The 115,343-nt window shown below is 42.1% G+C and carries 107 protein-coding genes, 6 pseudogenes and 1 other annotated feature (2 of these 114 cut by a window edge); of the genes and pseudogenes, 43 read left to right on the top strand and 70 right to left on the bottom strand.

Annotation, left to right across the window (positions count from 1 at the left end; genetic code table 11):
- On the bottom strand, positions 1-965 hold the 5' portion of the coding sequence (locus tag RAM70_RS17215; protein ID WP_045357947.1) for a serine/threonine-protein kinase. The gene continues 427 nt to the left of window position 1, outside the view; only the first 965 of its 1,392 coding nucleotides appear in the window; it begins with the start codon at positions 963-965; the stop codon falls past the left edge of the window.
- A gap of 383 nt (positions 966-1,348) precedes the next feature.
- Between RAM70_RS17215 and RAM70_RS17210 the strand changes: the two genes are divergently transcribed.
- From RAM70_RS17210 to RAM70_RS17190, 5 genes are read left to right on the top strand one after another with little or no spacing between them, the layout of a single operon-like run.
- Positions 1,349-1,879 (top strand): DUF4242 domain-containing protein, encoded by a 531-nt coding sequence (locus RAM70_RS17210; protein WP_190380062.1) that lies wholly within the window; start codon positions 1,349-1,351, stop codon positions 1,877-1,879.
- A 12-nt stretch (positions 1,880-1,891) separates the two neighbouring features.
- Complete coding sequence (locus tag RAM70_RS17205) at positions 1,892-3,007, top strand: acyl-CoA dehydrogenase family protein (RefSeq protein ID WP_045357944.1); 1,116 nt, start codon at positions 1,892-1,894, stop codon at positions 3,005-3,007.
- Complete coding sequence (locus tag RAM70_RS17200; protein WP_045357943.1) at positions 3,004-3,786, top strand: ABC transporter ATP-binding protein; 783 nt, start codon at positions 3,004-3,006, stop codon at positions 3,784-3,786. The genes RAM70_RS17205 and RAM70_RS17200 overlap by 4 nt, the downstream gene beginning before the upstream one ends.
- 4 nt (positions 3,787-3,790) lie before the next feature.
- Positions 3,791-4,999 carry an ABC transporter substrate-binding protein gene (locus RAM70_RS17195; RefSeq protein ID WP_312674790.1) on the top strand — a complete coding sequence of 403 codons (1,209 nt, stop codon included), beginning with the start codon at positions 3,791-3,793 and terminating at the stop codon, positions 4,997-4,999.
- Between the two features lie 12 nt (positions 5,000-5,011).
- Positions 5,012-5,782, top strand: a complete 771-nt coding sequence (locus RAM70_RS17190; protein ID WP_045357940.1) for an ABC transporter permease — start codon at positions 5,012-5,014, stop codon at positions 5,780-5,782.
- A 54-nt stretch (positions 5,783-5,836) separates the two neighbouring features.
- Here the strand turns inward: RAM70_RS17190 and RAM70_RS17185 are convergent, their stop codons facing one another.
- Positions 5,837-6,190 (bottom strand): membrane protein, encoded by a 354-nt coding sequence (locus RAM70_RS17185; protein ID WP_045357938.1) that lies wholly within the window; start codon positions 6,188-6,190, stop codon positions 5,837-5,839.
- A 257-nt stretch (positions 6,191-6,447) separates the two neighbouring features.
- Between RAM70_RS17185 and RAM70_RS17180 the strand changes: the two genes are divergently transcribed.
- Together RAM70_RS17180 and pyrG are read left to right on the top strand one after the other, a co-directional pair.
- Positions 6,448-7,683 (top strand): RNA-guided endonuclease InsQ/TnpB family protein, encoded by a 1,236-nt coding sequence (locus RAM70_RS17180; protein WP_045357936.1) that lies wholly within the window; start codon positions 6,448-6,450, stop codon positions 7,681-7,683.
- Positions 7,684-7,836: 153 nt separating this feature from the next.
- Positions 7,837-9,477, top strand: a complete 1,641-nt coding sequence (gene pyrG / locus RAM70_RS17175; RefSeq protein ID WP_312674789.1) for a CTP synthase — start codon at positions 7,837-7,839, stop codon at positions 9,475-9,477.
- A gap of 82 nt (positions 9,478-9,559) precedes the next feature.
- Here the strand turns inward: pyrG and RAM70_RS17170 are convergent, their stop codons facing one another.
- The 4 genes and pseudogenes from RAM70_RS17170 to RAM70_RS17155 all read right to left on the bottom strand — a co-directional run bounded on the left by RAM70_RS17170 (position 9,560) and on the right by RAM70_RS17155 (position 11,468).
- On the bottom strand, positions 9,560-9,877 hold the full coding sequence (locus RAM70_RS17170; protein WP_002768334.1) for a 2Fe-2S iron-sulfur cluster-binding protein: 318 nt from the start codon (positions 9,875-9,877) through the stop codon (positions 9,560-9,562).
- 193 nt (positions 9,878-10,070) lie between these two features.
- Positions 10,071-10,322, bottom strand: a pseudogene (locus RAM70_RS17165) (transposase); the annotation flags it as partial.
- Positions 10,323-11,011: 689 nt separating this feature from the next.
- Positions 11,012-11,230 (bottom strand): type II toxin-antitoxin system Phd/YefM family antitoxin, encoded by a 219-nt coding sequence (locus tag RAM70_RS17160; RefSeq protein ID WP_312674787.1) that lies wholly within the window; start codon positions 11,228-11,230, stop codon positions 11,012-11,014.
- A gap of 16 nt (positions 11,231-11,246) precedes the next feature.
- Complete coding sequence (locus RAM70_RS17155; RefSeq protein ID WP_312674786.1) at positions 11,247-11,468, bottom strand: type II toxin-antitoxin system Phd/YefM family antitoxin; 222 nt, start codon at positions 11,466-11,468, stop codon at positions 11,247-11,249.
- Positions 11,469-11,672: 204 nt separating this feature from the next.
- Here RAM70_RS17155 and RAM70_RS17150 point away from each other — a divergent pair, with 204 nt between their 5' ends.
- Positions 11,673-13,970 (top strand): TOMM precursor leader peptide-binding protein, encoded by a 2,298-nt coding sequence (locus tag RAM70_RS17150; protein WP_312674785.1) that lies wholly within the window; start codon positions 11,673-11,675, stop codon positions 13,968-13,970.
- A 48-nt stretch (positions 13,971-14,018) separates the two neighbouring features.
- On the opposite strand, the gene RAM70_RS17145 is transcribed toward RAM70_RS17150, so the two are convergent.
- From RAM70_RS17145 to RAM70_RS17135, 3 genes are all read right to left on the bottom strand, one after another.
- The gene (locus tag RAM70_RS17145; protein ID WP_045357929.1) at positions 14,019-14,246 is read right to left on the bottom strand and encodes a type II toxin-antitoxin system HicA family toxin; all 228 of its coding nucleotides are present in this window, start codon (positions 14,244-14,246) and stop codon (positions 14,019-14,021) included.
- Positions 14,247-14,263: 17 nt separating this feature from the next.
- The gene (locus RAM70_RS17140; protein WP_045357927.1) at positions 14,264-14,488 is read right to left on the bottom strand and encodes a type II toxin-antitoxin system HicB family antitoxin; all 225 of its coding nucleotides are present in this window, start codon (positions 14,486-14,488) and stop codon (positions 14,264-14,266) included.
- Positions 14,489-14,934: 446 nt separating this feature from the next.
- Complete coding sequence (locus RAM70_RS17135) at positions 14,935-15,273, bottom strand: thiol-activated cytolysin C-terminal domain-containing protein (RefSeq protein WP_152606973.1); 339 nt, start codon at positions 15,271-15,273, stop codon at positions 14,935-14,937.
- Positions 15,274-15,512: 239 nt separating this feature from the next.
- Between RAM70_RS17135 and RAM70_RS17130 the strand changes: the two genes are divergently transcribed.
- A complete protein-coding gene (locus RAM70_RS17130) occupies positions 15,513-15,737 on the top strand; it encodes a YcaO-like family protein (RefSeq protein ID WP_312675946.1) in 225 nt (74 codons plus the stop codon).
- A 34-nt stretch (positions 15,738-15,771) separates the two neighbouring features.
- Here the strand turns inward: RAM70_RS17130 and RAM70_RS17125 are convergent, their stop codons facing one another.
- From RAM70_RS17125 to RAM70_RS17110, 4 genes are all read right to left on the bottom strand, one after another.
- Entirely contained in the window at positions 15,772-16,071 is a 300-nt protein-coding gene (locus tag RAM70_RS17125) for a helix-turn-helix domain-containing protein (protein WP_045357921.1), read from the bottom strand.
- 2 nt (positions 16,072-16,073) lie between these two features.
- Complete coding sequence (locus RAM70_RS17120) at positions 16,074-16,418, bottom strand: type II toxin-antitoxin system RelE/ParE family toxin (protein ID WP_004163940.1); 345 nt, start codon at positions 16,416-16,418, stop codon at positions 16,074-16,076.
- A 229-nt stretch (positions 16,419-16,647) separates the two neighbouring features.
- Positions 16,648-17,142 carry a GNAT family N-acetyltransferase gene (locus RAM70_RS17115; RefSeq protein ID WP_002738857.1) on the bottom strand — a complete coding sequence of 165 codons (495 nt, stop codon included), beginning with the start codon at positions 17,140-17,142 and terminating at the stop codon, positions 16,648-16,650.
- Positions 17,139-17,429: a type II toxin-antitoxin system TacA family antitoxin gene (locus RAM70_RS17110; RefSeq protein ID WP_002778803.1), complete on the bottom strand. Its 291-nt coding sequence runs from the start codon at positions 17,427-17,429 to the stop codon at positions 17,139-17,141. Before RAM70_RS17110 ends, RAM70_RS17115 begins: the two co-directional genes overlap by 4 nt.
- A 269-nt stretch (positions 17,430-17,698) precedes the next feature.
- Between RAM70_RS17110 and RAM70_RS17105 the strand changes: the two genes are divergently transcribed.
- Positions 17,699-17,821, top strand: coding sequence for a hypothetical protein (locus RAM70_RS17105; protein ID WP_274518325.1), 123 nt, complete (start codon positions 17,699-17,701; stop codon positions 17,819-17,821).
- A gap of 178 nt (positions 17,822-17,999) precedes the next feature.
- Here RAM70_RS17105 and RAM70_RS17100 read toward each other — a convergent pair whose 3' ends face one another.
- The 6 genes from RAM70_RS17100 to RAM70_RS17075 form a co-directional block, all read right to left on the bottom strand.
- Complete coding sequence (locus RAM70_RS17100; RefSeq protein ID WP_312674779.1) at positions 18,000-19,091, bottom strand: patatin-like phospholipase family protein; 1,092 nt, start codon at positions 19,089-19,091, stop codon at positions 18,000-18,002.
- A gap of 40 nt (positions 19,092-19,131) precedes the next feature.
- Positions 19,132-19,578, bottom strand: a complete 447-nt coding sequence (locus RAM70_RS17095; protein ID WP_312674777.1) for a hypothetical protein — start codon at positions 19,576-19,578, stop codon at positions 19,132-19,134.
- 157 nt (positions 19,579-19,735) lie between these two features.
- A complete protein-coding gene (locus RAM70_RS17090) occupies positions 19,736-19,915 on the bottom strand; it encodes a hypothetical protein (protein WP_045357909.1) in 180 nt (59 codons plus the stop codon).
- A gap of 195 nt (positions 19,916-20,110) precedes the next feature.
- A complete protein-coding gene (locus tag RAM70_RS17085; RefSeq protein ID WP_152606972.1) occupies positions 20,111-20,290 on the bottom strand; it encodes a hypothetical protein in 180 nt (59 codons plus the stop codon).
- 685 nt (positions 20,291-20,975) lie between these two features.
- Complete coding sequence (locus RAM70_RS17080) at positions 20,976-21,152, bottom strand: Nif11-like leader peptide family natural product precursor (protein WP_238567760.1); 177 nt, start codon at positions 21,150-21,152, stop codon at positions 20,976-20,978.
- 18 nt (positions 21,153-21,170) lie between these two features.
- Positions 21,171-23,120 carry a PatA/PatG family cyanobactin maturation protease gene (locus RAM70_RS17075; protein ID WP_045357906.1) on the bottom strand — a complete coding sequence of 650 codons (1,950 nt, stop codon included), beginning with the start codon at positions 23,118-23,120 and terminating at the stop codon, positions 21,171-21,173.
- A 431-nt stretch (positions 23,121-23,551) separates the two neighbouring features.
- Between RAM70_RS17075 and RAM70_RS17070 the strand changes: the two genes are divergently transcribed.
- Entirely contained in the window at positions 23,552-23,875 is a 324-nt protein-coding gene (locus tag RAM70_RS17070) for a DUF4258 domain-containing protein (protein WP_016516510.1), read from the top strand.
- The gene (locus RAM70_RS17065; protein WP_002757627.1) at positions 23,872-24,087 is read left to right on the top strand and encodes a hypothetical protein; all 216 of its coding nucleotides are present in this window, start codon (positions 23,872-23,874) and stop codon (positions 24,085-24,087) included. Before RAM70_RS17070 ends, RAM70_RS17065 begins: the two co-directional genes overlap by 4 nt.
- A gap of 88 nt (positions 24,088-24,175) precedes the next feature.
- Here the strand turns inward: RAM70_RS17065 and RAM70_RS17060 are convergent, their stop codons facing one another.
- A complete protein-coding gene (locus RAM70_RS17060) occupies positions 24,176-24,430 on the bottom strand; it encodes a BrnA antitoxin family protein (RefSeq protein ID WP_002738362.1) in 255 nt (84 codons plus the stop codon).
- The gene (locus RAM70_RS17055; protein WP_287691338.1) at positions 24,414-24,686 is read right to left on the bottom strand and encodes a BrnT family toxin; all 273 of its coding nucleotides are present in this window, start codon (positions 24,684-24,686) and stop codon (positions 24,414-24,416) included. Before RAM70_RS17055 ends, RAM70_RS17060 begins: the two co-directional genes overlap by 17 nt.
- 294 nt (positions 24,687-24,980) lie before the next feature.
- Here RAM70_RS17055 and RAM70_RS17050 point away from each other — a divergent pair, with 294 nt between their 5' ends.
- The 4 genes from RAM70_RS17050 to RAM70_RS17035 all read left to right on the top strand — a co-directional run bounded on the left by RAM70_RS17050 (position 24,981) and on the right by RAM70_RS17035 (position 34,054).
- A complete protein-coding gene (locus tag RAM70_RS17050; protein ID WP_045357894.1) occupies positions 24,981-26,066 on the top strand; it encodes an amidohydrolase family protein in 1,086 nt (361 codons plus the stop codon).
- Positions 26,067-26,089: 23 nt separating this feature from the next.
- Complete coding sequence (locus RAM70_RS17045; RefSeq protein WP_045357981.1) at positions 26,090-26,734, top strand: hypothetical protein; 645 nt, start codon at positions 26,090-26,092, stop codon at positions 26,732-26,734.
- 84 nt (positions 26,735-26,818) lie between these two features.
- Positions 26,819-28,198, top strand: a complete 1,380-nt coding sequence (locus tag RAM70_RS17040; protein WP_045357891.1) for a radical SAM/SPASM domain-containing protein — start codon at positions 26,819-26,821, stop codon at positions 28,196-28,198.
- Positions 28,199-28,270: 72 nt separating this feature from the next.
- Positions 28,271-34,054, top strand: coding sequence for an AAA family ATPase (locus tag RAM70_RS17035; RefSeq protein ID WP_312674761.1), 5,784 nt, complete (start codon positions 28,271-28,273; stop codon positions 34,052-34,054).
- A gap of 21 nt (positions 34,055-34,075) precedes the next feature.
- Here the strand turns inward: RAM70_RS17035 and RAM70_RS17030 are convergent, their stop codons facing one another.
- The 5 genes from RAM70_RS17030 to hpsP all read right to left on the bottom strand — a co-directional run bounded on the left by RAM70_RS17030 (position 34,076) and on the right by hpsP (position 41,133).
- Entirely contained in the window at positions 34,076-35,413 is a 1,338-nt protein-coding gene (locus RAM70_RS17030; RefSeq protein WP_045357886.1) for an AAA-like domain-containing protein, read from the bottom strand.
- 1,480 nt (positions 35,414-36,893) lie between these two features.
- Positions 36,894-38,228 carry a flotillin family protein gene (locus tag RAM70_RS17015; protein WP_045357884.1) on the bottom strand — a complete coding sequence of 445 codons (1,335 nt, stop codon included), beginning with the start codon at positions 38,226-38,228 and terminating at the stop codon, positions 36,894-36,896.
- Positions 38,229-38,256: 28 nt separating this feature from the next.
- The gene (locus RAM70_RS17010) at positions 38,257-38,598 is read right to left on the bottom strand and encodes a hypothetical protein (RefSeq protein WP_045357883.1); all 342 of its coding nucleotides are present in this window, start codon (positions 38,596-38,598) and stop codon (positions 38,257-38,259) included.
- A gap of 48 nt (positions 38,599-38,646) precedes the next feature.
- Positions 38,647-39,213, bottom strand: coding sequence for a glyoxalase-like domain protein (locus RAM70_RS17005; RefSeq protein ID WP_016517333.1), 567 nt, complete (start codon positions 39,211-39,213; stop codon positions 38,647-38,649).
- A 708-nt stretch (positions 39,214-39,921) separates the two neighbouring features.
- Complete coding sequence (hpsP, locus tag RAM70_RS17000) at positions 39,922-41,133, bottom strand: hormogonium polysaccharide biosynthesis glycosyltransferase HpsP (protein WP_045357880.1); 1,212 nt, start codon at positions 41,131-41,133, stop codon at positions 39,922-39,924.
- A gap of 79 nt (positions 41,134-41,212) precedes the next feature.
- Here hpsP and RAM70_RS16995 point away from each other — a divergent pair, with 79 nt between their 5' ends.
- Positions 41,213-41,599: a hypothetical protein gene (locus RAM70_RS16995; RefSeq protein WP_002739650.1), complete on the top strand. Its 387-nt coding sequence runs from the start codon at positions 41,213-41,215 to the stop codon at positions 41,597-41,599.
- 81 nt (positions 41,600-41,680) lie between these two features.
- Here RAM70_RS16995 and RAM70_RS16990 read toward each other — a convergent pair whose 3' ends face one another.
- A complete protein-coding gene (locus tag RAM70_RS16990) occupies positions 41,681-42,439 on the bottom strand; it encodes a GAF domain-containing protein (RefSeq protein WP_045357878.1) in 759 nt (252 codons plus the stop codon).
- A 237-nt stretch (positions 42,440-42,676) separates the two neighbouring features.
- On the opposite strand from RAM70_RS16990, the gene lnt reads away from it, so the two are divergent.
- Entirely contained in the window at positions 42,677-44,203 is a 1,527-nt protein-coding gene (gene lnt / locus RAM70_RS16985; protein ID WP_045357876.1) for an apolipoprotein N-acyltransferase, read from the top strand.
- A gap of 60 nt (positions 44,204-44,263) precedes the next feature.
- Entirely contained in the window at positions 44,264-44,506 is a 243-nt protein-coding gene (locus RAM70_RS16980; protein WP_045357874.1) for a DUF8620 family protein, read from the top strand.
- 230 nt (positions 44,507-44,736) lie between these two features.
- On the opposite strand, the gene recQ is transcribed toward RAM70_RS16980, so the two are convergent.
- From recQ to RAM70_RS16965, 3 genes are all read right to left on the bottom strand, one after another.
- Entirely contained in the window at positions 44,737-46,848 is a 2,112-nt protein-coding gene (recQ, locus tag RAM70_RS16975) for a DNA helicase RecQ (protein ID WP_312674751.1), read from the bottom strand.
- Between the two features lie 129 nt (positions 46,849-46,977).
- On the bottom strand, positions 46,978-47,589 hold the full coding sequence (locus tag RAM70_RS16970) for a DUF3318 domain-containing protein (protein WP_045357869.1): 612 nt from the start codon (positions 47,587-47,589) through the stop codon (positions 46,978-46,980).
- A 1,429-nt stretch (positions 47,590-49,018) separates the two neighbouring features.
- Positions 49,019-51,889 carry a beta strand repeat-containing protein gene (locus RAM70_RS16965; protein WP_312674750.1) on the bottom strand — a complete coding sequence of 957 codons (2,871 nt, stop codon included), beginning with the start codon at positions 51,887-51,889 and terminating at the stop codon, positions 49,019-49,021.
- A 647-nt stretch (positions 51,890-52,536) separates the two neighbouring features.
- On the opposite strand from RAM70_RS16965, the gene RAM70_RS16960 reads away from it, so the two are divergent.
- Entirely contained in the window at positions 52,537-52,719 is a 183-nt protein-coding gene (locus tag RAM70_RS16960) for a hypothetical protein (RefSeq protein ID WP_072024784.1), read from the top strand.
- An 87-nt stretch (positions 52,720-52,806) separates the two neighbouring features.
- On the opposite strand, the gene RAM70_RS16955 is transcribed toward RAM70_RS16960, so the two are convergent.
- A complete protein-coding gene (locus tag RAM70_RS16955; RefSeq protein WP_045357868.1) occupies positions 52,807-53,682 on the bottom strand; it encodes an energy-coupling factor transporter transmembrane component T family protein in 876 nt (291 codons plus the stop codon).
- A 3-nt stretch (positions 53,683-53,685) separates the two neighbouring features.
- A complete protein-coding gene (gene der / locus RAM70_RS16950; protein ID WP_002782109.1) occupies positions 53,686-55,044 on the bottom strand; it encodes a ribosome biogenesis GTPase Der in 1,359 nt (452 codons plus the stop codon).
- Between the two features lie 380 nt (positions 55,045-55,424).
- On the opposite strand from der, the gene RAM70_RS16945 reads away from it, so the two are divergent.
- Positions 55,425-55,895 carry a DUF4079 domain-containing protein gene (locus RAM70_RS16945; protein WP_002741005.1) on the top strand — a complete coding sequence of 157 codons (471 nt, stop codon included), beginning with the start codon at positions 55,425-55,427 and terminating at the stop codon, positions 55,893-55,895.
- Between the two features lie 189 nt (positions 55,896-56,084).
- Here the strand turns inward: RAM70_RS16945 and RAM70_RS16940 are convergent, their stop codons facing one another.
- Positions 56,085-56,639, bottom strand: coding sequence for a hypothetical protein (locus tag RAM70_RS16940; RefSeq protein WP_190380270.1), 555 nt, complete (start codon positions 56,637-56,639; stop codon positions 56,085-56,087).
- 410 nt (positions 56,640-57,049) lie between these two features.
- Between RAM70_RS16940 and RAM70_RS16935 the strand changes: the two genes are divergently transcribed.
- The 5 genes from RAM70_RS16935 to RAM70_RS16915 all read left to right on the top strand — a co-directional run bounded on the left by RAM70_RS16935 (position 57,050) and on the right by RAM70_RS16915 (position 61,630).
- Positions 57,050-57,319 (top strand): hypothetical protein, encoded by a 270-nt coding sequence (locus RAM70_RS16935; RefSeq protein ID WP_288001592.1) that lies wholly within the window; start codon positions 57,050-57,052, stop codon positions 57,317-57,319.
- Positions 57,268-57,657: a DUF1345 domain-containing protein gene (locus tag RAM70_RS16930; RefSeq protein ID WP_238567759.1), complete on the top strand. Its 390-nt coding sequence runs from the start codon at positions 57,268-57,270 to the stop codon at positions 57,655-57,657. The genes RAM70_RS16935 and RAM70_RS16930 overlap by 52 nt, the downstream gene beginning before the upstream one ends.
- Positions 57,658-57,685: 28 nt before the next feature.
- Positions 57,686-59,089, top strand: coding sequence for a glutamate decarboxylase (gad, locus tag RAM70_RS16925; RefSeq protein ID WP_045357856.1), 1,404 nt, complete (start codon positions 57,686-57,688; stop codon positions 59,087-59,089).
- 279 nt (positions 59,090-59,368) lie between these two features.
- Positions 59,369-61,120: a mechanosensitive ion channel family protein gene (locus RAM70_RS16920; protein ID WP_193745601.1), complete on the top strand. Its 1,752-nt coding sequence runs from the start codon at positions 59,369-59,371 to the stop codon at positions 61,118-61,120.
- Between the two features lie 78 nt (positions 61,121-61,198).
- Positions 61,199-61,630 (top strand): DUF29 domain-containing protein, encoded by a 432-nt coding sequence (locus RAM70_RS16915; protein WP_312674746.1) that lies wholly within the window; start codon positions 61,199-61,201, stop codon positions 61,628-61,630.
- A 146-nt stretch (positions 61,631-61,776) separates the two neighbouring features.
- On the opposite strand, the gene RAM70_RS16910 is transcribed toward RAM70_RS16915, so the two are convergent.
- On the bottom strand, positions 61,777-63,120 hold the full coding sequence (locus tag RAM70_RS16910) for a chloride channel protein (RefSeq protein WP_190380272.1): 1,344 nt from the start codon (positions 63,118-63,120) through the stop codon (positions 61,777-61,779).
- A 753-nt stretch (positions 63,121-63,873) separates the two neighbouring features.
- Here RAM70_RS16910 and RAM70_RS16905 point away from each other — a divergent pair.
- A complete protein-coding gene (locus RAM70_RS16905; protein ID WP_190380273.1) occupies positions 63,874-65,148 on the top strand; it encodes a sugar ABC transporter substrate-binding protein in 1,275 nt (424 codons plus the stop codon).
- A gap of 1 nt (position 65,149) precedes the next feature.
- On the top strand, positions 65,150-66,436 hold the full coding sequence (locus tag RAM70_RS16900) for a mechanosensitive ion channel family protein (protein ID WP_312674745.1): 1,287 nt from the start codon (positions 65,150-65,152) through the stop codon (positions 66,434-66,436).
- A gap of 195 nt (positions 66,437-66,631) precedes the next feature.
- Here RAM70_RS16900 and RAM70_RS16895 read toward each other — a convergent pair whose 3' ends face one another.
- Complete coding sequence (locus tag RAM70_RS16895; protein ID WP_288016859.1) at positions 66,632-67,648, bottom strand: IS4 family transposase; 1,017 nt, start codon at positions 67,646-67,648, stop codon at positions 66,632-66,634.
- 323 nt (positions 67,649-67,971) lie between these two features.
- On the opposite strand from RAM70_RS16895, the gene RAM70_RS16890 reads away from it, so the two are divergent.
- The 3 genes from RAM70_RS16890 to RAM70_RS16880 all read left to right on the top strand — a co-directional run bounded on the left by RAM70_RS16890 (position 67,972) and on the right by RAM70_RS16880 (position 71,110).
- Positions 67,972-69,654: an alpha/beta hydrolase gene (locus tag RAM70_RS16890; RefSeq protein ID WP_045357843.1), complete on the top strand. Its 1,683-nt coding sequence runs from the start codon at positions 67,972-67,974 to the stop codon at positions 69,652-69,654.
- A gap of 142 nt (positions 69,655-69,796) precedes the next feature.
- Positions 69,797-70,348 (top strand): DUF2854 domain-containing protein, encoded by a 552-nt coding sequence (locus RAM70_RS16885; protein WP_045357840.1) that lies wholly within the window; start codon positions 69,797-69,799, stop codon positions 70,346-70,348.
- A complete protein-coding gene (locus tag RAM70_RS16880; protein WP_045357837.1) occupies positions 70,349-71,110 on the top strand; it encodes a sulfite exporter TauE/SafE family protein in 762 nt (253 codons plus the stop codon).
- Here RAM70_RS16880 and RAM70_RS16875 read toward each other — a convergent pair.
- Positions 71,088-71,333 (bottom strand): hypothetical protein, encoded by a 246-nt coding sequence (locus RAM70_RS16875; protein WP_193745600.1) that lies wholly within the window; start codon positions 71,331-71,333, stop codon positions 71,088-71,090. The genes RAM70_RS16880 and RAM70_RS16875 overlap by 23 nt on opposite strands.
- 394 nt (positions 71,334-71,727) lie before the next feature.
- Here RAM70_RS16875 and RAM70_RS16870 point away from each other — a divergent pair, with 394 nt between their 5' ends.
- From RAM70_RS16870 to RAM70_RS16845, 6 genes and pseudogenes are all read left to right on the top strand, one after another.
- Entirely contained in the window at positions 71,728-72,213 is a 486-nt protein-coding gene (locus tag RAM70_RS16870; RefSeq protein ID WP_045357832.1) for a pentapeptide repeat-containing protein, read from the top strand.
- Between the two features lie 170 nt (positions 72,214-72,383).
- Positions 72,384-74,315, top strand: a complete 1,932-nt coding sequence (locus RAM70_RS16865; protein ID WP_312674740.1) for a transglycosylase domain-containing protein — start codon at positions 72,384-72,386, stop codon at positions 74,313-74,315.
- 242 nt (positions 74,316-74,557) lie between these two features.
- Entirely contained in the window at positions 74,558-75,511 is a 954-nt protein-coding gene (locus RAM70_RS16860; RefSeq protein ID WP_190380277.1) for a DUF4365 domain-containing protein, read from the top strand.
- A gap of 116 nt (positions 75,512-75,627) precedes the next feature.
- Positions 75,628-76,074, top strand: a pseudogene (locus tag RAM70_RS16855) (transposase family protein); the annotation flags it as partial.
- Between the two features lie 213 nt (positions 76,075-76,287).
- A complete protein-coding gene (locus RAM70_RS16850) occupies positions 76,288-76,863 on the top strand; it encodes a Uma2 family endonuclease (RefSeq protein ID WP_190380278.1) in 576 nt (191 codons plus the stop codon).
- 72 nt (positions 76,864-76,935) lie between these two features.
- On the top strand, positions 76,936-77,745 hold the full coding sequence (locus tag RAM70_RS16845) for a DNA adenine methylase (RefSeq protein WP_312674738.1): 810 nt from the start codon (positions 76,936-76,938) through the stop codon (positions 77,743-77,745).
- Positions 77,746-77,935: 190 nt separating this feature from the next.
- Here RAM70_RS16845 and RAM70_RS16840 read toward each other — a convergent pair whose 3' ends face one another.
- The 27 genes and pseudogenes from RAM70_RS16840 to RAM70_RS16710 all read right to left on the bottom strand — a co-directional run bounded on the left by RAM70_RS16840 (position 77,936) and on the right by RAM70_RS16710 (position 106,391).
- Positions 77,936-78,493: an IS630 family transposase gene (locus RAM70_RS16840; protein WP_008204666.1), complete on the bottom strand. Its 558-nt coding sequence runs from the start codon at positions 78,491-78,493 to the stop codon at positions 77,936-77,938.
- On the bottom strand, positions 78,447-78,806 hold the full coding sequence (locus RAM70_RS16835) for an IS630 transposase-related protein (RefSeq protein WP_312674736.1): 360 nt from the start codon (positions 78,804-78,806) through the stop codon (positions 78,447-78,449). The genes RAM70_RS16840 and RAM70_RS16835 overlap by 47 nt, the downstream gene beginning before the upstream one ends.
- 873 nt (positions 78,807-79,679) lie before the next feature.
- Positions 79,680-80,492 carry a glutamate racemase gene (murI, locus tag RAM70_RS16830; RefSeq protein ID WP_312674734.1) on the bottom strand — a complete coding sequence of 271 codons (813 nt, stop codon included), beginning with the start codon at positions 80,490-80,492 and terminating at the stop codon, positions 79,680-79,682.
- A 97-nt stretch (positions 80,493-80,589) separates the two neighbouring features.
- Positions 80,590-82,488, bottom strand: a complete 1,899-nt coding sequence (locus RAM70_RS16825) for an N-acetylmuramoyl-L-alanine amidase (RefSeq protein WP_045357823.1) — start codon at positions 82,486-82,488, stop codon at positions 80,590-80,592.
- Positions 82,489-82,748: 260 nt separating this feature from the next.
- On the bottom strand, positions 82,749-84,137 hold the full coding sequence (locus RAM70_RS16820; RefSeq protein WP_312674731.1) for a cation:proton antiporter: 1,389 nt from the start codon (positions 84,135-84,137) through the stop codon (positions 82,749-82,751).
- A gap of 238 nt (positions 84,138-84,375) precedes the next feature.
- The gene (locus tag RAM70_RS16815) at positions 84,376-85,383 is read right to left on the bottom strand and encodes a Rieske 2Fe-2S domain-containing protein (RefSeq protein ID WP_312674730.1); all 1,008 of its coding nucleotides are present in this window, start codon (positions 85,381-85,383) and stop codon (positions 84,376-84,378) included.
- A 15-nt stretch (positions 85,384-85,398) separates the two neighbouring features.
- Positions 85,399-85,806, bottom strand: a complete 408-nt coding sequence (locus RAM70_RS16810; RefSeq protein WP_045357816.1) for an Mpo1-like protein — start codon at positions 85,804-85,806, stop codon at positions 85,399-85,401.
- A gap of 152 nt (positions 85,807-85,958) precedes the next feature.
- Entirely contained in the window at positions 85,959-87,665 is a 1,707-nt protein-coding gene (locus RAM70_RS16805; protein WP_190380373.1) for an N-acyl-D-amino-acid deacylase family protein, read from the bottom strand.
- A 3-nt stretch (positions 87,666-87,668) separates the two neighbouring features.
- Entirely contained in the window at positions 87,669-88,967 is a 1,299-nt protein-coding gene (locus RAM70_RS16800) for a glycosyltransferase family 2 protein (protein WP_190380372.1), read from the bottom strand.
- Between the two features lie 8 nt (positions 88,968-88,975).
- The gene (locus RAM70_RS16795) at positions 88,976-89,611 is read right to left on the bottom strand and encodes a YybH family protein (protein ID WP_199319034.1); all 636 of its coding nucleotides are present in this window, start codon (positions 89,609-89,611) and stop codon (positions 88,976-88,978) included.
- Between the two features lie 49 nt (positions 89,612-89,660).
- The gene (locus tag RAM70_RS16790; protein ID WP_312674724.1) at positions 89,661-91,190 is read right to left on the bottom strand and encodes a GH3 family acyl-acid amido synthetase; all 1,530 of its coding nucleotides are present in this window, start codon (positions 91,188-91,190) and stop codon (positions 89,661-89,663) included.
- Between the two features lie 2 nt (positions 91,191-91,192).
- Complete coding sequence (locus RAM70_RS16785) at positions 91,193-91,657, bottom strand: LbetaH domain-containing protein (protein ID WP_199319033.1); 465 nt, start codon at positions 91,655-91,657, stop codon at positions 91,193-91,195.
- 137 nt (positions 91,658-91,794) lie between these two features.
- A complete protein-coding gene (locus RAM70_RS16780) occupies positions 91,795-92,514 on the bottom strand; it encodes a sterol desaturase family protein (protein ID WP_202964144.1) in 720 nt (239 codons plus the stop codon).
- A gap of 38 nt (positions 92,515-92,552) precedes the next feature.
- Positions 92,553-93,575: an aromatic ring-hydroxylating dioxygenase subunit alpha gene (locus RAM70_RS16775; RefSeq protein WP_312674721.1), complete on the bottom strand. Its 1,023-nt coding sequence runs from the start codon at positions 93,573-93,575 to the stop codon at positions 92,553-92,555.
- Between the two features lie 317 nt (positions 93,576-93,892).
- A complete protein-coding gene (locus RAM70_RS16770) occupies positions 93,893-94,180 on the bottom strand; it encodes a 2Fe-2S iron-sulfur cluster-binding protein (protein WP_045357798.1) in 288 nt (95 codons plus the stop codon).
- A 219-nt stretch (positions 94,181-94,399) separates the two neighbouring features.
- A pseudogene (locus RAM70_RS16765) lies at positions 94,400-95,401 on the bottom strand (P-aminobenzoate N-oxygenase AurF); the annotation flags it as partial.
- Positions 95,402-95,480: 79 nt separating this feature from the next.
- On the bottom strand, positions 95,481-96,404 hold the full coding sequence (locus RAM70_RS16760) for a ferritin-like domain-containing protein (protein ID WP_312674718.1): 924 nt from the start codon (positions 96,402-96,404) through the stop codon (positions 95,481-95,483).
- Positions 96,388-97,473 carry an aromatic ring-hydroxylating dioxygenase subunit alpha gene (locus RAM70_RS16755; RefSeq protein ID WP_312674717.1) on the bottom strand — a complete coding sequence of 362 codons (1,086 nt, stop codon included), beginning with the start codon at positions 97,471-97,473 and terminating at the stop codon, positions 96,388-96,390. The genes RAM70_RS16760 and RAM70_RS16755 overlap by 17 nt, the downstream gene beginning before the upstream one ends.
- Positions 97,474-97,528: 55 nt before the next feature.
- Positions 97,529-98,227, bottom strand: coding sequence for a hypothetical protein (locus RAM70_RS16750; RefSeq protein ID WP_045357787.1), 699 nt, complete (start codon positions 98,225-98,227; stop codon positions 97,529-97,531).
- A 589-nt stretch (positions 98,228-98,816) separates the two neighbouring features.
- On the bottom strand, positions 98,817-99,884 hold the full coding sequence (locus RAM70_RS16745) for an IS4 family transposase (protein ID WP_045356388.1): 1,068 nt from the start codon (positions 99,882-99,884) through the stop codon (positions 98,817-98,819).
- Between the two features lie 87 nt (positions 99,885-99,971).
- Complete coding sequence (locus tag RAM70_RS16740; RefSeq protein ID WP_312674716.1) at positions 99,972-100,883, bottom strand: hypothetical protein; 912 nt, start codon at positions 100,881-100,883, stop codon at positions 99,972-99,974.
- Positions 100,825-102,273 carry an AAA family ATPase gene (locus RAM70_RS16735; RefSeq protein WP_312674715.1) on the bottom strand — a complete coding sequence of 483 codons (1,449 nt, stop codon included), beginning with the start codon at positions 102,271-102,273 and terminating at the stop codon, positions 100,825-100,827. Before RAM70_RS16735 ends, RAM70_RS16740 begins: the two co-directional genes overlap by 59 nt.
- 27 nt (positions 102,274-102,300) lie before the next feature.
- Positions 102,301-102,435, bottom strand: a complete 135-nt coding sequence (locus RAM70_RS16730) for a hypothetical protein (protein WP_312674714.1) — start codon at positions 102,433-102,435, stop codon at positions 102,301-102,303.
- A 49-nt stretch (positions 102,436-102,484) separates the two neighbouring features.
- On the bottom strand, positions 102,485-103,780 hold the full coding sequence (gene purB / locus RAM70_RS16725; RefSeq protein WP_045357973.1) for an adenylosuccinate lyase: 1,296 nt from the start codon (positions 103,778-103,780) through the stop codon (positions 102,485-102,487).
- A gap of 289 nt (positions 103,781-104,069) precedes the next feature.
- Entirely contained in the window at positions 104,070-105,404 is a 1,335-nt protein-coding gene (locus RAM70_RS16720; RefSeq protein ID WP_312674713.1) for an FAD-binding oxidoreductase, read from the bottom strand.
- Between the two features lie 250 nt (positions 105,405-105,654).
- Positions 105,655-105,774 (bottom strand): photosystem II protein Y, encoded by a 120-nt coding sequence (locus RAM70_RS16715; protein ID WP_002747397.1) that lies wholly within the window; start codon positions 105,772-105,774, stop codon positions 105,655-105,657.
- Positions 105,775-105,839: 65 nt separating this feature from the next.
- Positions 105,840-106,391 (bottom strand): gamma carbonic anhydrase family protein, encoded by a 552-nt coding sequence (locus tag RAM70_RS16710; protein WP_002798512.1) that lies wholly within the window; start codon positions 106,389-106,391, stop codon positions 105,840-105,842.
- Positions 106,392-106,499: 108 nt separating this feature from the next.
- Here RAM70_RS16710 and RAM70_RS16705 point away from each other — a divergent pair, with 108 nt between their 5' ends.
- A complete protein-coding gene (locus tag RAM70_RS16705; protein WP_045357972.1) occupies positions 106,500-107,015 on the top strand; it encodes a TIGR02652 family protein in 516 nt (171 codons plus the stop codon).
- Positions 107,016-107,288: 273 nt separating this feature from the next.
- Positions 107,289-107,723 (top strand): VOC family protein, encoded by a 435-nt coding sequence (locus tag RAM70_RS16700; protein WP_045357775.1) that lies wholly within the window; start codon positions 107,289-107,291, stop codon positions 107,721-107,723.
- Here RAM70_RS16700 and RAM70_RS16695 read toward each other — a convergent pair.
- Positions 107,720-108,353 (bottom strand): annotated as a pseudogene (locus tag RAM70_RS16695) (hypothetical protein). The gene RAM70_RS16700 and the pseudogene RAM70_RS16695 sit on opposite strands and share 4 nt — an antisense overlap.
- A gap of 163 nt (positions 108,354-108,516) precedes the next feature.
- Here RAM70_RS16695 and RAM70_RS16690 point away from each other — a divergent pair.
- Both RAM70_RS16690 and RAM70_RS16685 read left to right on the top strand, forming a co-directional pair.
- The gene (locus RAM70_RS16690) at positions 108,517-109,218 is read left to right on the top strand and encodes a DUF3120 domain-containing protein (RefSeq protein ID WP_045357769.1); all 702 of its coding nucleotides are present in this window, start codon (positions 108,517-108,519) and stop codon (positions 109,216-109,218) included.
- 84 nt (positions 109,219-109,302) lie between these two features.
- Positions 109,303-110,122 (top strand): annotated as a pseudogene (locus RAM70_RS16685) (FHA domain-containing protein).
- A 124-nt stretch (positions 110,123-110,246) separates the two neighbouring features.
- Here the strand turns inward: RAM70_RS16685 and RAM70_RS16680 are convergent.
- From RAM70_RS16680 to RAM70_RS16655, 6 genes and pseudogenes are all read right to left on the bottom strand, one after another.
- On the bottom strand, positions 110,247-111,239 hold the full coding sequence (locus tag RAM70_RS16680; protein ID WP_002757124.1) for a 30S ribosomal protein S1: 993 nt from the start codon (positions 111,237-111,239) through the stop codon (positions 110,247-110,249).
- Positions 111,240-111,691: 452 nt separating this feature from the next.
- Positions 111,692-112,207, bottom strand: a complete 516-nt coding sequence (gene nrdR, locus RAM70_RS16675; protein ID WP_045357764.1) for a transcriptional regulator NrdR — start codon at positions 112,205-112,207, stop codon at positions 111,692-111,694.
- A 127-nt stretch (positions 112,208-112,334) separates the two neighbouring features.
- On the bottom strand, positions 112,335-112,430 hold the full coding sequence (locus RAM70_RS16670; RefSeq protein WP_071823417.1) for a photosystem II reaction center protein T: 96 nt from the start codon (positions 112,428-112,430) through the stop codon (positions 112,335-112,337).
- A 104-nt stretch (positions 112,431-112,534) separates the two neighbouring features.
- Positions 112,535-112,930 (bottom strand): 50S ribosomal protein L7/L12, encoded by a 396-nt coding sequence (rplL, locus tag RAM70_RS16665; protein WP_045357761.1) that lies wholly within the window; start codon positions 112,928-112,930, stop codon positions 112,535-112,537.
- A gap of 43 nt (positions 112,931-112,973) precedes the next feature.
- Complete coding sequence (gene rplJ / locus RAM70_RS16660; protein ID WP_002757128.1) at positions 112,974-113,522, bottom strand: 50S ribosomal protein L10; 549 nt, start codon at positions 113,520-113,522, stop codon at positions 112,974-112,976.
- Positions 113,523-113,558: 36 nt separating this feature from the next.
- Positions 113,559-113,740 (bottom strand) — a sequence feature (ribosomal protein L10 leader region).
- 221 nt (positions 113,741-113,961) lie between these two features.
- A pseudogene (locus tag RAM70_RS16655) lies at positions 113,962-114,111 on the bottom strand (IS4 family transposase); the annotation flags it as partial.
- 473 nt (positions 114,112-114,584) lie between these two features.
- Here RAM70_RS16655 and RAM70_RS16650 point away from each other — a divergent pair.
- Together RAM70_RS16650 and RAM70_RS16645 are read left to right on the top strand one after the other, a co-directional pair.
- Complete coding sequence (locus tag RAM70_RS16650; RefSeq protein ID WP_312674699.1) at positions 114,585-114,989, top strand: hypothetical protein; 405 nt, start codon at positions 114,585-114,587, stop codon at positions 114,987-114,989.
- A gap of 120 nt (positions 114,990-115,109) precedes the next feature.
- On the top strand, positions 115,110-115,343 hold the start of the coding sequence (locus RAM70_RS16645; RefSeq protein WP_376750921.1) for a tetratricopeptide repeat protein. Its footprint extends 2,499 nt past the window's final position; only the first 234 of its 2,733 coding nucleotides appear in the window; its start codon is at positions 115,110-115,112; its stop codon lies off the right edge, out of view.

Below are 115,343 nucleotides of genomic sequence, written 5' to 3'. Positions count from 1 at the left end.
GATGGGGGAGGAGGATTTAAAGCGCTTAAAACTTCTCCACAGGATTGAAATCTATCCCGGGGATTTGCTAGTAACATTTTATTGAATACTTGGGCTAAATCTGCACTGATATTAGGGGCATAATTTTGCCAATTCCAGACCTGTTTTTGCGGATCGTATAGATCATCAGGATCGCGATTAGTTAAGAGTATAACACAGGTAGCTGCTAGGGCATATAAATCTGTGGCTGCCGATACCTGATTGCCTAATTGTTGTTCGGGAGGAGCAAATCCAGCTGAGTAAATTGTTGTGGATTTCTGTTGTGTATTATTGGGATTATTGGTAGCCTGTTTTACTGCCCCAAAATCGAGTAAATAGAGGCGACCATTTTTGTCGCGCATGATGTTAGATGGTTTTATATCCCGGTGAATGGAACCATTTTCATGAATAAATTTGAGGATAAGAAGTAATTCTTTGAGAAGGTTTTTAACTTCACTTTCTTGAAAGGGTTTTTGTTGCTGTTGGAGAATTTCTTCTAGGTTTTTACCGTCGATATATTCCTGGGCCAGATAGAAAAATTGCTCTTCTTCTCCCGTTAATTGATTCTTGACTTTTAAAGGGAAAAAAGCATAGAGATCGGGGATTTGGGGATGTTCTCTTCCTAAATCTTCTAAAACGTGCGCTTCTTGAAAAAATAAGTTTTTTGCTTTTTCTAAAGCTTGCGGACTTAAATTACCGGAAGGTTGAAATTGTTTGAGTACACATTTAGCTTTTTTGGGACTATAACGATCTACTGCTAAAAATGCCGCCCCAAATCCTCCTTTTCCCAATAGACGTTCTGGTAAATAACGTCCACCCAAAATTAATGGCATCCCGCAAGTAATACAATATTTCTGCTCGATCGAGGTTAAAAGATTGCTATCGTCTAGGTCTAGGCATTGATTACGCGGTCTCGGACAGTGTGGACGCGTGCAAATAACTTCCATAGTCACCGTTTCCCGTGGTACTGCTCTTAGTTTAGCTACTACCGGCAATTCGGGTTAAAATTTTTGTTCTTGAGAAAGAGTTAAAAAGAGCGTTCGTAGGCCGACACGGATTCCCATCATACTACAAGGTTAGCAGAAATTTTGGAGTTTGTCAAGTCTTTGGCCACAAAAAAGGCTGAAAAAAATCCAGCCAGATAAGGGCGTTTATCGAAAAAATCGGGTCGCGCATATCACCCAAGGCAAGGGTTCTGGCCACGACTTGAGCGAAACGGTCTTGAACCATCTACTCCTGTGTCACCTCGTTTTCAGGCTCTTGAAAATATTGCTTTTTTTTCCCAAAGACAGTAAACTCAAATGTATTGTAAATGTATTTCAGATGAATTATGACTCTATATCTAGTAGAGGATGATCGACAAGAAAGGACAAAAGAAGAGGTGAGCGAGATATTGGAGCGCATTGCCACACTGGCATCAAAATCCCAGGGAGAGTTAATCGAAGCCCTAATCGGTGAAACAGAGGGGCGGTTATTCCTGATTATCAAAGCGCTCGATCGCGCCTCCCTCGAACAAGTACTAGAAAACGCTGGGCTAAGTTGGCAACTAATCAAGGAAATGCGCTTGATTGGGCAGGACTTAGCCACTGTGCGAGAGCGCAAAGACAAAGCCAACTATCTAGTACAGTGGAATTTACCCCCAGGGCTAACGATGGAAACTTACCTGCAAAGAAAAGCGGAGAAAACCCCCCTTTATGCTCAAGTGCCAGAAGTCAGTTTCGAGCGTACATATATTTGCGAAGACTTGAGTAAATGTCTCTGTTTCTACGATAGTCCCGATGAAGCGGCGGTAAAAAGAGCCAGAGAAGTGGTCGGCGCACCTATAGATAGTTTGACCTCGATTGAAAATATTCACCCCTAGGAGAGAACAATTATGCTCGATCGAGGCTCCGAAATCCTTTCTTTTCTGGAAGAAAGAGCCACTGACCTCAACAACGGTACAGCTAATCTCAACGTCGGTTGGGCCCTAACCAAGCTAGGAGAATCGGGCTGGTTCGGCTATGCTATACCTGAAAGCTTAGGAGGCCGGGGTGGCTCCTTATTACAGGCAGTAGAGGCGATTTCCTCTGTGTCCCAATGCTGCCTGACCACCGGTTTTGTTTTCTGGTGTCAGCGCGTCTTCATCCAATATCTGGCCGCCAGTAATAACACTTATCTACAAAACAAAATTCTACCTGCTGTTCTCAAGGGAGAGATAGCCGGAGCCACAGGACTCTCCAACGCCATGAAGTACCTCGGCGGGATCGAGGAGCTGCGTTTACAAGCAAAGATCGAGGGAGAAAACGTCACTGTTAATGGCTTCCTGCCCTGGGCCTCTAACCTCGACTCTAACGGAGAATTCATAGTAGCCGTTGCCGCTCAAACTACATCGGGAGAAACTCTTATCCTCGCCCTTCCCTCCTTCGCAGAGGGGTTAAAACGGGGTGAAGACCTACAATTATTGGGTTTACAGGCTTCCCGCACCAGTACCCTTGAATTCGATCGAGTTCAGTTATCTCACGACTGGATTATCAGCTTGGAAGCAGCAAAATTTTTACCCTCAGTCCGCCCCTGTTTCTTGCTGTTACAATGCGGACTGGCCCTTGGCATTACCCGTAAATCCCTCGCGGAGACGGAGAAAAATTTAGGGGGAAAGGCAGCGGTAGCCAGCGATCGTTATTTCTTCGCCCGGGAGCGTCTGACTCGTCTAGAAAAGACAATCGAGCAATTCAGCACCCTAGAAAGCTTCGATCTCGGACGAACACGCCAACTATTCACCCTCAGAGTGGACATTACCCGGTTAGCGGTGGAATCCGTAGGGTTAGAAGCGGAAATTAAGGGAGGAAAAGGCTATTTCCGTAATAGCGACACGGCCCGACGGCTGCGCGAGGTCGCCTTTTTACCGGTGTTAACTCCGAGCCTGATTCAACTAGAAAGAGAATTACAACGTCAGTCCTCTACCGATAAAATTCTCCCTGGCGAACTCGAGCGAGCGGGGGTGAGAGAATGAGCGTCGCCACGGATTACCCCGTCCTCACCCTCAAAAATCTCCATAAACGCTATAAAACCCGCCATGGCTACCGTACCGTTTTTGAGGATATTAACCTACAGGTGCGCTCCGGTGAGGTGGTTTGTTTGCTTGGGGCCAGTGGTTGCGGTAAATCTACCCTCCTTGCTACCGCCGCTGGTTTGCAGAGTGCCGATGGCGGAGAAATACAATTGCACTCACGACCCTTACAAGCCCCAGACATCCGCAGCTCGATCGTCTTTCAATCCCCCGCCCTTTTACCTTGGTTAACCGTTTGGCAAAACGTGGCTTTTGGTTTGAAATTAAAGCGGATGCCCCGCCTCGATCATCAGCAATTACGCGAAAGGGTTCACACCGCCGTTAAAAGCGTCAAACTAGAGGGCTTCGAGCGTGCCTATCCTCATCAACTATCGGGCGGTATGGCTCAGAGAGTTTCTCTAGCCCGCGTCCTTGCCCGGCGCCCCTCTCTCCTCCTCCTGGATGAGCCGTTTAGCGCCCTCGACGCGATCACCCGTTTCGAGATGCAAAAACTCCTCCTAGAAGTCATAGCTCTCTATAACAGCACGGTTCTCCTCGTTACCCACGACATCGACGAGGCCTTATTAGTAGCCGATCGAGTTCTTCTCATGGGCCGTCATCCGGTGGGCATCCGCCGAGAATGGACCATCTCGATGCCGAAACCCCGTTTCGAGTCAGCCAAGCTTTTGAGTGATCTACGCCAGTCAATTTTTCAAGAATTAGCCCTTGTGATGACACTGTAAATCTATGAACCTACACGATAATTGTGCTTGTTGCGGCATGAGCCGTCGAGATTTCCTGAAACTTTCGGCACTGTTTACCAGTTCCTTCGGAGCAGCGATCGCCGCCGATAATTGGAATCTCCCCGTTCACGCCAATGCCAACGATCAGCCTGTGAAAATCGGTTATCTACCGATTACGGATGCCGCCCCCCTATTGGTGGCCCACTCCCGAAAACTTTATCAAGCGGAAGGTTTAACTGCCGAACAACCGCGCCTATTCCGCTCTTGGGCGCAGATTGTTGAAGCCTTTCTCGCTCGGCAGGTGAACGTTATTCATGTTCTTTTTCCCACCTCGATCTGGATTCGTTACGGGCGCAATTTCCCCGCTAAAATCGTCGCTTGGAACCATACCAACGGTTCAGCCCTCACCGTCCTTCCCGATATTGAAAATCCCAGGGAATTGGGAGGTAAAACGATCGCGGTTCCTTTCTGGTATTCGATTCATAATTTGGTCTTGCAACAACTCTTACAACGTAACGGGCTGAAAATAGTTCGCAAAGCCAAGGACGCGCCGATCGCTTCTAACGAGGTTAATCTAGTGGTTCTCCCGCCCCCGGATATGGTATCAGCCCTCGCCAATAAGAGCATCGGCGGTTATATCGTTGCTGAACCTTTCAACGCGGCGGCGGAAAATCTCAAAACCGGTAGGGTTCTCCGTTTCACCGGCGATGTCTGGAAGAATCACGCCTGTTGCGTCGTCTTTGTTCACGAGGAGGATATTAAGGAACGGAAACAATGGACGCAGAGGGTGGTAAACGCCCTCGTTAAAGCCCAACTCTGGTCCCGGGGCAATCGCTCCGAAGTAGCTCGGATTCTCTCTAAAGATGGTGGAAAATATACGCCTCACCCGCTGCCGGTATTGCAACGGGCGCTTACTTACTATGATCGCAATTTCTATAAAAAAGACGGGGCGATCGAGAATCCAGCTTGGCAAGTCAACCGGATCGATTTCCAGCCCTATCCTTTCCCTTCCTATACGGAGGAACTGGTACGCTTGCTCAAAACCACTCAGGTGGAAGGAAATACGGATTTTCTCCAAAAACTGCAACCCCGACAGGTGGCGCGGGATCTCGTGGATGACTCTTTTGTCCGTAATGCCTTGCAACAGGTGGGCGGACCGAAAGCTTTCGGCTTACCGAATAATCTCTCCCGCATCGAGACGATCAAATTTTAAGGGTCCTAACCTATGAAGTCACAATCTTTGACCTCCCCGCCAAGAGCTTTACTACCCTTATGGGGTATCGGTTTTGGATTATTGCTCTGGTGGCTATTTACCAGTCCTCTATGGCACTCAAACCCGATTTTAAATGATTTTTCCCCTGAGCGATCTTTTGTCGCTTTATTACGTCTTTTTGTTGGGGGGGAGATTATGCCCCATATCCTCACCAGTTGCCGCCGGGTTATTGTGGGCTTGGTTCTCGCTAGTGCCATCGGTGTGCCGTTGGGGGTATTAATCGGGTTGTATCGCTCCCTTGAATCGGCTTTGTCGGCTGTATTTCAATTTCTACGCATGATCTCGCCCCTTTCTTGGATGCCTTTAGCGGTGATGGTTTTGGGAATTGGTGATCTACCGGTGTATTTTTTGCTGACGGTGGCGGCCATCTGGCCGATCCTTCTCAATACGGCTGCCGGGGTTAACGCGGTTGATCGCTCTTGGTTGACTTTAGCCCGCAGTCTCTGTGCTACCCGAGGGGAAACGGTTTTCCAGATTATTCTGCCTGCGATCCTCTCCCATCTCCTAACTGGTTTCCGTTTGGCTATAGGTATTATCTGGATCGTTCTTGTACCGGCGGAAATGCTGGGGGTTAGTGCGGGTTTGGGTTATTATATTCTCGATACACGCGATCGACTCGCTTATTCGGAGTTGATGGCGGTGATTCTCGTTATTGGCGCGATTGGTTATCTGCTCGATTGGGGTTTGCGTCTGGCCCATCGCTCTTGGACGCATCAAGATTAGCCTATTGGTTCAACTATGGGGGAAGTGGGAAGGGGGAAGTCTTGGCGCTTTTCCTTAGTTGAAAGAGCGGGCCAGACGACTAACACCAGTGTGTAATAACTGTTCCAAGCTTTGGCGATCGCTAATGGCTTGAAAATTGATCACAAAACAGGTTAAACCTAGTCCAAAGAGGATAAAAGTGGGGGCCATAACCACACCAATCATCAACCAGGTGGCGACGTGGAAAAACATGGTGACAGCGAACAACAAAGCTAGGGAAGCAATGGGGAAGATTTGACGGGTAGGACGACCGAAATAGAGAAAAAGAACCGTTAAAAGGGTGGTTACTAAGTTAGCGGGTACTAAAAAGGCACAAATCGAGACGCAATAGTTGCGGGAAAATTCAGCGAGAGTATTAAAATCTATCATTAATATTACTTTACAATTGCCTGAGTCTTAGTACTCTCGATTGTAGCGGAAAATTTAGATGATCGGGTTGAAGGTGACTAAAGGCTGTGGTGCAATAGATTTTCGAGAGGGAGCTAAAACGAGGATCGGGGTTAACCACAGAAACCAAAAACCTACCTAAAGCTTTTTAAAGCTACTCATTTCTGTAGCTAGATAGCTAAAATAAGTAACTTTGGCCACCGATAGATTTTAAGAACGTTATCAGGTATAATCAAGATATGAAGCTAGTTGAACGTCATATTATCAGTCAAAACCATCCCTTATGGTCAGAAATCGACCATTATGCCTTCTTGTCAAAAAATTTGTTCAATCTAGCTAACTACCATTATCGCCAATATTTCTTTGAAAACTCCCAAAAACTGAGTTTTAATCAACTCTATCATCTGGTATCTAAAACCTCAGATTATTTAGCTTTACCCACGAAAGTGAGCAAGCAGATAATCAGAAGATTAGATCAGGCTTGGATTAGTTATTTTGCCGCTTTTAGAGCTTGGAAAAAACACCCTGAAAAATTTTTAGGAAAACCTAAAATTATTAAGTATAAGGACAAAACCAAAGGAAGAAACCTGCTAATATATTCTCAGGAATCAATTTATAAAAAACCTTTAAAAGAAGGAATTTGTCACTTGTCTATGAGCGACGTAAAATTGACCACTTCCCGAAGAGAAATAATTGAAGTGAGAATTGTCCCCAAAAGTAGCTGTTATGTCATTGAAATAGTCTATGAAAGACGGTCGGAAACCACAGATAAACAAGAGATAGCTGGGATAGATTTAGGAGTTAATAACTTAATGGCTGTAACTACAAATCAAACAGGTGTAGCACCTCTTTTGGTAAATGGCAGACCGTTAAAAGCAATTAACACCTTCTACAAAAAACAACGTTCCCGCTTACAATCTCAACTGAAAACCAGAAATAATCAACCCTCATCTAAGAGATTGATATTCCTAACCCATAAACGAAACTGTCGAGTAGAAAATTATCTACACACAGCCAGTAAAAGAGTAATAGATTGGTGTACTATTCATCAAATAGGGACGTTAATAATTGGGCATAATGAGCGGATGAAACAATCTCTTAATCTAGGAAAAAGGAATAATCAACAATTTGTCAATATTCCCCATAATAGATTAATAGAAATGTTAACCTATAAAGCTCAATTAAAAGGAATAAAAGTCATAATAACTGAAGAATCCTATACCTCACAATCCAGTGCTTTAGATAGGGATGAGTTACCTAAATATGGTGAAGAAAAACCATTATTTAAGGGAAAAAGGTTAGCTAGGGGACTGTATAAAATGGGAACAAATCAGTTGTTAAATGCCGATGTCAATGGGTCATTTAACATCATTAGAAAAGTAATTCCTGATGTCATTGACCAGGGAATAAAGGGTTTGCCGTTTAATCCTGTAGTGCTTGACCCACTACGAATGACTAAGCTTTCAGGCTTTTAAGTAAGTTTGAGTAAGTTTAGTTGAGCGGTATAGATCCTCCGGTTATAATGAAATCTGGGAAAATGACACCGCCCTTCGGCTTCTCTGACGGGTCAACCCCATCCCGAAAACTCTTACCCCTTGCTAGGTATAATCGATCGCAGGAAGAATTTTATGAGTAAATTTGTCTTTGTTACTGGGGGAGTCGTCTCCAGTATTGGGAAAGGAATTGTCGCTGCTAGTTTGGGAAGATTGTTGAAAAGTCGGGATTATTCCGTCTCAATTCTGAAATTAGACCCCTATATCAACGTGGATCCGGGTACGATGAGTCCTTTTCAACACGGAGAGGTATTTGTCACCGATGATGGGGCCGAAACCGACCTCGACCTTGGCCACTACGAACGTTTTACCGATACGGAACTCTCCCGTCTCAATAGCGTGACTACTGGCTCGATTTATCAAGCGGTATTGAATAAAGAGCGCCGTGGTGCTTATATGGGGGGAACGGTGCAGGTAATCCCCCATATTACCAACGAAATCAAGGAAAGGATTCTCCGGGTGGCCAAAGATACCAACCCCGATATTGTCATCACAGAAATTGGTGGTACGGTGGGAGATATCGAATCTTTGCCTTTTTTAGAAGCAATTAGGCAATTTAGGAAGGATGTAGGTCGAAATAACGTGGTTTATATGCACGTTACCCTAATTCCTTGGATTCCGGCCGCTAAGGAGATGAAAACGAAACCGACGCAACACTCGGTCAAGGAATTAAGATCGATCGGTATTCAACCGGATGTGTTAGTCTGTCGTTGTCATCTACCCCTACAACCGGGGTTAAAAGAAAAACTCTCAGCTTTCTGTGATGTGCCGGTGGAATCGGTGATTACTGCTCAGGATGCCAGCAGTATCTATGAAGTTCCTCTCAATCTGGAAAAAGAGGGATTAGCGCAACAAACCCTAGAATTATTAAACCTCAGTCCCCGATACCCCCATCTGGAGGAGTGGGAAAATCTCATCCGACAGATGCAATCCCCCAGTCAAAAATTAGAGATAGCTATCGTCGGTAAGTATGTGCAGTTGGGGGATGCTTATCTCTCGGTGGTGGAGGCCCTCAAACACGCTGCTATTGCCCTTAATAGCGAGATAGAATTGCGTTGGGTAAGTGCCGAAGATGTGGATAATGATTCGGCCGAAGCTCATTTAAGCGGTGTTGACGGTATTGTTGTACCAGGTGGTTTTGGTATTAGGGGTGTGGATGGCAAAATTAAGGCGATCGAGTATGCTAGGGTCAATAATATTCCTTTCTTGGGTCTCTGTTTAGGGATGCAGTGTTCGATTATCGAATGGGGTCGCAATGTGGCCCGATTGGAAAGGGCTAATAGTTCCGAATTTGAAGAGGATACACCGAATCCAGTGATTAATTTACTGCCAGAACAGGCAGATGTGGTAGATTTAGGGGGAACAATGCGCTTAGGTCTCTATCCCTGTCGTTTAAATCCCGATAGTCTGGCTTTCTCTCTCTACGGTCAAGAGGTTATCTATGAGCGCCATCGTCACCGTTACGAGTTCAATAATGCCTATCGTAGTCTCTTTTTCGAGACTGGTTATCTGGTGAGTGGCACTTCTCCTGATGGTCGTTTGGTGGAAATTATCGAACTACCAAAACATCCTTTCTTTATTGCTACCCAATTTCACCCCGAATTTCGCTCCCGTCCCAATAAAGCTCATCCTCTCTTTTATGGTTTCATGAAAGCAGCCCTCAAGAGTGCAGAGCAAAAGTTCTCCCTTAGTGGTCAGCATTCGGCTATTAGTTAGGGTTTGCCGGTCTGATTGGCTCTAAATCTGGTTTTTTTGGGGGGAAACCCCCGAAAATTTGTCATCTTAACCCCAGTTTGGCCTAGGGTTTTCCGAATTGACGTTGATAAACTACTTCTTCCTTGCCAGATTCCAGTTTAATATCGGAGCGAGGATAGGCCACACATAACAAAGCATAGCCTTCTTTTTGCAGGTCGGGGGATAATCCCATGCCCTCACCTTGTTCGACGCTACCCTGGGAAAGTTGAGCGGCACAGGTAGTACATACGCCCGCATTGCAAGAACTGGGTAAGTCAATCCCCGCATCGTAGGCCGCTTGTAGTATAGTTTGATCTTCCCTAACTTCGATCGTTTGTGTTGTTCCTAAATGAGAAATTTCTACTTTGTAGGTTGTGGTCATAGCTAATGAATGATGCTTTGAACGTCACCCATTTTATCATTCTAGATACCCCAAACAAAATCGATCGCACTAATCCTACGATGAGCGATCAAATGACTGATCACAAACAACTGACAACTAAACCCTAATAATTCCATCTTGGGCCTTTTTCGCCACCGCTTCGGCTCTTCTGGTTTTCCTGTGTTAATTTTTGTTATGAATTAAAGCAAGCAAACAGCTTAAGTCGAAGATGTTCAAAATTGGTAAATCCATAACTTATTCTTTTAATAAGCTTTATTTTGGTATTCATTCCCTCAGTTAATCCATTGGTTGTCTGATTTTCAAAGTAATTACAGATACCCGCCAAATGCTTCTGAATCATACCAGCACTACTTTGATCTAATATTCCGCCTATTCTTATCCATTTTTCCAATTTTCTCTCAGCACCTCTGAACGTTCTACAACTGTTTATCCCCTTCAAATGCTAGTTCCAAATCATTGCCCCTTTGCCAACTGAAATATCCCGCATTATACCATATCCTGATGGCGGAATAACAATTTTTTCTATGCGATCGCGTCTTGCCAAAGTTTGATTAATAGAGAGAGCTATAAGCGATCGCCGCTGATAGGTAAAGGGTATGTCACTAAAGTAACACACCTTTATTAGTGTTGGGTTTCGTTGTTTCAATCTAATCGAGAAGAAGGGGCCGGATCATTGGGAGCTATTCCTTCATCTTGATCTAAGATCAATAATATTTTCATTTGTTGAGTTACACTAAATAAGCGCAATCGAATATTGAATGAAAATTGAATCCCTTGTAATGATAGGGAGATTTTCAGCCATAGATTGAGCAATAATAATGCGTTCAAAAGGATCTCTATGGTGAAAAGGTAGAGAAGCATTAATTTTTAGATGCCCTAGTTCAAGATTTAGTAAAACAATCCTACTTTCGTTCACTTCTTTCTCAATAAACTCTTCCTAGGAAGGAACTAACCTTAACTTTACTAAATTCTATTTAATAGACATTTCCCAAAGACTGGCGATACTAAGATAACTAAAATTGTTCTCATCTTCAATTAAATCTTTGAGAGCATTGCTTAATCTAGGATCGTCATTAACAAACCAAAGAAAAATATGTGTGTCCAATAAAAAAGTCATTCCCTGTAATTGTGAAAGTCTTCAAGAGGTTCATCAAAGTCATCGCTCATCCATACTTTTCCCTTAGCACTTCCTCGTTTTAAGGGTCGTTTGATGGGGGAAATTTTGGCTACTGGCTCGTCGCCTTGTATAATAACGATTTCCTCTCCGTTAATTGCCAAATCGAGAAGTTTTGAGAGATCGGATTTAGCTTGAGCTATATCTAATTTAGTCATAATGTTAAATCTCTATTTAAGTTTTCAAAAAATCTTGCCAATGTTCTTCGTCATCAGCTACGATGGTAATCATTCCTTGACATAGTCCAGGGCTAGGGCGTTGGGGCGGTATGGGTATTTGCCCGATTAATTGGGTAATTGGACGATTGTTGTCGGTGATTAACAATTCTTCCCCCAGTTTGAGATTGTCAATCAGTTCGGGGAGTTTAGCCTGAGCTTCTTTGAGAGAGATGATCATGGATGTTGGATTCTATCTAACTCATGCTGATAACGCTACAATTTTAACTGAATCTCAGCAAGGAATAGATAAAATACGGTTGGGTTTCACTATCGTTCAACCCAACTTACACTCTTCGCAGCTCACCATTAAGATAACTGCTATCAAACTGATATTATAGGTATATAATTAACCTTAACATCCCTTAAAAAGAGAGTAAAAATTGTGTTCAACCAGCTTGATTGGAATCCTGCCTACTCAATTGAAACCTTAGAACCAAATACGGTATTTTTTCTATCTGAGCGAGAATCTATCTGTTTTCAAGAGCCGCTTTATTATCGTTTAGTAAGATTAATCGATGGTCAACGTAATCTTGATGAAATTATTGATATTCTTCAGTTAGAATTTTTACAAAATCAAGAAATCAATCCCAATAATGCTAATTCCTTCGCAGTGATTATTAATTATAGTCTGGCAATTCAAAAAGCGATTTTTCAGTTATATAAACGAGGGTTTTTACTAGAAAAAAAAGAATTATTGCCGTCTAATCTAGCAATTTTATGCCATCATCTTCAGGTTTCTCAAGCCCAAGCTTTTGAACGATTACAATCTCTGAAGGTTACGGTTAAAAGCCTAGGCTCAATTCCCCAGCAAGATTTGATCAATATTTTAAATTCATTGCAAGTTCAAGTCGCAGATGAAGGGGATTTAACCATTATTTTAACCGATAATTATCTTCATCCTGATTTAGAGAGTATTAATCAACAAGCTTTAGTCTTGCAAAAGCCTTGGTTATTAGTTAATCCCCTGGGAAACCTAGCATGGATTGGTCCCTTATTTGATCCCGATAAAACTGGTTGTTGGCATTGTTTGGCTCAACGGTTACGAGATAATCGTCCCGTGGAGGAATTTATCATTAGACAGAGAGAAAATAAGATTTCTTTAATTTCCCCTTTAGGGTTTTCTTCAGCGACAATACAGACGGTTTTAAATCTGACGGCTATGGAGGTTTTTAAGTGGATTATTCAAGGTAAAAATCAACGTTTAGAAGGAACAATGATGACTTATGATACTTTAAATTTACAATTTCAAGAGCATATTTTAGTTAAACGTCCGAACTGTCCTAGTTGTGGATATTCTCTAAATAAAACACCTTTACCTGTGGTTTTGGGACATCGTAAAAAGGCTTTTACCAGTGATGGGGGACATCGTTTTTGTTCTCCTGAAGAAACCTTAAGAACCTATCAACATCTTATCGGTTCTATTACGGGAATTGTGCGAGAATTAAATAAGATACAAGGGAATGCTTTAGTTCATACTTATGTAGCGAAACATCATTTTCGCAGTGTCTTTGATGATTTAGACAGTTTACGGCAAAATATTGGAGGTAGAAGTGCGGGAAAAGGCCGCACAGATAGTCAAGCAAAAGCAAGTGGATTTTGTGAAGCTATTGAGCGCTATTCGGGAGTTTTTCAAGGGAATGAAATCAGAGAAAAAGCGAATTATCAAGAGTTAGGAGATAAAGCTATTCATCCTAACAAATGTATGAATTTTAGTGAAAAACAATATCAACATCGAGAAGAATGGAATGCGAAGAATCAAGGATGGTTTCAAAAAGTCCCTGAACCTTTTGATGAAACTAGAATGATTGATTGGACACCTGTATGGTCTTTAACTGCTCAAGATTTTAAGTATTTACCGACGGTATATTGTTATTATGGTTATCCTCAATCTGAACCCTTAGATTGTTGGGCTGATTCTAATGGCTGCGCCGCAGGAAATACGATAGAAGAAGCGATTTTACAAGGATTTATGGAGTTAGTGGAACGAGATTGTGTGGCCTTATGGTGGTATAATCAATTAGTTAAACCTTCCGTTAATTTAGAGAGCTTTAATGAGCCATATTTTGAGCAATTAAAGCAATATTATGAGGGGTTAAATCGGGAGCTATGGGTGTTAGATATTACCAGTGATTTGAATATTCCCTGTTTTGCTGCTATTAGTCCGAGAAAGGAGCGGGAAGTGGAGGACATTTTGTTAGGGTATGGGGCGCATTTTGACCCGAAAATTGCCATTAGTCGGGCGTTAACGGAGGTTAATCAAATCTTACCGAATGTGTTATCTTTTAAGGAAGATGGGACAACGATTTATAATCCTTCTGCTGATCCTTTGGCGGTTAAATGGTGGCAAACTGCAAGGTTAAGCAATCAATCTTATTTAGTTCCCGATAGTAAAATAATACCCAAAAAAAGTCATGATTATTTACAATTAGCTAGTGATGACTTATTAGAGGATGTTAAATTGTGTCAGCGAATTGTTGAGTCAAAGGGGATGGAAATGTTAGTATTAGATCAGACTCGTCCTGATATTGGTTTAAGAGTAGCTAAAGTCATTGTCCCCGGAATGCGTCATATGTGGAAGCGTTTAGGGGCAGGAAGATTGTATGATGTTCCTGTTAGCATGGGATGGTTAAAAGAAGCTTTAACGGAAGATGAATTAAATCCTTTTCCCATGTGGATGTAATGCTTTGGAATAGGGGACATTATAACTGAATGGTTACAAATTAAGTTTTTATTTTGTTTGTAAAAAATCATCTGGACTAATGCCAGCCTGTTTGAGAATAGCTCTTACAGTCCCCTCTGGTAGATCACCAGAATGATTAGGAATTGTTGTATAGTTCTCTGTCTCTGGATTGTACCAAATTTCGTGACTACCTGCGGCTTGGCGATCTAAAACAAAACCAAGCTTTTTAAGTTTTTTGATAATATCACGATACCGAAATCCTGATAATCTTCCCATTTTTTATTTTAATCTGTTTAGACAACTAAAGGGTAGTAAAAATCATCTTCTATATCTTTTAAATTATCAATTTGATTGCGTTGTTTTTTAGCCTCGATTAATTGATGAGCGACATCTCTGGCAATTTCTAGGGTTTCTTTAAGGGTTTTCCCTTGTGCAACTAATCCCTGTAAGTCATCGGAGGTTGCTAAATAGAATCCTTCGGGTAGCTTTTCAATATGTAATTGGATCAATTTTTCCATCAGTTTTTCTCCTAGTTTAAGGCTTAATGGTCATTATAGGGTACATAGAGAATTAACAAAGTACAGGTATTTTATCCCTGACAAACTAGAAGCTTGTTCTACATTTTATTATGAGCGCGAGGATAAAACGAATTTCCAGGCTGATAACTTTTCAATTCTAACCGATCTGAGCCAGAAATGGATAAGCTGCCCTCATGACAGATAGATAAAAGGTATGTCACCATAGTAACACACCTTAAATAATGTGGTTCTTCCAAACTTGTCATGTAAAACTATCAGCAACTTACCCTTGTAAAGTTTGTACACTAAAGCTTTGAGTTTTTGTTAGATTAATATTTATCAGCTTTAGAGCATTGCTAACCCCAGAGGGAGCTTGAGGAATTTTCTACAGTGTAAGTTCGGAAGAACGAATAATGTTGGGTTTCGTTTCTAACTTTAGGCGATCATTAGCAAGAGATTTCTTTCCAACTAGGATTAAGTGTTGTTCCAGATATCTCATAACATTTGGTAACAGGGCTATTAAAATCTTGAGTAAAAATAGTACTCCAAGAACCAATAAACCAAGCTTCCTCAACTTTTAAGTGAATTTCAGTAGCACCTGCAGGGATACTGATAGATTTGTTAACACCTGCAGTAAACTCTCCACTATCTTTACTAAAATCTTGGCCTTCAAATTTGTAAGAGACTGAAAAGCGAGAAACATATCCTCCACTATTTCTTACAAGAAAAGAACCACCTACGGGTGCGTTTAATTGATTGGTTACAGCCATAGTCACAGTGTTCATAATTTGTTTCTTCCAGAAAAATCAGGTTTTTTGGGTTAAAAGTGATTTGTTTAATCACCTTTGATACCAGAATAAGTTTTATTTTGGGTAATGGCAATCTCTAAAGTTAATACTTTTCTAATATATTTTTTTGAGCAGAATATTAACTTTTATATGAGATTTATATTAGATTTATATTAGATTTAAAGGGTCACTTTATGGTATAATGGCGTAATCTCTTAAGTAGAACAAATGAATTAATCAATCAAATTATAGAGATTGAGTCAAAAGGGATGGAAATGTTAGTATTAGACCAAACTCGTCCTGATATTGGTTTAAGAGTAGCTAAAGTCATTGTCCCCGGAATGCGTCATATGTGGAAGCGTTTAGGGACAGGAAGATTGTATGATGTTCCTGTTAGCATGGGATGGTTAAAAGAAGCTTTAACGGAAGATGAATTAAATCCTTTTCCCATGTGGATGTAACCCTTGTTCATGGTCAATTGTTGATGATTTTAAGTTACTTGGTGAAGATTTCGAGTTTAACTTTCATTCCCGTTTTATCTAAAAGACTGAGTAATTTATCAACAGTAAAACGGCTAATTTCTCCATTCATTAAATCACTAATTTTCGGTTTTGTTTCCTCGAAAAAAGTGGCGGCTTCTTGCTGTGTCCATCTTTTTTCTTGGATAAAAGACCGCAAGGTTAACATCAAATCGGCTCTAATTTTTAAGTTAGTTGCTTCTTCACTGTTAAATCCTAAATCTTCAAAGATGTTATCGCTACCAAAAGTGATCTCAATAGTGTTAGATTGTGTCATGGTTATCCCTCCTGTAATTGTTGTCTAAATTGAATCATTTGTTGATAACGTTTTTGTCCCAATTCAATTTCTTTTTTCGAGGTTTTCTGTGTTTTTTTACCGAAAGCATGAAGGACATAAATCGCTTCTTTAAACCTTGCCACATAAAAGATTCTGTAGGTTTCTCCTGTCCAAATTCTAATTTCTTCTGTTCCTTGACCAATAATGGGAATGGGTTTAAAATCATTGGGTTTCTCTCCTTGTTGAATAGCTCTCAGTTGAAAACCTGCTTTACGCTTTGCGTCTTCAGGAAAATCTCTAATATCTTCCCTTGACGTCCCAATCCAGTAAATGGGTTTATCTCCCATGTTGGGGATAATGATTAAGGTTGATACCTAATTTAGTATAACAGGATCATCAGTTTGTCAATTGTTCGTTAGTTAACAAGCAAGATGATGATCATTTTAGTTTAACTGAATCTAAGTAAAGTGTATCAGGGCAAATATCTTGTTCATGAGGCCATAAGCAAAGTTATTCTGGACTTAAACGTACCTGTAGGGGCAAACCCCCTGTGGTTGACCCCGTGTTGCCCCTGCACTAAGCAATACAAGCGCGTAAATCATTAAGAGTAATCATCAACGTCATCGGTTCAAGAGGAGACACATCAAAACCTAAAGCCAAATAAAAATTCTTAGCTTCTTCTGAAATAGCATGAACAATAATTCCCCGAATACCAATGGTATCAGCCGCTTTAACAACCCGTAGCGCACCATCACGAAATAAACCGCATCCTAAACCTTGACCTTGGTAAGAAGTATCTACTGCCAATCGTGCCAAAATTACCACTGGAATTGGGTTAGGCATATTCCGCCGAAATTTACCATTAGCTGATTGTATACTAATCGCCCCGGAAGCAAGGGCGTAATACCCAACTACCCTATTGTCAACGCAGGTAACAAAAGTTCTAGTTGCACCACTGGCTTGATTAGCATAAGCTCGACGCTTCAACCAATCATCAAGAGAAGTAATTCCGCAGGAAAAATCAGTGATTGAGTGATAACTAGCCAGAGGTTCAGGTGGTGTCAAATTCATTCCTTCTCCCAAGGTGCGAGCGTCTGCATGGTTTTGCGTAAACGTTCATTAGGTTGAGGTGGTGCATCTAGAAGTGCGATAAATTCTGCATAAGCCTCTGGACTAGCCCAAAAAATAGTACGTTCGAGCAAAGTTTCCTCCGCAGCATTCCGCGCGGCTTCCAAAATAAAATCAGTTCTATTCTTACCTTGCACTTTGGCTGCCATATCGATCAAATTGCGTTCTTCTGGCTTAATTCGCAAATTTAGGGTATTACGCGGAGTCTTACTTTTTGTTTTACTACTCATAAGATGGGTGTGTAATTCCAAACTTAATTATTTTAACATAATGTAGTGACAACGACATTACATTAGACATCTCCAAAAATTATAACCCAGTCACAGCTTGCTTTTGCTCTATGTACTAACTAAACAGTTCGATAGCTGTAATGTATATCTATCGTTGCTAATTCAATTTAGCTGAAAAAATATGAGGCAATTAAAATAATTTTTATTCGGGTAGATTCCTTAACTAGAAAGACTTTTAGTCTTGAGATTATATTAGGTCGAGGTCTATTATGTACGATACGATTCCATCTAATGCCTTGGGATCGGCAGTTGGTTGTCCCATTTTTCTGACTTCTGCTTCTAAGTTGTTAGCGAAAGAGTTGCGATCGCCGCTCATTGCCCTACTGAGTTGAAATGACAATAATCATCAACGCTGTAAGGCTTGTCACTAAAGTAACACACCTTAAATAAAATATTGTTGGGTTTCGTTGCCTCAACCCAACCTACAAGATCAGCGATCGCACTGATAGGTAAAAGGTGTGTTACTTCGGTGACACACCTGCTGAAAATAGGCGAGAGTTCTACTTAAGATTAAAGGTTAAGGAAATAGTTTTGTATCCAAGTGATATTCTCAGTCCACGCAGAGGATTTAATATAATCATCTACCAAATCTTTCATCTTGGGAATTTGAGAGCAACCATCCAGAGGAATCGTTTCTGTTAAATCGACATTAATTCGCTGATATTGTCGATCCCCCAAGATCATTTTTACCTGAAAATCATCTAAAATTGATGAACCATCCATCATGATTGAAAGTAAGGGAATCTTTGGTGTGTCATCAAATTCTATTGGCCAAAACCATGTTGTCGGTCCATATCTTAACAGTCCATCGGGTTGATACTCTGGTCTCATCCGATTGTGAGTTTGCCCCGTCCCAACTGATAGTATTTTAATGTCTCCAATAGCAAGATTTCTGTCCTTTAAAATTCCCGAACCTAGAACTCTAGCTAAGGCTAATGTGCTAGGGTTGTTAGCAAATACACCACCATCAATACAAAGTCCATAAGTAGGATGCTTATAAGGGGGAAAATACACCGGTGCGGCACTGGTACAAAGCGCAGCATCTATCATTAGTGTATCCTGGCTGGCACTGTTGGGTAAATTATCAAGGATTATGGGTCTCCATGAAGGATTATTTGTGTCGGCTTCATTATACAGTTGAAATGTGGTTACTAAAACTTTAGATTCTAGGGTCGATAAGGGTCGGTTAAACTGGGTTAAACTGTTCTCCAAAACCGATTTTAATCCATTGTTGTCATATTTGACATACAATAGTTGTTCTAGATTTTCTATAATCTTTGCAAAAATGGTGTCTTTCAATTCATTGCTCTTAGCCAGTTCTTCCAGAAAACGATCTAAAAAAGCATCTGAATTAGGGGGTTGATAAGGGGTAAATATTTGAGAACAATTCCTGTTGTTTTTATAAATATTAACCACATCAGCAATCGGAACACCACTGGCTAATCCTAAAGCAATAATTCCCCCTGTTGATGTTCCTGTAAACAGATCAATTTTGTCAAGAAAAGGGATTTGTTTATCGAGTTCTTGCAGAATCATGGCGGTGATTAATCCCCGAATACCACCCCCGTCACAGGATAAAATTAAGAAATTAGAATTACTCATTGATTGATTCTCCTTTTTGGGAATAAGATGTGAACAAAATTTATTGAAAAAATTGACTGAAAAAATTACTCAATCGTCTTTTTAGCGAAGTTATCAATATTTCTAAAACGGCAGTCATAGGATATCGATAAAGAAAACGAGTCATGACATCATTGATAGTAAAAACCGATTGTTTCAATTCTTCAGGGATGATAACTAGGTCATTTTTTAGCCTTTCATATTCTTCTTGAGCATTTGGGGATTGATCGGCATCAGGTGAGTTGTTTAACATGACTTGAACATCTTCAAGGGTGAAATCTTGGGGAGTTTCGCTATTTTCTAGTAGAGATTTTAAAGAATTGACCAAATTTTTTAACTCACTCAAACCTGCCTGAGAAAATTGTTCAAGTATTTCCTGCTTCTGTATTTTTTTATACCCCTTTTTTTGACCTAAAGCCTTTTCAATAAAGGTTATATAGGCTTCGATGTCGGTTTTTGAAACTATCATAATGAAAGCCTCATTATGTTTTTTATTGGGAAAAAAGGCATTCACTACTCTAGGTAAATTGTAATAAATGCCAGAAAACGAATGATCATTCTAGTCAACGCTCATTGATAGTTGTATAGACTTAAACTAATTAAGTTAGTCTATACCATCCAAGCAATTAGCAGTCACAACCAGCAGCTTTTGCAGCCAATTTACAAGCAATACTGGCAGGAAATGGCAGAACAGAACAAGCAGTACAAGCAATATCACAACCGACACCAGAGGCTTCCATTCCGCCACTAAAAGCAGCAGGAGAAACGTTACGCATCACAGGTTGAGATTGAATGGGAAGATTCATTGGTTTTTTCTCCTTAATGAAAAATTGACTGATTTCAGAATGATTGCCAATTGCCTAGACTACAAAGCCTATATAATTGACTTTTGTAAGCAGTTGAGAAAGAGAGAAAGGAAAAATATGATTTTTAAACCTTTCCCTCGTTCTTTATTTCTGAGTTAGATTTTGGTATTTTAACAAAAGGTCTAATTCAGAAAATTAGCAGTCACAGCCAGCAGCTTTTGCAGCAGCAAGACAAAGAGTTTTAGCAATACCAGATAATGCGCTGCACCCAGCACAAGCAATGGTACAGGGAAGAGAAGATGCTTCCATTCCACCACTAAAAGCAGCAGTGGAAACATTACGCATTACAGGTTGAGATTGAATGGGAAGATTCATGTTTCTTTCTCCTTATTTGAGAGTTGACTGTTTGTTAATGGTTTGAGAGTTTGCCTAACACATATCACGAAATTCGCGGTATATGTGAGGCGAGAATTAGATAAGTCATGGGTCATTGATATTTTTGCTGATTTAACATTTGAGAAGTTGCTGGAATGTTATTAAAGGTTACTCTACACACAGCGAGGATAACCATCTACACATTCGCAATCTTTGTTTTCAGGACACATTCTAGATCCGTATTGACACTGGCATAGATTATCAGATAAGCGGATGCCATTATCTTCAATTCTTGAAGTTATGAAACCTCGAATGATCGGTTGAGACTGAACAGGAAGATTCATGGGTTTTTCTCCTAATCAGCGAGTTAATTTCTACAGAGGACAACTACAACCACTGATTGCACCGCAAGCGATTCCACCTCCTGATTGACAACAGAGATCGCAAGCTAAATTAGATAGTTCGATTCCTCTGATTCCAGAAAGCCTTACTGTACTTACTTTTCTCGAAGTGGGTGGGACTTGAAGGGGAAGATTCATGATTTCTCCTTTTAAGAATTGAGTTTTCGGCAGATTTGACGAGCTAAGTAAGGCAATCGATCACAAACTTCTGGGTCGCTTTCGAACGCATATTTTTTAGTTAAAAGCATCACATTTCTGAGAGATATATCAGGAAGTCTTCTACTTTATTCGGAATAGTATTCTGCCAGATCTTCAGAGGTAAAGCTGAAGCCTCTCTCAGAAGCCAGTATAACAGTAAGAGCCATTAAACTTTGGACATCTGTTGTTACCTCTAGACTATTTTGAATTTCTAGATCACTCTCAGCAATTTCATTAAACTGTCTGACGGCTTGGATAGACATAAGTTCTCCTGTGATGTATTAAGATTGAGACCAAGAACGGACTTGACCGATAGTGACGGGAATGACATCGCTCACATCAATGGTGAAACGAAAAACTCGATTAGAACGCTGGTTATTTTCGGGATCAAAGAAGCTTAATTTTACGTCGTAGCAATCGGAATCAGGGCGACAAATCGGGCTTTTTTCCACGGAAATAGAATCCAGAACCCGTTGACTACCTGCTGCACTTGCGATGGCCACAGAAGCCTGAAAAGCGTTAGTGGCTGAGAAATTTAAGGCTCGTTCTTGAGGGGTTGTCCCTAAATTCCGATAATCATAATAAATCCGATTCAAATAGTCTTCAATTTGAGAGCGTAAACCGTCTTCTGTCACATCACTACCAGCCATTCGAGGCATTACCGATCGCACTAAAGCGGGAACCGACCAGCTATACATCCCCCGTACTTCAGGAATAATCACAGGGACAACTTGACCGGACATTAAGCGAACACTACCGCTAATCACCCCTGGCACTGAGATTCGTTCAATACTTTCATCTTCTAAATAGGCACGGAGTCGATCAAATGTCACACTAGCATAAGCACCCACTGGCACAATGGCGTAAATAGGCGTTGCATCCAAACTCAGTGTCCAAATCAGGGATTGCGCCTCATAGGGATTTTCATTAAGATACCGTAACAAACTCATATCAGGAGGCATGGCTTGAGTAAAAGAATCTCGCCGTGCTTCTGTGCCGAAATCTGTGCCTAATTGACCAATTGCGTAAACAATTTGGGGCGCACCATTACCATTGCCACTACAGGCACAAGCAGAGGGGGTAATAGAAGAATTCACTTCATTGTTGGGGGTAACTGACATGGAATTAAGATTAGAAGGATTAATGGACACAATAGGGGCGGTTTTCGCTTGTGATCCCTCTGTTTCTAAGGCTGAGGGCAGAACAGCGAAGGGTGAAGTAGAATTAAGGCTTTCAGTCGATTGAAACGCGGCGATCTCATTGATAGGATTGTTTAACTCTTGAGAGGTAGGATTAACCTCACTGGTTTGCATCATGGGTTGTTCTTGGGTTTGATTGGACATGGGTTGAATTCCTCCTTGGGTAATTAGGGTGTAAGCGCCAGAAATATTAAGTCTTCCGGCCAGACAGCGGCGGCTATCAATAGGGTGATCTTGATGGCAAGGCAAAGCACTTTTAAGAATGGCTTCACGAACGCCATGAGGATCGGGTTTTTCTCCTTGTTGTAGTTGGATACTCAATAAAAGAGCAATAATTCCCGACACAATGGGAGTGGCAAAACTTGTCCCACTTCTGAGAATGGTTCCGCCGTTGAGAGCCGCCCCTAAGATGTTTTCACCGAGTGCCAGAATTCCCTGATTTTGGTAAACTTTGCCCCAATTACTAAAATTGAGCGGTTTTCCTTGAGAATCCATAGCTCCTACGGCTAAAACCGATTCAAGGGCTGCCGGAAGATGCAGACATTCACAACCATCGTTTCCAGCCGCTGCGACGATCAGAACATTCCTTTCTTGGCATAAACGCACAGCATTAGCCAATAATTGGTCAGATTCAGGGGAAGCTGTTAATTGACCGCCGCTAATATTGATGACGTTAGCTCCTTGCTCAACCGCTTGAGTAATTGCTCGCGCTAGATCGATTTGAGAACAGGGAGCGAGTTTATCCCCTTGTCCATCACTGAAAATGGGTACGATTAAGCCACGACAACGAGGAGCGATTCCTTGAACCGAACCACCGTGTTGACCAAAAATAATGCTGGCAACATGAGTTCCATGTTGGGCGGCAAATCCTTGGTTGCTGACAGAGGGGATTAAAGTCGGTATCCGAGTTAATCGAGCTTGATGAAAACAGGGATGAGATTGATCCACGTCTCCATCTAAGACGGCAACACATATACGCGGATCACCCAGAGTTTTCAGCCAAAGAGACTCTATTCCAGATAAATTGGGCATAATCACCAGAGATTTGCCTTATGAAATTTAAATTCGATGTTTTTGCCGAACAAGCAATACATCTTGTCTTTTGGATTAAAAGTGATTTGTTTAATCACCTTTGATACCAGAATAAGTTTTATTTTGGGTAATGGCAATCTCTAAAATTAATACTTTTCTAATAGTTTTTTTTGAGCAGAATATTAACTTTTATATTAGATTTATATTAGATTTGTATTAGATTTAAAGGGTCACTTTATGGTATGACTCCCTCATCCCTGAAAGTAGAACTAATGAATTAATCGGGCGACTAAAATCATCAAAACCCTTTTAACCTCTGACTTGTAGCGGTTTTAGGGGATGAAAAGAAGGCAGCAAAAAAGCGATCGCAATTCTTGAAAACAGACAGCGATCGCCTTCTTCCTTGAATAAAGAGATGCTATGATTAGATGATGAGTATAACCTTCCAATTAGTTCTGGCTTTACTTTCCCGTGGGCAAGTCAAAATATCAGCCCATGGCTACGATGAACTAGCAAATGACGGTATTCTGGTAAGGGATGTGATAACAGGTATTAGAGAAGCTGTCATTCTCGAAGATTACCCGGAATATCCTAAAGGGCGTTGTGTGCTAGTCTTACAGAAAGATAGTCAGGGTAAACCCGTTCATGTGGTTTGGGGTATAGCCAAGAATACCGAATCGCCTGCTGTTCTAGTCACTGCCTATAGACCTGATCCAGCACGTTGGTCAAGTGATTTTACAAGGAGAAAACCATGACAAAAAAGCCTCACATTAAACTCATCCACATTGGAGAGTACATGGCTGAAGTGGAAGTAGAACTGATTGAGACTCCCGAAGGATGGTCGCCCTATTTATCATTAGAAGACGCTCAAAAATTAGATGATGTCCGAGAAGCCCTTCGTCAAGGTGATCTACAAAAAGCTTCCAATTTAGCACATCTTTACAAAATTACCCCTCTTACCGTTTAACTAAACTTTGACAAGAAAAAATTAAAAAGCGATCGCAATCCTTGAAAACAGACAGCGATCGCCTAACTTGTAACTATCATAAGCAACATTATTGGAGGGCTGATAATTCTTCCCGAAGAATACGACGTAAATCGGACTGAGTGAGCGATCGCTCAGAAGGAGATTGGATATATTGTTTTAAAGCCTCATTAATTAGGGTTTGATAACCCATTCCTGCGGTTTCAGCCTGTTCTCGAAAATAAGCTAGAATCTCATCATCTAGATAAATGGTAATGCGTGTTTTTCCCTGAGAGGAAATGAGCGCCCCTCGTTTTCCTTTAGAAAAATCATATTCCTTTCTCATAAGTTTTTCTCTCTTGTTTTGTAGCACGACGAGCGGAAATCAAGCGAATGACTTCACCCCGCAAAGTATAAATAACCACTAATAGTGATCCCATGTTTCCCATCCCCACTGCAATAAAACGTTCTTCTGTTACACAACCGGGATCAAGATCATGAATAGCGAGGGGATCAAAAAACACCATTTCAGCTTCTGCAAAGGAAACACCGTGCTTTTGCCAGTTGGTTTTTGCTTTTCTGGGATCATATTCAAATGTCATACATACATTATATGTATCTTAGAAGGTTGAGTCAAGCTCAAAACCCCTTCAGAGTATCACACGGATCGCCTTACCTTCCCACTTAGAGGGGTATTCAGGGGGAATGACAACTGTGCCATGATGAAGAATCATTTTAAATTCAATCGCTTCCATTCGTTAAGTTTAATAAAGTGTTGTATCAAGTTTAACCCAATCAATCCATGGAGTTTTAGGGGATGAAAAAAAAGCCTAAAAAAAGGGACCGCTTTTTCCCAATCAAATATAATTTAGGTAGAAAATTGCCGAAAAACCTCTATGCTCAACGGGTACAAAATTATTGATGCTGATTCCCATGTCATTGAACCCCCCGCAATGTGGGGCCAATACCTAGAACCTAAATTTAGGGAATTTGCTCCTTCTGCTGACATGAAAATCAAAGGAGAACCGATTAGTCAAAAAATCTCCCCACAAGTCCAAGCAGAAGGGAATAAGCAGATGATGCAAGCTCATCCCCATGCTTATCTCAATCGCTATAACCCAGAGTCCCATGTTCAATCTATGACACAAATGGGCATAGATGTGGCTTTTATTTATCCTAATTACGGACTGTGGTTATTTGCCATTGATAGCCTACCTGCTGAAGTGATGGGGGCTTTTGTCCGTGCTTACAATACATGGTTATATGAAGAATTTTGTAGCTATGACCCGGCCAGACTCAAAGGAGTCGCTGCAGTCAATCAACACGATCCCGAAGACATGGTAAAAGAGCTACACCGCATGGCAAACTTGGGCTGGAAGGCGGTTTTTTTGCGCCCTAACCCCGTTAAAGGCAGAATTTTGAGCGATCCAGCCTATGAACCCTTTTGGACGGCCTGCGAGGATTTGGACATGGCTGTAGGAATTCATGAAGGCACTCATAGCCGCTTACCTACCACTGGTGCAGAGCGGTTTAATAGTCGGTTTGCGCTTCATGCTTGTTCTCACCCGATGGAACAAATGATGGCACTGTTAGCCTTAATTGAAGGGGGGGTTTTAGAACGTCATCGGAGGCTGAGGGTGGCGTTTCTAGAGTCAGGGTGTGGTTGGCTTCCCTATTGGTTATGGAAGCTTGACGAAGAGTATAAAAATTTACATTGGGAAGTCCAAGATCGGGTAAAATTACTACCATCGGAGTATTTCCGCCGTCAGTGTTACATTGCAGGGGAACCCTCTGAACCTTGTTTGGCTCAGGTCATTGATTTTATCGGTTCTGATAACTTAATCTTCGGGTCTGATTATCCTCACATGGATCATCAGGCTGATGGGGTAAAAAAAGTCATAGGACTTGAAGACAACTTATCTCGGGAGATAGTTAAAAAAATCGTTTGGGAAAATCCTCAGCGATTTTATTGTTCAATTTAATTTCTCAAAAAGGAAGCACACTTATGTTTGAAACTCGTAGCTTATTCTACAAGGCAGAAAAAGTTAATGAAGCCGCTAATAAAATGGAAGGGGAATGCCCACACATTTGTTTTTTACAGCGTCTTTATCAACAGTCAAAACAAGTTTCTCAAATTATTGCTTATATTTGGCGATGGGCTGATGAAAATAACGAGAAATACGCCGAGCAAAAGAGAGTGGCCAATCTCTTAAGGACTTATTTTGAACATCCGACCTCAGACCAAGGAAAGAATGCTGATCACCTCAGAAAACTGTTTGGAGCTGATCCCACCCAACCACTAGAAACCGTTGATGAATCTGATCCAGCTTATTTACTGAAACAAGTCTTCTTTCCACAAGGTAATCCACCCGATGAATATATTTTTCCAATCTTTGATAAATGTGAACTGGGAGAGAAAAACCCAAGCTTGGGTTACTTATTTGAAGTGACGTATAGTAGCTTTATTGGTCAAATATTGGATGCAGATAACAATGCACCAGAGTTGTTTAAAATGATTATTCCCTATCCACCTGAGCCGTCATGGGGAAATGCCACTTTAAATGCAGATGATTTGTCCGACTGGATATCAAACCGAAAACCAGGGAAATATTTTGCCGACAATCCTTATATTCCGACAACTTGTTCCTAGAAGCCTTGCAAACTAATTGAACAAAAATAAGAATTGCTCGCCTCACCTAAAGGGTGGGGATTTTATAGTTAAATTGGTCAAAAAATGATTATTAAAGATCCTCAGAACCTTTTATCTGATCTGACAATAAATACTTCTATCTTTTCAGATAGAATTCTTGAGATTCCCTCCCATAATATTCCTTTGCATCCTCATAGTATCAAAAAATTGCTAATGACGGCTAAGGATAAATATGCGGTTGTTGTTTTTCAGCCAACTTTACCCATTCTTTCAGATTTGGGTTTGCCTAGTTATCCTATACTAGCGTATTTATATCCCCAAGAATTAAGTGATATTTGGCATCAATTACAACCCCACATAGAGACATTCCTAACAAGCCAAACTATTCAACCTCAGCCTATTCCATTAGTTTTACTATCGGCAATAGATAGAGATGAGCAGTTACATTATTTTAGTTGTCATTATGGAAAAGCGATCGCACCTTCTTATGTCAGAGTTGTTGTTGGTAACACTTGTAATCTTAAGTGTGTTATGTGTCCCTATCATAGTTCTTCGATAAAGTCTAATCATACTACAGATTTTTTTCAAAAGAAAAAAGTCATGTCTTGGGAGATGATGGAAAAACTAGCAGCAGACTGTGGAAAAGCAGCAACTACCATTGTAATAGGTAGTGTTGAAGAACCATTACTTCATCCTAAACTTATAGACTTTATTCAACTTTGCCGACAGCAAGGTGTTCCAAAAGTTCATCTAACTACTAATGGTCAACTTCTGAATAAAACTTATATTAAAGCTCTGTTAAAATCGGGTTTAACCAGTATTGATATTAGTCTTGACGCGGCGACTCCAGAGACTTATTTAAGAATTCGAGGTGGAGATTTAAGTCAGGTCGAATCCAATACAATTGATCTGTTAAGAATTAGAGATCAGTTGGGTATTGACTGCGAAATTAGAACCTCTTTTGTCAGAAATTACAATGTTAATCTTGAGGAAGAAGAAGCATTTTTAAATCGTTGGTTATCAAAAGTTAATAGTGTTTTTATCCTTAATATTGCTGAATATCAAGAAAATAATATGCGACTAAAAAAACACAATCAAGGGGTAGAAAAATCTCTCCAATATTATCAACAAAAAGCGCAAGGGCGCTGGACTTGTTTATTCCCTTTTCTGGAAATGGCAGTTTTACCCAATGGCAAAATCTACTACTGTATAGAAACCTTATTTAGACTAGGTTTTGATCAAGAGATTGAAAGTTTAGGGGATTATAATCAACAAACTTTACAAGATATTTGGTCGGGAGAGTTATTCCAGCAACTACGACAAGATTTAATTCTTAATCAATTAGAAAAAAGAAGAGCTTGTCAAGACTGTGAGATGTGGAAATCGCAAATAATTGATCAAGAACTAAAAGATGGATACTCAGTGCTAACCACAACGGTGACAGAAATTTATTCTCAAGTCTGATCTAAGAGTTTAATGGACATTTTTCTGCTCAAATGCTAGAAAATAAGTAAAAACGTTATTAAAAAGTGAGTTATGAAAGATTATCAACTAATCACAAAAATTTATGAAAGTTCTAGTTCTCTAGTCTATCGAGGCATTTTTAAGGCAAATGCTCAACCGATTATTCTTAAAATTCTTAAAGAAAATTATCCAACTCCTTCAGAGATTACCCGTTATCGACAGGAATATGAAATTATCCGTTCTTTGAACATAGACAGTGTTGTTAAAGCTTATGATTTACAGCGACACTATAATAGTTTGATAATGTTTTTAGAAGATTTTGGAGGTCGATCTTTAGAGTTATTACTATCTCAAGATAAGTTAAATTTGGAAAACTTTCTCTTGATTGCTATTAAAATAACTGAGGGGTTAGCTGCTATTCATCAGGCTAATATTATTCACAAAGACATTAACCCATCTAATATTGTCTATAACCCTGAAAGCGAACAACTGAAAATCATTGATTTTGGTATTTCCACCCGTTTATCCCAAGAATTTTTCACAGCTTGTCCTCCTAACCAATTAGAAGGGACTTTAGCTTATATTGCCCCAGAACAAACAGGGAGAATGAACCGAGGTCTAGATTACCGTAGTGATTTTTATTCCCTTGGAGTTACTTTATATGAACTTTTAACCAATCAATTGCCCTTTGAAACCACCGATCCTATGGAGTTAGTTCATTGTCATATTGCCCAACAACCTTTACCTGTTCATCAACTCATTCCAGAGATTCCCTTAACTCTCTCTAATATCATTAACAAACTGCTCGCAAAAACCCCAGAAAAAAGATATCAAACTGCCTTGGGTATTAAAGCTGACTTAGAAATCTGTCTTCACCAATTAAGGACGTTAGGACAGATTGCTCAGTTTTCTTTAGGTGGTCAGGATCTGACTGAGAAATTTCAGATTTCTCAAAAAATATATGGTCGAAAACGGGAAGTTACTCAACTTTTGAAGGCTTTTGATCGGGTTAGCCAAGGAACCACTGAAATGATCCTCATTTCTGGCTATTCAGGGATTGGGAAATCAGCTTTAGTTCATGAAATTTACCAACAAGTTACATATAAACAAGGGCGATTAATTAGAGGAAAATTTGATCAATTACAAAGAGATACTCCTTATTCAGCTATTTCTCAAGCCTTTCAAATCTTAATCCGTCAACTTCTAGGTGAGCCAGAAAATATCCTGCAAGCTTGGAAAGAGAAAATTTTGGAAGCATTGGGTAAGAACAGTCAAATTATTATCGATGTTATTCCCGAAGTTGAAAAAATTATTGGCAAACAGCAACCTGTTGAACTATTAGGAGGAAGTGAAAGTCAAAATAGATTTCATTTATTTTTTAAACGATTTGTCAATGTTTTTTCTCAAAAAGAAAATCCATTAGTGATATTTATCGATGATTTACAATGGGCAGATTTACCCTCTTTAAACTTAATTGAACAATTAATATCAGATTCTGACATTAAATATTTTCTGATAATTGGAGCCTATCGAGATAATGAAGTTAGTTCGATTCATCCTTTAATGAATACTTTAGAGAAAATTCAGCAATCACAAGTTTCTGTATCGAAAATTACTCTTGCTCCTTTGCAGATGAAGCACATTAATCAATTAATTGCTGATACCTTAAGTTGTTCGATAGAAGTTACTATGCCTTTGGCAGATTTGGTGACACAGAAAACAGGTGGAAACCCCTTTTTTATCGCTCAGTTTCTCTATTCTTTATACCAAGATGGTTTCATAATATTTAATCCTTCCTCTACTAAATTGGAAAATAATAAGCAAAGTTATTGGCAATGGGATATTACCGAAATTAAAAGTCTATCAATTACCGATAATGTCGTTGATTTAATGACCCATAAAATAAAAAAAATAGCTCAAAAAACTCAAAATATTCTAAAATTAGCCGCTTGTATTGGTAATCAATTTAGTCTAGAAGCTCTTTCTATTGTAAATAATACATCTCAACATATTACGGCTCAACAACTACAATTAGCCCTTGATAAAGGGTTAGTAATACCATTAGATAATAACTATAAACTAGCTCTACTCTGGGATTCAAAAGAATTATCGAGGCAACTCTTAGAAACTGAAACTTTGGGTGGGTATTCTAACTGTGTTTCCTATAAATTTTTACACGACAGAGTGCAGCAAGCAGTTTATTCTTTAATTCCAGAGGAAGAAAAGAAAAGGACTCATCTACAAATTGGTCGCCTACTGCTAAAAAACATTACAGACGATGAATTATTAAACAATATTTTTGAAATTGTTAATCAACTTAATGAAGGTTCTGAGCTAATTACTGAGCAACAAGAAAAAGATAATTTGGCAGAATTAAATCTTAAAGCTGCTAAAAAAGCTAAAGCATCAACTGCTTATGAAACAGCATTAAAGTATTTAGATTCTGGTCTCAGTTTATTAACAACTAATAGTTGGAGTGAGCAGTATCAATTGACTTTAGAACTTCATGAAGAAAAATTACATTCTCTCTTTCTTAATACAGAATTTCAGCAAATTTTATTTTATTCAAATATCATTATTAACCAAGCTAAATCGATCTTAGATAAAGTCAAAACATATCAGATAAAGATTGAATTTTATTATGCAAATTTTCAACCTGATCAGGCGATTGATACCGCTTTAAAAACTTTGAAAGAACTGGGAATTTTAATTTATAGAAGAAATGGCAAAAGTAATATTAATCAAAGCATTAATAAGTCCTTAAATTTAATTCTACAAAAAAGGAAAATTGACGATTTAGAAAGCCTTCCTGTTATGACTGATCCCTATAAGATTAAAGCCATTCAAATCTTACAACAAATAATGTCTTCGACGGCAACTACTGATCCCCTATTACATATAAAAATAATCCTCAAACAGATTGATTTATTTATCAACCATGGAAATTCTCCTGAATCAGCAGCAACATATAGCTACTATGGAATGATATTATGTGGCTCTATCAATAATTATAATTTAGGATATGAATTTGGTAAATTAGCCCTTAAATTGCTCGATAAATATAATATTCGTCAAGTACAAGCTCTTATTATACAGACACATTATGGATGTATATATCACTGGAAAGAGTATCTGAGAAATAAAGAGATCGATAACGAGTTACTAAAGAGTTTTCAAATCGGTTTAGATGTAGGGGATAACCAGTTTGCCTCTTATGTAGCTATAGACTATTGTATTTATAGACTGTTGGGAGGTTATCATTTGGAAGAAGTTGAACAGGAATATATCAAGTATAATCGAGTTATTAAAAAACTCAAGCAAACTTTTTCCTCTTTTTACCAAGAAATTTCTTATAATATAGTCAATAATTTACAAAAAAGCTTAAAAAAAGAAATTGCTTTATTTGTCGGTAAATCCACTGAAGAAGAAAATGCAGTTTTAGACCAATTAAATCAGACTAACAATGAATGGTTACTTTTTCTGATTTACTTTGCTAAACTATTATTATTTTATCTTCTTAAGATTTACAAGTCGGCAGTTACTTATGGAGAAAGAGGACTTCAATATATTTCAAACCCAACTATAAACTCATTTTTGATTTCTCCTCAACATAATTTCTATTCATCGTTGAGTTTTCTAGCTTATTATCATGACACAGAGCAAAATGATCAAAGAAAATTACTACAACAAGTAGATAACAATCAGCAGAAGATGGCAATATGGTCTAGTCATTGTCCAGCAAATTTTCAACATAAATATGATCTAGTTGAAGCAGAAAAAGCGAGAGTCTTAGGTCAAAACTGGGAAGCTCAAGAATTTTATGAAAAAGCCATTCAAGGAGCAAAAAAATATGAATTTATCCATGAAGAGGCTTTAGCCTATGAACGTGCCTCTGAATTTTATTTTACTTTAGGTAGAGAAGAAATCGGTAAACTATATCTCAGAAATGCTTATCATTGTTACATTCGTTGGGGTGCAAAGGCCAAAGTTAAACAATTAGAAGAAGAATACCCTCAATATTTATTAGACATCAGCAATCAAAACAAATCTAAAGGACTGAGTACCACCATTTCAACTACTGGTAATGATGGAGCAGTTCTTGATTTAACCACTATTCTCAAAGCCTCGCAAGCAATTTCTGGAGAAATTAAACTGGAAAATCTCCTAACAAATTTAATGAAAATTGTCATTGAAAATGCAGGAGCTCAGAAAGGTTGTCTGATTTTAGAACAGGAAGGAAATTGGGTCATTGAAGCTCAAGGAACAATTGATCAAGAAACGCTTAATATCTTACAGCCGATTCCCATAGAATCTATCGACCATGATAACTCAATTCCTATCTTACCCACCAGTATTATTTACTATGTCGCTCGGACAAAAGAAACTATCGTTTTAAATGATGCCACTTCATCAGGTCAATTTACCAACGATTCTTACATTATTGCTAAAAAAACTAAATCCATTCTTTGTACTCCTTTACTCAATCAAGGTCAATTAAAAGGAATTGTTTATTTAGAAAATAATTTAACAACAGGCGCATTTACCTCAGAAAGAGTTGAACTATTAAATATTCTAGCAGCTCAAGCTGCTATCTCTATTGATAACTCAAGACTCTATCAAACCTTAGAACAAAGAGTAGAAGAACGGACAAAAGAACTCACAAACACTTTAGAGGTACTGAAAGCAACCCAAGCAGAACTTATCTTTGAAAATGACCTACTTAAAAGTGCTGAACAACCTCCCAAATTTGTCTATCAAGTGGGGGGCAGTTTACCGATGGATGCACCGAATTATGTGGTTCGACAAGCCGATCGCAATCTTTATAAAGCTCTCAAACAAGGTCTATTTTGCTATGTTTTAAATGCACGTCAAATGGGAAAATCTAGCTTAATGGTACGGATGATGAGCCAATTACAAAAGGAGGGAATTAGATGTGCAGTAATTGACTTAACTCGGCTAGGAACAGACAATATTACCCCCGAACAATGGTATAAAGGATTAGCCGTTGATCTGCTCCGCAGTTTTGGATTAATCAAAGAATTGAAAACTTTTAAAGCTTGGTGGAGTGAACAATTCGACCTGCCTCCTGTACAACGATTAGGACAATTTATAGAAAATTTTCTTCTAGTTAATAATGATTTTAATCAGCGGCAATCTAGACAATCGACTGTTATATTTATTGATGAAATTGATAGCATTTTAGGGTTAAAATTTGATGCCTCTGACTTTTTTGCTTTAATTCGTTCTTTTTATAACCAGAGAGCGATTCAACCTCAATTTCAAGAGCTAACTTTTGCCTTTTTTGGTGCTACCACACCTTCAGCTTTAATTACTGACCCCCAGAAAACACCTTTTAATATTGGTAACGCTATTGAATTAGCAAGTTTTAAAGAACACGAAGCCCAACCTTTATTATATGGGTTAACAGAAAAAGTCAGTAATCTTCAGACAATGCTCAAACAAGTCTTAAGCTGGACGGGAGGGCAACCTTTCTTAACTCAAAAACTCTGTCAACTGATGCGGGATAGTGAGCAACCAATCCCCTCTAATCAAGAAGAACAATGGTTGACCAACTTAGTAGCAGAAAAAATTATTCAAGATTGGGAGATGCAGGATCAACCCGAACATTTAAAAACCATTCAAGATCGCCTTCTTCAAAGTCCAAACCGACCCCAGTTATTAACCTTGTATCGACAAATCCTCCATCAAGAAGCAATACAGATTGATAACAATCCCTATTTACCTGAGTTATTTTTATCTGGATTAGTGGTAAAACGCCATGGAAAAATGGACGTTCATAATCGGATTTATCAGACGATATTTAATAATGATTGGCTTGAGCGATCGCTATCTTAATACCATGGTTCAAAAATTTATTTATACTGAACCAGTATATTGACTTCTAAAGTACTTTTGATACAACTGACAACTGACAATTGCTTGATTTTCTCTGAGTTTAATTAAACCCATACTATTAAGTTTATAAGCAATAATTGGATTAACTATCATTGGTTGATTCCCTTGACAAATCTGTTGAAAAACATCGGCAAGTTCAGGTTGTTTTTGTAAAGTGACCCAGTGCAGCTGTAAATGAGAGGAATAAATCCCCGTTGATGTAGTTGCTGATTTGATTAAATCTGGCATCGTGATTCGCTCTTGGCTAAGATGATAAATCGCTAAATGAATCAAGGCAGGATGTCCCCCCACTAAGTCGATCAACTGTTGAATTTCGTTGATTGCTAATTCATTTAATTGATATTTTTTTGCCAATTCTGCCACTTGTTCTTGATCAAAACCCTGTAACTCTATGGGTAATCCCACATTAAAGGGAGACTGTTCTAATCGCAGAGAAACATAAGATTCTGTGGATTGAACAATAATTAAACGTAATTTCTGCCAGAGAGAAGATCGCTTAGATTCTTCATAACAAGCTCGGATTAAAGGTAAAAAATCTTCCGCTACTTTCGGATGTTCAAAGACTCGATGCACTTCGTCTAAAGCCAATACCAGTGGCTGTTTTATCTCTCGTAAAATATACTCTTCAAAATAAATTGTCCAACTCATTTTAATTCCTATATCTTCATCCCAATAATCATCTAATTTGGCTTCTAAATTCAACTGCCGAGCGCAATTACGGCAAATCCAGCGTAATAACTTGTTAAAATCTGCTATGATGTTTTGGTCTGCTTTTTGTAAATCTAAACTAACAATTTGATAACCGAATTGTTGTTGACAAGCCTCTAAAATTGTTAATAATAAAGACGTTTTTCCCCATTTTTTGGGAGCTTTAATGCGAACTAAAGCCCCAGATCGGTCGATTTCCTCGATAATTTTTGCTTCAAGGTTTCTTTGTTTCAGATAGTAAGGAGAATTATAGGGAATAGGAGCATCGGGGTATTCTGGACGCTCATTTTGGAGATATTCCTGACTGCGATACTGAGACGACGTGGAGTTGCTAAAATGAGATTGTAGTCTGGGTAAAAAATTTTTTTTATTGACCGTTTCTCCGATCAGTTGCGAGACTCTATCATAGAGTACTGGGGCAACTACATTGGCAAGATAGCTGCTACTATAACCGTTTTCTTGGGCAATTTCTTGATAGCTCTTTTTCTGCCAAAGTCCTCGCAATAATAATTTTTCTGTCTCATTGAGACAACGATTCTCAAGCTTGAGCAGTTGCCCATTAAGAATCTCTTGGATTTCCTCGAATTTCATTATTTTTATCTAAGGTAAGAAGATTTGAAGAAATAGATTATTTGATTTTCCAGTTCCGTTGCAGCCAGAAATATTGAATCTTGACATAACAGCACCGATTCAAAGTAGAATTGGTATATTTGACAGACAAGCTGACGAGAACCAGTAACCGACAAAATTGTGCGACGGCAACACCGAGAGGGATTAGTTTTCCCCCTTGCTAGGAAATTATAGCATTTCTTGTCAAGGTCAATTACACGGCAGCAATTATCTCTTGATAATTTCTATCAAAACCCCTATCTTCAGGGGAGTATCTCACTTGTGCAGCGAGCATCAATGCTTATGGCTGTCAAAAACTATAAAACCTTGAGTAGTGATTCGATAGTAGTGGTAGTCTGAGAAGCTTATATAGCAAAGATAAGGTAGAATCTTAACTAATATAAAATTGTGCCAAATTTACCCCCCTAAACCAGCATTTTCAGGACTCCCTTTTTGGCATTCCTCTTTTTTTACTTAACCCAAGGGCTCTCTTATTCTTTGTGTGATCTCGCGTAGCGAGCGCGTTGCGACCAGTTTAACTTATATAGGAGCGCTCAATCTTTGTGTCCTTTGTGTCTTTGTGGTTCGTTCCACTCGCTCGCCAGCAGGACTGTATCTTAGAATACATTTTACCCACCAAACCCAAGAGAGCCACTCAATTGACTTGAGAACAGCAATTAACAGACAAATATTATCCCCTAATCACTCACTCTAGCCTTCCTTGTCCTCGCCGTGGTTTTTATCACACTATTAAGCAATGGAAAGCCGAAAAACCCGTGTAAAGATTGTGGTCGTCAGTTTGTCATTGCTCTCAGTCAGAATCAGGTATCAGAAAAAACAAAACAATTAATCGATCAGCTATTGTTAGAGCAAATTTCTTGACGAGGTATTGCCAGAGTAACAGGATTAAGCTGGTCGTGGTTACAGAACCTTCTAAATATTAAATTTAGTGAGTTTCCGCGTCAGGTAAGCGTTTCCGCCAAGCCAAAAGGAAAATTAACTAGAGAAGGTGAGGAACTCTGGTATGATTATTTTCTCCAAGAATAATAAGTAGGTAGGCGTTAAAAATTATCAGACACCCCCGTTATCAAGGGTAGGGTTGATTCATGAATCAACCCTACCTTATCAAGGAGGGCAGGGGGGATCGAACCTAAAATCCATTTTAAATTTAATTATAACCAGCTACTTAAGTTTTATGTCTGGCTAGCAATTGATAGACAAATAAGAGAAATTGTCGGTTGTTATGTGGGAGATAGGGGTCGTGCGTCAGCGCAAAAACTTTGGGAAGGCCTACCTGATGTTTACCGACAATGTGCAGTAGCTTATACAGACTTTTGGGTGTCATATTAAGAAGGTTGTTTCTGGTGGCGTTGCTGATCTAAGAGATAAATCCTCTTTTCTGGGATTTTTCTAGTTGGCATTCATACCTCGATTCAGCCATGCCTAGTATGTTTTTTGACTGCTATTTTTCAATTTTATTAGTGAGAGTTCCCACTACATCAATACCGAGGGTTTGATGGACACTGGCGAGGAATTGATTGACGATTTCGGGATAGACTTTAATCAGGGCAGCGAGGGATTTCCCATCACCATTATCAACGATATTAACTCGATCGAGGTGTAAGCGTTTAGGAATTTTGATCGCTTCTTCCAGGATGGTTTCTAACTGTTGAATCAAGAAAATTGCTGATGCTTCGCTGCCGGTGTTTTGCCAGACTTCCGCGAATAATTCGTTAACCAAGGCTTCAGCTTTAGCATTTTCTTCAAAAATTGCCGCTTGTCCTCTAGCGCGGAAAGTTTCAGCTTCCTGCTGCGCTTCTGCGGGTAAAACTTCATCTGCTTGGAGACGTAATCTTTCTAATTCTGCCCTGACCTGTTGCAATTTTTCCTCAACTATAGCACGTTTTTCCTTAGCGGCGGCGATAGTTATTTCTTCTTCCGATTTGGCCTGTTGTTCTAGTTTTGCCTTTAACTTTCTCAACTCGTTTTCTTGCTCTAAAATGATAATTTGATCGCGGGTTTTAGCTACGGTTGCCTGTTCCTCACATTCCGCTGCTATTTGTTCAGCTTCATTGAGGGCATTTGATTCGGCAATTTCAGCATCACGCATGACTAAAGCGATTCTTTCCCGTCCGAGGGAGTTAAGATAATCCACATCATCGGCAACATTTTGAATTTTGAGAGTATCAATTTCTAAACCGAGTTTTAACAGGTCTTGACTGACGTTACTGGTAATACTTTCGGCAAATTTTAGGCGATCTTCGTTCACTTGTTCGGGGGTCATTGTTGCGACTACACCCCGCAAGTTTCCTTCTAAAGTTTCTTTAGCTACGCGAACAATTTCTTCTCGATCTCGGTCTAAAAAACGTTCGATCGCATTGCCGACTATTTCAGGGTTAGAACTAACTTTCACGTTAGCAATTGCCACTATATTCAGGGGAATATTACCCTTAGAATAGGCATTTTTAATCTCGATTCTGATCGGGGTTGTGGTGACATCCATGCGTTTAACGGTTTCTAAAATTGGAATACGAATTGCCCGACCCCCCGATACCACTCGATACCCCGCATCTTGTCTATCTTTTGATTTGCGTTTCATCCCACTCAGGATTACTACTTCATTGGGTTTACAAATACACAAAAAAGAATTGAAAAACCAAATCGCACCAATCCCAAAAAATATCAATAAAGCAATGGGAACACTATTCAATAATAAATTGCCAGCACTGTTGTTATTATTATTGTCGTATTGATTGGGATTGATTTGGATGAGATAGGAATTATTTTGACTATTCATAGTTAGTTACCCTTTGGTCTAGAAGAAATTAAAAATCGCCTCTGATATACTTTTCCGCAATGACTAAAACTTTATTGTCTTGGAAATTGAGAATAAATGCTTTATCACCGACATTAAATTGTTCTTCCCCTTCCGTTATCGCTGCTATATCGATCAGACTATCCCCGACATTAACTCGCACTTTCCCCTTGCTATTTTTATCGAAGGGGATTTGAACAACTCCAATTAAACCGATGAGAGAGTGATAATCGACAATACTATTTACCTGTTGGTTGCAGCGTCTCAACTTGACTAAAATTAGGAGTAGAATGGCCAAACCAATACCTACCCCTAAAGAAATTAAAACGATTGTGAGCAGTTGAGCATTCATAGTTGAGTTATTTACCGTTATGGTTGCCCCCAATCTAATTACCGTTAACTAATTCGATACTTCGGCCATTTCAATCACGCGATCAGCATTATCTTTGACCAAAAAATTTAAAGGTTTATTGCGACGAACTTTATACTTTAAGCGTCGTGATTCCACCCGCATCAGAATTTGTTCTAAACAATCGTGATCAAAACAAACGTGACGATGACGATCCTTATAACCCGCGGTTGCCCCACCAACGATGTGCAGTTGGGTATTTTTCTTTAACTGATACCATAAACCCTGGGGTTGATCTCCCAAAGAAGGGTTGGCAGTAGTCACAGCCGGATTACTAGACATATAAAATGGGTCAATCATATTATTGCCCATCGTCTGCTCATAATTGTAATAGTAATGGAGGGGAACATCGGCCGTGGGTAAATTTAAAAGTCCTTCATAAAATTGTCGGGCTGTCTCCAAATCTGTCACCATGATTGTATGAACTTTTGGGGCGCTAGTTAGAAACATCCACATGGCTAAAGCATAAGCGGCCAGAAGCATAACCATAATCCCCTGGGTGGACAGGAGAGTATCAAGGGGTAGGAAAGCGCCGAAGAAAAGATGATTTATCAACACTGATGTGATCCTATTGTCTAAGAATTTCTATCATTCCCTAATTATAATCACGACGCTGAAACTTAAGTTAACGGGGTGGGGAGTGACCAAGTTCCGTACATTTGTATTAAAATGCTCCCTACCCAGTTTAAATGCAGTACAATTTACCTCAAATTCTCCTATGGGATGAATAAGTAGCTGGTTATATAGCGTTTTTCAGTCTGCTGAGGTACAAAAGTTATGGGTTTTAGGCAAAAGGCAAGAGGCAAAAGTCAAAAGGGAAGAAAAATATGTGTACCTCACTAGCTTATAGCGGTGTGCAGTCGTATTAGGTACAGTGTCACAAGCTATAAACCATGCTAGGCAAAGCTTGGTCTGTATCTCACTCAAGCGCTTACCGCTATAATTAAATTAAAAATGGATTTTAGGTTCGATCCCCCCTTAGTACTAGGGTTGATTCATAGTAGGGTTGATTCATGAATCAACCCTACCCTATAGTCCCCCCTTGATAAGGGTGGTGTCTGATAATTTTTAACGCCTACCTACTTAAATGATGAGATGATGACATTGGGGACGGAAATATGGGGAATTAGCGGAGATGAGAGCGTATATTGGAAATAGAGCCATCCCTAGAAAGTGAGCTACTGTTATGGAATCTTTTGCGCTTCCCGTCTTTCTGCAATCAGGTTTAACCCTATTGGCATTTTTAGTGCTGGTTATCCTGATGGCCTAAATCTTAATCCGTCTGTGACTTCGATCGAGTAGGGGACGATCGATAGCGCCGACTAGATTTTCATAGACGGTTAACAGCTGTTCAGCGATCGCTGACCAACTATATTGATTTAAGACTAAATCCCTGGCATTTTTCCCCCGTTGTTGGCGAATTTCAGGATTAGTGATAGCCGTTGCCAAAGTATTAGTTAAATCCTCAAGCTGACAAGCTGTCACCCATCCCGCAGCCGCTGCCGTCACCGCAGGATGCAGATCCACCCGATCCGAGATCAGCACAGGAATTCCGGCAGCCATAGCTTCGGCAACTGCGATGCCAAAATTTTCATAGTAGGAAGGTAAAACAAATAAATCGGCCCTAGCGAGGAGGCTATTTTTGACTTCTCCGGTGACAAATCCGGTAATTGTCGTATTTTTGCCCAAGATTGACCGCTCGATCTGATTTTTAATCCGATTTTCGTACTCCCGATCCTGGGGATTGCCTCCTGCTAAGACAAAATGAAAATCTAGGCCTTTTTCTAACAACCTTTCTAAACTGGGCAGCAATAAATCTAGACCTTTTTTCGGATCAAGACGGGACATATAGAGAATGATCGGTTTATTTTGGGGAAGATCAAAACCCGTTACTGGTAAAGCTTGTGGGTTAAAAAAATCTACCCCTAGGGGGATGATAATATCCTTAGTTTTTATATGAAATCTTTCGGCAGTTTGACACTCCTGCTGACTGGTAAAATGAACTGCCGCCGCCGCCGCTAAATTGGGTTTTTCCAGAAAATTGGCATATATTTGTTTAAGTTGCCGTTTTTTTTGCAAATCTGCCGGATCGAGGGTGCCTAGGGGACGGAGAATATAGGGCAGTTGATGATAACGAGCGATAGAAGCCGATATACTGCTTACCGGGGAGAATAAGGCGTGAATATGGGCGATATCATAATCTTTTGCCCTATTAGCCAACCAAGTAAACAGATCAAGGGAAAATTTATAGCGCCGAAAGGGAGAACAGGGAAAATAATAGATTTGATAGCCATTTTGACTAACAGGGACCCCTAAAGGCACATCTAGGGGTGCTTGTCCCGTGTCACCATTGGAATCGGTGGTAATAATAGTCACCTCTTGGCCCAGTTGCGCCAAGGCCGCTGACAAACCGAGTACCATTTGACTAGGACCCCCGTAAACAAGGGAAATCGAAGGAACAATCTGAAGAATTTTCATCTTTTTGGTGCAAGGGTCAAGACTTGTTAAGATCGATCGAGCCGTTCGCTCAAATTTACCACTTCTGTGGCTCTCATTTATGGTAATCGACTTTCTGCCCTTCACTATCAATATTTCCCCGGCCTTTATTGCCGGTAGCTGTCTCTGGTCTTTAGCATTATATTTGGGGTTAGCTGGGGTGCGAAATTGGTTTATAGAAATTTTCTATCGCTGGTTTAATTTTGCCGAGCGTTTCCTCTATACTTCCCTAGAGGAGTTTGAAAAAACTCGCGTCGCTAGAGAATCCCAAAATGCTTTTTATGCCTCTATCTTTAGTATTATTCCCTTTCTCATTCTCGGCGGTTTCTCCGATTGGTTAATCGAGATTAGTTTAGGAAAAAGTTGGCCGATTAGTGTCGGTATTCTCGCTTGTGTTGCCTCTGGTGTCTATGAATTAGGACGGCAGGACGGCAGCGGCAATCAGTAAATTAAGCTGTTAACTATCTCAATTACTTCTTGGCACTGCACGGGAGGGGCAAGTTAGTCGATTTTAACCCTTGACTAGCGTTCAATCTTTTCCTTCCAGACGATTTTTATGTTTATTAAGAGTCTTTTGTAGTAAATTCAAAACCTCATTAGCAATCTCAATAACTTGATGAGTTCCAAAACCGGCCTGAGTTAATTCTTTAAAAAAAGCCTTAGCGACAATTTTGGCTAATTTCGGGGGATAAGGATGAACAGCGATCGAATGTTCGCACTGAATTTCTGCTATTTCTCTAGTCACTGCCATAGTCACAAAACGAGATTTTAATATCCCTTGCAAATGAAAAATTTGCAGGGATTGGGCTGCCTGTTGAGCGAATAACTGCAAGATTTCTAAATCTAATGGTTCAAAATGTTTTTTGTCTAGGGGAAAACTGAGATTAATTACTCCGATTACCTGCTCGTTTAGGATAATCGGCGCGGCCATAAAACTATTATTATTTGATCTTTTGGGATAAGGGGCTGCACTAGCAAATGGCGATCGAGTGATATCCTTAATTAGTAAAGGTTTCCCTGTAGTCGCTACATTGTCGGCAATAGCTTGATCGAGTTTAATTATTTCTTGATCAGCCAAGGGTGATAGATCATCATAATGGGCAAAAACTTCTAGATAATCGGTAATTTCCCCTTTTAATTCCTGTGGAGAGCTTAACAGGATTGAACAGTGCTGCGCTCGCAATTGATGAGCGCTTGTATTAGCTATTTTCCGAAAAATATCTTCGAGATTTTCCTCAACATTCAAGACAAGAGCCAGAGTAGTTAATTTGGGGTTAAAATTATCCATGTATTCAATCACTTATTCAGTCCGAGTTTAGGCTTTCAGGGTGAGGGTGACATTCCCCATCTCCCTGTTTATCTGAGTCTATAGCGTGCCATAGCATCTGATCGAGGGGCTTTTTTACTCGCTAACTGATCTATTGTAGATGTGCTGAAAAACTTCTGTGTGTCTCTTGTTTTTTGTCTTCCCTCTAGCTACTCTGATCTAGTAGGTCAGACGAGTTCAACCTGACTTGAGTGAAAGATGGTGCGTTTTCTCTGGGCAATTTTGGCCGGTGTGGGGATGGGGTTAACAGTAGCGCCGGTTTCTTGGTGGTTACTCGCTTGGATTTCTCTCGTCCCCCTGTGGATTGTTGTGAGATTAGCGGAAAAATCCCTAAAAAAACAGCTTTTATACGGTTTTGGCTGGGGTTTTGCCTACCATGGCCTCGCTTTATTCTGGATCACGGGAATTCACCCGATGACGTGGATGGGTGTCCCCTGGTTAGCTAGTTTGTTAATTGCCCTGTTTTGTTGGTTGTTTATCACTTTTTGGGGAACGGCGATCGTGCTAACTTGGACGTTAGTTATGTTTTATGTCAACAAAAGTGTTAATCAGTCATCTTTTAGGGATGCCCTCCTACGGGTTTTCATCGGCACTGCCCTCTGGTGTGGGTTAGAATCTCTCTGGAGTCAATCCCCTCTCTGGTGGACTACCCTTGCTTATAGTCAAAGTCCCCATAATTTATTGATTCTGCAATTGGGCAAATTATCGGGTTTTACGACGGTAACGGCGGCAATTGTGGCAGTTAACGGTTTAATCGCCGAAAGCTTTCTCCTAATCCGTCAGTCGCGGCAAAATCTCGCTTTTCTCTCTTTACCCCTCCTCATTTGTTTGAGCCTGCATCTCTGGGGATGGAATGTTTACCATAAACCGATCGAAAAGTCAAGGGATTTAGGGATAAAAATTGGCGTAATTCAGGGCAATATTCCCAACACGATTAAACTTTCGCCCCTAGGATTTCAAAAGGCACTCGAAGGTTACACCTCTGGTTATCAAATTCTCGCCGATCAAGGAGTAGATGCCGTCTTAACTCCTGAAACCGCCTTACCCTACTATTGGGAGAACTTAGTCAATAATAGCTCGATTTATTCGGCAATTTTAGCCAAAAAAACGCCGATCTGGTTGGGTGCATTTGGCAAGATGGACAAGGGTTATAACAATAGTCTCTTTACCATTGATGGCGAGGGACAGGTGATTAGTCAGTATGATAAAGTAATTCTCGTGCCTTTAGGCGAATACGTTCCTTTTCAGGAAATTTTGGGTGGAATTGTTGATCGCCTTTCTCCCTTGCAAGCGCACTTAATCCAGGGAAATCCTGAGCAAATTATTGACAGTCCTTTCGGTAAAATCATTGTGGGCATTTGTTACGAATCGGCTTTTTCCGAACATTTTCGCCGTCAAACTGCTAGGGGAGGCGAATTTATTATTACTGCTTCTAATAACGCCCATTATAGCCACGCCATGCCCGCTCAACACCACGCTCAGGATACCATGCGAGCGATCGAAACCGATCGATGGATGGCCCGGGCCACCAATACAGGTTATTCTGCTTTTGTCGATCCCCACGGTAATCACCTTTGGCTATCGGATCTGGATAAATATCAAATCCATAGCGAAACAATTTATCGACGGGATACGAGGACTTTATATGTGCGCTGGGGAGATTGGTTAACTAAAGTTTTAATCATTACTGCCGGACTAGCTTGGCTCTGGAGAGCTTGGGATTAAGGTGACAGTGCTATACTTTTTCGTGAATAAACTGTATAAATAACCTAAGTTTTTGCTGCAATGAAAGAGCAATTTGTCAAGTGGTTGAATAGAATCTTAATATTTGATGTGTTTTTAGTGATAGCGGGTTTTCTCTGGTTTGCCGTGGCTGTTATTGGTGAATCCACGGGAATTCCCCTAGGATTTAAACTTTTTCAGCGTCTTTGGCTGCCCTTATTCAATCCTGCTATTAGTATTTTAATTGCGGGGGCGATTTTAAGCTGGGCGATTAATAAAATTCAAGAACGCTTCTCCCCTAAATAGGGTTTGCTTAATTCAGTTATCAGTTATCAGTTATCAGTTATCAGTTTTGAGTTTTGAGTTTTGAGTTTTAAGTGAGCAGTATGTATAAAGTCAGCATCATCAAATGGCAGTTTACTGCTATCTTTTCACTGTTTACTGTTCACCGAAAAAACTCCCCATCTCCCCACTTCATAATTCATAATTTATAATTCCTCCTCTCCTATAGCTTTTAAAACAGAGTTCCGCTGCTCTTATTGCCGGGGTCTTCTTTGCCAAGCAACAACTAATTTAATTTCCTCATAACTATAATTATCTCCCAGATTTTCCTTGAGGGTTTTCAGGGATTGATCGCCCACTTTTTTGATCGCTAAACGAATATATTCTTGTTTATTTTTAGAAACTAACTGATTAATATCAATTTGGTAACCCGCCTCCAGCAATTTAGCTAAATGTTCATAGATTGTTGAAACTTTTAAGCTTCGTTTGCGAGCGATTTCTTCCACATTCAAACCATCTTGATAGTATTGGAGAGTGAGGAATTGAGTAGAGGGAAGACTATCCTGACAAAAATCATTAATTGCCGCTATAAATATATCCCCATACTGTTGGACTTTGCTGTGTACTACTCCAGAAATTTGACGAAACTGCTCTAAACTCCGGGGTTTTGATCTGGCCATCAAACGCAGACTAGAATCATGGAAAATAACGTAGGGAGGAACCCCTTGACTATCGGCAATTTTTTTCCGCAGTTGCCGCAAGCGCTCGAATAATAAATCACTTTCCACCGTATTGGGATTGTCGTCTCCCAAGATTTGACCGTTAGCTTTTCGGGGGACGGCAATAAACACGGAACGTTGTTTCCGCATCACTTCCCAACTGTGTTGATTAAGTTTCAAGATTCTAAAATTGTCTTCAGTTTCTACCAGTAGATTTTGCTGGACAAGGGAACGACTCAAACGTTTCCACTCCTCCATAGTTTTATCTTTACCGATGCCATAAGTAGATAATAAGTGATGTTGATATTGGGTGATTCTTTCACCTTTTCCTCCCCTCAGTACGTTGATTATGTGCATCATACCGAATTTCTGTCCCGTCCGCGCCACACAGGATAAAAATTTTTGTGCTTCGATCGTCCAATCCTCGGAATTGTTACCATGGCGACAGTTATCACAGTTACCACAGTTACCCGCAAAACTTTCTCCAAAGTAGCCTAGGACACTCGATCGCCTACATTCAGTCCCTTCGGCATAATCTAACACCTGTCGCAATTGTTGACGAGCTTTCTGTTGTTCATTTTGCTCGGTTTTTTGGTTAATAAAATACTCAATTTTTCTGGCATCTGCAAAGCTAAAAAAGAGGGTACATTTAGCCGGTTCTCCGTCCCTACCGGCGCGGCCCGATTCTTGATAATATCCCTCTAAATTGCGGGGTAAATCATAATGAACGACAAAGCGCACATCGGGTTTATTAATCCCCATACCGAAGGCAATTGTCGCCACCATAATCTGCACATCATCCCGAATAAAACGGGTTTGATTTTGGCTTCTTTCCCGATCATCCATACCCGCGTGATAGGGTAGGGCATCAATACCATCTTTTTGTAACTGTTCAGCAACTTTATCGACGGTCTTGCGGCTGATACAGTAAACTATTCCTGCTCCTTTTTGTCCTTTAATATATTGATACAATTGCTGATAAGATTTACTGGTTTTAGGTTGAACTTCATAGTAAAGATTAGGACGATTAAAACTAGCAATATGAATGGAAGAATCTCGCAATCCTAATTGTTGGATAATATCTTCCCTCACCTGTTGGGTGGCGGTGGCAGTTAAAGCGAGAATTGGCACGGAGGGAAAGCGTTGACGAACTTGTTTAATTTGTCGATATTCAGGGCGGAAATCATGGCCCCAATCGGAGACACAGTGAGCTTCATCCACTGCTAAACAGGCTAAACCGAGGTAATTATCAATAACAGCTAAAAAGTCTAAAAAACTAGGCGATAATAATCTTTCTGGCGCAACATATAACAGTTTAATTTTTCCTTGCAGGATTAAAGATTCTCTTTCTCTGACTTGTTTAGCGTTTAAAGTGCTATTGAGAAATGTTGCCCCGATGCCATTATCAGCTAAAGCAGTTACTTGATCCTGCATTAAAGCAATTAGGGGAGAAACCACCACCGTCACCCCTTTTTTGATTAAAGCAGGTAGCTGAAAACAGAGAGATTTACCGCCTCCGGTGGGCATAATTACTAATAAATCCTGATTATTTAAAGCAGCCTCAATTATTTGGCGTTGATTCGGTCGAAATTGATCGTAGCCAAAGTGATATTTTAAGGCTTTTTCTAAAGAGTCAATTGCAGCCATTGAGCAAGGGGAAAAATATTTTTATAGTAGTTATTTTAAGTTTACAGACTCTCTGATTTTAGGGTACAGGGAACGCCAGAATGGGTGACAGAGGGGGGGAGATTACCTATTGCCTCCTGACTCCTGACCTTAAGATTGTCTCACCTGATCGGGAACACCAACAAAGGAGAGATTAGCTAATTTTTTCAGATTTTGACAGCGCAATAACTCGTTAAAATTGAGACTCGATCGCCCCTCAATTTCAGCTATAGTCTCAATAGCCGATAATAAACTTTTGGCGGCCTCGGTTTCCGTGTAACCGCGTCTAACGGCCACTTTTATGGCGGCTTCATCCGCGTCTAATTCCCGTTGGGGGCTGCGTTTTTCCCGCCAAATCCGGTTAATTGCCAAGGCAGTTAAACCCCCCGCCACTGCCATACCGACAGCATCGGTTTGCAGGGTTTCCACGGTTAAACCGATCATACCAGCCAGAGCAATTACTCGATCGAGATCGGGTTTAAACCATTTTACTGCCGTTAAAACAGAGACGGCCCTTAACAAGACTAAATCCCGTTGGGGTCTTGATAATTGCCGCCAGAGGTCAAAATTAATTGGAATTGGTCTGACTCCTCTTTGCCAGGGTAGGGGAAAATTAGTTTCGATTACCTTGGGGCTTTCGGGTTTGCTGACAATGCGCGTCATCATCCGTCCCGAAGCAGGCATGAGGTCTAGTAAATGACTAATCTCGTTGTCTTGGTTCATCGATCGCCGGTCAATAGTCTTCGATCATTGAGTATAATCGCTTTCTGAGCTAATATCTCTTTTCCGACAATTTTCTCAACGAAACCGCATGAGTCCCTACTGTTCGGCTTTGAGGGGTTCGATGCCCCAAAAATCGCCCATAAATTCTTGCATCTTTCTCAAAATCCTCATGTTTTGATTATTACCCACATTCCGCACCCTAAAGTGTCACATTGAAAATTTTATCTAAATCGTCAAAACGATTGCCGGCTCTGAATTACAGGCTAATTTGTTTGCCCAGCATATGCACAATTAGCCCTAAAAATCTGATAGCTCTGATACCAAATTATTGAGATGAACTCTCATTAAGCTGGCGATCGCTGACTAGAGTGTGACACTTCATAATTCTTAGTAATCGCTAAAAGTCTTACTATACAAGGGCTAGAGCAACTGTTGATTTCAACGACTAGGGTGCGGAATGTGGGTTATTAATGAGGGGATGAAACCAGTCCTGACCGGATCTTGCCAACTCCAAGTAACACCCGAACAGGTCGCCGCTATCGAGGCGACACTGAAAGCGTTTGCGGAAGCTGGCGACTACGTTAACGGGACGGTGAAACCGAACCTGTTGACATCCTCGCCGCCCTAAAAGTGCGGCGATTCCTAAACCTCACGATTTAAGTTTCTGCTTCCACCACCGTCGCATACCACAGTTAAAAAACCATGTACTGTCTTACACAGAGTCCACAGACTTTCGCCCCATTTCAGAAGCCCGATTCCGTGTGTCCCACGGTACGTTGACCGCCTATAGCTTCTTGTACTTGTTGCGCGCGACTTTTTACCCGGCCAAGCTTTTCTGGTCGGAACCCCCTAAGCCGAGTTTTCAAGGCTTCGGCCGTGAGCTCAGCCGAACGGTGCTGCGCCGTCCACTTGGTTTTCGAGACTGGCCTTTTAATTCTAACGTAAAGCCAACCTAGAACGGCGGGGTTTCAGACCCAAAATTTCCGATGAACGAACTGGCGATACAGTCGCTACGGACTGAAATGTTGGGTTTCGCTTTCCCCTAAAATTGAGAGGTTTTCTTTAACCTAGGGTTTGCTGAAAAAGTTTTTCGTGGGGGCAGGGTGTGGGGTGTGGGGTGTGGGGTGTAGGGTTTTACCGATTTTCATCTGGTCAATTACCTAATTTTCAGGGAAAAAGTACCTGAATTTTCCCCCCGCTCACTCCCACGGCCGGTACTTTTGGATTGACAAAAAGTCTAAAAGTCTTATCCAGCAAGGTTTTTAGATTTATTCAGCCAGCCCTAACCTATTGATTCGCTCAACCCAACCTACGGACTGGCTCAAAACCAGAGCCGGTAAGCAGGTGCAGAGCAGAAGAAGTTAAGAACATTCCCCGCAATAATGGCCAGCAGGGGCCGGAGAAATAAGGCGGGGAATGCCTGCTTGAGCTAGAGGTTCTGGAACAGCACTTTGGTGTCGGAGAGGGTGGGGGTGAGAGTTCCGGTCAACGAGACGATCGCCAACGGACTGAAGGTTGATCCCGCAGAGCCATCGGCATCATAGGAGAGTACCCCGCCGCTGTAGGTGAGGTAACCGCCGGCAATTGCACCTGTGTAGGTTGTGGTTCCCAAAGCCCCGCTACCCAAGGACGTGAAGGCGCTGGCACCGGTTATATCGAACACGATGGTGTCGTTGAAACTGGTGATCACATCCTGCTGGTCGTAGATGCTCAGAAACCGGAAGGTGTCGCCGCCGCCACCGATAAGGGAATCGTTGCCGAACCCGCCGACGATGGTGTCACTACCATTACCACCATTGATGGTATCATTGCCGGATCCGCCGTAGATCAGATCAGCGCCGCCGAGTCCGATGATGTTGTCGTTGCCGGTGCCGCCGCTGATAATGTCGTTGCCGATGCCGCCGTTGATGGTGTCGTTGCCGTCGCCGCCGCTGATGGTGTCGTTGCCGTCGATGCCGCTAAGGTTGTCATTACCAGTTGATCCGGTGATGGAATCCGCGCCAATTGTACCTGAGCCAATCACACTACTGCCTCCAGACGGCCCATCATTCGGGTCAGGACCGCCGCCCACGGTCAGGGCGATGTTGGCCGAATTGGCAACACCCTGGTTGCCAGGGGTATCGGAATAGCCGTTGGACACCACCACTGTTCCCGTTGCTGACTGGAAGTTGGTGGCAGTGAACGTGGCGGTGTAGCTGCTGCCGCTGCCGGTGAAGTTGCTCAGCACCCCGTTGGTCAGGGTCACATCGCTGGCGGCGAAACCGCTTACGGCTTCGCTGAACTGGAAGGTGATCGTAGTGCTAAAGTTCTGGCTGGTGAGCGGTTGGCTGGCAAAGTTGATGCCCACTGTCGGATTTTTGGTATCAATCGTCACCGTGTCCGTACCCGCTCCGCCCTGGTTGCCTGCCACGTCGCTGTAGCTGGCCGCTGCCACGGACACCGAGCCGGTGGTTTCCACAGCATCGTCGGCCGTGAAGATGGCCGTATAGCTGTTGCCATCCACCTGGGTGAAGTTGCTCAGTGTTCCGCCGCTGACGCTCACATCACCGACCGTGAAGCCATTCACAGTTTCGCTGAACTGGAAGGTGACCTGAGAACTGTTATCGCCGTCGTTGAGGGAAGTATCAACGATATCGACGGCGAGGGTCGGATTTTTGGTGTCAATCGTCACCGTATCCGAGCCTGCGGAGCCGGTGTTGCCTGCCACGTCGGTGTAGCTGGCCGCTGCCACGGACACCGAGCCGGTGGTTTCCACAGCATCGTCGGCCGTGAAGGTGGCCTGGTAGCTGCTGCCGCTGCCGGAGAAATTGCTCAACGTTCCGCCGCTGACGCTCACATCACCGACCGTTAAGCCATTCACATCTTCGCTAAACTCAAAGGTTACCAGAGAACTGTTATCGCCGTCGTTGAGGGAAGTATCAACGATATCGACGGCGAGGGTCGGATTTTTGGTGTCAATCGTCACCGTATCCGAGCCTGCGGAGCCGGTGTTGCCTGCCACGTCGGTGTAGCTGGCCGCTGCCACGGACACCGAGCCGGTGGTTTCCACAGCATCGTCGGCCGTGAAGGTGGCCTGGTAGCTGCTGCCGCTGCCGGAGAAATTGCTCAACGTTCCGCCGCTGACGCTCACATCACCGACCGTGAAGCCATTCACATCTTCGCTAAACTCAAAGGTTACCAGAGAACTGTTATCGCCGTCGTTGAGGGAAGTATCAACGATATCGACGGCGAGGGTCGGGTTTTTGGTATCAATCGTCACCGTATCCGAGCCTGCGGAGCCGGTGTTGCCTGCCACGTCGCTGTAGCTGGCCGCTGCCACGGACACCGAGCCGGTGGTTTCCACACCATCGTCGGCCGTGAAGGTGGCCGTGTAGCTGTTGCCATCCACCTGGGTGAAGTTGCTCAGTGTTCCGCCGCTGACGCTCACATCACTATCGGCAAAACCGGTGACATCTTCGCTAAACTCAAAGGTTACCAGAGAACTGTTGTCTCCGTCGTTCAGGGAAGGATCAACGATATCGACTGCGAGGGTCGGGTTTTTGGTATCAATCGTCACCGTGTCCGTACCCGCTCCGCCGGTGTTGCCTGCCACGTCGCTGTAGCTGGCCGCTGCCACGGACACCGAGCCGGTGGTTTCCACAGCATCGTCGGCCGTGAAGGTGGCCTGGTAGCTGCTGCCGCTGCCGGAGAAATTGCTCAACGTTCCGCCGCTGACGCTCACATCACTATCGGCAAAACCGGTGACATCTTCGCTGAACTCAAAGGTGACGAGAGAATTGTTATCGCCGTCGTTCAGCGAAGCATCAACGATATCGACTGTCACTGTAGGTGGAGTTGTATCGTAGGGAACGAAAACATATTGTCCATCTACCGCCTTGATACCGTCGGTGCCGTTGACGCTTGTGGCTCTGACACCAAGAGTCGTAACACCCCCCGCCAACAGCGCTTCGATCTCTACCCCTTGATCCTTGCTGTAGCTGTAAGTATAGGTATTACCCGCAGTAAGAAGACTGCTGCCATTATGCTCCGTTCCCGTTAACCCCGTATCGGAAATCTTGTCGTATCCATCCCAGACGATACCAGTCCCATTCATATTGAGACTGTTGTCAGCCTTGGAAAGAACTATATTGCCATCCGCGTTGCTATCGCCATTCGACCACCACAACGCGTTGAGATCCATCGACCCCTTCTTCATATCAACAGTCCACTGATTTGTGACCGTGTTGTAAGAAGCGGTGAACCAGAGAGCCTGGGTAGTGTCGCCGTATTCCCAGGTGTAAGTGCCTTCCTGCAATGCCATGATCAAGACTCCCAATCAACAATTCTATACATACGGCGGCTTCAGGCTTAGTCTGGTACATCTTCTAAGTGGAAATGCTTATTCAATAAGGATTTATCGGTGCCACACGGATAGAGGAACCGCCGTATGTAAATGGTAACAGATTATGTAACGTATGTAACCATTTAGGGGGGCTACGGACTCAACCCAACAAAAAGGACTTGTAGGTTGGGTTGACGTAAGGAAACCCAACTATAGTACGCTTGGATTGACCCAAGGAAACCCAAGAAAAGGTCATGAGAAGCGATCGCCGATTCCGACGGATTTAGGTGTTGGCTGTTGGGTTTCGCTTTCCCCTAAAATTGAGAGGTTTTCTTTAACCTATTGATTCGCTCAACCCAACCTACGGAATTCCTTGAAAAATCCCAACTTAGTAGATTTAGAAAAATGAGATGCACCCTGCCAAATGCTAAATTGTCTCATACTTCATCTTTATGAGAAACGCCGTAACTTACTTTTATAGGTAATACTTTTGATATATTTAAGTATCTATCTTTAGTAGGAAATTGGCGAGTGAGAAGTGGGAAGTGGGGAGTTTTTTGCTGTGAACAGTAATCAGTGATCAGTAAACAGTAAACAGTAATCAGTAATCAGTGAGGTTCTTCGGTTTGTCTTATGCAACGGACAGGGTTATAAGAAATGAAACTATTATAGAGAAAGACATTTGGCGATTTTTGTCAATTGTTTTCGAACTAGAGCGAACTAATCAATTAAATCCCTTGCCAGATAAAGATTTAGTCGATTTATGCCCCCCTATCGAACCATACCAAGTAACGAAGAACCATCAGTGAAAAGACAGGAGGAAACTTCTATTTAATACTGCACACTTAAAACTCAAATCTGATAACTGATAACTGATAACTGATAACTGATAACTGCTATAAACCCCCCAAAACTAATCGGGCTGCCCAAAAGGGAATTAACAAAAATAAAGCAATAAAATCAGCCCATCTTAACTGTAATTGGTGCCAGCGTACTTGATGCTGATTGGGACTGGTAAAACCGCGAACCTCCATAGCGATCGCTATTTGTTCGGCGCGCAAAAGCAAATTATCTAGTAATTTTTCCACTACTGTTAACCAGACGTTTAAACTCTTTTTAATCCCTAATTTCTGCCAATCGATCGCCCTAGTTCGCACTGCCCTAGCTAGATTTTGGACTTCTTCTAAAACCAGAGGAATAAAGCGCAAAGACAGGGTCAAAGTCAGAGAAATTTCCGTCACCGGCACATTAAATCGCCGTAAAGGACTCATTAAATTCTCTAAACCTTCGGTAATTTCTTCCGGGGCCGTCGTCAACAAAAAGAGATTAGTGCTATAAATTAAAGTAAAAACTAAGGTACTAATTCTCACTGCTAATTCCAAAGAACGTCGGGTAACAAATAAACGACCTCTATCCCATAAAACATACTGATAATCACTTGCTGGCGGTAAATTCAGCCCTTCATCCGGTAAACGCGGTTGAATACTCACCCCTAAACCATCGGGAGTGATAGCAGTAATCAGAAAGACGATAATCGCTAAAAATATCAGCCAGCCCATCTGTTGCCGCCAGACGCGGGGAGGAATAGGGGCCAACAGGGTTAACAACATTAACAATCCCACCAAAGCTAAACGCCACCAAGGATTAGCCAATAAAGGTGCTGCTAAAAAAGCCATTAACCAGATAAATTTTACCCGCGCATCTAGTTGATGTAGTCGGGTAATCGGTTGATCGAGATAAAGACCGATGGGCAAACTTCGCAATAAATCCATAAATTAGACCTTGGTGGCTCTATTAACTGTTTTTTCCACTTCTCGCGCCGGTTTGCCGCGCCAGATTAAGCGGATCGGGGTTCCTTTAAAGCCTAACTGTTGCCGGAATTGCCCTTCGATGTAACGGCGATAGTTATCATTAAAGCGCTGGGGATCGTTAACGAAAAGAGCGATCGTGGGGGGTTGACTCGATACTTGCGTGCCATAGTATAGTTTCCCCTGTTTTCCGCCCCTGGTGGTGGGGGGATTGTGCCACTTAACCGCATCTTCGATCACATCGTTGATTACCGAGGTACTGACGCGACGACGGTGAGATTCGGCGGCAATATCGACTAATTCGAGGATTTTGGTGACTCTTTGCCCCGTCATGGCGCTGACAAAGATCATTTCTGCCCAATCCATGAAATACAGTCGATCTTGGAGCATTTTGGTGTAAGTATTGATGGTGTAGGTGTCTTTCTCCACTGCATCCCATTTATTGACCACTAGCACCACCGCGCGCCCTTCTTCAATAATTCGTCCCGCCAATTTTAAATCCTGTTCGGTGACACCATCTAGCACATCGATGACGAATAGTACCACGTCAGACCGGCGAATTGCTTTAAAAGCACGGTTAATACTGAAAAATTCGGCTCCATAGTCCACATTCTTCTTACGGCGAATGCCGGCGGTGTCAATTAACCGATAAACCTGTCCTTCTCGTTCAATTAAAGTATCGATCGAGTCTCTGGTGGTTCCCGAAATCGGACTAACGATCGCCCGTTGTTGTCCGGTTAAAGCATTGAGGAGACTGGATTTACCCACGTTAGGACGACCGATAATTGCCACTTTAATCTCTTCATTTTCGGGAATTGCCGCCGCGGGTGGCAAATATTTAATCACCGCATCGAGTAGTTCTCCTGTACCAGAACCGTGAATGGCCGAGATGGGGAAGGGTTCACCGATGGCTAATTCCCAGAATTCCGTCGCTTGCAGGATACCCTGTTCCACCGATTCACATTTATTGACGGCCAAAAGTATCGGTACATTTTGCTGTCGTAACCAAGCGGCAATTTCTCGATCGCCGGCGGTAATTCCCCCTTGCCCATCGACGACAAAAATCGCCACACTTGCCTCTGCTAGGGCGATTAAAGCCTGTTCGCGGATTAAAGGGAGAAATTCGCTGTCATCGTTAAAAACTAGCCCCCCTGTATCGACAATTTGAAAATCTCGATCGCACCAGAAAGCTGGTTGATAGGTGCGATCTCTGGTAATCCCGGGTTGATCGAAAACGATCGCCTGTTGATCTCCAGCGATACGATTGACGAGGGTGGATTTGCCCACATTGGGACGACCGATAATAGCGACGACAGGCAGTTTCATAAGAGGGGGAGGGGACGGAAATTCAAGGCCCAATATTCTATCATAGCGATTTGCGATCGACCTTGGTTGATTTAAACGTTGGTTTGAACAAAGATAAGCTGTTCGTAATTTAAATTGCTTGTTGAGACGAGGCAAGAGGCAAAAGGCAAAAGGCAATAGTAAAGGGATTGGGGGAGGTTCGGCTAATCTAAGAATAAGCGGGTTAAATGCGTCTTAGCTTAGTCAGGAGACTATTTGTATTTATTCTCCCCACACCCCACTCTCCTATAGCTTTTAAACGGGATTTAGTATGACAGGTCCAGTGACCCAGAAAACAAGGAAGCGCGAGCGATTCATGTTAATTTTTATTAAGAAGCGATCTTTGATGAGAACAGACAACTATGAACTTCGAGATTCCCAGCGCCGTAAAAACTTGGTCACAATTTGGCCATCCCATTTTAATGTGGGTTTTATTAGGATTAACTATCTATGCGCTCTATTCGGGGCTACAATGGCGACGGACGCGGACAGCAGATAAAGACCTAAAAAAAGAATTATTGCCCAAAAATTTTCGCACTAAACACTATCAAATTGGCTCCCTAATTCTCGCTTTAATGGTGTTGGGGACGATCGGGGGTATGGCGGTAACTTATATTAATAACGGTAAATTATTTGTCGGTCCCCATCTGCTGGCCGGTTTAGGGATGGTGGGTTTAATCTCGATCAGTGCCGCTTTAGTACCTTTAATGCAAAAGGGCAACGAATTGGCGAGAATCACCCATATTACCCTTAATGCCGTCATTTTAGGTCTTTTTGGCTGGCAAGCCTTCACGGGAATGGATATAGTCCAGCGTATTCTCAGCAAAATGTAAGAAAACCTCAAAAGATAGGATGCGTCATCAGACGCATCCAAACCTGAAAAGTGCTTTCAAAATAATCACAAATTATAGAATCTTTCTGACGGGTAGAAACAAAAAGCAAAAAATCAAATAAAGAGAGCTAGTGTTTCTCATAAAGATGAAGTGTAACCTAATGTAGTGGTGCAAAATAAAATGAGATGACTATTGAGGAGAAGACAAGTCGCGGAAAATCTGGCTGGCGATGGCTGCACTGCGGCGAATTTGTTCAATTTCGGAAAGAGCTTGCCAATTTTCGGTGTCTATATTAGTTTCGCTCTGGCCATTACGCATAGTATAGGCGTAGGGACGGGCAAAAACCTCTAAATCTTCTGGAGACCATTGGGGAAAGAGATCGCTAAGACAAACAACAAGGCGATCAAGGTTGTCTAATTGACTATTAACTAGATTTTCAGCACTTTCTACTAGACGATTTAAATGTTCGGCCGGCAGTAAAGAGGCAAATTGATCAAAGATATGAGACCGGGGTGAAACGGAAACCGTCGGGAATTTCTGGTGTAAACTGCTAAAGAATCTATGAGCTTGTGCCTCGATCGCCGTCGCTTCTAGTCCTGCACACAGAGAAAAAGGCGTTTCTGTCACGTCTAAGGGATCATGACTCTCAACAGCGGTTACATCCCAGGGATAGGTGTCTTCTTCTTCGATCAGGATTGCCAGAAGTTCCTCGGTAATCTGTTCGGATAAGGATAAATGACTCATAATTTTAGCCTTTGTGGTGTTCAATGAGTAACTACATCTCGGTTTTGACAATTCCCGAAGGTAAAAACAGACTTCTGGTGGAAGTCAGGCAAGAAGCACTCTTGCCATAGTAGCAATAATTAACCCTTGCATATTATTATTGATGACTTTTTGACTTTTGCCATAGGATAGATAGAATTGCTACTGGGTTTTATTGACTGGTGTGACTAGATGATTTTGCTAACTTTCTGCTGACATTGGCTCCCCCATCTCCCCACTCCCCGATCTGGCGCTCTCCACTCCCCACTCTCCTATAGCTTTTAAACAGGATTTAGTGTTAGTACAGTCGCCAGGAATTACTGGCAGCGATCGCTTAATTTACCCAGCGGATTTTTATGAGAGAATAGTTAGGGATAATTCTGCTTTGATCTATGATCAAAAAAACCTCTAGAAAACCAAGCTATACTCAAATTCGCTGCCTCTGTCAAATAATTGTCGCTCTGATGGTCTTAATGCTGCCGGTGACAAATACTCTGCGACTGGTTTTAGCTTTTCTTTTCGCTTTAATAGTGGCAATTATGTTACTAGCTTACAGAATTTCTGGCGTTGCCCCCTGGCAGTTAGAACTATTAAAATCTCCCAATCATCGGTGGCATTTCTGGAATCCCTATTTTATACGATCAGCAGTTTCGGACTATTAATTTATCTGCTCGCTTCCGAACACGCCATCGTTCATTTTGCTTGTGGTTTTTTGGGTATTATTAGTGCTTGGTTAGCCATACAACTGATCTACAGCCAAGAATATGCAGTGCGCTACTATCATGATGGTAAGGGCCTAGTTTTTCCCGATTGCGATCGACCTAATTGGACGGAATTTCTCTATCAAGGTTTTTGTATGGTGGCTTGTTATCAAACCTCCGATACAAGTATTAATAGTACGGCGATGCGGCGGCTGGTAGCAACCGACGGGATGCTTTCCTATTTTTTATCCGTCTCGATTATTGCTATTATTTTTGGCATGATCGGTAATTTACTCTAAGCAAAAAAGATATTTTATTAAGGAAGTTATGGTTCATCAGAAAATTAATCTCGATCGCCTGAGTCCGGAAGAGACACTAATTACCCCCACCTATGCTTCTCGCGCCCTGACTTCCGCTGTACCTAAATACGAGATTCCCGAGGGAGAAATGCCGCCGGCGGTGGCGTACAATTTAATCCGCGATGAACTCGCCCTTGATGGTAATTCTCGCCTGAATCTGGCTACTTTTGTCACCACTTGGATGGAACCGGAAGCCAAACAATTAATGGCGGAAACCTTCGATAAAAACATGATCGACAAGGATGAATACCCACAAACCGCCGAAATTGAACTGCGTTGTGTGAATATGATCGCTAGACTCTGGAATGCTCCCGAAAGCGAAGCGGCAACCGGTTGTTCTACCATTGGTTCCAGTGAAGCGGCGATGTTGGGAGGCATGGCTTTAAAATGGCAGTGGCGCAAACGCCGACAAAAAGAGGGTAAACCCACCGATAAACCTAATTTAGTCATGGGCATTAATGTGCAAGTTTGTTGGGAAAAATTCTGTCGTTATTGGGAGGTAGAACCGCGTTTTGTGCCGATGGAAGGGAATCGTTTTCATCTCAATGCGACCGAAGCAATTAAACTAATTGATGAGAATACGATCGGGGTAATTGCCATTATGGGTAGTACCTTTGATGGTAGTTACGAACCCGTCCAAGAAATTAATGATGCCCTAGAAAAATTGAACAGAGAAACCGGCTGGCAAGTTCCCCTGCACGTCGATGGTGCTAGTGGTGGTTTTATCGCCCCTTTTCTCGATCCCGATTTAGTCTGGGATTTTCGCCTCAAATGGGTTAAATCGATTAATGCTTCCGGGCATAAATACGGTTTAGTCTATCCCGGTGTCGGTTGGATTATCTGGCGAGATCGGCAAGAATTGCCAGAAGAATTAATTTTTCATTGTAATTATTTAGGCGGTGATCTGCCTAATTTTGCTCTTAATTTTTCTCGTCCCGGCAATCAAGTAGTCGCTCAATATTATAATTTTTTACGCTTGGGCAAAGAGGGTTATCGACAAATTCATCAAGCCTGTCGAGATACGGCTCTGTATTTATCGGGGGAAATCGCTAAGATCGGACCGTTTGAATTAATCACCGATGGCAGCACTATTCCGGTTTTTGCTTGGAAATTAAAGGAGACAATTAGCGATCAAGCTAATTATAGTTTATTCGATTTAGCCGATAAATTGCGCGAGCGGGGTTGGTTGGTTCCTGCCTATACAATGCCCAAAAATCGCCAAGATTTAACCGTGCAGCGCGTGGTGATCAAAGAGGGATTTAGTCGCGATATGGCGGCTCTGTTGTTGCGGGATCTTCAGTCAGCGATCGCCTTCTTTAAATCTCAGTCTAATTATCAGTCAAAATTATCTGGTTCCCATTTCCATCACTAACAGATGTTGAGGAAAAACTCGCTTAAATTTCCTAAATATTGGCAACCCTTACAAAGTTTTGCTAATTTTTCCACTCCTGTCTTAACTTAGTATTTCTGTACTTTATGTCATTTTTCAAAAGTGATGACAGACTTAGTTAATTATTCCGAAGCGCGATTCCTCTCTCAGAGGGGAATCGGGCTTTCAGATGTTAGTCACAACTATTGAAAATTGGTATGATCGAGGACAGTAATGCCTAAATCTTACCCGACTACACACAAAAAAATCTGACTTAATCCTATGCAATTTGTACCAGCTGTCGATATTAATCAAAGATATTTAATGCCAACTACACCATCTAAAGCTAGAGGATGGATGAAAAAAATTGGGCATACCTTGCTAATATTTTTTGTAGTTTTACTACTGACTCTAACCTCCCCTCTTTTGGGAATAGCTCAAAATCCGACACAACCGGAAAACAAAATTGACGGCTTTCCAGTTATGTTAGATGGAAAAACTCTCTTTTTTATCCGGCGGGGAGTTTCTTCATTTTCGGCGGAGGAGAGAGCTAACGCTATTACCCGGAGAATTGAAAGAATTGCTCAAAATGATTCTATTCCTATTGAGAACCTGACAATTGAGCAGATTCCTGATGATAACTCACTTTATTTAAGTGTAGATCAAGAAGTAATTCTAACGGTGACGGAGCGAGATGCAAAAGCCTATCGTTCAACGCCGGAGGTTTTAGCTCAACAAGCTTTACAAAAAATTCAGGTCGCTATCGCTCAATATCGCCAAGATCGAAAACCCGAACAACTACTTAAGAATATCATTTATACGGTTATAGCCACCTTTGCTTTCTTGATTATTAGCTTTGCAGTTATCAAAATTTCAGGGAAGCTATTTCCCTTCATTAGACGTTTGATTGAATCCTTGACACCGGGCATTCAAATCGGGAATATCGAGATTGTATCTTCCTCTAAAATCAGCTTTTTTTGGCTGCGAGTTTTTCGGATAATTCGCTTATTTGTTCTGTTTTTATTATTATTTCATTATGCCACATTTGTACTTAGTTTATTTCCCTGGACAAGAGTTTTTAGCGAGAGTATTTTAGGTTATTTTTCTCAATCATTAGAACTGGTTTTATCGTCGATTGGCCAATATCTTCCCAATGCCTTTATTATTGCCATAATCATTTTTATAACTTACTACTTAATCCGGCTAATCAAGCCCTTTTTTACAGCAATAGAAAGAGGAAATCTGGTTATTCCTGGTTTTTATACTGATTGGGCTAAACCTACTTACAATCTCCTATTAGTCATAATTATTGCCTTAGCAGCAATAGTGGCTTTTCCCTATTTACCCGGTTTTGATTCCCCTGCTTTCCGAGGTGTTTCTGTTTTTCTCGGTCTTCTTTTATCCCTTGGTTCTACTTCGGCAATCGCCAATGTCATTGGGGGAATTATTCTTATCTATACCCGTGCCTTTCGCATCGGAGATCACATTCAGGTAGGAGATGTAATTGGCGATCTAATTGAAAAAAACTTCCTAGTCATTCGCATTTGCACTCCCACTAATAAAATCATTACTATTCCTAACTCATCTTTATTAAGTAGTAATGTGATTAACTTTAGTATTTCCTCGCGGGAATTAAACAGAAATCTAATTATTCAGACAACGATTACCCTAGGGTACGATCTGCCTTGGCGAAAAGCCCACAAAACCTTAATTGAAGCTGCTCTAGAAACTGAGCATATTCTCAAAGAACCCGCACCTTTTGTCCTGCAAACTAGCCTAGATAATTTTTACATCAGTTATCAATTAAATGCTTACACTAACCAACCCAATTTGATGGTAATAATTTATTCAGAACTCCATCAAAATATTCAAGATAAGTGTAATGAAGCCGGGATTGAGATTCTCTCTCCCAGTTACACCTCCCTACGAGATGGAAATACAACAACCATTCCCGAAAATTATTTACCTTCCGATTATGTTGCGCCTCCCTTTCGCGTTCAATCTTCAGACAATCAAGAAAACAACACATTATGATAGTAAATCCGTTTTTAAGCCCTCACTTTTGGCGGATTATTAATATAATGTTAATTGAGCTTAGAAGGAGATAAATCGATGACGGCATCCTATGAGCAAGACTTTGGACTTTGGGCCGAACAAATGGCCGATTTATTAGCCTCTGGTCGGTTTGCCGAGTTGGATATTGAGAATTTAGTCGAAGAGGTGCGGGATTTGTCGAAACGGGAGCGCGATCGCTTACTCGCTAGTCTAAGATTAATTTTGCATCATTTATTAAAGTGGGACTATCAACCTCAACGGCGATCCCGCAGTTGGCTGGGAACTATTCAACGAGAACGGGCTAATATTAGGCTCTATTTGGACGATAGCCCCAGTTTAAAGGGATATTTAACCGATGAAAGCCTATTTAAACTCTATGCTGTTGCTTGTTGCGATGCCTTTAGAGAGACGGGATTAGAGTTTCCACCCGTTTGTCCCTACGGCATTGAGAATATTTTAAATCGTTCTCTTCATTTGTCGGAACGATAAAAGGCGATCGCAGTTTGCTGCTGGAGCTAAGGGCGATCGTTTTTAGGGGGATGAGATTAAAGGAGGCAATTACCCGCCCAATTCTTCACCAACTAACAACCGCGATCACCTAAATTTTCGGCTCAGTGGAGACCTGACCGTGGCTTCTAGCGGATCATTGCCCGCAGGGAACTGGAGAGTTGATTGGCTGCCCGTGCGGCCACCAATCCCGAAAGGGCGGCGACGACCACTGTAGCAAGGCAGGTTAGCTGGGCCGCCCCCGGACCCCCTACCCCCAGTACCATCGCCACGGCGGTCAAAGGTAGGCGATAGCCGCCAGCAATACCGGCTGCTGCCCCCGCCGCACCGGCCAGATCCCCCGAAATCTCAAAGGTGGTTGCGAACACCCGGCCACTGAGGTCGCCGATCGCCAGAAAAGGGACAAACACGCCACCACAGCCCCCGGCTAAAACGGCAGCGGTGGTGGCGGCAGCCCGGAGCAGAGCTACCGCCAACAGGTGATAAGGAGTCGTTTCAATGTTTTCGGCCCAGACGATAGCGGCTCCCCCTGGTCCAAAAGCCGCTGCGGGGGTCGCCACCTGTCCGATCACGATCGCCAAGAATAGCATCACCAGGCCACCGATCAGGAGACGAGTGGCGGGCCTGTCCCGCAAGCCTCTGGCCCAGTAGATCGCCTCACCGGTGAGGGCTGTAATCGTGCCGACGACCAATCCGATCAACAAAGTGGCACCCACCGCATCCCCGAAGTCAGTCGGGGCAACCTGCGGCACGACCAGCCGGATCAGTTGCAGCTTAAAGGCAGCGTTGACTCCCCATCCCACCAGTCCCCCGGCTAACATCGCCGCCACTCGCTCCGGGGTGATCGGAACCTGGCGTCGCTGACTCAACTCAAACATAAAGAAGCTGCCCACCAGAGGGATTCCCATCAGGGCAGAAACACTGGCCGCACCGCCGCCGATGGCCAGCGGCCGCACCAGTTGACCCAGGGCTGGATTTGTGCTACCTAACCAGGTTCCCGTCGCCACGCCAATATGAGCCGCTGGTGATTCTGTTCCCATGGGCGCCCCCAGCCCAACAGTGGAGAGGATGGCTAGGGCGCGCAAGGGGGCTAGATTCCAGGGGAAGCGCTCTTCGGCACCGGATGCGTTGACCACGTCACCGGTCAAATCGGCGCGAGCAATGTCATGGGGGAAGGAGTACCAGTCCATGAGAGAACCCCAGCGGCCAGAGGAAGTCGCCCCCCGGGGAGCTAAGGTCTGCACGGGTTGCCCCCTACCCAGTCCAAACAGGACTAGCACTGCTAAGGTAACGCCCACCAGAGGCAGCAGCAGTCGCCAAACGCTATCCAGTCTAGAGGCAATATCGAGGGTTTGCTTGATCGCCTGGGTCAGCAGTACCGCAGCCAGAGAGCCGATCAAACCGCCGAGCAGACCAGCAACAGCCCAGCGGCCTATCCTAGTTAACAGAGGTTGTGGTTTATCATTTGCCATAGAGTTGAATTACCTTCATTTAATGCTGGATCTCGGTGATAAGTAAAGACGTGAACGGGTAGGCCCTAGAAGTGAGGTGTCGCACGACGGCAAACGGAGGGGGTTGACATTTTATTTAGGTGCGCTATACCGTGGTTCTGACTAAGTTTTTTCCTGAAAAGGTTGGGAGGGGGAGCAAGCCTTAGGTCCCTAGATCAAGTATTGGCCTATGGACTTGGCCCTATCCTTAATAACTAAGTAATTTAGCATAATATGTTCTGAACAACCCAGTTATTTAGCTGTTGTTGAAGTTTGTTATAAGTACCTAAGCAAAATTAATTACACATATCTAACCACCTCTTGCCTCTTGCCTCTTGCCTCTTGCCTATCTTCACTAGGAAATTAATTTTGCACGACTACTTAGTTATTGGTCTTGGCATTTTAAAGATATAGATGGGGGATCGTGGTGTTAAATTTAGGTGGTTATCTTGGCTTTTTGAGCGGCATTATTTTCGGCTTTTTCGGACAAGTAATAATTGTTTGCTGTCAGGAATGGCGAACAAATTTGTCTTTTTTATGGGGTTCACTTGGGTTTTTAAGAGGTAGTTATTTAATGATTCCTGCCAGGGAGCAAGAATAGCTTTCAGGTTGAGTATTTACTGTGAACCGTAGTGCATTAAACTGGATATTAGAGTGTTAGAAAATAACAAGATTATTGGTTACACTTTCATGATACTATGAATAGACAGCAAGATTTTTGAAGGATCACGATCAATGCAATCCCTAATGCTCAGAGTTAAAACTGCTTGGAGAAGTAAAAAACTAAGGAGAATTATATCGCTCCTATTGCTTTTTATCTTGATGCCAATTTTTCTTTATGCTTGTTTTAGTGATCTTCCTAACCAATCATCGGAGCAACGGCAAGGAACCCTTTTGGTTTGGTATCCAGAAGAGGGAAATTTAACTAAATTATTAGGTCTCGTTTTGCAAGAGTTTAGAAAATTAAATCCGCAGGTGACAATTCTTGAACAAGCTATTCCTATCGATGAGATACCCGAACTTTTTTTTAAACAATCTCAAAGCGGATTAGGTGCGAGTGTTATTCTAATTTTTTCGAAAAATATACCCAGATTAGTATCCCAAGGGGTACTGAAGGAAATTGACCAGAAAAATCTAGATTTATCTATTTATTATCCCCCGACGCTGAAACAAGTTAGCTATCAAGGAAAAATCTATGGCATTCCTTTAGGTTCTCGTACTAATGTACTGTGTTATAATCAAAGAAAATTACAAGTTAGTACCGATCCGCTGCTGAAGCAACCTCCCAGCAGTTTAGGGGGATTAGTGGAACGTGCGCGCAAAGGCTATTCTGTGGGGATGGTGTCCTCTTTTGAAGATACTTTTTGGGGAATGGCAATTTTTGGCGGCTATTTGTGGGATGATCAGGGTCGGCTGCAACCTCGCTTAGATGGTTGGGCAAAATGGCTAGAATGGCTAAAATTTGCCTCGTCACAGCCTAATTTTATCCTCAATCGTCAACGGGAATTACTTCATGATGCCTTTGCTAGAGGCCGCTTAACCTATTATGTGTGTAATTCTATTGAAATTGCCGATTTAAAAAATAGCCTAAAAGATGATCTCAGAGTCGCTTTACTTCCCCAAGAAACTCAAGGTAAAGCAGCACCAATTCTCTATACACGGGTGATGGTATTTAATCGCAACAATAGTGATAATGAAAATAGTTTGGGATTAGCTTTAGGAAAATTTTTCACTAATCCCGAACAACAATTACAAGCAATCACCCAAACAGAAAGTTTTATTCCCACTAATCGACGGGTACAGATCGAAGGAAATTTGCTACCGATCGAATCGGTATTATTACAACAATCTCAAAATGCCGTGGCAGTTCCTCTGGATGATTGGGAAAAGTTGAATCAAATTTTAGAACAAGGAGAATTTTGGTATGAAAGAGTGATCGCTGGTGAAATATCTCCCTCAGCAGCAGCCCAAAAACTGACACTTTATATTCAATCAGGTCTTGATCAGTAATATGAACAACAATATTCCCTCTCTTTCGGAAATAATTGCTAACCAATTATTATTTTTAGGACGCAGAAATGTTCAAAGTCAATTAACGATCATTTTTCTGTCTTTAATTCTTGCTTGGTTATTATCAAAATGGTTATGGTATTGCTTAAAAAAAAGATTTCCTCACGTCACCAGTTTTATCCATAGTGATAAAAAGTTAACCCTAAGTCAATATTTTGCTATCCTGATACAGTTTCTTAATTTTCCAGTTATTAGCCTAATTTTACTTGACTTAAATTATCTAATTTTTTCCAGTCAAAACTGGACAAGAGGAATGATTAATTTCTCTATAGAACTAATGTGTTTTTATTTAGTTTATCGTGGTTTATTAGCTGGATTATACGCCAAGTTTTCCGTCAATAAAATTAAATATTATCATTTTCGGCTTTTAGCACCTTTATTGGTATTATTCCTCCTGAGAACCATTATTGGTTTCTACAATAATATTCAGGAAATTGCCCAAGTATCTCCCTTCAATTTATTCAATAGTCCGATCACATTGAGCAGCATATTCATTTTGATAATAGCTCCCTATTTTCTGGTAATTATTGTTATTCTTGTAGAGAGTATAATTCTGAGTATTGCTATTTTAAATCAGCAAGTGAGTCGCGGTGAAATTGAAGCAACTTTACTGTTAGGACGTTATTTTTTCATTGTCTTAGGTTTTATTATCATCTTGGGTTATGTGGGAGTTAATGGAACGGCAATAGCGGCAATTACTGGCGGTTTATCGGTGGGTATTGGTTTCGGTATGCAGGAAGTAGTAAATAATTTCATTAGCGGTATTTTACTATTATTTGAAAAAGTTCTCAAACCCGGTGATATCATTAATATTGAAGGACAGACTTCTCAGGTAAAAAAGCTAGGTATTCGAGCGACAACGGTGCAAATTCTTACAGACAATTCCGAAAAAATTATTCCCAATCAAAAGTTTTTTACTGAGGATGTCACCACCTATACGGGTAGTGATAACTTGATTTATTGTTCAATTGTTATCGGAGTTGGTTATAATTCTAACGCTCAACAGGTGATGAATTTATTGCTAGACATTGCTGACCAACATCCTCATATACTTAAAAACCCGCAACCAGTAGCCTTTTTTCTTAATTTTGATCATTCTAGTTTAAACTTTGAATTAAAGTTCTGGTTGGATGATGTTAATAGGAAAAAGCGAGTCATTAGTGATATTAATTGTGTTATTCTTGATAGGTTTAATCAACAGGGTATCGAGATTCTCTTCCCGCAGTAAGATATTCATATTCGCAATGATTAGCAATTTATATTGGTCAAAAATCTTATCTGATTATTTTCATCTGAAAATATATCACTTTCACTTATTAAATTCATCTATTTATTGTTTTTTATTAATAGTTTATATCAGAAACGTTGAATCCTGTAATAAAACTTTACATTGACAAGCATAATACCCCTATAACATCAAATTTTAAATTGAATAGACAATCCTCCGGAACCAGTGTACATAGCTAATATGTTGACACATGAAACTCTGTAAATAGCGCAGTTTGTCTAATAAGCTTTTCCCAAATCCTTCTTCAATATCTATTAGCTGTAGAATCAGATAAGCGATAATGCAACTATAGATCTGTAGGCGGATTCCGTTCTCGTTTTTAGTGATTAGATTATCCAACTTTAGATGCATTTTTAAAAATTTCCACAGCAGTTCTATTTGCCATCTTTGGATGTAAATTTCGGCAACTTCTTCATTACTAACTGCTCCTTCTCCTTCTAGAGGTAAATCTGTCGCCAGCCGAAATTCTGTTTGACTTTCTAGGTCGCAAAAAGCGACTACTCTTACTTCTATTTGTCTTTTATCTTTTCCGAGTTTACACTTGCCATTTTCGAGCATCTCTAGGCTAATATTATTTTTCACTCTCAAGACAAAATGCTTGTCACTACTCTCTAATAATTCGGTGATTCTTTGATTAGACGCAAATCCTCTATCCATTGCTCCAACTCCATTTACAGGAATTGCTTCTATCGTTTTTCCTCCTTCTTTTGAGTCATGACCTTGACCAAAATGGATGAGTATTCCGACCACCTCTGTTGTGATACTATTAAGACCAGAGAATAGTTTTACTTGATGCCATCCCTGGGACCATAGTAATTTACTGGTTAAGCTAATTATTGTTGAGTCAATAGGAAATAAAGCTCGCGCATTCTCTATTCCTTTTTTGGCAACTAAACGCTTATTTAATTCGACAATGACTTTCTCAAATGGACTTGTTTCTCTAATTTTGCTTGCCTTAGAAAATGTGGATAAATTTACATTAATTCCTTGAAGTACCATTCTACTGCATAAGTCCCTCATACTGACGATGCTTTTATCTAAAGCAAAACCAATCCAACAGGACAAAAATGTAAAAGTATCTAAAGCGGGGTAGTCATTTTTAGGCAGTGGTTTGAGAAGCTCTTTTATGAGTTTTGAAAAATTCGTCATCAGGGCAAACTCCCTATTGTGAGGGGAATAAGTTGTCTAGATTCTATCTATAATAGCATTTTTTTTCTGACTTTTCTCAACGTTCAACACTTCTGAGTTTATATCTTGACATAAAAACAACTTTCATATACTATCTAGGTTAGATAGTATATTCAGAAATACTCAATAACCTAGAATCAAAATCACCCAGATTAATCTATCGTCAAGGAAACCAAGTAACCAAGACCGTTTCTCAACCGACTGTTCCTAGTTTGTTGGCTATGGACACCACTCGCCATGCCACTTTTACCTTTTAATTTTTGTCATCTACCCTAACTAAAAATCTCATGATTATCCCCCGGTTACAAAATCGTTTTCCCAGAAATAATCCCACCCGTCGGCTGCGAGCTTTCCTCCTAGGTCTTTTCGCTGCGAGTATGACCGCTTTACCCCTAAAAGCCGCCGAAGAAATTGAATTTGTCTATACTCCCCTCGTCTTTTCTGTATCGGTAGCATCCCTAGAAACCTTTGCTAAAGAAGGAAAAATCGATGCTAATTTAAAAAATTTTCTGGCCAGAGCAACTCCCGAAGAAAGAGAGAAATTTCGTGAGGCTTTATTAACAAAGATTGACATCGATCCCATTTTACTATCTCGTTTTTTTAATAGTGTGATGGGTGCTGATATGCTCTCTCGTTTGGGCAAAAGCATCACCATTCAAGGGGGAATTAATGGTAAATATGCCCTGCGGGGTGCGATTGTTAGTGCCGCTTTTGATCCGGGGGGATTAACCCTTTTAAATGTGCTGAAAAAATTCCCCAATAATATACAGTTACAGGGGGAAGAAATCCTCGGATTAGCTAAAACCATCGATTATGCGGTTTATGTGGCGGAAGTATTTATCAAAGATATGCGCCTCTGGACAGCCGAGGAAGCCGCTGCCGTTAAACCAGCGATTAATTATGCCAGTTTACCCGATCTGCGTCAGCGCGGTAGCTTTCAGGTAAAAAAAGAAGTTTGGAACCTAACCGATAGCAGTCGCAATCGCAGTTTATATGTGAATGTTTATATCCCGGAAACTTTCCGAGACGGTAAAACACCTGTAATTATTTTTTCCCACGGATTAGCCTCGCGACCGGAAGATTATGCCCAAGTAATTGAACATCTAGCTTCCTACGGATTTTTAGTAGCAGCACCGCAACACCCCGGCAGTGATATCAAATACCTGCAAGGAATGTTAGGGGGGTATTATCGCAATATTTTTGATCGAGATGAGTTTATTAATCGACCCAAAGATATTAGCTTTGTCATCGATGAATTAGCCAGACGTAATGCTAGTCAATTTCAAGGTAAACTTGACCTAACTAATGTGGGAGTAGCGGGTCATTCCTTCGGGGGTTATACATCTCTAGCTGTTGCCGGCGCACAAATTGATTTTGATAATCTCGCCCAAGATTGTAATCGTCCTTACTCCGGGATTAATATCGCTATTTTACTGGAATGTCGCGCCCTAGAATTGCCTAGACAGGTCTATAATTTTCGCGATGAACGAGTCACGGCCGTCTTTGCAGCTAATCCCGTTAACCGCAGTATTTTTGGGGAAAAAGGTTTAAGTAAAATCTCGATTCCTGTCCTCTTGGGTTCCGGAAGTTATGACCCAGCAGCTAATCCGATTTTTGAACAGGCCATTCCTTTTACTTGGTTAAAAACGCCTGATAAATATCTGGTCATGGTGGAGGGACAAGCTCATGTAAATTTTACGGAATTGGATGCAGGAATGCAAAAAACCCTGGAGTCTGCGGTCAATATCACTTTACCCGATCAAAATTTAATCGAGGATTATGCGGGGGCTTTATTGGTCTCTTTTTTTGAAGTTTATATTGCTGATAATGACAAGTTTCGTCCTTTTCTTCTGTCTAGTTATGCAGAATATCTCAGTCAGGGACAAAAGTTTAAATTAGACTTCATTACTGCCGCTTCTGACCAGAAATTATCTCAATTAATTGAGAAATTGCGAGTACATCGGCAATAGACACTAAGGCAATAGGCAATAGACACTAATTGCCTTCAGTAGCTAATAACTGAAAAATCTCCCCACCGCCCATCTGCAAAAAAGATTCTCTTGAGTTGTATAATCTCTAAAGGATTAGCGTACTCAAGAAAAAAATTATTTCATGCTCAGGAAAATTAGACTATCATACTTTGGCTTAATTTTAGGCAGTATTTTAACGGTTATCGGGATCATCGGTTATGCCCAAGGTAACGCCACGGTCAATTTAGCGGGGTTTTTCTACGGATTACCGTTATTATTGGGAGGTTTAGCCCTAAAAGCTTCAGAAATCAAACCTATCCCCTTCAGTCAACCCACTAGCCCCGAAATCTTGCAATTGCGCCAACAACAGGCTACTGTCACCCAAACCAAACTTCGCAACGATGTCACCCGCTATCGCTACGGACAGGAAGTGCATCTGGATGAAGCCCTAGAAAAGCTAGGATTAAGCCCCACGGACGAGGAAAGACCGACTTTAGTGGGAATTCGTGAAACTGCTGTTGATTCCGCCTATTGTCTCACCCTAGAATTTGAATCGCCCCTTTTACCCCTAGAAAAGTGGCTGGCAAAACAGGAAAAAATTGAAAGATACTTTGGCCCAGGAATTAGAGCCGAAATTAAGCAAGTTGACGAGGAAAAAATTGATTTAGCCCTAATTACTATTCCTAACGCCTAAATGCTCACGCCTATTCAGTATGGCTTCTTGGCACTCGCTGCCGTGGCTGCCGGCTTAATTAATGCTCTTGCCGGTGGCGGTAGTCTGATTACTTTTCCGACGCTGATGGCGGTGGGTATCCCACCGGTGATGGCAAATGTGACTAATACCGTCGCTTTATGCCCCGGTTATCTGGGAGCAACCCTCGCCCAAAAAAAAGACCTGCACGGGCAACAAAAACGGATTCAGTTATTGCTACCATCGGCAGTTATTGGCGGCATTATCGGTGGTATTTTGCTATTAAATAGCAGTGATAAAGTATTTGAGCGCCTGATTCCTTTTCTGATTCTTTTAGCGGCGGCTTTATTGGCTTTTCAAGATACTTTACGCTCTTGGCTGCAGCGGCGACAGGGGGACAAAAATGGTCATATCCCAGAAATTTTGGCAGTTTTACCCATCGCTCTCGCTTCAATTTATGGTGGTTATTTCGGAGCCGGTTTAGGTGTGATCGAGTTGGCAATTTTGGGCTTATTTCTCAAGGATAATCTCACTAGATTAAATGCTTTAAAACAGTTGCTTTCTTTGGTTGTTAATGTGGCCGCATCTTGGTTTTTTCTCTTTTCTAATCAGGTATATTGGTCGGCGGCGATAATGGTAGCAATTGGCTCTTTAATTGGGGGTTTATTGGGGGGAAAACTAGCCAGAATTATCTCTCCTAGTTATCTGCGCCAGACTGTGGTAATTCTGAGTATTATTACCGCTATAGTTTATTGGCTTCGTTAACAAACCGAGTTATAGTAGTTATCTTAATGATCAGGTAGTCTTCCCAAGTTTCTGCCCCACCAATAACAGCACAGAGAGTCAGCGTAATGGTATCAATTAATAAATTTCCCTTGATTCTTTCTAATCTAGGAGCTTTGATCGCTGAAAAATGCTGTTCTCTTGTAGTTTTAGGTTTGAGCTTCATTAAATTAATCAGGGGAAAATTATCAATTTTATCCTTCAAAAAACTTAGCATCTATCAGATAACAAATAGATATTTTGGCTCTTCTGGTTTCTGTGTGGAAACGAGGTCTATACTGATAGTTTCTTCCGCGGCTCGACGGCTCGACTGAGCTTCGCCGAACGTCTGAGCATCGCCGAACGTCAAAATAGTCCTAAAAGTCTTGCCCGATAAGCACTTCAGTATTCCCTAAGCAAAAATTATCACACAAAGTCGAGAAGAGCCATATTTTTTTGACAAAAAATTTAATCTGAGTCAAGATTACGCAAATATTTACGCCCCTTGAGGAGATGGGATCATGGGAGCGGGAGTTTGAGCATTTGTACTAAAATTTTTAGTATGCAGTTTTAAGGCAGTACAGCTTATTATAGAAAAGGTTGATCGATCAGGGAGCAATATGGCGCAATTTTCTCGCAAAACTCTACTAACCTTTTTTGCTAGTATATTGGTATTATTGTCGTCCTTGGCTCCGGCCCAAGCGCTAAGTTACAATAACCGCAATTTGACCGATAACGACTTTGCGGGGCAGGATTTGCGCGATTCCACCTTTGATCACTCTAATCTGCGCGGTAGTAACTTCAGTCATGCCAATCTGGAAGGAGTACGCTTTTTTTCTGCCAACTTGGAGGGTGCCAACTTTAGCGATGCCAATATGAGAAATGTCGATTTAGAATCGGCCCGTTTAACTAAAGCCAACTTTACCAATGCCGTTCTCGAAGGAGCTTTCGCCACTAACATTTTAATCAAAGGTGCAATTATCGACGGGGCCGATTTTACCGATGCAATTATTCGCTCCGATGTGGAAAAATATCTTTGTGAGAGAGCGACGGGAACTAACCCAGTAACCGGTAGAAATACCCGCGATACCCTATTTTGTCCCTAATACCTAACTATGCTGCCCCTAATCGCGCTGCCATGGCCGATCGAACTAGAGCCAGATCGGCCACAATTCCTGTAAGCTAGTATTTAATTTTTTAACAAAACCTTTAGAATAGACTTTCAAGCCAGTTTAATCGATCAGTCCCCTCTTGGAAAAAGGAAATTGTAACCATCGTGTCCACCAGTACCGTCGGCAATCAAGACAAAAAGCAGCAGCCCAGTAGTTCCTCCCATAGCTTTCTTCAGGGAGTCTCTAGAGTCGCGGGGGGAACTGTTCTCGGCCTGTTGATGGTATCCACGGCTGTCGTCACGGGGGCTGTGGTAGGATTAGCGATTAGTTACCGCAATCTACCCGATGTGAGGATTTTACAAGGCTATGTCCCCACGGAAACCAGTTATATCTACGATGTTAAAGGCAGACCCCTGACCAGCTTACACGGGGAAGCGAATCGGGAAGTGGTGGAACTCGCTCAAATTTCTCCCAATCTAAAACGCGCAGTGATGGCGATCGAAGATAGCCATTTCTATCACCATCGTGGTATTAACCCTAATAGTATCGGTCGGGCAGTGGTCGCTAACTGGAAAAGTGGCGGTGTGGTAGAAGGTGCATCTACCCTCACCATGCAGTTAGTCAAAAATATCTTTCTTTCCCATCAGCGTACCGTTAGCCGTAAATTAGCCGAGGCGGTCCTGGCAGTACGAGTGGAACAGGTTTTTAGCAAAAATGACATTCTGGAAATGTACCTCAATAATATCTATTGGGGTCATAATAATTACGGAGTCCAAACCGCCGCTAAAAGTTATTTTAATAAACCCGCCTCCGAGTTAAATTTAGCAGAATCGGCGATGATGGCGGGAATAATCCAAGCGCCGGAAGTTTATAGTCCTTTTAATAATTATAAAACCGCCAAGGAAAGACAGGCACTGGTTCTCAGTCGGATGCGTAGCTTAGGTTGGATTACCCCCGCACAGGAAGAGGCCGCTTTAAAGGAACCTCTGAAACTGGGTAAACCCACCGCTTGGCAAGAAAGTAAATTACCCTACGTTACCGATGCAGTGGTGGCAGAATTGCGGCAAAAATTTGGCAAGGAAACCCTAACTAAAGGGGGAATGCGGATTCAAACCACGATCGATCTCGACTTTCAAAATATGGCCGAGTCCACCATCCAACAGGCCTATAATAGCTTGCGTCGTCGCGGTATTCGCACCAAAGACCTACAAATCTCTCTAGTCGCGGTGGATCCCCGCACCCATTTCGTCAAGGCGCTCGTCGGTGGTGTTGATTACAATAAAAGTCAATTAAACCGCGCCATTCAATCCCGTCGTCAACCGGGGTCAGCTTTTAAACCCTTCGTTTATTATACTGCCTTCGCTAGTGGTCGTTTTACCCCCGAAACGGTGGTTAATGATGCTCCCGTCCGTTTTCGCGAGGCTGGCGGCTTCTATAGCCCAAAAAACTACGGAGGCGGCTTTTCTGGTCCGGTTTCCCTGCGTAGCGCTCTGATGCAGTCTCTGAATATTCCCGCGGTTGTTCTCGGTCGTCGCGTCGGGATAAACAAAGTTATTGAAGTCTGTCGTCTGCTGGGTTTCGAGAGTCCTTTAATTGCCGTCACTTCTTTACCTTTGGGATCCGTGGACGTGACTCCTCTGGAAATGGCGGGGGCCTACGCTACTTTTGCCAGTAATGGCTGGCATTCCGAGCCTACCTTTATCATGCGTGTTACTGATAGCCGGGGTAACGTCATGCTCGATAATACACCCAAACCGAAGCTAGTTTTAGACCCCTGGGCCACCGCTTCTCTCAATTCTGTCCTACAGGGAGTTATTCAGGGGGGAACAGCAACCTCGGCCCAAATCGGTCGTCCGGCAGCGGGAAAAACCGGTACTACCGATAACGAGAAAAATGTCTGGTTTGTCGGTTATGTTCCCCAATTAGCCACCGCAGTGTGGATTGGAGATGACCGAAACCGCACTTTAGGTAAAGGTATCACCGGCGGTGGTTTTGCCGCTCCCATTTGGCGCGATTTCATGGCACAAGCTCTGAAAAATGAACGGGTAGAATATTTTCCCTCTCCCTCCAAATTCCGCAAACCAACAGTTAAGTAGATCGTTAATCTAATTGGTTATGCTGGCGAACATTTTCGTTAAATAGTATGAACTTTGTTAGTCGTTGTTCGCCATTGGAAGTACACTGAAGTTGTCGGTCTAATCACCCTAAATCGTGATTTTAGACGGAAACTGTCAGTCTAATAAATAGTTAGGCTGCTAAATCAGCATTGATGTTAATTACCTGCCGTCCCTCTCAATTGAAGCTGAGTTAAAATTGTAGGAAAATCTCAAGTGCCACAATGACCAAGTTACCTAAACGTACTAATTCTCAAAAGATCGGTGTCACTGCTGCCGATCTACTCAGTTCTTTTTTTGTTGAATTCTGCAACGTTATTCCTGTCCCTCAAGAGAGAGATTTAGGTATCGACTTCATTTGTGAAATTATGCAGGGGGGGCACCCAACTGGAAAGTTGTTTAATATTCAATGTAAAGGGAAAGAAGAAGCCAAATTAGAAAGTAATTCAATTACAGTTCCCATTAAAGTTGCAACCCTCAATTATTGGTTACTTCAACCAAATCCAACATTCCTGATTGTCGTTGATTGTCAAAACAGTTGTTTCTATTGGTCTTTTCCGCAGGATTTTCTCCGTTCACATAATAAAAATTGGCAGGAACAACAAACAGTCTCAATTCCAGTTCCTATCCAAAATCAGTTTGAGAAAGCTATAAACATATTACCTAGCCAAATTGTTTCAATAGTTAATTCACACGCCACTGTTGCTTCTAAAAACGGTGATTATCTCGGAACATTGACACTTGGAGATGCCATAAATAGAGCAGCTATTGATTATGGCTTATATGTGCTGAGTTCACCCTTCCATCGCCCTTTTCAGTATATGGGGATGTCTATCGCAGATGCGGCAAGGGCAGTTGGCGGTAAACCCAATAAAGTAGGCAACATTATCATTGACTCCGAGCAAGCTAATATGCTGTTAGAGGCAGAAGGAAATTTTATTAATTATGTAGATATTGAACTAAAAAAGACTGCACCTTGGAGTCAGAGCCGAGCGTTCGATTCTGAGGTGATTTTAGGATTACTTAGTATTAACCCATCTGAGTTAGAACTAGCTCGTACACAAACACACTTCCACACTTATTACGACCACAAGAGAAAGTTAAAGATCAGTGTATCTTGTCAGTATGATGGCGCACCACTATCTGTAGGATTTAGCAGCAAGTATTATGGGGCATAAAATAAATAACCTGTTTTGTTGCATTTCGTCCCAACTAATTCAGTGCGGTCGCTAATCGGCTCTTCTAGGTTCTGTGTGAGCATGGTATAATAGTAATACAGGACAGGAGGTGGGTTATGTGGATAAATTTTGATCAACTCCTCGATTTACCAAATGTAACAGTGGTCAATTATCAAAAAATTGCTCAGACAATTTTCCTAAAGCTCGCTCTTTTAAATGAAACAATTGAATGTCCGAATTGTCATCAAATATTGGACAGAATCAATCAGACTGAGTACAATCTAGTCAGAGATTTATCAATATTAGGCAATCTGGTATATTTAGAAGTACCACGCCGCCAGTTTCATTGTCAAAAGTGCCAGAAATATATTAGCGAAAGATTGAGTTTTATGAGATTAAGACAGCATCATACAATCCGCTATGAATCGATGATTTATGAGAGAGTAAAAAATTCTAGTGTCGAAGAAATAAGTCGAGAAGAAGGGTTAGGATGGGAAGAAGTTGGGTTAATATTTAATCACTTTGCTAAAGAACTAGAAAAGGAAGAGTGGGAAGCACCAAAACCAAGGTGAGAGCATCTGAAAAGCTATTGACAATTGGCCAATTTTGTGATCACCGTGGGCATTTCCAGTGATACCAGTCAGTCAGAATAGTTAAGAAATCGACCCATTTGATTGAGAGGGCAAATTCTCATCAAATATACCTGAATCGTGGGTAAGAAACCCAGATAAAGTTCATTTATAATAAAGTCACAAAAAAAACCTTTGCTTGAACCGATGACGACTTCCTTGACTGAGAGTCTCACCCTTGAAGATTTCCTCAAATTGCCATATTTGGAGGATTCTCCAGCATGGGAATACTTGCATGGAGTCGCAATTCAGAAACCCATGCCTAAGACTCGACACTCTATCCTGCAAAAACGTCTTTTAGCTGAGGTTGACAGCCATACTGTTGATTATACAGCTTTACCTGAGTTGCGATGTACCTTCGGCGGGCGTTCGATCGTTCCTGATGTGGCAGTAATTGCATGGAATCGAATTAACCTGAATCAAGCAGGTGAACCGGAGGACGACTTTACCGAAGCACCTGATTTGACTATCGAAATTCTTTCACCAGATCAAAAGGTAAACCGTGTAATTGACAACATTCTACATTGTTTAAAACATGGCAGTAAATTAGGATGGATGCTTGATCCAGATGATTATTCTGTTTTAATGTTTACTCCCCAACAAGAGCCGGAAGTTTGCAGAGGGGATCACCAGCTTAAGGTAATTGCAGGGGTTCAGTTGACACTGACTCCACAACAAATCTTTGCATGGCTAAAAGTTGGTCAAGCTAGACAAAGTAAGTAGAAGTCTGGGGAGAAGCACGAGGACTAACTTGGTCGTTAGACGAAATTCAATAATAAACGGATTTAGTATAAAATGTCAAAAATTAAAAGTCCCTTGCGCTATCCGGGGGGGAAATCCCGGGCGATTAAGCAAATTCTGCCGCAAATTCCTGTCAATATTAGGGAATATCGAGAACCTTTTTTTGGTGGTGGTTCTGTGTTTTTTGCTGTTAAGCAACTCTTTGGACAACAGATAAAAACCTATTGGATTAATGACTTAAATTATGATTTATATTGTTTCTGGCAATGCGCTCAAGAAAATATTGATTTATTGGTAGCAAAGATAACAGAAATTAAACAGAAATATGATAGAGGACGAGAATTATTTCAAGATTTGACAAGGGAAGATTTAAAGTTAACCGACTTTGAGAAAGCGGTGCGTTTTTTTATCTTAAATCGGATTACTTTTTCGGGAACAGTGGATTCGGGAGGTTATTCTCAAGCAGCTTTTACCAGTAGATTTACTGATTCATCAATTGCCAGATTAACCCAAATTGCCCCGTTATTAGCATCGGTAAAAATTACTAACCAAGACTACGAAGAATTATTATTTGCTGAGGGAAAAGAAGTTTTTATCTTTCTCGATCCCCCCTACTATAGTGCCACAAAATCCCGTTTGTACGGTGTAAGAGGTAATTTACATACCAGCTTCGATCATCAACGTTTTGCCGATAATATGCGTCAATGTCAGGCTAAATGGTTAATTACCTACGATGATTGTCCAGAGATACGAAAACTCTTTGATTTTGCCCATATTATCGAGTGGAATCTTCAGTATGGCATGAATAATTATAAACAAGGACAGGCAGCGGCGGGGAGAGAATTAATGATCAAAAATTATTAGTGCCATGCCGAAGGTACTGAGTAGCAGTAAGCTAATCTTATAGGTTGGGTTGACGACTGTTACCCAATATACTAAATCCTGTTTAAAAGAGATAGAGGAGAGGGGAGCATGGAGTCGGTTTTTAAAGTTTGATCGGGAGTTAATCACGCTATTGAAAACGGATTTAGTACTATGGCATAGAACGAGTTAGTTAGGACAGATGCCTGAAGGCTTTACTCACAGCATCCACAAGGTTTTCACTATCATTGATAATCTGACTAACATAGTTTTTCAATCTAGCCCAGAACTTTTCAATTTTGTTGAGGTCTGGAGAATAGGCGGGTAAAAATAGCACTTCACATCCCGCTTTAGCTAACAATTTTTTGATTCTCTCTTTGGGATGAAAACTGGCGTTATCAATGATGATAATTTGACCGGGTAGTAGTTCGGGTAATAGCAATTGTTCTATCCACTCACACACCAACTCTGTATTACAGTACCCCTCAAACACCATTGGCGCGATCGTGGAACCACGCCACCAACCGCTGATCACACTAACTCGTTCGCTACAGTGACCTAACTTTAAAGCCTCAAATCTTTCTGATTTGTGACAATATCCATAAGGATAATCGATGGTGTTATCTATTCCAGCTTCATCAATATAGACAAATCTTTCCGGGGCATAACCTCTGATTTTTTGGAGAAACTCTTTTCGGGCTTCTTCATCTCTTTCTCTGTAGCCATAAGTTTTTTTTTCTAGTAAATCCAATTCTTTTGAGCGCTTGACCAATTCTCATCCTACTGACTGGGTTAGCCCATTTTTGCGCCATTTTTTCTTGGGTCAAATGCCCATATTGTTCGGCCAACTTTTGAAAGGCTTCTAAATCGTCAATTTGGGGCTTCGGCCCTCGACGATAGTTAGTTTTAGCGGCCACCGTCCCAGTTTGTTTCTTCCGTTTCAGCCATAGGTCTAATGTATTACGACTAATATTGAGGGTGCGACAGACATGGCTTTTTTTCTCCCCTCGCTCTACGGCACTCACTGCTTTCTGTCTTAAATCATCACTATAGGGTGCTGCCATGAAAGCTTCTCCTCATTTCTTTTTCTCTATTATGTCCTAACTATCCCGCTCTTTGCTATATCTAATATTTAACTCAAATAAATTTAAAAATTGCCTTTTTATGCTTGAGATTATGACAAATATCCTAGCTTCGCTGCTCAAATTATTCTCAAATCATGATTGATTACGACGACAATCTTCTTCGTCGCCAAATCTTGATTATTCTCCTTTCGATCGAGCTTAAAAAAATTTTTTCCCAGTCCTTGACAACTTATGTTAAGTTGATAGTGGCAGTTGCCAGAAATTAACCCCCAGTTCTCACCTAGGAATTGTTAAGATGAGGAATTTTTTCTCGTCAGTTTCTAGTGGGAAGAATGGAGTTGAAGACGATTACCTGTCCAACTCGATCGCAGTCCTTTGGCAGAGTGACTGACGGATAAGCTCGATCTGTTTGCAGATTTAGCTAGTTTTCTCGTCGCTAGTCATTCAATGATCAATGGGGAAAGATCGAGCCTACCTAATTTTAACTATCTTCTCTCCTCCCTAATCAAACAATGCCTACCATGACCTTAGTGTTACCAATGGTGTATTTACTGATGATCTACCTCTTACTAGCGATCGCCAAAAAAGCTAAAATCAACTCCTAATCAGTTATCAGTGATCAGTTATCAGTTATCAGTTGATCAGATTTGAGTTTTAAGTGAGCAGTATTACAGCGTTTCTCAGATACATGAGGTTCGTTCTTGCCGCTGAAATAGTTGATTAGCAACTATTAGTGTCTGTGCTTCACCTTGACGAGAAAGGCTGTAAATAGCAGTTTCCTACTGTCTTTTCACTGATAACTGCACACTGATAACTGCACACTAATAACTGCACACTGAAAAAGGCCGACGGCTATAAAACGGGGACGGGCAAATAAACCTTTTCTACCGTAGGAGAAAAACCTAGCCATTGACGAGATAAACGAGCAAAAGTGTTAGGATCACCGCTAACTGCGAAGTTAGTAGGTAGGGGTGTTTCGGGATTTTTTAGACCTAATAATTCTAGCTCTTTTTCCGCCGATCGAACAACGGCAGCGGCGGGATCTACCAACCGCACGGAACTAGGTAAAAGACGACGTAAAACCGGGGAAAGATGGCGATAATGGGTACAACCATAGACCAGAGTATCAATATTTTCTGCCAGTAAAGGCTGAAGATATTCTCTAGCCACTTGTGTGGTGTAGGGGTCAAAAATGCGGTTAGCCTCGATCAAAGGGACAAATTCAGGACAGGGAATTTGCCAAACTTGGGCAGTAGGATCGATTTCTTGAATCGCCTGTTTATAGGCATTACTTTTAGCCGTAGCGGGGGTAGAAATCACCCCAATGCGCTTTCCTTTTTGCACGGCAGTTTTGGCCCCGGGTAAAATTACCCCTAAAATTGGTAAATCTTTAAATTCGGCCCGTACTTCTTCTAAAGCCAAGGCGGAACTGGTATTACAGGCCATAATCACCATTTTCACCTGGCGCTCGCTCATCCAAGTGAGAATTTCCCGGACAAATTCGATAATTTCCCCTTTAGAACGGGTTCCGTAGGGAAGTCTAGCGGTATCAGCGAAATAGAGAATCGATTCTTGGGGCAGTTGTCGATACAACTCCCTTAAAACGGTCAGTCCACCCACACCACTATCAAACACACCAATCGGACTAAATTGTGATTCTCTCATAGATATCGAGGAAAACGCTGATCTAAAGTAGCTTTATTTGATGATATTAAAACACGGATTTTTTGATTGGTAAACTAATGCTCCAATCATTTAATCATTAACGGAGATTTCGTTGAATATATTCAATAATCCCCCTTGCGATCGCCGCCGCCATTTGTCGTTGAAAGTTGGCATTGGCTAATTTAGCCGCATCCTCAGCGCCGGTAACGAAACCCACTTCCACGAGGGTGGAGGGCATTTTCGAGGTTCTCAGCACATAGAAACGGGCCCGACGCACCCCCCGATCGCGCATATCGACAGTGCGGACAATATTGCGATGGATGGTATCCGATAAACGGCGATCACCGAAGTAATACACCTCTAGGCCATTGACATCCGGTCGTGCTTTCCCCATAGAGTTAGCGTGGATACTGACAAATAGATCGGCATCGATCCGGTTAGCCAGATCCGTGCGCCCTTGCAGGGTGACAAAGAAATCGCTATCTCTAGTTAGACGCACATCGATGCCCTGTTGTTGCAGAATGCGGGTAACTTCTAGGGAAATGGGCAGAATCACGTTTTTTTCCTGAAGGCCACCAATTCCGATCGCCCCCGGATCCTTACCACCATGGCCCGGATCGATCACCACCAGAAAGCGGCTATTGCCTTGTCGGGGGGGATTAGGAGTGGGGTTAGAGGGCCGCGGCGGTGGGTTAAATTGGCCCGTATTGGGGGGTAAGGGAACAGGGATAGTGGTGAAGTCAGGAACTTGGGAAACGGGGCTAGAATTGCGGGAGGAAAGCAATTCTAGGGCTAGGGTTTGACCGTCCGATTGATTCAGTTGACCTAATTGAAATCCTGCCGCGGTCTGTACCAAAATCAGCACCCTATTGGCACTTTCCTGACGTACCCGCAATTGATAGATGGGACTATGGCGACCGAAGCGCGGACCACGAAAAGACTCGGCTAACTTAGCATTTTCGATGCGTAGTTCATAGACACCATCCTGGTTAACACTGCCGTTAGCTTTCAGGGGTAAATCCGCACGAATTAAGAGGCGATCGTTATTGCCCGTCAGATCGATCGAGGAGATCGTGGCCAAACGATTGCTAGAAGGGGGATTATTGGCAGTTTTCGGGGGGGGATTGTTGGGGCGAGGATTGGGATTAGTGGCGCTAGTGGGGGGAGGAGAGGAGATATTATCCACGGCACCCAGACCACCCCTAGGCAGTAAAACCAAGCCACCAAAACGACTATAGAGAGCTTGCCAATCGGGACTATCTTTATTAACGCTTAGGGAAATCTTAGCCCGTTGATTGGCAGTCTGACTGAATTGAATATCGCCGACACCGTAACGGTTAACTGGGATAGTTTGACCGGTGAGACTGCTCGGTAAAGTGGCCCCGGGTAATTCAAATTCGATTTTTTTGCCGTCGCGGCTGCGTTGACTGCGGATCGATCGCTCATCACCATTTTGCTCTAAACGGACAAAAAGACCATTGCGAGTGACCTGAAAATCATCGTTGTTGTCCGTCTGGCTAACTGGAGGTGGGGGAGTGGGACGGGTGGAACCGCGATCGGGGGGAGGTGTGGGGTCAGGGGTAACGGGTGGTTCTGTTTGCTCAGTAATCGGTTGGGGTTCTGGCAGTTCCACTGTCCATTGGGTGGGCGAAATTCCGCGAATTCTTACCTGTTGAGGATCAAAGGTGTAGCCTGGGGCCAATTCAATCACTAAACGGGTAGTTTCCGCATCAAATTGACCGATACGGACACTTCTGACGATATTGCCAATGGGCCGGTTAATATTGGGTTGCCCTAACTTGATCCCGGGCAGATCGATCACGATCCTGGTGGGGTTAGTGATCATTTGCGCTCGCGGTTGCACTCGATTGTCGGTGGTGAACACCAGACGATTCTCATTGGTGTCGAATCGCCAAAAGACGAGCTTGCCCGCCCAAGCAGGGGCCGCCACCAGCAACCAAGTTAATGCGCTTAGGAATAACCAATGAAATCTCACGATCGATGCTCCCGTTGCTCGGTTATCAATTACCTTTTTTCGGTAAAAATGGACGATTTTGTCGATTTTTTGCCATCCATAGCTCCGTTAATGCTCTGAGAATGACTATCAATAAAAACAAGCTTATGGGACGTTGGTATGGTCTGCTATGTTTCTGATCAGTTATCAGTTATCAGTCATCAGTTATCAGTTATCAATGAAAAGACAGCGCTGTTAGTACCACTTAATACTGCTCACTTAACACTACCACTGGTAACTGCTCACCGATCACTGCTCACTGATTGAGGACTGGCGGTAGGTTCTTTAAATACTAACCTTAACAGGGGCGGAGCGATAAAGGTAGTCAAGATCACCATCATAATAATGGCCGCATCGGTAGCGGGGGATAAAGCGCCACTAGCAGCCCCGACTCCAGCAAAGACTAAACCCACTTCACCCCGGGGAATCATGCCAACTCCGATCGCCAAGCGATTGAGTTTTTCCTTGCTGAAAACGGCTAACCCCGTCACCACTTTACCCAAAATAGCGACGACAATTAAGAAAGCCGCTAAGACTAATCCTTCTCGATTAGTGGGAATAGCGGGATTAAGGACACTTAAATCGGTTTTTGCCCCCACACAGACGAAAAATATCGGTACAAATAAATCGGCGATCGGGAACACTTGTTCTGCCAATTCCGATCGCTTTTCCGTTTCCCCTAGGACTAGGCCCGCGGCAAAGGAACCGAGAATCGCTTCTAATTGGATAACTTGGGCAATATAGGCAAGAATAAAGGCGAAAATCAGGGAAACTAAGAGCAATTGTCCCCTAGTTTTCATGCTATTAACTAATTGAACGTAAAAGGGGCTTAAAAAACGACCGATCAGGATCGCCCCGATCACAAAGGCGCTAGAACTAATAGCTAGATAAATTACTTTGCTAATCTGCACTTCTCCGGTCTTCACCAAAGAAGCAACGACGGCGAGAACGATAATACCGAGAATATCATCGAGAACCGCTGCCCCGATGATAATTTGACCTTCTTTCGCCGATAACTGCCCTATTTCTGCTAAAACCTTGGCGGTAATGCCGATACTGGTAGCGGTTAAAGCTGCCCCGGCAAAAATAGCGGGAATGGTGGCCAGATGAAAGATATAGATTAAACCCAAAGTACCCACCAAAAAGGGAACCGCAACCCCCACCACTGCGACGGCAGCTGCCTGTGGACCGACGCGAATTAATTCCTGCAAGTCTGATTCTAAACCGATCTCGAACAGGAGGATAATTACCCCCAATTCCGAGAGGACGGAAATCACCTCACTGGCAGCACTAAAAACGGCGGGAGATTGCTCCGGGATGAGGGGGGAAGTGGATTCTAGGAAGTGAATTAGCAAAGAATCCTCGAATCCCGCCCCACCTTCTGGAAAAACCAGTAATTTTAGGACAGAAACCCCGATAATCACGCCACCGACTAATTCTCCTAACACGGGAGGCAAGTTGAATCGGACGCAGATTTCCCCCCCCAGTTTACAGGCGAAATAAATAACGGTCAAACTCAGCAGCACGCAGGCTAAAACTAAGGCACTATCAGCAGTTTCGGCTGTAGCTGCCGAGGCTAACAGGGGAAGATTAGGACTCCAAGCGGAAGAAAGGAAAGGCTGTAGTATCATCGCTTGCTCAAAATTACTCTCAATTCTGTCAGGTAAACGAAGCGTGGAAACTGGAAAGGAACGCGAAAGGGGAATTATTGCGCCAACTCAAAAATGAAACGCACGACTCCTCAAGAGTTGACGGAGAGCCTCTTCCCAACCTCCTCCTCCTACCTTGAAAGTGGGAAGTAGGAAGTGGGAAGTGTGGGAAGCAGCGGGGCGGGGAGGCTACCGCTTTCATCCTTGACGGTGTAACTTGTTACATGGCCACTGCCTCCGTTGACCATCGAGACGGTTCTAACTGGTTGACGTACTCTATATATTGAGCTAATGGTTGATCCATGCTCAGGAGCAATTTTGGCTTAAATTGAATATTATCGTAAATTTTGCCGTCTTCATCCCTGAGCATATAATAAGCTAATCGAGTCCAGAGCAGTAACAGGGTACTAAGAAGATACCCCCTAATACCGGGGCGTTTTTCTGTTATATAAATCGGCTGAATTCTTGTCTTGGCAGGTGCTATGGGGGTATAAGCATAGAGCATATATAGGGGGGGGAAAAGCTGCACGTTTTCCATCATTTTTAATAAACCAATACAGCCATAAGCATATCGCATAGAATACTGATATGTAGCACCCAGAAATCTTTGACCTAACCTTTCTCTCCAAGTAGTTTGTGGAAATTGTCTCCTGATGGTAAAGTCAATTTGTGTACCGATTTCACTGGGGAAATTTAGTGATAGTTCCATTTTGATATCTAAATGATGTATGGTTTTTAAATGTTGAATATCAATCCCATTCATCATACAGATATGATGATGGCAAGTTCTAGTAAAAGAGCGATCAGTTTGTGTGAGAATTTCTTTGTCTTTTAGTTCATCAAAGTTAGGTACTTCTTCTGGTGCTTCAGCATCAGGATAAATCCAGATAAATCCATATTTTTCCTCCGTTGCATAAGCTTGTACTCTAGCTTGAGCAGGAATTTCTGATTGACAGGGAATGTGTTGACAAAGACCACTTTCATCAAAAGTCCAATGATGGAAAGCACAACGAAGAAAATTGCCTTTAACCTCTCCAATTCCCAAATCGGTTCCTAGATGAGGACAGTAAGCATCTAAAGCCCGCACTTGCCCGTCCTCCCCGCGGAAAATAACAATTCTTTGTCCGCACAATTCTAGAGATTTTGCTTTCTTTTTAGGTATTTCTTGACTAGAGCAAGCTATATACCAGCCCTTAGCTATTACATCCCAATTATTAAAAATTTGCATAGGTATCTATTCCAGTCAAGTAGTAGATTGATAATTTTGTAAGATTGCTTTTCTCTCTTGAATATCATCTCGATATTTACCCATCAAAACTCTCAATAACATTTTACCTAAACAATAAGAAGCTCGCCAGGAAAATACTGCATCTTGTAAATCAATATGGCTGCGCTCAAATAAAAGATGTCCGGTTAATCCCAGCACCTGAGTTAGAGGTAAACCCAACAGCAGCCAAAAATTTTGCGATCGCCAAACAGAAAATATCAAACTATAGAAAAAGAATATTCCTAGAATGTGTAAAGTAATATTAATTGGCTGTTGATGTTTGATCACAAAAATATCCCAATAATCTGTAAACGGATGCGCCAAAATTTGGTTATTAATTCGATTGATTAATTTTGGATTATTTCCATAATTTAGTTTACTCATAAGCTCTAGCGGTTTCTCCTCACATCAAGCACGATTTAATTATTTTCTCTTGTCTGGCAATTCTCAATGAAATAGAAACAATTCTCCTGCCGACCAGCTGTGGCTACCGGTAAGTTTACAACCTAAATAGGATCGCTATATATGTATCAGGTTCAGCGAGGAAATAAAACTGTTCCCAACTTGGTTTTTCCCAAGATATCCTTCACCTTACCTCCACTAACAACCGGAACTCCATTAATATAAACCGCTTGCACAATCTCCTGCGAGCCGCGCTTGACCATACGCAATTCACCGTCCAAGATTGGATCTGATATTTCCACTTGAGGACTGATATGCTGATGGAGAGAATGGGGTTCAAGTAACACTATATCAGCTTTGGCGCCGACTTTGAGGATACCTGTATCCAGGCGAAACCATTGTGCTGGTTCTCCCGTAACGCGGCTAATAGCAGCTTCAGGGGAAAGGAACTTAGTGGCTACTGCTTGTTTGAGCAAAGACAGAGCGCCATCATAATAGCCTAGATTGCGGACATGGGCTCCAGCGTCAGTAAAACCGGCTAAGATATAGGGATGCCGCATCAGGGCTAAACGCGGGATGGGGCGATCATTTGCACCTGTAGCCACCCAGCGTAAATCTGTGTCATATTGTTGGAGTGCGTCGATAAATAAATCTACTGGTTGTTGTTGTTTTTGACGAGCAATTTCGGCAAAACTCAGACCATACCAACTTATTTCTGGACAACGGATAACTTCTATCAGATCTAAACGGCGATGGAAGGATTTACGCCAATTACTGGTCCATTCTTGGCAAAATTTGTGTCGGAAACCTTGAGATTGCCATAGTTCTTCTCGCTCTTTTCTTGACTGACAACTATTGAGTTCTGCGCCGGTAGGGAATTCTTCAAATAAGGGAGTAACCGGTCCATCGGAAAAAATGGTAAACGGTTGTGTTAACGTTTGAAAACGGACATTTCCACCTAATAACCGATTCCAAATAAAAAGCAGTGGAGCAAATATGCGCCAGAGTTGGCGCTGGTGGACAGCATCTAAAGCCGAGAGAATTGTTAAACGCAGTTGTTTTTTGCCAATTCCTGAACCCAGCCGCAGAATGTCAAGGAAAGAAGAGAGCCGTTGTAGGTTAGGGGTAACTTGAAAAACGCGATCTTTTTGCCTGCATAGAGCAGCTAACATGGCATATTCTTGAAATTTTGCGTGTTGAGAAGGAATGGTATAACCTCGCCACTTTCCAGTCATACGATGCCAAGGAAACATATCAATGGAAATGCCCAGAAAACCTGCTTCTAAAGCATCTGTGGCTATCTGCTGCATAATTTTTAGTTCAATTTTAGTTGGTTGAGCAGTTAAGCTCCGTTCCAATCCCATTACATGGGCGCGTAGAGCGCTGTGTCCAAACATGGGAGCGACATTGGCCCCAAGAGATAACTTTTGTAAATGCTGTAAATATTCCGTCGGTGTTTGCCAATCAATCGACTTTTGTAGCCATTTTGCAATTAACTGATGGGAGATTGTTTCTACTCTTTGAAAAATATCTGCTAACATTTGCGGTTCACCGATAGCAATGGATAGGCTACAGTTACCAATGACTACGCTGGTCACTCCATGGCGGACTGATTCACTCAATCCCGGCGCAATTTCTAATTCTAAATCGTAGTGGGTATGAATATCAATAAATCCCGGTGTTACCCACAACCCAGTGGCATCTACTACTTCAAGTGCAGGGATATTTAAGCCAGGAGCAATGGCGACAATCTTACCTTCTTGAATGCCAATATCTCCGACCATGGCAGGAGAAGATAAGCCATCAAAAATTAATCCATTTTTAATTAGTAGATCTAACATAATTTATGATCCGTAAGTATTTAAACCCCGATGCTCGGTTTTAATCCAAGGCGAGTGCTGCTTTTGCAGACACATTTTCAAGGTGGTTACAATCATGACAGGAATCCAATGTATCATGTAGATAGAACCTTGCATAGTTCCCCAAACTAAAGACCATCCTCGTAAACCCTGAAATTGATAAAGTCCGACCATAAAAGCAATTGTTAAAATAATACTTAGTAATACTTGAAGTGGCAACAAAACTGGGTATTGGTCATAAAATATTGTCCAAAATAAATCGGCTATAAGTCCAAGGGGAAGTAGAAACTGTAACAAAAAAAATAAAATTAAATCAATTTCTTTAGCCCAACCTAAAGTAAAAATTTGTGGAAAATAATCTAGGTAACGCTGATACCCGCCCTCCGCCCAACGACAACGTTGAAGCCAGAGGGATTGCGCGGTAGTTACTCCTTCTTCCCGAATAGATGTAACTATCACAAACTCAATCTCAGCACCTACTAGATAAAGTTTAAAACAAAGATCTAAATCATCGGTGACTGTGTTTTCATTCCAGCCTTGACACTTTTCTAAGAAATCCCGCTTAACTAGCATCCCATTGCCGCGCAGTTCACACATTCCGCCAATAGCAAGGCGATGGGTCTGAAGAAAACTATCACAGCACATTTCCATTTGCTGACAACGGGTTAAGAAATTAGTATTAGTATTAGCAATTTCCTTTCGTACTTGTACTGCACCAATCCCTTTTTTTTGGAACAGAGGTACTGTTTGCCGCAGCAAGTCAGCCGGTAACTGAGCATCAGCATCACAAACGAGAATAATCTCTCCTCGCGTGTAGGGCAATACTGCATTTAAAGCCCCTGATTTACCACCTTTAGCTTCTCGCCGATAAACTTGTAAAGATGGCAATTTAGTTAGCATTTCCTTTAAGATTTGCGGTGTTTCATCAGTACTACCATCGTCAATAATCCAAAAATCTAAACAATGACTTGGATAATCTAATTCCCCTAAGCTTTCCACCAAATTAGTCAGGACTGCACTTTCATTTTTGGCAGGAACTAAAATGGAGACTAGGGGAAGATAATTATTACTTTCAACCACAAAATTAACTGGTTTTGCTATTAACATTCTTAGAGTTTGTATGGTCAATATAGTTATTAAAACCAACATAAACCCCTGAGTTACTGGCCACCAGTGTACCAGACTCACTCCGCTCCAAACTATTAGAACTACTAGGATAGCTTTCAGACGAAGATAGCGGTTAAAGCTAATATTGGTACTGGGATGAACAGTATTAATTTTCATTTGAATTGCTATACTATTGTAGCTCGACGCTTAGTTCTACGATTTAATATTACCATGGTAGCTGCCCCCAGTAAAAAGCCGCCTAACCCCGCTGCAACCCCTAGGGTTTTATTTAATTGTCGAGCAGCATTCAATACTGGATTATCCAGCAGATTAGAGGAGAAATGCAATGATTGAATCATCCATTTGTCCTCTAATTTTTGTAATACCGCTGTCCAGCGCAAAGTCATATTAGCCGACTTACCATCCTTGAAAGAGAAAGTGGTTATTGCTCCCCCCGCCGCCACATCTATTTCTGGGGAGAGAAAGGTTCTGATGGTCTCCCCTTGTAGTTGCATTTTTATATTTTCAATCGTACTGGAAAACTGTTGATTCCAATACTTTTCAAACTCAGAGGTGGTGTGAAAAACTTGGTTATCAACTGTTGTGATGATGAACTGGGGGTGCAGATAGGGGTCAATTTTGGTAAAATTACGAGTGTTTAGGGCTTCTAAGGCAATTTCTCGGGTGCGAATAATTGCGTCGATGTCCCCCTGGCCGACATCTGCTAGAGCAGAGGAGGGGAAATTCCCAATTACTATGGCTAACAGAACAATACTAAGTAGTTGAGCCAATTTGTAGATGTTGGTAAATTTTTGTTTCATTATATTAAAAACATTTAAATTGGATGGCACTTAACGAAAATTTTTTCTGCTACTCAGGATTATACATTTTTCTGATCTCTCGTAAAAGTTGGGTGCTAAGGGGTGATGTGGCCAGCATTGGATGCTTGATACCCCCCCAAATACTTCCAGTGCGGATGTGATAGGAAACCAATAGTTCAGGGATTTGAGGGGAGATGAAAACTTCTGGCGGTTCAAGCTGACCAAGCCCCCGCGCCCTCCGGTAATGATAAGACTCTGATAAGATACTATCTAGCTTTTGAGCAATCATGGCTGGGGTTTCTTCAGCCCTATCTAGCAAGAGAAGATAATGGGGGGGGGCGGCCACCGGCACCAAGCTTTTAAAATTGGTTGATGGTAAGTTCAACCTAGTCAGAGCATTATTGACAAAGGTTTCTGACAATTTTTCCCCGACTAAATCGCTCAGGCTTTGATATCTTCCCAGAAATTCTAAACAGGGAGTGTTTTGATAGTAGTGGGTGACGCGGACGCAATCGCCTATGCGATAACGATATAATCCCCCCTTTTGGGACAAAATGAGTCTGTATTCTTGACCAATGGTAAGTTCGGTTAAACTTAAGAGAACACCCTGGTTATCCTCGAACTCGAAAAACACTTCATCCAGAACTGGTACATATCCCCTAGCTTTAATCAAAGGGATGGTCATCGGTGCTTCTGTGGCTAATAACCCCTTTCCTTGAACTAATACCCCCGGAAACTGCGAGCGCAACCCTTGAGCTTGAACTGCTGCATTAGCACTATCCCAGCAAGAAATTAGTTTCAAGCTTGGCCATATTTGTTGCCAAGGAATAGGACTTTCGCTGAGTAGTTTTAGTCGATTAAGTGAAATTCGCTGCTGTAATTCTGCTTGCAATAACTGCTGATTCTCCTGAATATATTTTAAAAGGATTTGGAGAAAGGTGGGACTCCAAATGGAAATTATCTCCAATGCCTCAGCCTTGAGTAAAGCTAGGGCTAATTGATGCTTAAAAGCTGGGATATTATTCAAGTTATTAAGTTGTTCGGGCAGCAATAACCAGGGACGCAAAAAAAAGCGCAACCAGCCATCTAAGTAATCTAAATCATTCTGTAAGTTTTGACTATCAGCTTCATTTAATCTTGGTGAAATACAAGCGTAAATCTTTCCTGTAGAAAAGTCAGGTCCGTTCACGATTAAATCATAGGCCCAGACACAGAACATCTGGTTAAATGAGCGGCGCAAAGATTGAGTATAAGGAATCAATTTCATCGCCCCGCTACTACCAGAGGTTTTCTCAAAAAATAGAATGGGTTCAGGAGTCAGGGAAATTTGTTGATATTTATGATGTTGAACTGTTGGCTTTAACCAAGGGATAATATCTTCATAATCTACTAGGGGAACTCGCCACCAATCTTTTATTGAATTAATTCCCAATGCTCGACCGTAGGCACTATTAATGAGACGAGCAACGATTTCTTTCTGTACCCATCTCTGGGTTAAATCTGGACGTTTCAATGCTTGCTGAAACCGCTGGGCATTGGGGGCAAGTATTTTTCCAAATAGCTGAATAATTGGACGCATTATTATATCTTTTGATTGGGATAGAGGTCAGTGGCTAAAGTTAAGAATTTACCATCATTAAGAACTACTCCAGGAGCTAGATGGGAGCCAGCCCCAATGAAGACATTATTACCAATTTTGACTTTTTTGACATATAACATTAAATCAGCTTTGCGAGGCTTGATGATATGAGAATAAATTCCGACACGATGACCGATAACCACCCGGTCGCCAATTTCTAAAAAACCGCGATCACTAATTTCTAGGGCTGGGGTCCAGTAAACATCTTTCCCCACTTTTGCCCCCCATAATCGCAACCACCATGAAAACAGCCCCGGAATCAACCTTAATAGTGTTTCTAACACTGGAATAGCAATATAAATCACCTGGATTTGATGGCTACCCCACCAAGGACTATATTCTTTCATCTGTAGATAACTAATGCCCTCTCGTACAGGATAAAAATATTCATGTAAGCGATAAACCAACGGCGGGAACCCATAGATAGACAGCAACACAGCTAGGAGGCTAAAAATACTAGGTGAAGCCAGAAAGTAAAATATTGCTGCTCCAGTCAGCAACAAAATAAAGGCAGGAAAGAATGAAATGACTCTACCGAAAATAGTCATAGGAATGGGAAAAAAAGTTTTTGCATTAAGTTTAGTGAAGTAGTAATCCCTAGGGCAGAAGGGGATTCTTGACATTGATAATAGGTTCCATGGAACTTATCCCAAATTTTCAGGTTAGCCCCATAGTTATAGTCCCTCGTTTCCCTACCATGATGCCAAGCATGATCCTCTGGTAAGATTAACCAAGGGGAGAGAACTTTAGCCCAGCAGCTATTAGGGGCGATTAGCAAGCGGCTATGCCGCCATAAATCTAGGGCAGATGTCAAACTAACTCCTAATAAATAGCCTGTGGGTTTAGCTAATAAATATAAAAATAATGGGTTTATCCATAAATAAATAATTAACAAACTTGTCCAGATGGTGTTTCTAGAAGTTCCGAACACATCCATTTGATTAACGGTATGATGGACTTGATGAACTGGCCAAAATAATTTAAGGTGTAACAGACGATGATTCCAGTAGTATAAATAATCAACCATAACAAAGCTAAGGATAAAGGAGGGAATTAGTGATAGTTTAAGACAGCCTTGATAATCAGTTGTCAAATGCTGGCAAAGCTCAGAAAACAACAGAGCTTGTAGTAAGGGCATAAAAATTCCTTGAATTGCTAATCCGCTGCCATCTAGTAGCCAATCTTGACAAGTTTTAGTTCGGAGATGACCGCGGGAGGACTTATGGCTAATCGTCCAAGCAATTAAAATAATAAAGCTGCTCAAAGTTATCACTTGTAAGTAATTTTTTTCTAGCATTGACCTTAAACCCAAAAGTTAACTTCAACGGTCTGATTGGGCAATAATCGCGGGTCTTCCCCCCGACCAATTGCCCCTCTAATTGACTCTACGAAAAGGTGAATTGTATCCGCAGGAGTAGGGAAAAATTCTGTGCCATATTTAGCGATAGCTTCTCCTTGAACCCCTAAAATTTTCACATCTTGGCGAATGATATGTTGAGCAGTCCAGCCCACAAAGGGAAGTGCTAATTTATTCCAGATGCCATAATTATAGGTAATATCCGTGTAAACCAAAGTTGAATTATGGGTTTCGGGGATAGATTGACTGGTAATAAATAAATGGCGATTACCTCCCATTTGATATTCCACGCAGGTAATATTAGGCATAAAAAAGAGATCGCTATGTTTAATCCCTGTGCCTTTAAAATTAAGAAAATATCTGTACCATCCCAAATTACTACTTTCGTGGTGATACTCCACTAAAACAGCACCGTCACAGCGTTTAACAGTCATCCCTAACTTTTTTTGTCGGGAGGAGCGAAAAATACCCTGATGAACAAAAGCGGTATGGGGAATATCAATAAAGTTCTCGGCGCAGTTGGTAACATCGTTAGCAAAACGATTAATTACCCGTACTGTTTCCCAGCCAGGCTGTCCGTAGTGAGGCATAGGAAAAGGTTCAAAGTCAACCCTTGGGGTTGCAGCCAACCGGACATAGACATAACCATCTCGTTCCTTGACGGCATAACATTTCCCTCGACAACCAGGAGGAGATTTAAAGCTCGGTCCTTGAGCAGGGACAGCAATAACATGGCCATTCCCGTCATAGAGCCAACCGTGGTAGGGACATTGCAAGATACCACGATTGACTTTACCCTCTGACAAACGACTGTTACGATGTAAACAGCGATCCTGCAACGCTACTGGTTCTCCATTACTGCCACGAAATATCGCCAGCCATTCTCCTAAAACAGTGCGTGCTAATACTTGGTTAGCCTTTAAATGTTTGCTGAGGGATACAATATACCAGAAATCCTGAAATTGCATAGCAGACTCTCAAAACCGACCCTTAATAAAGATTTGCGGCTACATTCCGCCCGTCCTGGCCCAGCCCCCTGTCAAATTTTCCAATTAACCTATCATCCCACAATTTACCTACCCGAAACAAGATCTCCCCCCCAACACTGTTCAGATAAGAGAAATGGTGAAGTGGCCGAGAGGGGACGGGGGAAACCAAAAGCCTTGCTAATTCCATCCCCTCTCCACACCCTTCCTCGTGTTAAGTTTGTGACACTAACTGAACAGTATTGGATATCCCCCCAACTTTCCCCGGCTACCATAGCGCATTCCCATTTCGCCCTTGTCTATTTTAGGACTACCATCTCGATATCACCTGTAAGCTCAAGCTGACAGGCCAACCGCACCTGCGGATAATGGGGAGCTAAATTCTCCAATATTTCCCGTTCCTCGGGTTGGGGAGGGGGGATATCGCCAACGACTTCCACCAAACAGGTACCACAAATACCAGTCCGACAGCCAAATAAAACAGGTGAATTATGAACCGTCAAATGTTCAGATAAATTCTCATGGCATGGCAAAATAATGGCAGCAAAATCAGTAGACGGAAAAGATATTCTACACAAATCAGTCATAACAGCTAACCAATTTAGGCTCTCTCGTTCTTTGTGTGATCTCGCGTAGCGAGCGCGTTGCGACCAGTTTAACTTATATAGAAGCGATTAATCTTTGTGTCCTTTGTGTCTTTGTGGTTTGTTCCACTCGCTTGTCAGCGAACTGTATCTTAGACGATATTTAAACCTTTGTAATTCTCGCGTTTGAATTGCCAAGTATCCAGAGATACAATTAGATGCCATCAGGGACATTTCCCGATTGCACGGCCAAAGATAATCCAGCTTTTCCACATATACCTTATAGGATGCCATGGCTTCTTGATGGGTTAAAAAACTACGGTGTAAACCCTCTGACTCTTGAGTAAAACAACAATCCATCATTTCCTGCGCCTCCCCTTGACCCAGGCCAAAAATAGGCGATCGCAGTAGATAATAAATTTTCTCATATAACGCAGGATCGTACCAAAAAATTCCATTAATTGCCACAGAAAAGTGAAAATGATCCCGCTGACATCCCCAGAGTCCTAAATTGGCAACCAATCGCTCAAAAGCAGTTGGCGGTGTCAAGCAGTTAATAACATCGTGGGAGATAATTGTCGAACTATTGAAGTGGAAGCTTTCATCTAGAAAGTGACAATGGGAAACCTGAGCAGGGATAGGAGCAGATTCTTGAGGGCAATATCTCTGATAATAATTGCTGAGTTTATGTTGGACTATTTTCCCATTTAGAGTCCGCACCCCTCGCACTGTAAAATACTGACAGGCCAAGAAGGTATTATTGGCAGAAATCAGGCCAAAATATTGCAGTTGAAGTTTTTTCCACCATGTTTTAAGGGTATTGGTTTCAGCATAGACCATCGTTTCCGTAAAAGGTCCGCGCATTGGGTAAGTGAAGATAAGTTTTCCGAATAGCGATTGTTCGGTCTGCTTGGCAATAGTACGAAAGGCATTAATATGCGCCCGTTCTTGGGATGACTCTAAGTCCAACGTATCGCAGATTAAACGAAAATCTTCATGGGCATAAAGTCCTGCCGCGCTGGTCTGATTGAAAAAGATAGTAGCAATTTCAGCCGAGACGATTTGTGAGTAATAAGCTACCCAATAAAGTTGGTTTAAAATAACGCGCTGATGGGGACTAGACTGCTCCCATAAAGGAGTCCCGTAGAGCAAAGAAAATTCCTCTGGATTCCAATATTCATTCTGACAATCTTCATAGCGAAAGCTGGCAGCTACTTCATCCATTAAAGCAGTATGGTCTTGCTGTTTATTCCGATTGTAATTAATGTGCAGTTTGCCTTGAATACGTTTTTCCATATCTAATTTAATTACCAGCAGATTGAAGAACACATTTATGGGCAGGAATAGGTTGAAAAGCACCCCTTTCTTCTAAAGCTTGAAAGATGGCATATGCTGATTTTATATTCATTAGCGATCGCATCAGTTTCAACCTAATACCACTATGGGTTTCCGTATCTAGCTCCTCGAGAATTTTGACTTTTTGAGATCGGGTTAAATGACCTTTTACTTGCTCAATTCCTGCCAGTACGTTTTGGGGTCCCATTTGAACCATAAATAAAAATTGTGCTAATATATCAATAATTGTTGCCTGACTGGAGCTAGCCACTGAAATCTGTTTAAACAAAGCATTTCCCGTGCTATGATGGCGAGATTCAGCCTCTAAAAAGCCCGAAAAAATCTCTGCTAATTCAGGATGGCGACATTCCTTCGCCAAACGTCGATAGTGGCTCAAACCCCAACCTTCTAACACCACTTGTAGCACAAAGAGCAATACCGTTTTATCCGAGCTTTCAGCCACTTCTGACAGTAGGCAGAGAAACGGATCGTTTGTATTAGTCATTTCCCGCTGCGGTAAAAAATTGGTTATCTGGTTAAGGTGGATGGCTTCATCAGCAGCAAACAGCCCATAGAGCATTCGTTCCTCAACGGTTTCTGCTAACAACACCATTTTGGCCATGTAGCCAACGCCTGCCTTCTCAATAAAATACGATTCTTCTAGTAGGCCGCCGCCGACTAGCTCCAAAATAGCAGATTGCTCATCCACGGGAGATTGTTCAAAAACTTTGACTCGATGTAAATTGAAAAATTCAGCATCCCAATAATTTAAGTTCTGAGAAAGAACATAATTGTTCTGCCGAGGCAATGCCGCTGTTAGTATCCGGTGTAAATGGTCAGGGGAATTATGGTGCGGTAGGTCAAAACCGGCGATTTTACCTGGGAATTTCATTTTTTTCCGTTTCCATCAATGGGGGTTCAGAGTAAGACGGGGCCGGCGTTTGAGGCATGGGATGACTGACAGCCTTCCAAGTTCCCCAGGTTAAGGCTTGCTGGCGATTGACCTGCTCAATGAATTGCAGGATAGAACTATCTGCTTTGGTGGGAGTTCGCAAATCAAACCGAATTGTTTGAAATACTTGGGTATCTCCCCCGGCGAAGTAATTACCAACCTGCTGGGTCAACCATAGCAAAACGCGATTCATAATCCATCCCGATAATCCAGTCCGTTGGGAAGTTACCAGAATTGTTTGTCCTTCGGTTTTTCCTCCTGCAAGCATTCGCAGGGCAAAGATAATGTAAAAGTGCAGAAAATCTGGCCCTAGGGTCACAGTTCCGCTGCTCCCATACCAGTAACACATACTATAAGTAACTTCGTTGCGGTAGAGAGGACGAATCAGGCGAATTAACCAAGAATCCTCCCCTCCTCGGGTAGTGTTGTTGAAGATAATAGCGTTAGGGTTCAGTTCTTGAGAAGAGAAGATAATTTTTACGGGTAGGTGATGTACTGTATTGAAATGATGAGCATCAATTGCGTTAATAAGTAATACATTAGGGTGGCAATTTTTGAAAAAGTGAGTTCCCAATGTATAATCACAGTTGACATTTTCTAACTCTGGTAGGTATGGTAAAGGGCTTGGCTTATCTTCTCCCACCCAAACCCAAATCATTCCGTATTTTTCTGCTGTCTGCCAAGTTTTAATAGTCACCGGTAGAGGTTTTTCTTGGGAAGGAATATCTACACACATTCCCCGCTCATTATATTTCCAATTATGAAAAAAGCAGCGAATTCCATCACCTTCTACTTTCCCCTCTGCTAAATGGGCCCCCATATGGGGACAATAGGCATCTACCGCCATCACCCGACCGCTTTCTCCCCGATAAATTGCCAAACTTCTACCCAACAAAGTTAGAGCTTTTACCTGGCCCAATTTTAACTTTCTGGATGGTAATGCCCAGTACCATCCTTGGATAAATTGCTCAGGATTGTTAAAATTTGAGAAGGAGTGATCAGACAGCATAAATATAACTTGACAGAGGCAGTTCTAACGAGAAAAAGGAGTTACAATAATAAGGTCAAGGCCACATCCGCCTTCCAGCCGCCGTGAGATTATCATAGCAGATCTCAGTCAAACAGACTAACTCATCTCCCTGTTGATAGCCAGGGTTTTTTTTTTGAAAAAACTGAACGTGGGGGTTAGCCTGTCTTCCCACCGGTATTTCCCCTAATCCCTCCAGGAGAATTTGAGGGTGTTGGAAGCGGACGATACCAGTTGCTTCTTGGTAAGAATTTCCATAGTATTCTTTAGCCAGACTTGCCATTAGATTGGTAATACTAGGAGGGGTTTCAACATTATAACGGGGATAGAAATCTTGCCAAAAAGTAGGGAGAAAGCGATAAGTACGAAACCCAGAACAGATTAACAGCCAGTATAGCTTATTGGCAGCATATTGTCGGTGCACAAAAGTGACAGCAGCAATCCAGCTACGCGGTAACGAGGTACTCGACCAAGCACTTGGATCAACGATGGTATCACCTGAGTATACCACACCGATCTGTTCTCCTAAATAAGTTTGCTGAGAGAACATAAGAGTCGAAAATCCCTTCAGGGCATTGCTAGTTTCATCTCTTAACAATAAAACCCAGTTTTTGCGCTCTAGATCAATTTGAAACCCATCCCAAGTTACACCTTTAAAGTAATTTTTAAATAGTAGATACATGGCGGTGCGATCGCTTAGTTCCAAATTTTGAACACCTAGCAAAAGACTTTTCATGATTGAACACCTCAACTTTACTGCTTGGAGTATAACCTACATCTTTCCAGTAAATCCAAGAGAGCCGTCAAAGTTCGGACTCCCAGCCAGAATTAGCGCCCTACAACTTCATCGAGGTTGCGGGGTAATCACACATTGAATGAACTGTAAGTAGGGAGGCACAATTATTTGTAGGATGGGTTAGCGGTAGCTTAACATGAGCTGGATCATTGTCGTGGGAACTTTTTGCTTTGTGGAAGGATAGCTTTCTGTTTCACAGGTAATTTTAGGCGATTCCGTTCGCCCTTGTTGTGGCGTGAAACAATTAGAAAGCATAACAACAAATGCCAGGGGGAAATAGCTCCAGAAAACATTCATCGCGGTTGTAGCAAGCGAGAAGTATATGCGGCGATTATATCATAATCGGTAAGGTGCGTTCCCCCTCGTTGCAGCAGGGAACGCACCCGACAAAATCGGCTACATCGGAGCGCTCGGATTCGGCAACAGTAGTGGTCGCTTCGGTTCCTTAGCCAACCGCACCAAAACCTCAAGTTTGTCAAGTTTATTGCGGAGCCATTTATATATAGATTTCTCTACACCTATTTTTTATCTAAGTACAGGACAAAAAATGTAAGGACTGGAGAAAAAGAGAAAAGTTAGGTAATGAAGGATTGAGAATAAGATGACGAAGGTGGTCTAAACCTAGCCGAAAGAGGCTTTTTGCTCGGCGACCATGTTTCTTGATAGGAATTGGATTAAGATGATGTATCTCCAATCCTGTCTTGAGAGACCAGACCAAAGCTAAAGTCAGTAAGGCTAAAAGCTTACGCAGACGTTTTGGGTCAGTAAAGTGAGTAGATTCTAGACAAAACCCACGGGTCTTAAAGATGCCAAAAAGAGTTTCAATACCCCAACGTTGGGCATAATCCTGAATCAGACCCAGACAATCGGGCTGTCCAATGACGATGAGCAAAGAATTATCGGGTAAGCGAAGAGCCTCTACAGAAACGGGATAACCCCAAATTAGACAACTCCCCTGCAGACGTTGAGATTCACCAATGGCAAGATGGGCAAAAATAACCTTGGCGGCCAACCGCTTGCCATTGTACTCAATCTTGTCTGTCGCCCGAATTCTTAAACAGAAAGCCAGCATCGGTTCAAGCAAAAGATACCTCAGCCACGCCAGCCCAATAAACTCACGGTCTCCACACAAGCAACGAATCTCCGCAGAAGGAAAAATCTTCAGCATCTCCTCAATAAAACGCATCCGTTCATCGCTGTTTGAGTTGCCTTTTTTCTTCTTGAGCATCCACCAGAGAATGGGAATAGCTACCCCTTCATGGACAATGCCGACTGTGAGGATGTTGTAGTGATGACTACCAAATGACCAATTGGTGCGGTCAATACTCAATACCCAGGGTTGAGGGATATTGAGCCACTGGACTACAATGCGAGCTATTTCAGGGTAATCTATCTCGAAGTCCCCAAAAAAGCGTTGTAATCGTTTGTAATGGGACTCTACCAATACCCGACCTTCAAAACCTAGGGCTAATTCCTTGAGGTTGACGGTTTTTACTTTCAACAGAGCCAGTAAGAATAGAGCGAGGAAAGAGAGTCTTGCTCCGTGCCATCGCAAATGAGGTTTGAGAGCTTGTTTCAACGCATTATACTGGTTCATAGGGGTTTCGAGATTAGTGCTATTTCTCATAAAACCCCACTCCCGCCTACTTTTCAAGCTTTTTGTCCTGTACTTAGATTTTTTATACTAACTATTGATTAGGCGACTTACCATCTCTACCATTCCATATATGTTTAAATTTTTAATCTCTTCCTGAATTTGATCGATTGAACTTTGAGAATCATCACTACAGTAAGCCAATTGAACTTTCTTTCCCTGCGGATCGGTTAATAGGGTGATCAAGTCTCGATCGCTCGACACCTGATAATCTATATAGATGCCTTTTCTATCTTTGGTGGGAGTGAATTTACATGAATAATAGTTATCCTGTTTACGTTTGTCCGATGCTTGTCTAGCCAACAAGTTTTCGATTAACAAACAATCGGATTCTTTATGTTGCTCGTCGTGAATATAATTTATTTTGCTTAAATCCGCTTTCTTGTAAGTCTTGGAAACATAACGATAAAGCTCCGCTTTAGAATCATACTGGATAGGTAAAATAATAAATCCTTTCTCCGCTTCCTCTTTGATCGCCTTTCGAGGAATATCGGCATTATAGGGAGTTAATAGGATAGCTTGTAATTTATATTTGAGTTTACTGGTGACATGATCGGCAATTTCTTGTTTTAAAATATCTCTAAAAGTTGTAATTTGTTCGATACCTGTACTCGTGGAATTTTTATTAGTTCCCTTCATCTCGATAATCGTCAGCAGAAGTAAGTCATTCTGAATAAAAAGAGATAAATAATCAGGTCTTTTCTGCTTTTGATTTCTAACGAGAGGATCCTTCTGACGATCAGTTTTAAATAAAATACAAACGGAATCTTTTTCTGGCTTGGTAATCCGAAAGCTGACACCGCTTTCGGGTGGAGCGATCCGATTGGGTACGGTACAGAAAATAAGCAAATTTTCTAAAAAGTTAAATTTCTGCCAATCGAGTTTATTCTTCTTCTGAGGAACATTCTTCTTCGGTTTCTTGGTTTTGTTGTCCTGCTTCATAAATTGCAAAAAACTTTTGTTGAATATCAACTGATACATCGCTGAGAGTATCCCAACGAATACCGTATTCAGGGTCGTGTAAAGAAAGTAATTGATTATTTTTTATTTCATAGGCGCTAACCTGTTCCATTTTAAGAAAAGCTCGGCTATCTTGCAGATAAAGCAATTTAGCTTGTTCGGCTAAAAGTTCTGGATTTTGGTGATTACCATTAACGATATTGTTAAGATGAGCCATCAAATAGGGGCTATGAGTCGTCAATAAAATTCTAACTCCTAAATTTACTAAAATCGCTAAAGATTCTAACAATTTTACCTGAGATTCTGGATGTAAGTTCATTTCAGGCTCATCGATCACCAGAAAATCCCCCGATTTTGCTCGATAGCGTAAATAGAGTAAAAGCGGGGCTAATTGTTTAATAGACGAGGAAGCATTATAAAGATCGATCTCTAAACTTCTTTTTACCGAAACTTTAATTTCTCTGCCTCCGAATTTAGTCTTTTTAAAGATTGTTTTATTGTTATTTTGAATATACTTTTCAATTTGATCGGCTAATTTTTGAAAATCATTTTTGTTTTTGGCAATGGGATCGGGCTTATTTTCTAGTTCTATGTCAGTTAAAAAATCCAAAAAATCCTCTACTGGTTGAGGATATCGAATATCCCCCTGTTCTTTTAGTAACTCTAACTGTCTATCTCGATTAATACGTCCTTGTATCAATAGCTCTCTCTGATTCTCTTTAAGTAGCTTATATCTTCTATTAGCCAGCACTTTATAGGTATTTATAAAAACGTTTCTTTCGGCGGGTAAAGGAAGTATGTCAGAAAATGAAAATGTTACAACACCAGCAACAAAATCAAGAAGAACCATGTTTTTATAATCATAAATTTCAGCTTCTTTTTCTGGATAAAATAAAATCTCATTATTGTTGTCGCTTCGCTCGATTTTCTTGATTCCAAATGAAGCTAATGACTGGCGATACTCAATTATATGCGCTAAAACTTTTTCTATAGCTGTTTTAATATCATCTTCGGAAATTTCGATACTGAATTTCGTTTTTTCAAAAATCTTGCCGCTAGAATCTTGGAAAAAAGATTGTAGTTTTATCCCGCTAAATTCAGATGCGGACTTTTGAACAATTTCGGATATAACATCATAAAAACGTCGGTCTATTTTTAAAGACCAATGATCGGCTTGATTTGTAAATTCTATTTTTTCTAAAATTTCACTAGAAAAAAAAAGGCCGTCACGATGATTAATCCATAACCCATAAATCGAGTAGGCGATATAAGTTTTATTAGAATTATTCGGGCCAATAATAACGGTTAGAGGCCGAAGATCCACTTCTGCCTCTTTAATACTACCTAAATTCAAGAGTTTGATTTTCATCATAAAAACGAACACTCCGAATACAGACCCTTATTTTACCCGATTCGTACTCACTTGCGCCGATTCTTTAGTTTTATCTTCAAACGCAACCATGATCGAGAAACGAATAGCGATCGCTTTCTGAGAAAAGATCGATCGCCAACCGACAATCCAAAACGCTGTCATTACCTTTCTAAAGCAACAAGCTAGTGGTTAGCTGATCACTGAAAGCTCCTTAAATATCTAACCTTTGGTAGATGCTATTAAGATGATTTAGGTGCTGCTGGGGATCAAAGCAACTTTCGATCTCGTCGGGGGATAAAATGCCGGTAACTCGCTCATCTTGGCTGATAAAAGCTTTAAAATTGCCGTTATCGGTGTTCCAAGCGCGATGGGCGTTTTCTTGGACGATTTTATAGGCAGATTCCCGGCTAATTCCCTTACTCACCAAAGTTAAAAGAACTCTTTGACTGAAAATCACGCCACCGTAAACATTCATATTTCGCTTCATGTTTTCGGGATACACCAGCAGATTTTTGACTAAATCGGTGATTTCCTTGAGCATAAAGTGGGTCAAAATGCAAACATCCGGCAGCATTACCCGTTCTACGGAACTATGGGAAATATCTCTTTCGTGCCAGAGGGCGATATTTTCTAAAGCGGAAACGCTATGACTACGGATAATTCTCGCCATTCCCGTTAAGCGTTCTGAACGGATGGGATTACGTTTATGGGGCATAGCGGAGGAGCCTTTTTGTCCTTTGGAAAAGTATTCTTCCACTTCTAGGACATCGGTTCTTTGCAGGTTGCGAATCTCCACGGCAAAACGTTCGATCGAAGCCGCTAATAAGGCTAATTGTTGCACATAATCGGCGTGTCGATCGCGGGAGATAACTTGAGTGGAAGCGGTATCCGGTTCTAATCCTAACTTCTGACAGGTTAACGCCTCAATTTTCGGGTCAATATTGGAATATGTTCCCACTGCACCGGATATTTTACCGATGGCGATGTCTTGGCGCAAGCGAATTAAACGATCGCGTCCCCGTAGCACTTCCGCTAACCATCCCGCTAGTTTAAAGCCAAAGGTGATCGGTTCGGCGTGAATGCCGTGGGAACGTCCCACCATGACTGTATAACGGTGTTCTTGGGCGCGATAGCGCAGGGCTTGGATAAAATCTTCTAATTGTTCTAAAATCAGGTTTAAACTGGCGACTAATTGTAAGGACAGGGCGGTATCTAATACATCAGAACTGGTTAAACCCAAATGAATATAACGTCCCGGCTCGCCCACATATTCGTTAACATTTGTTAAAAAGGCGATGACATCGTGGCGCACTTCTGCTTCTATTTCTAAAATGCGATCGGGATCAAAATTAGCTTTTGCCTTAATTTCTTCTACTGCATCCGCAGGAATATAGCCTAATTCTGCCTGCGCTTCACAGACGGCTATCTCTACCTCTAGCCATGTTTGATATTTATATCTATCCGTCCACAAATTCCCCATCGCAGGGAGAGTATAACGCTCGATCACTATTAATTCTTCCAAGACAACCGTTTAATTGTATCGGATCGGGGCAAGTCTGGGAATAGGCAGGGGGCAGCGGAGAGTTTTGTTTTCCCCACTCCCTTTTTAGCGGTTAGTGTTTTAGGTTCGATCCCCCCTTAGTCCCCCCTTGATAAGGGGGGTGCCGATAGGCGGGGGGATCCCCCTTGATAAGGGGGGTGCCGATCCCCCCTTAGTCCCCCCTTGACAAGGGGGGCATCTGATAATTTTTAACGCCTACCTACTTATCTTGTTTAATCTAGCCTGAATCGAACCCCTACCCCCTTGCTTCAACCCATGCTCGCATTTTACCCGGATTGTTCAATCCGTAGGGATCGACGAGTTGTTTAAATTCTAGTTGCAGGGGATTAATCTGTCTGCTGCCGCCATCTTCCATGATATAAGTGTGAGGATTGGCAATAGCTGCCCCCTGTTGTTCATAGATAGCAATAATCTCATTTAATCGAGTTTCTGTGGTAAATTCTAGCAAGGGAAGACCGGCGGGAATAACTTTACCTTGAAATTTCAAAAATTCTAGGTGCATCATTATTTCCTCCCCAAAATAATTATAGAGTTTCTCTACCGTGGCTAGATTAAAATAAAAAGCTTGTAGATAAGTTATCTTGGGGTTAAAACTACGCGCATGGAGAGTGGTATGATTCCAAGTAAATTCTAAGATACTGTTGCCTTTTTGAGTTTCTTCTGGCGTTTTATAGTAGGTAAGTTCACCATTATATTCTTTAATTAAAGATTCTAATGCGACTCGATCGCTGTCCGATACTATTAACAAAACTGCCGCTTTTCCTGTGGGTAAATAATCCTTAAGAGCGGTAAAATAAGCAGGAATTGGCCAGGAGTGAACGCTAACCATTTTCTTGACAATGCCATCACTATCACTGAGAGCTTGACCGAATTTAGCGGCGGTGATAAAATCGGCAAAAGTAACGATAAATTCTGCCCAAGGATAACAGGGAGCGAGGGCTATTTCTAACTCGGTAATAATGCCATTTGTTCCGTAGGCATGATTGACTTTTTCTACCTCATCCCCCCGTAGTTCGATAATTTTTGGTTCCGCTTCTAGGGTGACTAATTGCACTGCTTGCAGATTGCCTCTATCCTTCAATTGTCCATAATTAATCGAACCCATGCCCACACTGCCACCCCCGATAAAACCGCCAATTGTCGCCGTCCGATAGGTAGAGGGAGCCATTCTTAATTCCCAACCGATTGCGCGAGCTTGTTTATCAAAAAATGCCATTTTTACCCCCGCTTCTACCCGTGCTGTACCCGGTTCGATCGAGATAATTTTTGTTAGTTTGGTTGTGTCTAAAATTACTCCTCCCTGCAAGGGAACACATTGACCATAATTACCTGTACCCGCACCTCTAACTGTTAAAGGAATTTGGTATTTAACGCAGGTTTTAGCGATGTCAATAACCTCTTGGCTATTCTGGGGACGAATGACTAAATCAGCCCGTTTATCTTGCAGTTGTGCTTCTAAAATGGGACTAAAATGATAATAATCCAAGGAAAGTTTCGCCACTTGCCCGGGATCGGTGATAATTTCCAGATGGGCAAGTTCTTGAATGAGATTTTGACAGTTAGATTTCATGGTTAAGTAGAGATTGCTGAAAAAGTGTATTGGTGGGGTTAGGAGTCAGGAGTCAGGAGTCAGGATTCAGGAGTCAGGATTCAGGAGTCAGGAGATTATTTTTATTTATTCTTCCCACACCCCACATCCTACACCCCACACCCCACACCCCACACCCTACACCCCACACCCAATCAGCGATCGCTGGATAAGGAAAAATTAAAAACCGATCGCCTAGGGGATCGGTTTTACTAAGAAGTATAAACTTTTATTAACTTTGTTTGCTGAGAAACTGTTGAGCTTGTCTAATGGCGGCAGCGCCGATGTTGAAGACAGCCCAGCCACCAGCAATAAGCAAAGGGGTTAAAACGATTAACACTCTCCAGTCCATAGATTTCCTTCTCCTCGGTCAGTGCTTAAAAGATTGTTACTTGATTCTCATTTTATATTTATACCCTAATCCGCCCGTTTTGGGAATCCGGTATCAGTAGCTTTTCCCGCATGAACGAGGGCAAGTTTAGCATAGCGCTCGGCGTGTTCGATCAACTCTTGAGCCTCCTGTGGCGACACTTCCCGGACGCGTTTAGCGGGAATGCCCACCACTAAAGATCGCGGTGGTATATCTTTTGTCACAATACTACCCGCCCCGACAATACTACCCGCCCCGACGCGCACACCATCGAGAATCACTGCCCCAATGCCGATTAAACAACCGCGTTCAATATGGGCTGCGTGAATTACCGCCCGATGCCCGATGGTAACGTAATCTTCAAGGATAGTAATTTTGCCTGGATCTCCGTGTAGGATCGCCCCATCTTGGATATTAGTATAGGCCCCAATTTCGATGCGTTCCACGTCGGCACGCAATACCGCCCCATACCAAACACTTACCCCCACAGCTAGGGAAATATCGCCCATTACCGTGGCATTAGGGGCGATAAAAGCCGCTTGACTGACATCGACAAGGGGCCAGAAATTAGAAGTTGATCTTAAGTTATCTAAAGACATGAAAGGATCTGCACTAAAGTCGAAAGAGAATACCCGTCCAATTTGGTTGGGTATAATATGGATAGGATTATTGGTACAAAGATAGCAATTTTTAGTTTAGGTTCTTCCATGATCAATGCAAGTTTACAATACCCTGTTTTTGGCCCCGATATCCATTGTCCTCACTGTCGGCAGCTAATCCCCGCCCTCACTTTGACGGATACCTATTTGTGTCCGCGCCATGGAGCTTTTGAAGCCGATCCCAAAACGGGAGAGTTGGTTCACTTGCAGTCAGGACGGCATTGGCGACTCTGGAATGGTGAGTGGTATCGTCAACACACCCACCCGGATGGCATTCGTTTTGAGATTCACGAAGCACTCGATCGCCTCTATACTCAAGGATTTAAAGCGACTAAAGTAATTATTGCCAACCGTTATCGCGATCTAGTTAGTTCCTACCTAGAACGTAACACCACTTGGCGCGGTAATGGACCGGGTGAAGCCACTATTCCCCGTCTCTACGGTTTACCGGTAGAATTTAGCCCCGATGCCCCCGATCAACCCTGTTGGGATGTAATTAATTTTGATCTGGAAAAAGAACCGGGGGTTCCCAAACGTTACCCCTATTTTCGTCTTTTTGATTAATCAGTTATCAGTTATCAGTTATCAGTGGATAATCTCACTTAATAAACTCATAATCTCAAAACTGAATCGGGAGGCGGATCAATGAATGATTGCTTGTCAACTCCGAGTTCTGACTGATTACTGATTACTGATTAAGTAGTCGGACATAAATTCTGTTGTCTATCTTAAGAAATGTAAATTGCCGCAATTCTTACTGAATCCTGACTCCTGACGACCGACTCCTTACCCCACAGTTAACTTTACTTTTGTCCAACTACTTACTGATCACTGAAAATGCACCATGCTTCTATTCGGACGGCTAATATCCATCGGGCGATCGCTTTTTATCAACTTCTCGGTTTTACCCCAGAGGAAAGATTCACTACGGGTTATACTTTGGCCTGTTGGCTAACGGGGTTAAACGGACGCATCGAATTAATCCAAATTCCCCAACCGAAACCCGCACCCGATGCCTTTAGTGATCAGCATTATGTCGGTTATTATCACCTGTCTTTTGACCTAACAGAAAATGTCAGCAATTTACCAGAATGGTTAGAAAAATTAACCAATAACTTTCAGCAAGCCCATCAAGAGGATGCTGATTTATATCAACCTTTAAATATTCTTTTACAACCCCAACAACAGATGATCGGCGATCATGTCTATGAAGTCATTTTTATTGCCGATACAGACGGTTTACCCTTGGAATTTATCCGTCGTTTAACCTAAAAAGATTGTCCCACTTCTAAGACTTTTGTTTGGCCGTTGCGAGACAAAATAACCTGTTGATTCCCCCGGAGAAATACGAGTAGTTATCCCCTTATTATCAAATAAAGCTGAAGATCGATCGCCTAAATCCATCACCCCCACCAGGGTATTTTTCACCTGATTATTGGTAGGAATAAGCACTGCCACCGGCGGTTTCACCTCGGGGGCAGCCGGTAATGGTGGCGCAGAAATATCGGGATTTGGGGGTGGAACCGGGACAATTTTGGCAGTGGTTTTAGGGGGTTGGGGATAAACGGGAACGTAAATTCTTTCTATTACCCTAGGAGTATTATTAACCGGTAAATTAGCGGGTGGTGGTGGTGGAACTGTGGCTACTGGAGAAGGGTTATTTTTAGGAGAAGGATAAGGATCGGGGGATGAAGTTTGACCTTGGCGATCGATAATAGTCAGAGATGATTGCAGATAGGCGATAAATTGGCGAGCCTCTGGAGAAACTGTGCCATTTTGAGAGACAGGGGCATTTTTTTGACTGATTAGCCCTGCCACCACCCAACCTAGATAGACGCAAGCAATGACAAAAATAACCTTATCTAGGGGCATTCTGGGATTTTCTTCATGGCCTGCTGCCATATTTTTTGCACTCCTCGATCGCTGCTGTCGTTTCGATTCTAACAGGATAGCGCATCGCCAAAAACAATTTTTAAATTGCTCAAAATGCCCCTAGGGGGGATATAATAGAAAAAGAATGATGTATCTTAATATAAATAAAGTTTTGTAACAATTCTGAAATCCTTTGCTCAACTCTACCCTAGTCCCCGCCAATCCCGATCGCCTGAAACCCCTAGTCCCTAACTGGGAAAAATGTCAATCCGTCTTTTGGACAGCAGCATTTCTGGTATCAGTCCCCGTGTTCCTGCAAGCGCCCCTAGTGCGCTACTATCCCGAAATTAGCCTAGGTTTAACCGTTTTCTGGGTGGGGTTAGGGATTTGGCTGCTCAAACAAGCAAAAATCAGTCTTTGGGGAGATTTACTTTTGGGCTTTAGTTGGAGTTGGTTAGCAGGTTCTCTGTACTGGGGTTGGTGGCGTTGGGAACCGTTGATCCATATTCCCATGGAAGCGATCGGGCTGCCCTTTGTTCTCTGGGGATTATACAAAGGTCGCGGCAAAGTGGGCAATCTTTTCTATCTGGGTTCTTTGTTAGGGACCGCCATCACCGATTTATATTTCTATCTAACGGGACTAATTCCCTACTGGCGACAATTAATGACCGTGGAACTAGATCCCAACCTAGTATCGCCGATATTTGATAACGCCTTGGCCCAAATTCAGACCCCCTGGGGCATCAGTTGGGCGATCGTGCTGCTCAACCTGCTCCTAGCGATCGGTATCTATCCTTTGCAAAAACGGGTATGCCATTGGTGGGCATTTAGCGGAGCCGTATTGAGTACAATTTTAGTCGATGGTTTATTTTGGATTACCGCTTCTCTGGCTTAATGGTTTTTCTAGCTCATTTCCATTTCTAGTCAATAGAATAAACTATATAGTTAGCACCCCCTGTCTATCGCTGCTCATACACCCGTGGCTCTACTAGGACAAAATCCCTATTTACTACTCCATACCGAGAAGGGACAACGTTTTTTCCCTCTCGTGGGGAGACCTTACTGGACAATCGGACGGGGCAAAGATAACGATATCATGATTAAAGATCACTGTATCTCTCGTAATCACGCTATTTTACAATCCACGGAAACAGGAGATTTTTATCTGATCGATCTGGGTAGTCGCAATGGAACTTTTGTCAATGAGAGAAGGTGAGATACTTTCTTCTCTGATTGGCAATTGGTTTCGCCATGCAGGGAGTATTATCCGCAGTTCCGGCAGTTGGGTAGATAAATATATTGGTGATGCGATCATGGCCATCTGGTTTCACGGCCAACAGGAAGTCCATCAAGACGATATCCTGCAAATTTTCGCAGCAATTACGCAACTATACAACGTGACCTGCGCCTTAAGCGAACAATATCCTTTACCCTTCAAATTACGCATCGGTGCGGCAGTGAATACCGGTTATGCCATGGTGGGTAATACTGGCAGCGGTGAACATCCAGATTATACGGCGATCAGCGATACAGTCAACGCCGCTTTTCGTTTAGAGTCGGCTACTAAAGAAATGGGTAGGGATTTAGCCATCGGAGCAACTACCTACAGTTATCTCATCGGTTTACCCTATCTCCACCAAGCTTTCGAGCAACATACCGTCAGTCTGAAAGGATACGACGATAACACTATTACCTACGGAACCACTTTTGATGACTTGGATCGTTTCCTCGATGCCAATAGTAGTGAGGAGATGACCGGAATTACAGGAGTTGCCAGCAGTGTCGGTTTTAAAGATTGAAAGTGAACTACTCTCAAGGTCGTTGAGAGCTTCCTGTTTCACGGGGGATTGCCGCAGACCCTACTTAAGACTGTCCACTAAAAACTCACATCTGATAACTGATAACTGATAACTGATAGCTGACCTACTCCTCGGCGGCGGCGAGAACTAAATCTTCCTCTTCCAGGGCGGGAGGGACTTCAATTTCTGCGACTACTTCCGAGACGGTCCGGCCTTCCGCTTCCGCTAGACGTTTTTCTCGGTATTTAATCGCCATTTCTTCCGCTTTTTCAAACACTAATGGGCGATTTTTTAGCATATCTCCCGGTTCTGGTTCTAATTGTTTAGTCGAGAGGGAAATGCGACCTCTTTCGGCATCGAGATCGATAATCATCACTTTCAACTCATCATTGACATTGAAAACCGTGTGGGGGGTGTCAATGTGATCGTGAGAGATTTCGGAAATATGCAGTAAACCACTGACTCCACCGATATCAATGAAAGCACCGTAGGGCTTGATTCCGCGCACGGAACCGATTACCACCTGTCCCACGGCTAAACCGTTCATCTTGCGTTCCACTAAAGCGCGACGATGACTTAAAACCAGACGGTTGCGATCCTCATCCACTTCTAAAAACTTTAAGGGCAATTCCTGACCGACTAAATCCTCTTTCGCTTCTCTGGTGCTAATGTGAGAACCTGGGATAAAGCCGCGGAGACCTTCAATCCTGACTAATGCCCCACCACGGTTAGTGGCGAAAACATTCGAGCGCACGGTAGCATCTTCTTTTTGCAATTGACGCACCCGTTCCCAAGCGCGCATATATTCGATGCGACGGATCGACAGGGTTAGCTGTCCATCTTCATTCTCGTCGGTAAGAATGAAAAACTCCCTGGTTTCGTTAGGTTGTAAAACTTCTTCGGGATTATCGACGCGGTTGATCGACATCTCCTGCACGGGGATAAAAGCGGCGGTTTTAGCACCGATATCGATGAGCGCTCCCCGGGGTTCCATGCTGAAAACAGTCCCGGCGACAACATCTCCCGGACTGAAATGATAATCGTATTTGTCTAGAAGGGCGGCAAAATCTTCATGGGTAAAGCCTATGTTTTTGTTTGCGGTTTTTTGGGTGGTCATGTACGTTGTTTGGTCCTCGGAATTTCCGTAGGTTTTTCCTCCTATGTGATGTACAGTTTCTAAATACAGGAGATGCCTCCCAATTTAGTTTCTAGGCAGGGCCTAGGGGATGAACTGCCGCATCCTGCTTTCTTGCAGGCAATCTGCCTCAAGAATGACTTTTAAGAATCTAACCAGAGCTTGGACTTTAAATAGCACAAGGGATCCTAATTATAACTGAATCGGGAACTATTTAGGGTTTGCTGAATAAATCTAAAAACATTGTTCGATAAGACTTTTAGACCTTTTTGAAATCCAAAAGTACCGCCTATTGGAGTGATCGGGGGGAAATTTTCAGGACTTTTTCCCTGAAAATTAGGTAATTGACCCCCTGAAAATGGGTAAAACCCTACACCCTACACCCTACACCCCACACCCTGCCCCCAGGAAAAACTTTTTGCCGCAAAGCCTATTTAAGACGAGGTGATCACGCTGGCTTCTTCCACTTGAGACCAAGAAGGATAGGCGCGTTCGATTTCGGAGGATTGCAGCAGAGCTAAAGCGGCGATAAAGTCTCTAATTCCCTGAAAATTGCCGTAAACCGAAGCAAAGCGCACATAGGCCACTTCCGATTCTTGCCGGAGGTATTCTAGGACTAATTGACCGATCTCCTGACTTGTTACCTCCCGTTTTGAGTCTTGCTGCAGACGGGATTCGATATCATTGACGATCGCCTCTAATCTTGAGTGGGGAATGCCGGTTTTTTCGCAAGCGCGAACGATCCCCCGCAGCAATTTAGAGCGATCAAAAGATTCCCGTTTACCATCTTTTTTAATCACCGTGATCGGCACGAATTCGATGCGCTCGTAGGTGGTGAACCGATATTTACACTGTAAGCATTCACGACGACGACGAATGCTCTGACCGTTTTCGGAGGAACGGGACTCTAAAACGCGACTATCGGTATGCTGACAATTAGGACACTGCATAGGAGGCGCTCGGTGAGGGGAACCTTTAATTTAAGCCTTTAAATACGAAAACCAGAGCCGCTAACCTGCTTTTGACAAGCGGGCGGCTCAGGGAAGAAAATTATTAACCTAAACGGAGTTAAGAAATTTACTTTTGAATCCGGGGAGGTTCCCGGAAGGCGATGGCGAAGAAAATTACCGCCAAAGCCATAGTTAAAACCAAAATGTAAGCGACGCTTTCCATGGTTGGACATCCTACAAGATTGCTATGACAATCCTATAGTATCAGGAAATGAGCTTTTCGGCTTGTCTAGGGATGTAATCTACATCCCCAGAATCAGTGGCGATCTATTTAACGCTAACTTTTGCCCCGGCATCTTCCAGTTTTTTCTTGACGGCGGCGGCATCATCTTTGTTGGTGCCTTCTTTAACCGCTTTGGGAGCGGCTTCTACTAGGTCTTTCGCTTCTTTGAGTCCTAAACCGGTCAATTCGCGCACTACCTTGAGGATAGCAATTTTCTTGTCGGCGGGAACTTCTTCAAGAACGACGTTAAATTCGGTTTGTTCTTCCACAACTTCAGCCGCAGCCGCGGGAGCAGCCCCGGGGGCAGCCATCATCATCATGCCACCGGCCGGAGCGGCGGCGCTAACTCCGAAGGTTTCTTCGATACCTTTGACTAATTCAGCAGCTTCTAAGAGGGTAAGGGTTTTGAGTTTTTCTAAGATTTCAGCTACAGCAGACATGGGTTAGACTCCTAATTGTTTTAAGTGATCGATTGGTGCGGTGTTAAGCCGCTTCTTTTTCTTCTTGACGGGCCACGGCATCGACGGCACGGGCCAAAGATGCGGGAACTTCGTTGATGCTGCGGGCCAGTTTGGCGGCAATGGCGTTGATTGCTCCGGCGGCCTGAGCGATTAACTGTTCTTTCGACGGTAAATCGGCGATCGCTTTGATCTGATCTTCTGTTAACAGTTGACCTTTTGTCCCTTCTTTGAGGACACCGCCGCGCAATTCGGTTTTTTTGCTTTCTTTTTTGAACTCTTGATAGGCCTTGAAAGCTCCACCGATATCCTCTTTTACGAGCAGAAAGGCGGATGTTCCCGATAAAAGGCTTTTCATCGGTTCCCAGCCACTATCTTCAGCGATCGCCAAGCCCATCAAAGTATTTTTGGTGACTTTACAAATCGTTCCCGTGGGGCGCAATTTGCGGCGTAGATTGCTGATTTCGGCGACGGTTAAACCTTGATAGTCGATGACCATCGTTAATTGAGCTTCCCTCAGGGAGGTTTTTAATTCTTCTAGAATTACTCCCTTGCTTTCTCTGCTTCTCCCCATCCCTTGTTCACCTCCTGTATGCGGGGGACCGGTTCCACAGGCACAAAAATAACCCCTTGTAGCGCCGGGGTTGAGTGGAGAGAATTCAGTTCAGGCACGACCAAGACAGAAAATATCTCTTTCTTTAGTCTTTTTGGCTGCTGTTTTCTCGCTTTGACCTCGGCAGGGTATTTAAGCTGTTTCGCACCTGCTGTCTTTGGCTTAAGCCAGTGTTTTATTATAACATTATTGCTGGGTTTATGTCAAGCCCTAGGAGAGATTGTCCAATGCGATCGCACAGTGTCTTTCATTGTAGCAGTTATCTTAATGGTGAGGTAGGAAGTCTCTGGTTTGAGGGAACGCCGGAACGCTGGAACTGCGGAACATTAGACCTCTTGCATAAATCAACAAATTTTCTTCAAATGTAGGGAAAAGGGGGTGTATGTTAAAGGCTAAAATTTTTTGGGGCTTTTTGCGTCGTCAAGTCCAAACTGGTTGTATTTTGAACTGCCAAAACTATTGAATGTTCTTTGATTCTTTCTACTGTACTTTTGGCTTGGGCAGCAATTAGTTCTGAAGGTGGAAAATAGGGGGAATTACCAAAATCATACCAAATCCGTTTTTAATAGTGTGATTACTGGCACTCCCTGCTCCCCACTCTTCTATGCCTTTTCAACAGGATTTAGTATTAGATTAAGACTTCCCCTATTTTACTCTTCAACTCAACGAACAGGCTCACTTGCTGGGTATGACAGCAGGTAAGCTGCCCGCGCATTTAAATTGCTTGTTGAGACGAGGCAAGAGGCACTCTTGCAAGAGGCAACAGTAAAGGGATTGGGGGAGATTCGGCTAATCTTAAGAATAAGCGCTTTAAATGGGTCTTAGCTTAACACCTGAATACAGTCCGCACAAAAATGAATGAGCATGGTGCGTTCCCAAAAATCGATCGGTGGAGCAGCAGGAGTTGCATTAGGGAACGCACCCTACCAGAGCTACTTATAACGAGACAAATGGGGGAGGAGAACCGATGTCATCCGCAAATAGTTGTGTTAGAATGGCGAAAAATTCTCACAATTGATAATTATGTTAGCAGAGTTAGCCGCCGCCGAAATCGCTAAAATCGCCTTTGAAGCTGTTATCGGTAAATTAACGGAAGCAGCCATGGATAAAGGTGTAGAATTGTGGGAAAAAATTAAGCAAAAGTTACAAAAGGAACCCACCGCAGCCAAGGTTTTAGCGGCAGCCGAACAAACTAAATCCGAGGCGATGATTGAACAGCAAGTGGTTCCTTTTTTACAGGTAGAAATGCTCAAAGATCCCAATTTTGCCCAAGAAATCCAAACCCTAGCACAACAAATTATGATAATTAATCAGAATCAAACAGAAACGAAAACTCAAATTGGTACGCAAATTAACAAAGATATTAAACAACAATTGAACATTCAAGAAGTTAAGGGTAATTTAAATCTAGGAATCCCTCCTGAATGACTGGCGGATCTGCACCCAAAAGCAGACGCAATAGAAAATAATCGCAGTAGTCAAAGGAGTATTTTAAGGGGAGGAGATGCTCGAAAAAGTCTCGCCTATTGGCAAGGAAGGAAGGAGGAAATCACCCAAATTAAGCAGTTATTTAATGATAAAAATGTTGCGACGATTGGCATCAAAGGAGTTGGAGGAATTGGAAAATCTACCCTAGCCAGTAAAATTTTTGAGGAGAAAATTACCCTAGATCCTTCCCTAGGGGACGATGAAGATTTATTCCCAAAACGCTTTTGGTGGGAAGCGGGAAATCTGGGCGGATTTAGTGGTTTAGCTCGCCAATTCCTGACGGACTTTGGTTAT

Origin of the sequence: Microcystis wesenbergii NRERC-220 (assembly GCF_032027425.1) — a bacterium.
Classification (GTDB): domain Bacteria; phylum Cyanobacteriota; class Cyanobacteriia; order Cyanobacteriales; family Microcystaceae; genus Microcystis; species Microcystis wesenbergii_A.
The sequence above is the reverse complement of the archived record's forward strand: the minus strand, read 5'-3'. Positions and strand labels throughout refer to the sequence as shown.

Excerpts from the sequence above, each read along its gene's own strand:
- RAM70_RS17110 (WP_002778803.1), bottom strand. The coding sequence starts at position 17,429 with ATGAGTAGTAAAACAAAAAGTAAGACTCCGCGTAATACCCTAAATTTG.
- RAM70_RS17015 (WP_045357884.1), bottom strand. The coding sequence starts at position 38,228 with ATGAATAGTCAAAATAATTCCTATCTCATCCAAATCAATCCCAATCAA.
- RAM70_RS16915 (WP_312674746.1), top strand. The coding sequence starts at position 61,199 with ATGACGGCATCCTATGAGCAAGACTTTGGACTTTGGGCCGAACAAATG.
- RAM70_RS16860 (WP_190380277.1), top strand. The coding sequence starts at position 74,558 with ATGACCAAGTTACCTAAACGTACTAATTCTCAAAAGATCGGTGTCACT.
- RAM70_RS17030 (WP_045357886.1), bottom strand. The coding sequence starts at position 35,413 with ATGAAATTCGAGGAAATCCAAGAGATTCTTAATGGGCAACTGCTCAAG.
- RAM70_RS16790 (WP_312674724.1), bottom strand. The coding sequence starts at position 91,190 with ATGCGTCCAATTATTCAGCTATTTGGAAAAATACTTGCCCCCAATGCC.
- RAM70_RS16905 (WP_190380273.1), top strand. The coding sequence starts at position 63,874 with ATGCAATCCCTAATGCTCAGAGTTAAAACTGCTTGGAGAAGTAAAAAA.
- RAM70_RS17070 (WP_016516510.1), top strand. The coding sequence starts at position 23,552 with ATGAGTATAACCTTCCAATTAGTTCTGGCTTTACTTTCCCGTGGGCAA.
- murI (WP_312674734.1), bottom strand. The coding sequence starts at position 80,492 with ATGAGAGAATCACAATTTAGTCCGATTGGTGTGTTTGATAGTGGTGTG.
- pyrG (WP_312674789.1), top strand. The coding sequence starts at position 7,837 with ATGAGTAAATTTGTCTTTGTTACTGGGGGAGTCGTCTCCAGTATTGGG.
- RAM70_RS16730 (WP_312674714.1), bottom strand. The coding sequence starts at position 102,435 with ATGACAGCGTTTTGGATTGTCGGTTGGCGATCGATCTTTTCTCAGAAA.
- RAM70_RS16835 (WP_312674736.1), bottom strand. The coding sequence starts at position 78,806 with ATGGCAGCACCCTATAGTGATGATTTAAGACAGAAAGCAGTGAGTGCC.
- RAM70_RS17195 (WP_312674790.1), top strand. The coding sequence starts at position 3,791 with ATGAACCTACACGATAATTGTGCTTGTTGCGGCATGAGCCGTCGAGAT.
- RAM70_RS16970 (WP_045357869.1), bottom strand. The coding sequence starts at position 47,589 with ATGAACCAAGACAACGAGATTAGTCATTTACTAGACCTCATGCCTGCT.
- der (WP_002782109.1), bottom strand. The coding sequence starts at position 55,044 with ATGAAACTGCCTGTCGTCGCTATTATCGGTCGTCCCAATGTGGGCAAA.
- RAM70_RS17140 (WP_045357927.1), bottom strand. The coding sequence starts at position 14,488 with ATGGAAAAATTGATCCAATTACATATTGAAAAGCTACCCGAAGGATTC.
- RAM70_RS16800 (WP_190380372.1), bottom strand. The coding sequence starts at position 88,967 with ATGAAAATTAATACTGTTCATCCCAGTACCAATATTAGCTTTAACCGC.
- RAM70_RS16945 (WP_002741005.1), top strand. The coding sequence starts at position 55,425 with ATGAACTTCGAGATTCCCAGCGCCGTAAAAACTTGGTCACAATTTGGC.
- RAM70_RS17065 (WP_002757627.1), top strand. The coding sequence starts at position 23,872 with ATGACAAAAAAGCCTCACATTAAACTCATCCACATTGGAGAGTACATG.
- RAM70_RS16795 (WP_199319034.1), bottom strand. The coding sequence starts at position 89,611 with ATGAAACAAAAATTTACCAACATCTACAAATTGGCTCAACTACTTAGT.
- RAM70_RS16810 (WP_045357816.1), bottom strand. The coding sequence starts at position 85,806 with ATGAGTAAACTAAATTATGGAAATAATCCAAAATTAATCAATCGAATT.
- RAM70_RS17180 (WP_045357936.1), top strand. The coding sequence starts at position 6,448 with ATGAAGCTAGTTGAACGTCATATTATCAGTCAAAACCATCCCTTATGG.
- RAM70_RS16955 (WP_045357868.1), bottom strand. The coding sequence starts at position 53,682 with ATGGATTTATTGCGAAGTTTGCCCATCGGTCTTTATCTCGATCAACCG.
- RAM70_RS16910 (WP_190380272.1), bottom strand. The coding sequence starts at position 63,120 with ATGGCAAATGATAAACCACAACCTCTGTTAACTAGGATAGGCCGCTGG.
- RAM70_RS17210 (WP_190380062.1), top strand. The coding sequence starts at position 1,349 with ATGACTCTATATCTAGTAGAGGATGATCGACAAGAAAGGACAAAAGAA.
- RAM70_RS16870 (WP_045357832.1), top strand. The coding sequence starts at position 71,728 with ATGGCGCAATTTTCTCGCAAAACTCTACTAACCTTTTTTGCTAGTATA.
- RAM70_RS17105 (WP_274518325.1), top strand. The coding sequence starts at position 17,699 with ATGTACGATACGATTCCATCTAATGCCTTGGGATCGGCAGTTGGTTGT.
- RAM70_RS16680 (WP_002757124.1), bottom strand. The coding sequence starts at position 111,239 with ATGACCACCCAAAAAACCGCAAACAAAAACATAGGCTTTACCCATGAA.
- RAM70_RS16885 (WP_045357840.1), top strand. The coding sequence starts at position 69,797 with ATGCTCAGGAAAATTAGACTATCATACTTTGGCTTAATTTTAGGCAGT.
- RAM70_RS17040 (WP_045357891.1), top strand. The coding sequence starts at position 26,819 with ATGATTATTAAAGATCCTCAGAACCTTTTATCTGATCTGACAATAAAT.
- RAM70_RS16760 (WP_312674718.1), bottom strand. The coding sequence starts at position 96,404 with ATGAAATTCCCAGGTAAAATCGCCGGTTTTGACCTACCGCACCATAAT.
- RAM70_RS16845 (WP_312674738.1), top strand. The coding sequence starts at position 76,936 with ATGTCAAAAATTAAAAGTCCCTTGCGCTATCCGGGGGGGAAATCCCGG.
- RAM70_RS16670 (WP_071823417.1), bottom strand. The coding sequence starts at position 112,430 with ATGGAAAGCGTCGCTTACATTTTGGTTTTAACTATGGCTTTGGCGGTA.
- RAM70_RS16850 (WP_190380278.1), top strand. The coding sequence starts at position 76,288 with ATGACGACTTCCTTGACTGAGAGTCTCACCCTTGAAGATTTCCTCAAA.
- RAM70_RS17100 (WP_312674779.1), bottom strand. The coding sequence starts at position 19,091 with ATGAGTAATTCTAATTTCTTAATTTTATCCTGTGACGGGGGTGGTATT.
- RAM70_RS16880 (WP_045357837.1), top strand. The coding sequence starts at position 70,349 with ATGCTCACGCCTATTCAGTATGGCTTCTTGGCACTCGCTGCCGTGGCT.
- RAM70_RS17055 (WP_287691338.1), bottom strand. The coding sequence starts at position 24,686 with ATGACATTTGAATATGATCCCAGAAAAGCAAAAACCAACTGGCAAAAG.
- RAM70_RS16805 (WP_190380373.1), bottom strand. The coding sequence starts at position 87,665 with ATGTTAGATCTACTAATTAAAAATGGATTAATTTTTGATGGCTTATCT.
- RAM70_RS16935 (WP_288001592.1), top strand. The coding sequence starts at position 57,050 with ATGATCAAAAAAACCTCTAGAAAACCAAGCTATACTCAAATTCGCTGC.
- nrdR (WP_045357764.1), bottom strand. The coding sequence starts at position 112,207 with ATGCAGTGTCCTAATTGTCAGCATACCGATAGTCGCGTTTTAGAGTCC.
- RAM70_RS16900 (WP_312674745.1), top strand. The coding sequence starts at position 65,150 with ATGAACAACAATATTCCCTCTCTTTCGGAAATAATTGCTAACCAATTA.
- RAM70_RS16715 (WP_002747397.1), bottom strand. The coding sequence starts at position 105,774 with ATGGACTGGAGAGTGTTAATCGTTTTAACCCCTTTGCTTATTGCTGGT.
- RAM70_RS16740 (WP_312674716.1), bottom strand. The coding sequence starts at position 100,883 with ATGAAGCAGGACAACAAAACCAAGAAACCGAAGAAGAATGTTCCTCAG.
- RAM70_RS17050 (WP_045357894.1), top strand. The coding sequence starts at position 24,981 with ATGCTCAACGGGTACAAAATTATTGATGCTGATTCCCATGTCATTGAA.
- RAM70_RS16890 (WP_045357843.1), top strand. The coding sequence starts at position 67,972 with ATGATTATCCCCCGGTTACAAAATCGTTTTCCCAGAAATAATCCCACC.
- RAM70_RS17145 (WP_045357929.1), bottom strand. The coding sequence starts at position 14,246 with ATGGGAAGATTATCAGGATTTCGGTATCGTGATATTATCAAAAAACTT.
- RAM70_RS16650 (WP_312674699.1), top strand. The coding sequence starts at position 114,585 with ATGTTAGCAGAGTTAGCCGCCGCCGAAATCGCTAAAATCGCCTTTGAA.
- RAM70_RS17075 (WP_045357906.1), bottom strand. The coding sequence starts at position 23,120 with ATGCCCAATTTATCTGGAATAGAGTCTCTTTGGCTGAAAACTCTGGGT.
- RAM70_RS16815 (WP_312674730.1), bottom strand. The coding sequence starts at position 85,383 with ATGCAAATTTTTAATAATTGGGATGTAATAGCTAAGGGCTGGTATATA.
- RAM70_RS16720 (WP_312674713.1), bottom strand. The coding sequence starts at position 105,404 with ATGAAATCTAACTGTCAAAATCTCATTCAAGAACTTGCCCATCTGGAA.
- RAM70_RS16990 (WP_045357878.1), bottom strand. The coding sequence starts at position 42,439 with ATGGATAATTTTAACCCCAAATTAACTACTCTGGCTCTTGTCTTGAAT.
- RAM70_RS16995 (WP_002739650.1), top strand. The coding sequence starts at position 41,213 with ATGGTAATCGACTTTCTGCCCTTCACTATCAATATTTCCCCGGCCTTT.
- RAM70_RS16775 (WP_312674721.1), bottom strand. The coding sequence starts at position 93,575 with ATGCAATTTCAGGATTTCTGGTATATTGTATCCCTCAGCAAACATTTA.
- lnt (WP_045357876.1), top strand. The coding sequence starts at position 42,677 with ATGGTGCGTTTTCTCTGGGCAATTTTGGCCGGTGTGGGGATGGGGTTA.
- RAM70_RS17010 (WP_045357883.1), bottom strand. The coding sequence starts at position 38,598 with ATGAATGCTCAACTGCTCACAATCGTTTTAATTTCTTTAGGGGTAGGT.
- RAM70_RS17160 (WP_312674787.1), bottom strand. The coding sequence starts at position 11,230 with ATGACTAAATTAGATATAGCTCAAGCTAAATCCGATCTCTCAAAACTT.
- rplJ (WP_002757128.1), bottom strand. The coding sequence starts at position 113,522 with ATGGGGAGAAGCAGAGAAAGCAAGGGAGTAATTCTAGAAGAATTAAAA.
- RAM70_RS17090 (WP_045357909.1), bottom strand. The coding sequence starts at position 19,915 with ATGAATCTTCCCATTCAATCTCAACCTGTGATGCGTAACGTTTCTCCT.
- RAM70_RS17095 (WP_312674777.1), bottom strand. The coding sequence starts at position 19,578 with ATGATAGTTTCAAAAACCGACATCGAAGCCTATATAACCTTTATTGAA.
- RAM70_RS17035 (WP_312674761.1), top strand. The coding sequence starts at position 28,271 with ATGAAAGATTATCAACTAATCACAAAAATTTATGAAAGTTCTAGTTCT.
- RAM70_RS16920 (WP_193745601.1), top strand. The coding sequence starts at position 59,369 with ATGCAATTTGTACCAGCTGTCGATATTAATCAAAGATATTTAATGCCA.
- RAM70_RS16820 (WP_312674731.1), bottom strand. The coding sequence starts at position 84,137 with ATGATACTACAGCCTTTCCTTTCTTCCGCTTGGAGTCCTAATCTTCCC.
- RAM70_RS17170 (WP_002768334.1), bottom strand. The coding sequence starts at position 9,877 with ATGACCACAACCTACAAAGTAGAAATTTCTCATTTAGGAACAACACAA.
- RAM70_RS17125 (WP_045357921.1), bottom strand. The coding sequence starts at position 16,071 with ATGACACAATCTAACACTATTGAGATCACTTTTGGTAGCGATAACATC.
- RAM70_RS16750 (WP_045357787.1), bottom strand. The coding sequence starts at position 98,227 with ATGAAAAGTCTTTTGCTAGGTGTTCAAAATTTGGAACTAAGCGATCGC.
- RAM70_RS16965 (WP_312674750.1), bottom strand. The coding sequence starts at position 51,889 with ATGGCATTGCAGGAAGGCACTTACACCTGGGAATACGGCGACACTACC.
- RAM70_RS16940 (WP_190380270.1), bottom strand. The coding sequence starts at position 56,639 with ATGAGTCATTTATCCTTATCCGAACAGATTACCGAGGAACTTCTGGCA.
- gad (WP_045357856.1), top strand. The coding sequence starts at position 57,686 with ATGGTTCATCAGAAAATTAATCTCGATCGCCTGAGTCCGGAAGAGACA.
- RAM70_RS16770 (WP_045357798.1), bottom strand. The coding sequence starts at position 94,180 with ATGACTGATTTGTGTAGAATATCTTTTCCGTCTACTGATTTTGCTGCC.
- hpsP (WP_045357880.1), bottom strand. The coding sequence starts at position 41,133 with ATGAAAATTCTTCAGATTGTTCCTTCGATTTCCCTTGTTTACGGGGGT.
- RAM70_RS17045 (WP_045357981.1), top strand. The coding sequence starts at position 26,090 with ATGTTTGAAACTCGTAGCTTATTCTACAAGGCAGAAAAAGTTAATGAA.
- RAM70_RS16735 (WP_312674715.1), bottom strand. The coding sequence starts at position 102,273 with ATGATGAAAATCAAACTCTTGAATTTAGGTAGTATTAAAGAGGCAGAA.
- RAM70_RS16755 (WP_312674717.1), bottom strand. The coding sequence starts at position 97,473 with ATGCTGTCTGATCACTCCTTCTCAAATTTTAACAATCCTGAGCAATTT.
- RAM70_RS17060 (WP_002738362.1), bottom strand. The coding sequence starts at position 24,430 with ATGAGAAAGGAATATGATTTTTCTAAAGGAAAACGAGGGGCGCTCATT.
- RAM70_RS17190 (WP_045357940.1), top strand. The coding sequence starts at position 5,012 with ATGAAGTCACAATCTTTGACCTCCCCGCCAAGAGCTTTACTACCCTTA.
- rplL (WP_045357761.1), bottom strand. The coding sequence starts at position 112,930 with ATGTCTGCTGTAGCTGAAATCTTAGAAAAACTCAAAACCCTTACCCTC.
- RAM70_RS17155 (WP_312674786.1), bottom strand. The coding sequence starts at position 11,468 with ATGATCATCTCTCTCAAAGAAGCTCAGGCTAAACTCCCCGAACTGATT.
- RAM70_RS16980 (WP_045357874.1), top strand. The coding sequence starts at position 44,264 with ATGAAAGAGCAATTTGTCAAGTGGTTGAATAGAATCTTAATATTTGAT.
- RAM70_RS16745 (WP_045356388.1), bottom strand. The coding sequence starts at position 99,884 with ATGAACCAGTATAATGCGTTGAAACAAGCTCTCAAACCTCATTTGCGA.
- RAM70_RS17080 (WP_238567760.1), bottom strand. The coding sequence starts at position 21,152 with ATGTCTATCCAAGCCGTCAGACAGTTTAATGAAATTGCTGAGAGTGAT.
- RAM70_RS16710 (WP_002798512.1), bottom strand. The coding sequence starts at position 106,391 with ATGTCTTTAGATAACTTAAGATCAACTTCTAATTTCTGGCCCCTTGTC.
- RAM70_RS16700 (WP_045357775.1), top strand. The coding sequence starts at position 107,289 with ATGCACCATGCTTCTATTCGGACGGCTAATATCCATCGGGCGATCGCT.
- RAM70_RS17185 (WP_045357938.1), bottom strand. The coding sequence starts at position 6,190 with ATGATAGATTTTAATACTCTCGCTGAATTTTCCCGCAACTATTGCGTC.
- RAM70_RS17200 (WP_045357943.1), top strand. The coding sequence starts at position 3,004 with ATGAGCGTCGCCACGGATTACCCCGTCCTCACCCTCAAAAATCTCCAT.
- RAM70_RS17120 (WP_004163940.1), bottom strand. The coding sequence starts at position 16,418 with ATGGGAGATAAACCCATTTACTGGATTGGGACGTCAAGGGAAGATATT.
- RAM70_RS17115 (WP_002738857.1), bottom strand. The coding sequence starts at position 17,142 with ATGAATTTGACACCACCTGAACCTCTGGCTAGTTATCACTCAATCACT.
- recQ (WP_312674751.1), bottom strand. The coding sequence starts at position 46,848 with ATGGCTGCAATTGACTCTTTAGAAAAAGCCTTAAAATATCACTTTGGC.
- RAM70_RS17085 (WP_152606972.1), bottom strand. The coding sequence starts at position 20,290 with ATGAATCTTCCCATTCAATCTCAACCTGTAATGCGTAATGTTTCCACT.
- RAM70_RS17205 (WP_045357944.1), top strand. The coding sequence starts at position 1,892 with ATGCTCGATCGAGGCTCCGAAATCCTTTCTTTTCTGGAAGAAAGAGCC.
- RAM70_RS16705 (WP_045357972.1), top strand. The coding sequence starts at position 106,500 with ATGATCAATGCAAGTTTACAATACCCTGTTTTTGGCCCCGATATCCAT.
- RAM70_RS17135 (WP_152606973.1), bottom strand. The coding sequence starts at position 15,273 with ATGAACACTGTGACTATGGCTGTAACCAATCAATTAAACGCACCCGTA.